This is a genomic window from Rhodobacter lacus, from assembly GCF_042683065.1.
GTDB classification, from domain to species: domain Bacteria; phylum Pseudomonadota; class Alphaproteobacteria; order Rhodobacterales; family Rhodobacteraceae; genus Rhodobacter; species Rhodobacter lacus.
This window is the reverse complement of sequence record NZ_JBHUIX010000009.1, coordinates 298,069-401,817: the sequence shown is the minus strand read 5'-3', so window position 1 is coordinate 401,817 and position 103,749 is coordinate 298,069. Positions and strand designations below refer to the sequence as shown.

General features: G+C 64.3%; 97 protein-coding genes, 1 tRNA gene and 1 CRISPR repeat array. Of the genes, 36 read left to right on the top strand and 62 right to left on the bottom strand.

The genetic code is table 11. The features are described 5' to 3' along the window. The 4 genes from ACFSM0_RS09510 to ACFSM0_RS09495 form a co-directional block, all read right to left on the bottom strand. A partial coding sequence (locus ACFSM0_RS09510; RefSeq protein WP_377389698.1) for an AAA family ATPase occupies positions 1-700 on the bottom strand: 700 nt, incomplete at its 3' end. Then, positions 657-1,787, bottom strand: coding sequence for an AAA family ATPase (locus ACFSM0_RS09505; RefSeq protein WP_377389696.1), 1,131 nt, complete (start codon positions 1,785-1,787; stop codon positions 657-659). The genes ACFSM0_RS09505 and ACFSM0_RS09510, both read right to left, overlap by 44 nt. A gap of 76 nt (positions 1,788-1,863) precedes the next feature. Then, the gene (locus tag ACFSM0_RS09500; RefSeq protein WP_377389694.1) at positions 1,864-2,400 is read right to left on the bottom strand and encodes a hypothetical protein; all 537 of its coding nucleotides are present in this window, start codon (positions 2,398-2,400) and stop codon (positions 1,864-1,866) included. A 155-nt stretch (positions 2,401-2,555) separates the two neighbouring features. Beyond that, positions 2,556-3,107 carry a hypothetical protein gene (locus tag ACFSM0_RS09495; protein ID WP_377389692.1) on the bottom strand — a complete coding sequence of 184 codons (552 nt, stop codon included), beginning with the start codon at positions 3,105-3,107 and terminating at the stop codon, positions 2,556-2,558. Positions 3,108-4,097: 990 nt separating this feature from the next. On the opposite strand from ACFSM0_RS09495, the gene ACFSM0_RS09490 reads away from it, so the two are divergent. Next, positions 4,098-4,577 carry a 3'-5' exonuclease gene (locus tag ACFSM0_RS09490; protein WP_377389690.1) on the top strand — a complete coding sequence of 160 codons (480 nt, stop codon included), beginning with the start codon at positions 4,098-4,100 and terminating at the stop codon, positions 4,575-4,577. 3 nt (positions 4,578-4,580) lie between these two features. On the opposite strand, the gene ACFSM0_RS09485 is transcribed toward ACFSM0_RS09490, so the two are convergent. After that, positions 4,581-5,225, bottom strand: a complete 645-nt coding sequence (locus tag ACFSM0_RS09485) for an NYN domain-containing protein (protein WP_377389688.1) — start codon at positions 5,223-5,225, stop codon at positions 4,581-4,583. 304 nt (positions 5,226-5,529) lie between these two features. On the opposite strand from ACFSM0_RS09485, the gene ACFSM0_RS09480 reads away from it, so the two are divergent. Beyond that, positions 5,530-7,179, top strand: coding sequence for a hypothetical protein (locus ACFSM0_RS09480; protein WP_377389686.1), 1,650 nt, complete (start codon positions 5,530-5,532; stop codon positions 7,177-7,179). A gap of 416 nt (positions 7,180-7,595) precedes the next feature. Here ACFSM0_RS09480 and cas6 read toward each other — a convergent pair whose 3' ends face one another. Next, positions 7,596-8,546 (bottom strand): CRISPR system precrRNA processing endoribonuclease RAMP protein Cas6, encoded by a 951-nt coding sequence (cas6, locus tag ACFSM0_RS09475; protein WP_377389684.1) that lies wholly within the window; start codon positions 8,544-8,546, stop codon positions 7,596-7,598. Between the two features lie 141 nt (positions 8,547-8,687). Between cas6 and ACFSM0_RS09470 the strand changes: the two genes are divergently transcribed. The 8 genes from ACFSM0_RS09470 to ACFSM0_RS09435 all read left to right on the top strand — a co-directional run bounded on the left by ACFSM0_RS09470 (position 8,688) and on the right by ACFSM0_RS09435 (position 19,176). Next, positions 8,688-10,115: a Cas10/Cmr2 second palm domain-containing protein gene (locus ACFSM0_RS09470; RefSeq protein ID WP_377389682.1), complete on the top strand. Its 1,428-nt coding sequence runs from the start codon at positions 8,688-8,690 to the stop codon at positions 10,113-10,115. After that, positions 10,112-11,743 carry an RAMP superfamily CRISPR-associated protein gene (locus tag ACFSM0_RS09465; protein WP_377389680.1) on the top strand — a complete coding sequence of 544 codons (1,632 nt, stop codon included), beginning with the start codon at positions 10,112-10,114 and terminating at the stop codon, positions 11,741-11,743. Before ACFSM0_RS09470 ends, ACFSM0_RS09465 begins: the two co-directional genes overlap by 4 nt. Next, the gene (locus ACFSM0_RS09460; RefSeq protein ID WP_377389678.1) at positions 11,736-12,977 is read left to right on the top strand and encodes an RAMP superfamily CRISPR-associated protein; all 1,242 of its coding nucleotides are present in this window, start codon (positions 11,736-11,738) and stop codon (positions 12,975-12,977) included. Before ACFSM0_RS09465 ends, ACFSM0_RS09460 begins: the two co-directional genes overlap by 8 nt. A 3-nt stretch (positions 12,978-12,980) precedes the next feature. Continuing rightward, on the top strand, positions 12,981-15,020 hold the full coding sequence (locus ACFSM0_RS09455) for a TIGR03986 family type III CRISPR-associated RAMP protein (RefSeq protein WP_377389676.1): 2,040 nt from the start codon (positions 12,981-12,983) through the stop codon (positions 15,018-15,020). A 145-nt stretch (positions 15,021-15,165) separates the two neighbouring features. Further along, a CRISPR array of direct repeats spans positions 15,166-15,474; the repeat unit is 38 nt; unit sequence GTCTCAATCCGCATTCATGCGGGCACGGCCGTGTGACA. A 38-nt stretch (positions 15,475-15,512) separates the two neighbouring features. After that, positions 15,513-16,250, top strand: a complete 738-nt coding sequence (locus ACFSM0_RS09450; protein WP_377389674.1) for a reverse transcriptase domain-containing protein — start codon at positions 15,513-15,515, stop codon at positions 16,248-16,250. Further along, positions 16,201-17,550 carry a CRISPR-associated endonuclease Cas1 gene (cas1, locus tag ACFSM0_RS09445; RefSeq protein WP_377389672.1) on the top strand — a complete coding sequence of 450 codons (1,350 nt, stop codon included), beginning with the start codon at positions 16,201-16,203 and terminating at the stop codon, positions 17,548-17,550. The genes ACFSM0_RS09450 and cas1 overlap by 50 nt, the downstream gene beginning before the upstream one ends. 339 nt (positions 17,551-17,889) lie before the next feature. Next, complete coding sequence (gene cas2 / locus ACFSM0_RS09440) at positions 17,890-18,180, top strand: CRISPR-associated endonuclease Cas2 (RefSeq protein ID WP_377389670.1); 291 nt, start codon at positions 17,890-17,892, stop codon at positions 18,178-18,180. A gap of 132 nt (positions 18,181-18,312) precedes the next feature. Continuing rightward, a complete protein-coding gene (locus ACFSM0_RS09435; protein ID WP_377389668.1) occupies positions 18,313-19,176 on the top strand; it encodes a CBASS oligonucleotide cyclase in 864 nt (287 codons plus the stop codon). A gap of 326 nt (positions 19,177-19,502) precedes the next feature. On the opposite strand, the gene ACFSM0_RS09430 is transcribed toward ACFSM0_RS09435, so the two are convergent. The 4 genes from ACFSM0_RS09430 to ACFSM0_RS09415 all read right to left on the bottom strand — a co-directional run bounded on the left by ACFSM0_RS09430 (position 19,503) and on the right by ACFSM0_RS09415 (position 24,789). Then, the gene (locus ACFSM0_RS09430; protein ID WP_377389666.1) at positions 19,503-20,240 is read right to left on the bottom strand and encodes a hypothetical protein; all 738 of its coding nucleotides are present in this window, start codon (positions 20,238-20,240) and stop codon (positions 19,503-19,505) included. Further along, positions 20,241-21,509 (bottom strand): phospholipase D-like domain-containing protein, encoded by a 1,269-nt coding sequence (locus ACFSM0_RS09425; RefSeq protein WP_377389664.1) that lies wholly within the window; start codon positions 21,507-21,509, stop codon positions 20,241-20,243. Positions 21,510-21,751: 242 nt separating this feature from the next. Then, entirely contained in the window at positions 21,752-24,388 is a 2,637-nt protein-coding gene (locus tag ACFSM0_RS09420) for a relaxase/mobilization nuclease domain-containing protein (RefSeq protein WP_377389662.1), read from the bottom strand. Beyond that, the gene (locus ACFSM0_RS09415) at positions 24,385-24,789 is read right to left on the bottom strand and encodes a MobC family plasmid mobilization relaxosome protein (RefSeq protein ID WP_377389660.1); all 405 of its coding nucleotides are present in this window, start codon (positions 24,787-24,789) and stop codon (positions 24,385-24,387) included. Before ACFSM0_RS09415 ends, ACFSM0_RS09420 begins: the two co-directional genes overlap by 4 nt. Before the next feature lie 942 nt (positions 24,790-25,731). On the opposite strand from ACFSM0_RS09415, the gene hsdR reads away from it, so the two are divergent. From hsdR to ACFSM0_RS09395, 4 genes are read left to right on the top strand one after another with little or no spacing between them, the layout of a single operon-like run. Then, on the top strand, positions 25,732-28,188 hold the full coding sequence (gene hsdR / locus ACFSM0_RS09410; protein ID WP_377389658.1) for an EcoAI/FtnUII family type I restriction enzme subunit R: 2,457 nt from the start codon (positions 25,732-25,734) through the stop codon (positions 28,186-28,188). Between the two features lie 3 nt (positions 28,189-28,191). Beyond that, positions 28,192-29,640 carry a class I SAM-dependent DNA methyltransferase gene (locus tag ACFSM0_RS09405; RefSeq protein ID WP_377389656.1) on the top strand — a complete coding sequence of 483 codons (1,449 nt, stop codon included), beginning with the start codon at positions 28,192-28,194 and terminating at the stop codon, positions 29,638-29,640. Continuing rightward, a complete protein-coding gene (locus tag ACFSM0_RS09400) occupies positions 29,637-31,361 on the top strand; it encodes a restriction endonuclease subunit S (RefSeq protein WP_377389654.1) in 1,725 nt (574 codons plus the stop codon). Before ACFSM0_RS09405 ends, ACFSM0_RS09400 begins: the two co-directional genes overlap by 4 nt. Then, positions 31,358-32,425, top strand: a complete 1,068-nt coding sequence (locus tag ACFSM0_RS09395) for an FmdB family zinc ribbon protein (RefSeq protein ID WP_377389652.1) — start codon at positions 31,358-31,360, stop codon at positions 32,423-32,425. The genes ACFSM0_RS09400 and ACFSM0_RS09395 overlap by 4 nt, the downstream gene beginning before the upstream one ends. 357 nt (positions 32,426-32,782) lie before the next feature. Here ACFSM0_RS09395 and ACFSM0_RS09390 read toward each other — a convergent pair. Then, positions 32,783-32,856: transfer RNA gene (locus ACFSM0_RS09390), tRNA-Gly, on the bottom strand. A 299-nt stretch (positions 32,857-33,155) separates the two neighbouring features. Between ACFSM0_RS09390 and exbB the strand changes: the two genes are divergently transcribed. The 3 genes from exbB to ACFSM0_RS09375 are packed head-to-tail and all read left to right on the top strand — an operon-like array spanning position 33,156 to position 35,244. Beyond that, on the top strand, positions 33,156-33,929 hold the full coding sequence (gene exbB / locus ACFSM0_RS09385; protein ID WP_377389650.1) for a tonB-system energizer ExbB: 774 nt from the start codon (positions 33,156-33,158) through the stop codon (positions 33,927-33,929). After that, the gene (gene exbD, locus ACFSM0_RS09380) at positions 33,929-34,393 is read left to right on the top strand and encodes a TonB system transport protein ExbD (RefSeq protein WP_377389648.1); all 465 of its coding nucleotides are present in this window, start codon (positions 33,929-33,931) and stop codon (positions 34,391-34,393) included. The genes exbB and exbD overlap by 1 nt, the downstream gene beginning before the upstream one ends. After that, positions 34,390-35,244, top strand: coding sequence for an energy transducer TonB family protein (locus ACFSM0_RS09375; protein WP_377389646.1), 855 nt, complete (start codon positions 34,390-34,392; stop codon positions 35,242-35,244). The genes exbD and ACFSM0_RS09375 overlap by 4 nt, the downstream gene beginning before the upstream one ends. Positions 35,245-35,248: 4 nt before the next feature. On the opposite strand, the gene ACFSM0_RS09370 is transcribed toward ACFSM0_RS09375, so the two are convergent. After that, positions 35,249-36,007, bottom strand: coding sequence for a GntR family transcriptional regulator (locus ACFSM0_RS09370; RefSeq protein ID WP_377389644.1), 759 nt, complete (start codon positions 36,005-36,007; stop codon positions 35,249-35,251). Between the two features lie 160 nt (positions 36,008-36,167). Between ACFSM0_RS09370 and ACFSM0_RS09365 the strand changes: the two genes are divergently transcribed. The 6 genes from ACFSM0_RS09365 to ACFSM0_RS09340 all read left to right on the top strand — a co-directional run bounded on the left by ACFSM0_RS09365 (position 36,168) and on the right by ACFSM0_RS09340 (position 41,460). Further along, complete coding sequence (locus tag ACFSM0_RS09365; RefSeq protein ID WP_377389642.1) at positions 36,168-37,355, top strand: ABC transporter substrate-binding protein; 1,188 nt, start codon at positions 36,168-36,170, stop codon at positions 37,353-37,355. 69 nt (positions 37,356-37,424) lie between these two features. Further along, positions 37,425-38,294 (top strand): branched-chain amino acid ABC transporter permease, encoded by an 870-nt coding sequence (locus ACFSM0_RS09360; protein ID WP_097070282.1) that lies wholly within the window; start codon positions 37,425-37,427, stop codon positions 38,292-38,294. 3 nt (positions 38,295-38,297) lie between these two features. Continuing rightward, positions 38,298-39,272: a branched-chain amino acid ABC transporter permease gene (locus ACFSM0_RS09355; protein WP_377389640.1), complete on the top strand. Its 975-nt coding sequence runs from the start codon at positions 38,298-38,300 to the stop codon at positions 39,270-39,272. Continuing rightward, positions 39,269-40,051 (top strand): ABC transporter ATP-binding protein, encoded by a 783-nt coding sequence (locus ACFSM0_RS09350; protein ID WP_377389638.1) that lies wholly within the window; start codon positions 39,269-39,271, stop codon positions 40,049-40,051. Before ACFSM0_RS09355 ends, ACFSM0_RS09350 begins: the two co-directional genes overlap by 4 nt. Before the next feature lie 3 nt (positions 40,052-40,054). After that, positions 40,055-40,771, top strand: a complete 717-nt coding sequence (locus ACFSM0_RS09345) for an ABC transporter ATP-binding protein (RefSeq protein WP_097070279.1) — start codon at positions 40,055-40,057, stop codon at positions 40,769-40,771. Beyond that, positions 40,771-41,460 (top strand): aspartate/glutamate racemase family protein, encoded by a 690-nt coding sequence (locus ACFSM0_RS09340; protein ID WP_377389635.1) that lies wholly within the window; start codon positions 40,771-40,773, stop codon positions 41,458-41,460. Before ACFSM0_RS09345 ends, ACFSM0_RS09340 begins: the two co-directional genes overlap by 1 nt. A gap of 3 nt (positions 41,461-41,463) precedes the next feature. Here the strand turns inward: ACFSM0_RS09340 and ACFSM0_RS09335 are convergent, their stop codons facing one another. After that, complete coding sequence (locus ACFSM0_RS09335; protein ID WP_377389633.1) at positions 41,464-42,198, bottom strand: alpha/beta fold hydrolase; 735 nt, start codon at positions 42,196-42,198, stop codon at positions 41,464-41,466. A 125-nt stretch (positions 42,199-42,323) separates the two neighbouring features. On the opposite strand from ACFSM0_RS09335, the gene ACFSM0_RS09330 reads away from it, so the two are divergent. Continuing rightward, positions 42,324-43,274 carry a DMT family transporter gene (locus ACFSM0_RS09330; RefSeq protein ID WP_377389631.1) on the top strand — a complete coding sequence of 317 codons (951 nt, stop codon included), beginning with the start codon at positions 42,324-42,326 and terminating at the stop codon, positions 43,272-43,274. On the opposite strand, the gene ACFSM0_RS09325 is transcribed toward ACFSM0_RS09330, so the two are convergent. Beyond that, positions 43,204-43,857: a thiamine diphosphokinase gene (locus ACFSM0_RS09325; protein ID WP_377389629.1), complete on the bottom strand. Its 654-nt coding sequence runs from the start codon at positions 43,855-43,857 to the stop codon at positions 43,204-43,206. The two genes, ACFSM0_RS09330 and ACFSM0_RS09325, sit on opposite strands and share 71 nt — an antisense overlap. A gap of 140 nt (positions 43,858-43,997) precedes the next feature. Here ACFSM0_RS09325 and ACFSM0_RS09320 point away from each other — a divergent pair, with 140 nt between their 5' ends. Next, positions 43,998-46,490 (top strand): hypothetical protein, encoded by a 2,493-nt coding sequence (locus tag ACFSM0_RS09320; RefSeq protein WP_377389627.1) that lies wholly within the window; start codon positions 43,998-44,000, stop codon positions 46,488-46,490. Positions 46,491-46,558: 68 nt separating this feature from the next. Here the strand turns inward: ACFSM0_RS09320 and ACFSM0_RS09315 are convergent, their stop codons facing one another. Together ACFSM0_RS09315 and ACFSM0_RS09310 are read right to left on the bottom strand one after the other, a co-directional pair. Further along, positions 46,559-46,804 (bottom strand): DUF2842 domain-containing protein, encoded by a 246-nt coding sequence (locus tag ACFSM0_RS09315; protein WP_377389625.1) that lies wholly within the window; start codon positions 46,802-46,804, stop codon positions 46,559-46,561. Next, a complete protein-coding gene (locus ACFSM0_RS09310) occupies positions 46,804-48,102 on the bottom strand; it encodes an adenylosuccinate synthase (protein WP_377389623.1) in 1,299 nt (432 codons plus the stop codon). Before ACFSM0_RS09310 ends, ACFSM0_RS09315 begins: the two co-directional genes overlap by 1 nt. A gap of 198 nt (positions 48,103-48,300) precedes the next feature. Here ACFSM0_RS09310 and secG point away from each other — a divergent pair, with 198 nt between their 5' ends. Both secG and ACFSM0_RS09300 read left to right on the top strand, forming a co-directional pair. Beyond that, entirely contained in the window at positions 48,301-48,876 is a 576-nt protein-coding gene (gene secG / locus ACFSM0_RS09305) for a preprotein translocase subunit SecG (RefSeq protein WP_377389621.1), read from the top strand. 205 nt (positions 48,877-49,081) lie between these two features. Next, positions 49,082-50,725: a CTP synthase gene (locus tag ACFSM0_RS09300; protein WP_377389619.1), complete on the top strand. Its 1,644-nt coding sequence runs from the start codon at positions 49,082-49,084 to the stop codon at positions 50,723-50,725. Between the two features lie 365 nt (positions 50,726-51,090). Here the strand turns inward: ACFSM0_RS09300 and ACFSM0_RS09295 are convergent, their stop codons facing one another. The 13 genes from ACFSM0_RS09295 to ACFSM0_RS09235 all read right to left on the bottom strand — a co-directional run bounded on the left by ACFSM0_RS09295 (position 51,091) and on the right by ACFSM0_RS09235 (position 63,684). After that, a complete protein-coding gene (locus tag ACFSM0_RS09295) occupies positions 51,091-52,026 on the bottom strand; it encodes a LysR family transcriptional regulator (RefSeq protein ID WP_377389617.1) in 936 nt (311 codons plus the stop codon). Between the two features lie 309 nt (positions 52,027-52,335). Beyond that, positions 52,336-52,887 (bottom strand): polyhydroxyalkanoate synthesis repressor PhaR, encoded by a 552-nt coding sequence (gene phaR / locus ACFSM0_RS09290; protein ID WP_377389615.1) that lies wholly within the window; start codon positions 52,885-52,887, stop codon positions 52,336-52,338. Positions 52,888-53,067: 180 nt separating this feature from the next. After that, positions 53,068-53,520: a Phasin gene (locus tag ACFSM0_RS09285; protein WP_377389613.1), complete on the bottom strand. Its 453-nt coding sequence runs from the start codon at positions 53,518-53,520 to the stop codon at positions 53,068-53,070. 190 nt (positions 53,521-53,710) lie between these two features. After that, on the bottom strand, positions 53,711-55,372 hold the full coding sequence (locus ACFSM0_RS09280; protein ID WP_377389611.1) for an ABC transporter permease: 1,662 nt from the start codon (positions 55,370-55,372) through the stop codon (positions 53,711-53,713). A 40-nt stretch (positions 55,373-55,412) separates the two neighbouring features. Further along, positions 55,413-56,393: an ABC transporter substrate-binding protein gene (locus ACFSM0_RS09275; RefSeq protein ID WP_377389609.1), complete on the bottom strand. Its 981-nt coding sequence runs from the start codon at positions 56,391-56,393 to the stop codon at positions 55,413-55,415. A gap of 35 nt (positions 56,394-56,428) precedes the next feature. Beyond that, a complete protein-coding gene (locus ACFSM0_RS09270) occupies positions 56,429-56,995 on the bottom strand; it encodes a histidine phosphatase family protein (protein WP_377389607.1) in 567 nt (188 codons plus the stop codon). Continuing rightward, positions 56,989-58,068, bottom strand: coding sequence for an MBL fold metallo-hydrolase (locus ACFSM0_RS09265; protein ID WP_377389605.1), 1,080 nt, complete (start codon positions 58,066-58,068; stop codon positions 56,989-56,991). Before ACFSM0_RS09265 ends, ACFSM0_RS09270 begins: the two co-directional genes overlap by 7 nt. Continuing rightward, on the bottom strand, positions 58,065-59,156 hold the full coding sequence (locus tag ACFSM0_RS09260) for an ABC transporter ATP-binding protein (protein ID WP_377389603.1): 1,092 nt from the start codon (positions 59,154-59,156) through the stop codon (positions 58,065-58,067). The genes ACFSM0_RS09265 and ACFSM0_RS09260 overlap by 4 nt, the downstream gene beginning before the upstream one ends. A 45-nt stretch (positions 59,157-59,201) precedes the next feature. Then, the gene (locus ACFSM0_RS09255) at positions 59,202-59,921 is read right to left on the bottom strand and encodes a sulfate/molybdate ABC transporter ATP-binding protein (RefSeq protein ID WP_377389601.1); all 720 of its coding nucleotides are present in this window, start codon (positions 59,919-59,921) and stop codon (positions 59,202-59,204) included. 11 nt (positions 59,922-59,932) lie between these two features. Further along, positions 59,933-60,775 carry a sulfate ABC transporter permease subunit CysW gene (gene cysW / locus ACFSM0_RS09250; RefSeq protein ID WP_377389599.1) on the bottom strand — a complete coding sequence of 281 codons (843 nt, stop codon included), beginning with the start codon at positions 60,773-60,775 and terminating at the stop codon, positions 59,933-59,935. Next, positions 60,768-61,604, bottom strand: a complete 837-nt coding sequence (cysT, locus tag ACFSM0_RS09245) for a sulfate ABC transporter permease subunit CysT (RefSeq protein ID WP_377389597.1) — start codon at positions 61,602-61,604, stop codon at positions 60,768-60,770. Before cysT ends, cysW begins: the two co-directional genes overlap by 8 nt. A 7-nt stretch (positions 61,605-61,611) precedes the next feature. Then, positions 61,612-62,730 (bottom strand): sulfate ABC transporter substrate-binding protein, encoded by a 1,119-nt coding sequence (locus tag ACFSM0_RS09240; RefSeq protein ID WP_377389595.1) that lies wholly within the window; start codon positions 62,728-62,730, stop codon positions 61,612-61,614. A gap of 501 nt (positions 62,731-63,231) precedes the next feature. Next, complete coding sequence (locus ACFSM0_RS09235) at positions 63,232-63,684, bottom strand: Rrf2 family transcriptional regulator (RefSeq protein ID WP_377389593.1); 453 nt, start codon at positions 63,682-63,684, stop codon at positions 63,232-63,234. Positions 63,685-63,828: 144 nt separating this feature from the next. Here ACFSM0_RS09235 and ACFSM0_RS09230 point away from each other — a divergent pair, with 144 nt between their 5' ends. Continuing rightward, positions 63,829-64,299 (top strand): Lrp/AsnC family transcriptional regulator, encoded by a 471-nt coding sequence (locus ACFSM0_RS09230; RefSeq protein ID WP_377389591.1) that lies wholly within the window; start codon positions 63,829-63,831, stop codon positions 64,297-64,299. A 60-nt stretch (positions 64,300-64,359) separates the two neighbouring features. Here the strand turns inward: ACFSM0_RS09230 and ACFSM0_RS09225 are convergent, their stop codons facing one another. From ACFSM0_RS09225 to ACFSM0_RS09150, 16 genes are all read right to left on the bottom strand, one after another. Next, on the bottom strand, positions 64,360-65,463 hold the full coding sequence (locus tag ACFSM0_RS09225) for a response regulator (protein WP_377389589.1): 1,104 nt from the start codon (positions 65,461-65,463) through the stop codon (positions 64,360-64,362). 39 nt (positions 65,464-65,502) lie between these two features. Beyond that, positions 65,503-66,756, bottom strand: a complete 1,254-nt coding sequence (locus ACFSM0_RS09220; RefSeq protein ID WP_377389587.1) for a sensor histidine kinase — start codon at positions 66,754-66,756, stop codon at positions 65,503-65,505. A 403-nt stretch (positions 66,757-67,159) separates the two neighbouring features. Continuing rightward, positions 67,160-68,080, bottom strand: coding sequence for a glycyl-radical enzyme activating protein (locus tag ACFSM0_RS09215; protein ID WP_377389585.1), 921 nt, complete (start codon positions 68,078-68,080; stop codon positions 67,160-67,162). Positions 68,081-68,135: 55 nt separating this feature from the next. Then, positions 68,136-68,438: a BMC domain-containing protein gene (locus tag ACFSM0_RS09210; protein ID WP_377389583.1), complete on the bottom strand. Its 303-nt coding sequence runs from the start codon at positions 68,436-68,438 to the stop codon at positions 68,136-68,138. Between the two features lie 25 nt (positions 68,439-68,463). Next, complete coding sequence (locus tag ACFSM0_RS09205) at positions 68,464-70,041, bottom strand: aldehyde dehydrogenase family protein (RefSeq protein ID WP_377389581.1); 1,578 nt, start codon at positions 70,039-70,041, stop codon at positions 68,464-68,466. Continuing rightward, a complete protein-coding gene (locus ACFSM0_RS09200; protein WP_377389579.1) occupies positions 70,038-70,511 on the bottom strand; it encodes a GlcG/HbpS family heme-binding protein in 474 nt (157 codons plus the stop codon). The genes ACFSM0_RS09205 and ACFSM0_RS09200 overlap by 4 nt, the downstream gene beginning before the upstream one ends. Before the next feature lie 3 nt (positions 70,512-70,514). Then, positions 70,515-70,796, bottom strand: coding sequence for a EutN/CcmL family microcompartment protein (locus ACFSM0_RS09195; protein ID WP_097070254.1), 282 nt, complete (start codon positions 70,794-70,796; stop codon positions 70,515-70,517). A gap of 9 nt (positions 70,797-70,805) precedes the next feature. Next, a complete protein-coding gene (locus tag ACFSM0_RS09190) occupies positions 70,806-71,507 on the bottom strand; it encodes a hypothetical protein (protein ID WP_377389577.1) in 702 nt (233 codons plus the stop codon). After that, the gene (gene eutJ / locus ACFSM0_RS09185) at positions 71,507-72,343 is read right to left on the bottom strand and encodes an ethanolamine utilization protein EutJ (protein ID WP_377389575.1); all 837 of its coding nucleotides are present in this window, start codon (positions 72,341-72,343) and stop codon (positions 71,507-71,509) included. The genes ACFSM0_RS09190 and eutJ overlap by 1 nt, the downstream gene beginning before the upstream one ends. A gap of 10 nt (positions 72,344-72,353) precedes the next feature. Beyond that, the gene (locus tag ACFSM0_RS09180) at positions 72,354-73,016 is read right to left on the bottom strand and encodes a phosphate propanoyltransferase (protein ID WP_377389573.1); all 663 of its coding nucleotides are present in this window, start codon (positions 73,014-73,016) and stop codon (positions 72,354-72,356) included. Positions 73,017-73,045: 29 nt separating this feature from the next. After that, the gene (locus ACFSM0_RS09175) at positions 73,046-73,666 is read right to left on the bottom strand and encodes a BMC domain-containing protein (RefSeq protein WP_377389571.1); all 621 of its coding nucleotides are present in this window, start codon (positions 73,664-73,666) and stop codon (positions 73,046-73,048) included. A gap of 32 nt (positions 73,667-73,698) precedes the next feature. Then, positions 73,699-74,508 carry a propanediol utilization microcompartment protein PduB gene (gene pduB, locus ACFSM0_RS09170; RefSeq protein ID WP_377389569.1) on the bottom strand — a complete coding sequence of 270 codons (810 nt, stop codon included), beginning with the start codon at positions 74,506-74,508 and terminating at the stop codon, positions 73,699-73,701. A 27-nt stretch (positions 74,509-74,535) separates the two neighbouring features. Continuing rightward, complete coding sequence (gene pduA, locus ACFSM0_RS09165) at positions 74,536-74,820, bottom strand: propanediol utilization microcompartment protein PduA (protein WP_097070248.1); 285 nt, start codon at positions 74,818-74,820, stop codon at positions 74,536-74,538. A gap of 87 nt (positions 74,821-74,907) precedes the next feature. Continuing rightward, the gene (locus ACFSM0_RS09160; RefSeq protein WP_377389566.1) at positions 74,908-76,047 is read right to left on the bottom strand and encodes a 1-propanol dehydrogenase PduQ; all 1,140 of its coding nucleotides are present in this window, start codon (positions 76,045-76,047) and stop codon (positions 74,908-74,910) included. 117 nt (positions 76,048-76,164) lie between these two features. Continuing rightward, positions 76,165-78,693 carry a glycyl radical protein gene (locus tag ACFSM0_RS09155; RefSeq protein WP_377389564.1) on the bottom strand — a complete coding sequence of 843 codons (2,529 nt, stop codon included), beginning with the start codon at positions 78,691-78,693 and terminating at the stop codon, positions 76,165-76,167. A 52-nt stretch (positions 78,694-78,745) separates the two neighbouring features. After that, positions 78,746-79,336, bottom strand: a complete 591-nt coding sequence (locus ACFSM0_RS09150; protein ID WP_377389562.1) for a DJ-1/PfpI family protein — start codon at positions 79,334-79,336, stop codon at positions 78,746-78,748. Between the two features lie 710 nt (positions 79,337-80,046). Here ACFSM0_RS09150 and ACFSM0_RS09145 point away from each other — a divergent pair. Beyond that, on the top strand, positions 80,047-80,958 hold the full coding sequence (locus tag ACFSM0_RS09145) for a DUF7973 family transport facilitator (protein ID WP_377389560.1): 912 nt from the start codon (positions 80,047-80,049) through the stop codon (positions 80,956-80,958). Positions 80,959-81,090: 132 nt separating this feature from the next. Further along, positions 81,091-82,329 carry an acetate/propionate family kinase gene (locus tag ACFSM0_RS09140; protein ID WP_377389558.1) on the top strand — a complete coding sequence of 413 codons (1,239 nt, stop codon included), beginning with the start codon at positions 81,091-81,093 and terminating at the stop codon, positions 82,327-82,329. A 67-nt stretch (positions 82,330-82,396) separates the two neighbouring features. Here ACFSM0_RS09140 and ACFSM0_RS09135 read toward each other — a convergent pair whose 3' ends face one another. The 7 genes from ACFSM0_RS09135 to ACFSM0_RS09105 form a co-directional block, all read right to left on the bottom strand. Beyond that, positions 82,397-83,455: a dipeptidase gene (locus ACFSM0_RS09135; RefSeq protein WP_377389556.1), complete on the bottom strand. Its 1,059-nt coding sequence runs from the start codon at positions 83,453-83,455 to the stop codon at positions 82,397-82,399. A 2-nt stretch (positions 83,456-83,457) separates the two neighbouring features. After that, a complete protein-coding gene (locus tag ACFSM0_RS09130; RefSeq protein WP_377389554.1) occupies positions 83,458-84,246 on the bottom strand; it encodes an ABC transporter ATP-binding protein in 789 nt (262 codons plus the stop codon). After that, positions 84,239-85,072: an ABC transporter ATP-binding protein gene (locus ACFSM0_RS09125; protein ID WP_377389552.1), complete on the bottom strand. Its 834-nt coding sequence runs from the start codon at positions 85,070-85,072 to the stop codon at positions 84,239-84,241. The genes ACFSM0_RS09130 and ACFSM0_RS09125 overlap by 8 nt, the downstream gene beginning before the upstream one ends. After that, the gene (nikC, locus tag ACFSM0_RS09120) at positions 85,069-85,977 is read right to left on the bottom strand and encodes a nickel transporter permease (RefSeq protein ID WP_377389550.1); all 909 of its coding nucleotides are present in this window, start codon (positions 85,975-85,977) and stop codon (positions 85,069-85,071) included. The genes ACFSM0_RS09125 and nikC overlap by 4 nt, the downstream gene beginning before the upstream one ends. Next, complete coding sequence (locus ACFSM0_RS09115; protein WP_377389548.1) at positions 85,974-87,035, bottom strand: ABC transporter permease; 1,062 nt, start codon at positions 87,033-87,035, stop codon at positions 85,974-85,976. The genes nikC and ACFSM0_RS09115 overlap by 4 nt, the downstream gene beginning before the upstream one ends. Positions 87,036-87,084: 49 nt before the next feature. Continuing rightward, positions 87,085-88,683 carry an ABC transporter substrate-binding protein gene (locus tag ACFSM0_RS09110; protein ID WP_377389546.1) on the bottom strand — a complete coding sequence of 533 codons (1,599 nt, stop codon included), beginning with the start codon at positions 88,681-88,683 and terminating at the stop codon, positions 87,085-87,087. A 158-nt stretch (positions 88,684-88,841) separates the two neighbouring features. Further along, positions 88,842-89,471 (bottom strand): LysE/ArgO family amino acid transporter, encoded by a 630-nt coding sequence (locus ACFSM0_RS09105; protein ID WP_377389544.1) that lies wholly within the window; start codon positions 89,469-89,471, stop codon positions 88,842-88,844. Positions 89,472-89,542: 71 nt separating this feature from the next. Between ACFSM0_RS09105 and ACFSM0_RS09100 the strand changes: the two genes are divergently transcribed. Beyond that, entirely contained in the window at positions 89,543-90,442 is a 900-nt protein-coding gene (locus tag ACFSM0_RS09100) for a LysR family transcriptional regulator ArgP (protein WP_377389542.1), read from the top strand. A gap of 353 nt (positions 90,443-90,795) precedes the next feature. Further along, positions 90,796-91,866: an ABC transporter substrate-binding protein gene (locus ACFSM0_RS09095; protein WP_377389540.1), complete on the top strand. Its 1,071-nt coding sequence runs from the start codon at positions 90,796-90,798 to the stop codon at positions 91,864-91,866. A gap of 112 nt (positions 91,867-91,978) precedes the next feature. Here the strand turns inward: ACFSM0_RS09095 and ACFSM0_RS09090 are convergent, their stop codons facing one another. Continuing rightward, positions 91,979-92,494 (bottom strand): peptidoglycan-binding domain-containing protein, encoded by a 516-nt coding sequence (locus ACFSM0_RS09090; RefSeq protein WP_377389538.1) that lies wholly within the window; start codon positions 92,492-92,494, stop codon positions 91,979-91,981. A 286-nt stretch (positions 92,495-92,780) separates the two neighbouring features. Between ACFSM0_RS09090 and ACFSM0_RS09085 the strand changes: the two genes are divergently transcribed. Beyond that, positions 92,781-93,104 (top strand): 2Fe-2S iron-sulfur cluster-binding protein, encoded by a 324-nt coding sequence (locus tag ACFSM0_RS09085; RefSeq protein ID WP_377389536.1) that lies wholly within the window; start codon positions 92,781-92,783, stop codon positions 93,102-93,104. Positions 93,105-93,223: 119 nt separating this feature from the next. Here ACFSM0_RS09085 and rpsI read toward each other — a convergent pair whose 3' ends face one another. Beyond that, positions 93,224-93,718 carry a 30S ribosomal protein S9 gene (gene rpsI / locus ACFSM0_RS09080; RefSeq protein ID WP_377389534.1) on the bottom strand — a complete coding sequence of 165 codons (495 nt, stop codon included), beginning with the start codon at positions 93,716-93,718 and terminating at the stop codon, positions 93,224-93,226. Between the two features lie 2 nt (positions 93,719-93,720). Beyond that, positions 93,721-94,185, bottom strand: coding sequence for a 50S ribosomal protein L13 (gene rplM / locus ACFSM0_RS09075; protein WP_377389531.1), 465 nt, complete (start codon positions 94,183-94,185; stop codon positions 93,721-93,723). A 260-nt stretch (positions 94,186-94,445) separates the two neighbouring features. On the opposite strand from rplM, the gene ACFSM0_RS09070 reads away from it, so the two are divergent. Continuing rightward, the gene (locus ACFSM0_RS09070) at positions 94,446-95,909 is read left to right on the top strand and encodes an SLC13 family permease (RefSeq protein WP_377389529.1); all 1,464 of its coding nucleotides are present in this window, start codon (positions 94,446-94,448) and stop codon (positions 95,907-95,909) included. Between the two features lie 21 nt (positions 95,910-95,930). Here ACFSM0_RS09070 and ACFSM0_RS09065 read toward each other — a convergent pair whose 3' ends face one another. Beyond that, positions 95,931-96,347, bottom strand: coding sequence for a PaaI family thioesterase (locus tag ACFSM0_RS09065; RefSeq protein ID WP_377389527.1), 417 nt, complete (start codon positions 96,345-96,347; stop codon positions 95,931-95,933). A 53-nt stretch (positions 96,348-96,400) separates the two neighbouring features. Here ACFSM0_RS09065 and ACFSM0_RS09060 point away from each other — a divergent pair, with 53 nt between their 5' ends. After that, positions 96,401-97,186, top strand: a complete 786-nt coding sequence (locus tag ACFSM0_RS09060; protein ID WP_377389525.1) for an enoyl-CoA hydratase — start codon at positions 96,401-96,403, stop codon at positions 97,184-97,186. 23 nt (positions 97,187-97,209) lie between these two features. Here ACFSM0_RS09060 and ACFSM0_RS09055 read toward each other — a convergent pair whose 3' ends face one another. From ACFSM0_RS09055 to argS, 6 genes are read right to left on the bottom strand one after another with little or no spacing between them, the layout of a single operon-like run. Beyond that, complete coding sequence (locus ACFSM0_RS09055) at positions 97,210-97,470, bottom strand: hypothetical protein (RefSeq protein ID WP_377389523.1); 261 nt, start codon at positions 97,468-97,470, stop codon at positions 97,210-97,212. Beyond that, a complete protein-coding gene (gene scpB, locus ACFSM0_RS09050; protein ID WP_377389521.1) occupies positions 97,467-98,108 on the bottom strand; it encodes an SMC-Scp complex subunit ScpB in 642 nt (213 codons plus the stop codon). The genes ACFSM0_RS09055 and scpB overlap by 4 nt, the downstream gene beginning before the upstream one ends. A gap of 1 nt (position 98,109) precedes the next feature. Continuing rightward, positions 98,110-98,922, bottom strand: coding sequence for a segregation and condensation protein A (locus tag ACFSM0_RS09045; protein WP_377389519.1), 813 nt, complete (start codon positions 98,920-98,922; stop codon positions 98,110-98,112). Then, complete coding sequence (locus ACFSM0_RS09040) at positions 98,915-99,916, bottom strand: glycoside hydrolase family 3 N-terminal domain-containing protein (RefSeq protein WP_377389517.1); 1,002 nt, start codon at positions 99,914-99,916, stop codon at positions 98,915-98,917. Before ACFSM0_RS09040 ends, ACFSM0_RS09045 begins: the two co-directional genes overlap by 8 nt. Beyond that, entirely contained in the window at positions 99,913-100,971 is a 1,059-nt protein-coding gene (locus ACFSM0_RS09035; RefSeq protein WP_377389515.1) for an SPOR domain-containing protein, read from the bottom strand. The genes ACFSM0_RS09040 and ACFSM0_RS09035 overlap by 4 nt, the downstream gene beginning before the upstream one ends. Before the next feature lie 46 nt (positions 100,972-101,017). Beyond that, complete coding sequence (gene argS / locus ACFSM0_RS09030; RefSeq protein ID WP_377389513.1) at positions 101,018-102,763, bottom strand: arginine--tRNA ligase; 1,746 nt, start codon at positions 102,761-102,763, stop codon at positions 101,018-101,020. Between the two features lie 252 nt (positions 102,764-103,015). Between argS and ACFSM0_RS09025 the strand changes: the two genes are divergently transcribed. Beyond that, the coding region (locus ACFSM0_RS09025) for a DEAD/DEAH box helicase (protein ID WP_377389713.1) at positions 103,016-103,749 on the top strand (734 nt) is incomplete at its 3' end.

The window sequence follows — 103,749 nt, the reverse complement described above, 5'->3', positions numbered from 1 at the left end:
TGGAGGCGTTTCCGAAGAAAAGCTTTTCCGCCACCCTGCCTCCGAACAGTGCCACGAGTTCGTCATTCGCGCTGCGCAGCGTGTGGAACGCCGCGCGCCGGGACTCGACGAACCCGCCCTGCCGGGTCAGGCGGACGCGACGCGGCACCGGGCGGCGCATCGCCCAGGCGGCTACGACATGGCCCGCCCCGTGAATTGCGATACGCTCCTCTTGCTCGAGATCAGGCCTCGGAGAAACTCTGTCCGCCGCCGCCTGCATATCCGCTGCGGACAGCCTGCGCCCCGCCTCGCGGGCGCGCGTTGCGGCGGCCCGCAGCAGGGCGGCGACATCGGCGCCGGAGCAACCGAGCACCTGGCGCGAGATCTCGGCGACCGTCTGGGCCGAGATCCGGGGGCGCGGCTGCAGTCCTGCGAGCCCGGCTGTGATCTGTGTTGAAATCCCGGCAAGATCCGGCGCCGTGAGGCCGATCCGCAGGTCGATCCGACCGCTGCGAATGACAGCGTCATCAACTTGATCGGGATAATTGGTCGCCGCCAGCACGATGACGCCGGGCGTCTCCGCCAATCGGGTGAGTTCGGTCAATAGGCCGTTGACGACACCGCGGAGATAGCGATCCGTCTGGCCGTTGCCGCCGCGCCGAGCGAAACTGTCGATTTCATCGCATGTCTCCCTGATGGCCATGGCGCTGGCAATCGGCATAGGGCGTGCTGATCAGCGGGATGCCCGCCGTCCCCGCAAGTGCTTGGGCCATCAGCGATTTGCCATTGCCCGGAGGCCCGTACAGCAGCCCTGAGGCCGTCACCTGTGCCCAGTCGAGACTGCCCTGTTCCCAGCGTGACAGATCCGTCGCCATCACACGCAGGACCCGCACCGCCTCAGGCTGGCCGTAGACGTCATCGAGCGTGACGCCCGTCGCCGCGGCGGACGACTGCGAGAGATCCGTCAGACGGCGCGCCACCTCGGCGGCGGTTTCGGCACGGAACGCCGCGCCGATCGAGCGGGTGGAGAGCCGCGCCAGATCGGCGGGCGACGGCAGCAGTGTGGTGATGTCGGCTGCCTCCCAATCGTCGGGGTGCGTGAGGCGCAACACGGCAAGCACCGCCTCCGGCGTGGGGCGCGGCAAGGCCAGATGCAGCACGGTCACCTCGGCAAGCTCGTTGTCGATCACGTCACGGTCGGCGGTCACGAGCAGGATCGACGCGCCTTGCTCCAGCAGCGGCTCCAGTTTCACGCGAAAATTGCGCTGGTCCGCCGTACGATCTCTGGAGGCGCAGGCCCCTGACTTGAAAACCCGCAATTTCGGATCGGCGCGATCGGCGCCGACAGCAGCCAAGCCACGCAGATGGCGCAACGTTGGCCATGACAGGGCCTGCGCGACGGCGGCTTCATAGCCGGGCGGCGTCTGCAGAACGGTCACGGTGCCCGGCCAATAGAGGCGCTCCAGCGCCGCTGTCGCAGGTAGGGCGGTGGCGAATGCGGCGAGAGACAGGAGTGTGACCGCCTCCGATCGGCTCGGGCGGCGCCGTTGAGGTCCCGCTTTTGCCGCCTCCCGCCGGGCAATCTCGGCCTCCGCTTCCGCGATGCCCTGGCGCATCAGCTCGAGCAGGGGATCGGGCGAAATATCCGGATTTGTCATGCCCTGCGAACCCGGATAATCGCTCTCGGCGGGCTGAAACTCGGGCGGATCGTCTTCTGAGGGAAAATCCAAGGACAGATAGGCCGTGAAAAATTCCGTAATTTTGTCAGCGGCGATGGGCGAGATGGGGTGGTTTTGGCGATTGGTCATGGCGGGCCTCAGAAATATGGAGACTGGCCCCGACCGCGGCGGTCGGGGAATGGCTGTTCAAACTGGGGGCGTGAGATCAGGCGCCGAGGGCGCGGCGCTCCCGATAGGCAGCTATCGCGTCGAGAAAACTGGCCTGCGGTTTGCGCCGGAGATAAGCGATCTCCGTGGTTGCCACGCGCTGGACGCGGCGAGGATCGGCGCTGAAATAGATCACGTTCTCCGGCAGGACGACCAAGGCCGCGACATCATAGGCCCCGTGTTGATACCTGTGTCGGCCGCCCGGGCTGCGCCGATAGCCTTGTTCCAGGGAGAAGGTGAAGTAGCCCCCGCGCGGGTGTGTGACCGTCTTGACCTGGAGCTTGATCGGGTCGTCCCCCACGAACAGCAGGCGATCATACGGCTCGGACTCGGGCGCCTCGAGCGGGTGAAATCCCCAGCGAATGAGGAGGGACTCGGTGAACCGCTCCCCGGCGGCGCCGATCCGCTTTGCGTGGGTGGCGCGGATGGTTCCCAGAATGTCGGGATAGTCGATCATCTCCGTCGGCGCGCTGAAGGTGCGCAGCGGCGGCGGTTCGACGGGGGGCAGAAGCCCAGGCAGGAGCATTTGGGACATGAGTCACCTCGGCAATAAGGGAGAGACCCCCGGCCAGGGTCCGGGGAGGTTGGTCCATGCGAATGTGATCGGGCATCCCAAGGTGGCGATCTCGCCGCGCGAGAACGCATGAGTTCGGACAAACGCAGTTTGTCGGATCTGAGCGGCTTGCTGCGTCAGGCGTCCTTGAAGACGAAGGCATCCTCATCGGGATGCGTTTCAGTCGAGGCGTTTTCCGTCAACTCAAGCGCCTCGCAGAGAACGCAAAGACGATTGAGGGCTTGGCGCAGCATTTGTCGCGCCGCATGGCTGATCTGCCCCGGGTCCTGCTGGCCGAACCAATCACCACTTTCCCGAAGACAATAAGCCAGGGCGGTGCGGTCGACCGGATTCGCGATGCCCAGACAGCCACTGATCAGCCGCGCCGCCAAGATCAGTTGCCTATCCGACCGCAGCAGCGGACGCATCTCGCACGTTTGCTCGGCGGTTGCCATAGCGTGGTCGAGCGCGCCTTGCGCATCGTCGACCAAAAGTGCCATCGCCGGGTCCCACGAACACGGTTGCTCGACGATCTCAAAACCGTCGCTGGCAGCAAGCAGCGCTTCCGACATCCGGGAAAAGGCTGCAAACGCGGGGCTGGTTTGAGGGACGGTACGTTTGTCGTCCAAGGGCAGTCTGCGGGACGCTTTGACGCCGCCCGCGAGCGTGATAGGTGTATCAAACGCCATGATCGATCTCCTCTGAAGATCCTTGTGGTCAGGGCTGAGCGGGGAGCTTCCACCTTCCCCTCAGCCCGTTGCAATTGTGTGCAACTGAGTTTAATATGCACTCATCCGAAATGAATGTCAACTGCACACAAGTAAACACATGGCAAAAACTTCCGCGCTTTCGGTTCGCGTAACAGACGCAGTCAAACAAGCTGTCGAAAAGGCGGCTGAAAATGATGGGAGGTCAGTCGCTTCCTATGTGGAGCGCCTGTTGACCGCGCATCTTATTGAGAAAGGTTACCTTGACAAATAGGCGATAGCTTTGTCCGGATGAGGCCGGTCTTGGCTCTCTGTTGCTTTGCTCTGAGCCTGAACCGCCGGTTGCCCCTATTCGCTGAGGCGACCGAAGCTGCCCAACATGAGCGCAACGAAAATGGGATCAAGCCGTCCCTCGATGCCTGTTATGTCTCGCGGGGCATCACGCTCCATGCCGTCGTATCGGGCGGTTTGCCGACGGTGAGGTCGCGGCATCGCAGTCGCAGCAATCGGAGATAGCCGTTGTTCGCGTGTAGGCGGTGTTTTTCTCCCACCTTCCCGATCGTGTCGTCGGATGCGAGATGCTTTTCATCGTGAGATAGGGAGTGCGTTTCGCAATGTGTTTTACGAATGCGTTTCTCAGATCGCTGGGTGTGGAGCTCCACGCATCTGGCCAACGGCACTGGCAGGATGAGGTGAAGGCGCAGGTTGTCGCGTTCGGCCTACGAGCCCCGGTCGCACGCAGAAAAACGCAAGGGACAACGGCTTTGTGGCTCCGATCCCCATTTTTCACATTTACATTTTAAAGCAATGGCTTGCGTTGACTTATCTGGATAATTCATGAACCATCACTTGGTGATGACGTCGTCCGCTTCCACCCCCCGCAACCCGTCACGTTGATCTGTTTCGGGCGCCGACCCCACTCGCCGCGTAAGCGGTGATCGCCCGTTGTCCCGATCAGGATTTTATTTCCCCATGACCACCATGACGCCCATCTTCATCGACATCGAAGCTTCGAGCCTCACCGGTTGGCCGATCGAAATCGGCATGTCCCGGCTTGCTCCCATCGGCATCGAGACATGGTCTTGCCTCATCCAACCCCGCCCGGGCTGGCGCGAGGCCGACTGGGATCCGCGCTCGGCAGAGATCCACGGCATCGCGCGGGAACAACTGCACACCGCCCCCGCGGCCGAGATCGTCGCCGAGGCGGTCGAGGCGCGGCTTGGGGGCCATGTCCTTTCCGACTGCCCCGAATTCGACGGCAAATGGCTGACGATGCTGCTGCGCCGCCCGGTGAATCTCATGCATTTCGACGACGCCGTTTGCGAGACCTTCGGGGCCGAGGCGCTCAGCCGCGCGCAGGATCTGCTCGCCACGCTGCCGCATCCGCACCGCGCCGGGCCCGATGCCGAGGCGATGGCGCAAGCCTGGCTCTATCTCGTGCAAAGCCGCTAGGCTTCACCCCTCCGGCGGGGCGTATTCATCGGGGCGACGCGCCTTGCCCACCACCGCGCCCATCACCGCGCGCTCCAGATGGCCGGTGTTCAGCTTGATCTTGCCGCCCGAGGCGTGGCGCAGGATATGCACCGAAGGGTCGCGACCGGGCGGCGCCAACGTCGTCAGCCGCTTTTCGGGAAAGCGGCGCGCGAACATCGCCGCTGTCGCCGCCTGATCGGAATCGGCAGTCAACAAATAGGCGTGGTCGAATACATCCTCAAACGCATCATGCATCAGATGGATCGCAAGGTTGATGTCGCCCGCCTTCTCGGTCGGCTTTTCCCACCGATCCCCGCAATTGCGGCACGACATCCGCTCATGCACATAATGCCCCAGCGCCACCTCCACCCCCTCGGCCCGCTGCGCCGCGATCACCGGTTCATGCCGCCAGCGCTTGCCCGCCGAGCCCGGATAAAACGCCGTGCAATAGACCACCCGGACCAACCGCTGAGACCGTTGCGGCAAGATCACCTGCCCAAGCCGCCAATAGCTCAGCCATTTCAGATGCGGCTGCCCCAGCCGGTCGATGGCGTGGTAAAGATTGAACCCGTCGATATAAAGCGCCGCGCGCGCCAGCGTCGTTTCCGGTTGATCTTTTTCGCTCAATCTGCTACCTCGCAAACATCCACGCGAAGCGGTACGCCGCCAGCAGGCCCCCGATCCCGGTCGGGGGTTTTTCCTTTTCTCCCCCCTTCCTGAGCGCAAATTCCCGCGCTCGCAATGAAAATTCCCCGCGGAAACCCTGTCTCAAGGTCGCATGCGCTCGCATCCGCGACTCCTTCTACGGATTTCCCTTGCCCGTCGGAGAAGCGCCGCCTAACCCTGTTCGAGATTTGAGCCCCGACTTCTGCGAGATATCATGGTGCCAGCTGCTCATCTTCGGTCCGGACGATCGGCGAAAACTATCGCTGTGGCGGATTTTCGCCAGATCTTTCACTGGCCACTCTCGTTGCGCGACCCTTCTGACGCGCGCCGCAAGATCAAGGAGCTTCGCGCGAACCTCGGCACCGAGTGGACCGAGCGCACGGCGAAAGACGATGGCATCTCCTACGAAGAAGCGGTCTATTTCCACGATTTCGTACAAGAGTTTCTCTATACCCGGGCCGAAGATCAGGATGCCTGCGGGCATTGGCATTTTGACCGGACAGATATCGCAGATCTCCGCGTTGCCCTTCCCGGCGACCCCGTCGGCGATATCGAAATCGAGGGGACAGATTTTCGGGTCGAGCGTCTGGAACTCGACATCTTCGATTTCGGCGTTGCCATTGTCACCCTTGAGATCGTTGCGAAACCGAACCAGAGCCTGACCCTTGCCCGGGTGCTGGACCTGATCGAATATGTGCGCCGTGCTTTCCCCGGCTTCTGGAAAATCGAGAACGCAGTCGAGCAGCCCGGCTATTGTCCGCAGGCCGTCATGCTGACCCGTCGATCCGGAAAGATCCCCACGCACATCCTGCGTCCGCAACCGTCGTCAGACGCCCGCAAGGCGCTCAACGCCAATCGGGTGCCAGAACTTTTCCCTTGGTGGGCCGAGTTCGCCCGCGGTCTGAGATTTACCAGTCGCCGCAACGGTGCGCTGGAATGGCGCCATGTGCTTGACGAACGCATCCCCGCAATGAGCTACATCCGGCTTGCCCCGCTTCCGGGCGAGGGCGACCGCGCCGTCTTCGAACAGGTTTCCGAGGCAGATTGGCATCGGATCGCCGAAGCGGACAGTTCCGGCAACTCGCTGAAAATGCCCTACAACGACCGCTTCCTGCGCGGGAAACTGCCGACCGCATTTTACGACCGGCACGCCCCGGGCGAGACTTTCAGCAGCACCACCCGCATCACCTATGCCGGGCATCATCACGCCTTCGTCGGCAATGGCTGGTTCTTCGAAAACCATATCGTCCACCATTTCGAGGGCCATTATCGGCGCATGCATTTCATCGCCATCCTCGAATTCGCGGCGATGCTGACCTTTTCTCGCCGGATCACCGATATCGTCCGCCATGCCACCGATGGCCGGGACCCGGAGGCGCATGACAGGCTGGCCGACCGCGTGCATGCCACCCGGCAGGATTTCCTGAATTTCATCCATTGCTATCATTTCATCCATGTCTCAAACCACCTGCAGGCGCGTGAGATGAACGAGCGGCTGCGCGCGAGCATGGGGCTGGATGCGCTGCGTGCCGATGTCGAGACGGAACTGCAGAACGCCTCCGATTTCGTCGGCATGATCGAGCAGCGCCAGATAGCGCAATCGCAAAGCGATCTGACCGAATTTGCCACGCTGTTCCTGCCCGCCACGCTGGGGGCGGGGTTTGGCGGTATGAACTTTCTGGCCGGGGTGGACACGACCGACGCTACGCTGGCCGCGGCAATCAGCGGCACCGCGATCGCGCAACTGTTTTGCTGGGGCTGTCTCGCCTATCTGCTGGCGGCGCTGGTGCTGGTCTGGTTGCCGCATCCGGGTGACCAACCACCCGCCGCAAGAGCCCGAATTCTGGACAAGTTGCTGTCGGCGGCCGCCCTGTTGGGGCTGGCGTCAGGAGCGACATGGCTGCTGTTCGGATAGGCCGGACAGGCGATTCCTCGTTGGAAAAATTTCAAGGCAATGATCTTCAACCGAAAATCACACTTGAAATCGGAAAATGCCGTTCTGGAGCGAGTCTTTGGCGGGGCAGGTCGTCGCATCGTTGGAAACCGGGCTGCAAACTTTCTTCTTGACCAATGCCCTCCAGAGGGCCAGTCTGAGACCCGTGCCCGCATGAATGCGGATTGAGACCCCACTTTTCAGGGTGGAGCCTATGAACCTGGTCTGAGACCCGTGCCCGCATGAATGCGGATTGAGACTTCCTTCTGTTGTTTCAGGAAAAAGGGATTTTTTGTCTGAGACCCATGCCCGCATGAATGCGGATTGGCTGCTGTGGAAACGACACGGCCGGGGGCATCCAATCCCCCGGCCGTGTCTGTTTTCGAAGGTTGCGCCGGTCAGCCCGGTGGCACCAGATGCAACTCGTAGCGGCCCGCGCCCTTGCTCGTATGCGAGCCGATATGGGTCGTGGTGCCGAAATGCAGCATCGACAGATCAAGCGGCGCCGGATCGGCCAAAACCAGATGCCCCTGCACGCCGCCGCCCGGCATCACGCGGCCTTGCCGGCGTGAACCGCTGACCCAGGACACCGCTTGAGCCGCATGCCAGACCCCCTCGGGGCTGTTCGCGGGGCGGGGCAGGCAGGGAGTGGCGCCATGCCACAGCGCCATCGCCGCGCTGCGCCGCCAAGCGGCCTCGATCACCGCGGCGGGCGCGGCGTGGCGCATCTCGCCCGCGCGCAGCGAAAGCGGCGTCAGAAATTCCAGCGCGGCCAGTCGCACCGGCCCCTCGTGGGCAGGCAGGCCCTCGGCGCGGGTGATCGTCAGATCGAGCAACGCCAGACGCAGCTTGCGATCGCCCGCCATGTCGAGCCCGAGCGCCAGCGCCCGCCGCAGAGCCTCGGCTGCGGCATCGGCGCACTCGCCCGCAAAGCCGAACAGATCAAGTGACAGCCGATAGCCCTCGCCCTGCGGGTCCAGCGAAAAGACGAAGGGCTTGGGCAGGTCCTGAACCGCGCAGGGCGTGCCGTCAGGGTGAAAGAAATGGATCCGCCCCTGCGACCGAAAGAACAGTTCTGCGGCGGTCGGCGCGCCCGCGGCCGCCGCCCCGCGCCCAAGGCGCTCGGCCCCGAGGGCGGTGCCGAAAGCGCCCCGTAGACGCGGGATCGCTTGCATTGGTTCAAGCGGTCGGGGGCTCCAGATCAAGGCCGAGATCCGGGTGATGCGCCAGCCGCGATGCATCCCGTCCAGATCGATCGGCGTCGTCCCGGCGCGGCGCAGACGCTCGGCCAGAAGCGGATGCGCCTCGGGCAATGGATCGAAGGCGATGAGGCGGTCTGATAGCGGCACGAGGCGCGGTCCGGATGTGATCGGAACAGAGTTGCAAATCTGTCGCGGGCTCACAAGCCGGTAAGGTCAACGTTTTTCTTGCCTGCCCGCGACATTGTGTGCCTGATGGGGCTGTATGGGTGAATTGGGCGGGCTCGACGCATGGCGCAAAAGGTGCTTGTGGTCGAAGGCGTGAACTTCGATCAATGTCTTTACGATACCAATGATTTGTCGGTGATCCGGGGGGCGTCGCTGTTGCTGGATGGGGCCTTGCCGGTGATCAGCGATGTCGTGACCAGGGCGGGGGCGCGGATCGTTTCCAGTCTTGCCGGGGCCTCGAGTTACGAAATCGCCTTCGAAGGGGCCGAGGCCGCCGTAGTGGAGGCGGCGGTGCGTGGAGCGCTGGCGCAAAATCCTTGGCGGGCCCTGTCATGGGTGGTTTCGGTTGCCGATACCGCCGCCGCCGCGCGCGGGCGCAATCGGCGCCAGCAATTTCAGACCTGGACGGTAAAGCTGAGCGCGGTTCCGGGGGCAAGCTGCGAAGATGCCTTGGACCGGGTGCGACCGGCCGTTCCCGGCAAGGACGACACGATCAAGGGCCCACTCTCGCCCGAGACGCGGATCCGGCTTGAACATGGCCGAAAGTTCCGCCAGGACTTCTTTCGCAACGACACCCGCAATCTGGTGGGCGAGGACATATTGTGTGCCTCGTTCGAGGAGTTGGTCAACCCACCGCCGAAAGGGTTGCGCGAAGGGATGAAGGGCAAGATTGCGGTTGTGCATTTCGATGGCGACCGGATGGGGGATCTGCGTCGTCTGGTCGGTGACGACGCGATCTTTTCGGCGCAGATGAGCAAGTTGACCGAGGCCATTCTGCAACAGTTGGTCGAAGGCGTCCGCAGACGCCGCACGCCGGAGGACCGGCATTTCCGGATGGAAGTGCTGTTGTGGGGCGGGGACGACATCACGCTTGTCGTGCCCGCATGGGACGTTCTGGAAGTGATCCGTGATTTTCAGGACGCGATCTCGGGGGCGGAGATTGCAGAACATCCGGTCAGTTTCACCGGGGCGGCCATTGTGGCGAATTACAAGGCGCCTGTGCGCAAGCTTGTGCATCTGGCCGAGCGCGGGGTGAAGCTCTCGAAACAGGCTGGGGTGCGCGGCGCGATAACCTTCGACATCTTCAAGATGTCCCCGCCGGAACGGAGTTTGGAGGCGCATCGCGGGCAGCTTTTCCCGGGTACGTCCGTGCGTGATATAGCCTTTGCCGGACGCGATTTTGGCGCACTGATGGATCTGCTGCTTTCGCGCAGGCAGGCGCAGGGAAAGGGGCAGTTTCTATCCCGCTCCCGGGCGCACGATCTTGTGCAAGCCTCGCCGGAAGAGCGAGGGGAGCTCATGCGGAAATATCATCTGCGCGTCCTGCACGATGCGGAGGACTATCAGTCAGACGCCTCGTGGTCCGAGGTCTATGCGCTGCCGTATATGGGCGAGAAACCGCGGGATGTCGCTCTTGACCTGATGTTGTGGCTCGATCTTGATGAGTTGCTCTTCACGCCGCCACAAGACGGTGCGGAGGCGGCAGCATGAAAAGGTTTCACGCGCGCCTTTGTTTGACGCTACGCAGCCCGTTCATATTTCCGGATTCCGAGGCGGTGATCCCGGGAATTGACCTTGTCGCGCATCGAAACCGCGCGGGGCTTCCTTTCGTTCCGCGAGATCAACTGAAAGGTGTCTTTCGCGATGCGGTTGCCAAGTCTCTGCGCGCGGGTGCGCCGGGGCTGACGGTTGACGATATTTTCGGTGCAGCCTCAAGTGATGATGGCATGAGCGGTTCTTTTGCTCCAAGGCCCGGAGTCGTGCTGTTTTCCGATGCGATCGCAGCCGATTTCGAGGGCTTGGCTCCAGTGATCACCCATCGGGTCGAAATCGATGCCGAGACCGGTGCCGCGAAAGAGGCTCATTTGTTATTCGTCGAGCTGGTCGCGCCGCGGAAGAAGACGGTGCGGTTCGAAGCAGATGTCGTATGGTTTTGCAAAGACTTATCGGTCGGTAAGGCATTGCGGCGTGCGAAGAGTTGGATTTCCGCAATCGGCGCGATGAAGTCTGCGGGCTTCGGTGAAGTGGTCGACATCCAGATCAGCGATGAAACCGTGGTGGACTTGACCGAATTGTCGCATCAGGCTCCTCCTGCCGAGCGGACCCGCTACGTTTTCAGCTTCGACCGGCCCTATCTTGTCGATGCAAGGATTGCCGCAGACAACGTTTTGGTCGGGCAGTCCACCGTTCCCGGGGCAGTCATAAAAGGCGCCTTGGCGCGCAAGCTAGATCTGGCTGGGGTGCTCTCCAAGTTCTCGAACGCCCTGACAGATCTTTCAATATCACATGCGCGCCCTGAAGATGCGCAAGAGATCTTGCCGTTGTCCGTAGTTCGGAGTCTTGGCACGGGGGAGGTGTTCGACCTCTGGCAGTGTGCACAGCCGTATTCTCGTGACATCGAGTTTCAGATCGATTGGAAAAACGAGGCTTCAGAAAGCGTAAAACGGGAAGTCCGTGTCCACACAGCGGTGACCGAGGATACAGAGATCGCGGAGACGGGCAATCTCTTCTTGATCGATGCGATCGATCCGGTTGACGGTAGGTTTGTCGTGGATGTCGACTACGGCAGAATTCCTGCGGAGGAGAGGGAAATCCTCCACGCGATGCTCATCGATGGGTTGCATGGGATCGGTCGGACCGGTGCGATTGCAACCGTACATGACTGCTTTGCCGTTCTAGCCACCCGGGATCCCTTGAGAGGTTCTCTATTCGCGGTCAGTTTGGCGACGGATGCCATTCTTGCGTCACCGGTTGACGATGTGGAAACTGGGGCTGCTTATCAGGATTACTGGTCTCGAGTTCTGCACCCGCACACCGTCGAGCTTGTCGATTTTTACGCTTCGCAGCGAATTGTCGGCGGTTATCTTTCCAAACGCTACCGGAGCGGGGCGGCACAAGAATACCGACCTTGGTGCGTAACCATTGCGGGCTCGACCTTCCTTCTGCGAGGAGACGATCTCGGCCAGGCACTCTCTGATCTGCGCGATAGTCGGCTTCCGCCCCCGTTCATTGATGGAGTGCCTTTGCGTTGGGACAGTTGCCCGTTCCAACCCGAGAATGGTTTCGGGGAAATCAAGGTCACCGCCGTGAACCCGCGCGAGGACCTTCGCCATGACTGAGTTTCGCATATCAGACTTTCGGTTCGAGCTCGAAGTGATTGCGGATCTGCATATCGGCTGCGGGCAGAGCGATCCCATCCCCGCATTCGCCGAGGCCGGCAATGACGAAGAGTCTCCGATGGTTGCCGACATTGTCAGAGATTGCGATCAATTGCCGATTATCACAGGGACAAGCCTGAAAGGCTGTCTGCGCGACATTCTCGACGCAGAGCCGCAGGTTCTCCTGTTCGGCAGTCCGAAATCGACAGCCGACGAGGGTGGAGGCCGCATGGGTGTCCTGCGCGTTCATGATGCCCATCATTTTTCGTCCCCCGAAGGCTCACTGCCCACTCCGATGCAGAACGGTGCCTTTGTCTTGATCAAGAATGCGATAGACGCAGGGCGGGGCACATCCAAGACGAACTTCCTTTTTGCCAAATGGATGGTTCCTCAGGGAACCGTGTTCTCAGCCAGCCTCAGACTTGAACTTTGGGGCGATTACGCGCAGCAAATGCGTGCGGCGGAGGCATTGTTCCTTTTATTCAAGGGGCTCGCGAGTGACGAGGGCGTGTCCATTGGCAAGGACACGAACAGCGGCGACGGAAGGGTGCGGCTTCTAGGGGAGATCAGAGAAACCCAGTTCGTCGCCGAAGATGGCGCGCTCGTGCCGGGACCCGAAAGGTCCTTCGGCATACCGTCAGAACCGAACACCCGCTTCACCAGCTTGCGCATGAGGCACCGAGGCCCGAGTTTCACCAACGATTTTGCTTATGATCGCGAGACGGAAAAGAAGCGAAACCAGAACGCGCCGCATCTTCGGGCGCTGCGCAGGAACAAAGTTCCGGTGATCTCTGGTTCGGCGATTTCCGGGGTCCTGCGCACCGATTACGCATTCCAGTTGCGCTGGCAAGGGTTGGACGAGGACGCGGTCACGGACAGGATCACCCGGCTATTTGGGGCAACCTCCCGCGCCGGACGTCTTGTTGTCTTTGCCGAGGATGTTTCCGCCGTCGGGAAGAAAACGCTCATGTCCAACAAGATCGACCGTCTTTCTGGCGGCACCATCGACAACGCCCTCTTCGCCATCGATACCGATTACGGCGTGGCGTTCACGCTTCGATTGGGCCTTACGGACCTTGCGGACGATACCGACCGGGAATTGTTCGATGATTTGATCGAGATGGTACGCAGGAATGGCGTCGAACTTGGTCATTCTGTCAATGCCGGGTTCGGCTGGTTCCGTGTCGAGGAGTAACAGATGTCCACATCCGACAAGCCCCGCGACAACCATTTTCAGCGCAAACCCCGGCACGACGCGCCTAGACACGGGACCTCAGATGGAGCCAAGGGGCAAAATGCTCCGGTTTCGTATGAGACGCCGCCTGCACCTTTTCGCTTCATCCCCCTGCCCGAGCAGGTCAAACTGGCCGAGCCAGAGGTGCGCCAGGCGTGGGAGGCGGGCACATTGCATTCGCATCCTCTGCCTGCCGGGCTTTCGGGTAGCTTGACCGTCGAGATCATGTTTGATGGACCGATGCTTGTGGGCGGACCAGCCACTGGGGCCGAGAGTGAAGCACAGCAGGTAAGGCCCGTGCGTCTGGGGCAGGATTACGTCCTGCCCGGCTCCACCCTGCGCGGCCTCTTGCGCAGCGTCACCGAACTTGTAAGCGCCTCGCGCATCCGGCAGATGAACCTGCACCGCCGCTATGGAATCCGTGATTTTTCCCACCCGCTGTTCAAGGATACCGAGCGCAAGCGCCCACGCGCCGGATGGCTGCGCCTGGTGGATAAGAAACCTGTGTTGCAGGAAACCGAATGGTACGAAATCCGCATCCGCGATTTGATGGACAACGCCAATTCAGGTCAATTCCATTACGACTGGCTGAACAAGTCAATTGGCGCCCGTTATAGCCTTGTCGACCGTGTCGATCCGGAGAACTCCAAGCGTTTCAACTTCGACACGCCGACCGCCTTTGCCAAAAAGGGCAACCAGGCTCATCAGGTTGTTCCACAAGAGGGAGGCAACATTGACGGGGTATTCGTCTTCTCCAATGCTTCGCCGACGAGCAAAGATCTGAGTATCAGCACGCTCGACATGCAGGACAAAGCCAAACCACGGCCGGGTCATTTCAAGAAAACCGAGGCCGTCTTTGCGCATGAGCCCTTCGGTGCGCCGCAGGCCATTCCCGACGCGGTCTGGGAGACCTTCGAGCTCAACAACTCGTCGCCGTCGCGCCACAAGCCCGAACGCGAGGGCAACTGGAAGGAACTTTGGCCGACCCTGAAAGCAGGTGGCCGTATCCCGGTGTTCTGGCTTTCCAACGCCGATCTGAAACGCGAGCCGCATGATCATGCCGTGGCCGATTTCGGCCTTGTCCGGGTCTTCAAGCGCGCCCATCTTTATTCGGTCAAGGACACGCTGGAGCGGACCGATGCGGGCGCGCATCTGACGCTGCCGGGCAGCCCGGACTACCAGCCCGACCTGACCGAGGCGCTGTTTGGCTATGTCCACGAACCCGAGACCACGAGCGAGAACACCGCCGCCCTGCACAAGGACAGGCATCTGGCCAGTCGGCTCGGCTTCGGGTTCGGCTATCTGTCCTCGAATGCCGATGTGCGCCCAAGCGACACATGGGAAACCGTCCAAAGCGCCCCCAAGCCCTCCTTCGGGCCCTATTATCTGGCGCAGGGGCAGCATGACTGGTCCGATGCCACCTCGACCTTGGCCGGGGTCAAGACCTATCCCGCCCGCGGGGCGGATGAATCCGCGCTGAAATCCACACTGCAAAGCTGGATTCCGAGCAAGGGGAACGCCGCACGGAACACGAAGATCCGTTCGAAACTGGTGTTCCTGCTGCCGCGCAGTCGGGGCGAAAAGATCACCTTCACCGCCGAGATCCGCTTTCACAATGTCACTTCGGTCGAGCTCGGTGCGCTGATCTGGGCAATGACCTTTGGCGGCAATCCGCAATTGCGTCATATGATTGGCCGCGCCAAGGCCGCCGGGGCGGGGCAGGCACGCATCACTCCGGTCGCGATAGAGCTGCGCTACGGCACGCCCGACACCCCCGAGGTCACGGCCTTTTGCGCGGCGCGGATGCAGGACTTCGAAACCTTCATGGGGGCGGACTGGCGCGAGAGTGAGACCGTTCAGGCGCTCCTCGCTTGGGCCGATCCGGCGCAGGGCCGCGCGCTGGGGCGGGCGAGGCAGTTGAGCTATTTGCCGCTGCCGCTGCACCGCAAATTGCGCGATCACGCCCGCAGGTCACGCAAACCGAGGCTTCTCGACCACGATTGAACCGGCCGGGAAAAGACGAAAGAGCCGGAGGAAACTCCGGTTCTTTCGCGTTTTAGCGGTCCTGTTCTCAGGCTTGAAATCCGCATTCATGCGGACACGGCCGTGGGCCGCACGATTCTTCTCCTCCAGCTGAGCGATGTCTTCAGTCTCAATCCGCATTCATGCGGGCACGGCCGTGTGACATTATCATCTCTTTGAACATTTGCCCTACAAGGTCTCAATCCGCATTCATGCGGGCACGGCCGTGTGACAGGTTCACTAAGCTCCATCATGAAAAGTGGAGTCTCAATCCGCATTCATGCGGGCACGGCCGTGTGACAAATTGACGCCTGCCGAACAGGCCGCCGTGTCTCAATCCGCATTCATGCGGGCACGGCCGTGTGACTCACTTTGGTGTGACCGGTTGGGAGCTTTGGGTCTCAATCCGCATTCATGCGGGCACGGCCGTGTGACTTACCCTCTGCAATCCGCGCGTGGAAATCAAGGAAAAAGTTGCTTTTCCAACCATCGAGGCATTTCCTTGGCGCGAAATCCGGCGGAACCGCCGATTTTTCGTCCTGCGATGCGATTTTCTGTTATATTCCAGATATCTGCACATTTTCCAACGAGGATTCCCTGCCCGACACCCTGTTTGACCGGATCACCACATGGCAGGCCCTTGATCGGGCCTGGGCCAAGGTGCGCGCCAACGGAGGCGGCGCCGGGGGCGACGGTGTCACCCTCGACGATTTCGCGCAAGCCGCCGCGGCGCGGCTCTCGGCGCTTTCGGCGGCCTTGCGGGCGGGGATTTATCATCCCGCGCCGCTGCGTCGCCTCGACATCGCCAAGCCCGACGGTGGCACCCGGCCGCTGGCCATTCCCGCCATCCTCGATCGCATCGCGCAAACCGCCGTGGCGCAGGCGCTGGGCCCGATTTTCGAGCGCGACTTTTCCGATGCAAGCTTCGGCTATCGCCCGAACCGCTCGGTGCGCATGGCGGTCGAGCGCATCGCGCTGCTGCGGCGGCGCGGTTTCACCCATGTCGTCGAAGGCGACATCGTGCGCTATTTCGAAAATGTCCCCCACGATCCGCTGTTGACCCTGGTCGAGGCGCGGCTGCCCGACGAGCCCCGGCTTTGCGCGCTGATCGGGCTTTGGCTGGAACATGGCGGACAGATGCTTGGCACGCCAGGGCGGGGGGGTGGCGCAGGGATCGCCGCTCTCACCCTTGCTGTCGAACCTCTATCTTGACGGTTTTGACGACACCCTGACCGCCGAAGCGGCGCTGGTGCGGTTTGCCGACGATTTCATCTTGCTGACCCGCAAGGAGGCCGACGCCCATGCCGCGCTGGAGGTGGCGCGAGGGGCCTTGGCAGAACGCGGGCTGTCGATCGACGCCGCCGGGACGACGGTGACCGATTTCGACGCGGGGTTCGCCTTTCTCGGGCATCTGTTCCTGCGGTCGCTAGTGCTGAAATCCGAAGGGGACGACGCGCCAGCCACCGCCCCGACGCCTGCGCCCGATGACGAGACCGAGGCGGGATATGACCCCGGGCCACGCGTGTTGCGCCTGTTCGAACCGGGGCGGCGGCTGGCGCTGGGCAACGACAGTTTCCGGGTGCTGTCGCCCGAGGGGACGGCGTTGGTGCAGCTGGCGCAGCACCGGGTGGGGCGGATCGAGATCGGGCCGCTGGTCGGGATCGAGGACGACGCCCTGCGGCAAGCCTTGGGCGCCGGGATCGAGATCGCCCATCTGGATGGTCACGGTCAGGTTCTGGGCACCACCTCTCCCCCGGCGGGGGATCATGGCGCATTGCATCTGGCGCAGGCGCGGGTGGTGCTGGACCCCGGCCTGCGTTTGGCGCTGGCCCTTCGGCTGGTGTCGGGGCGGATCCGCAACCAGCGCGCGCGGCTACAGGTGCTCAACCGGCGGTCCGAGAGTGCCAAGGCGGTCAAGGCGGCGCAGGAGCTGGGCGTCTGTCTGCGGCGGTTGCGCGGGGTGAAAACGCTTGAGGCGCTGCGCGGTGTCGAGGGGTTGGCGGCGGCCGTCTATTGGCCGGCGCTGGCCGCGCTTTGCGAGGGGGCACCGAAACGCTTCAAACGGCAGCGCCCCGCGCAAGACGCGCTGAATGCCGTGCTGAATTACCTTTGCGCACTGCTGGAACGCGACATTCGGGCCGCGATCCTTTCGGCCGGGCTGCATCCCGGCTTCGGGGTTTTGCATGCCAGCACCGACCGCGGCGAGGGCTGTGTCTATGATCTGATGGAGGGGTTCCGCGCCCTTCTGACCGAGGGGGTGGCGGTGACGCTGTTCAACCGCAAGGTCCTGCGCCCCGAGCATTTCTCCGAGGGCGGTGCGCGGATTTCCTCGGCCGGGCAACGCGCAATCATCGAAGGCTACGAGGCTGCGCTTGATCGTGTCGTGCGCTCGAGCCACAGCGGGCTGCGGCACAAGCTGCGCGTTGTGATGCGCGAAGAGGCCCGCGCCTTCGCCCGCCATTGCCGTGCCCCCGAAGAGAGCAGCTTCGAGCCGCAGGTTCAGGACTACTGACCCTTTGAGAGCCTGCATAGCCGCACCACGACAAAAGCCCGCCCCCCCCCCTGTGCGTGGCGCGAGGGCCGAAATCCGTAGTCATGCGGGCACGGCCGTGTGACTCAGGAGGAGAAGGTGCTTATTGCGCTGGTGGTTTCGTCTCAATCCGCATTCATGCGGGCACGGCCGTGTGACTCACACTCTGCAATCCGCGCGCCGAAATCAAGGAAAATCTGGCTTTTCCAACCATGATCGCATGCTCGCTGCGGCGGCGGGCCGAGAACCGCAACATTCTTGCTTTTCGAGCGAATTTCCATAACAGTTGCTGTCTCTTAGCGGTTTTCCAACGAGGATTTCATGGCCAGGGGTGAAATGCTGACTGTCTTTTCCTATGACATCGGCGCCAATCGCAAAAGACGAAAAGCCGCAGCCATCCTTGAAGAGGCCGCCAGCCGGGTGCAGAAATCGGTGTTCGAGACCCGGATGTCACGCAACCGCGCCGAGGCGGTGGCGCAGCGCGTGGCGGCACTGCTCGATCCGGGTGACAGCCTGCGGGTCTATGTGCTGGGCGCCGACGGCGAGACCCGCAGCCGGGTCTTTGGCGACACCGTGCCGCTGGAACCAGAGGGCGACCATTGGCTGTTCTGAGTGGAGGCACGGCGAGGGGGCGCTGGCCTTTTGCCCGAAAAGCTGACAGGAGCGGCCGCAGCGCCTTTCGGGGCAAGGACATTTCAACGAACCGTATCGGGGGCCGTAGCGGTCCCGCGTGCAAGGTGTTTCATGGCGACGACGATTTGCGATGCGTTCCATCAGTTCAGGTCAAATCTGGAAATCACCTCCTTGCAGGAAAACACGACCTCGACCCGTCAGCAAAACGTGCGTGAGGCCGTCGAGGCGGGTTTTGTCGTGCATGAGTCCTTCTTGGCGGGATCCTATCGGCGTCACACGATGATCGCGCCCCTGAGCGCGGCGGATATCGATGTGTTTGTGGTGCTTGACCCGAAATATTACGCTCCATCAGGGCAAGGGGCGCTTTTGTCGTCGCTCATGGCGACGCTGAAGACGCGGTATCCGAAGACGCCGAAGATCAAGCCCGCCGGGCAAGCGGTGACGATCACCTTCACCGATTTCGAGGTCGATGTGGTGCCCGGGTTCCGCCGGAAAGGTGGCGGGTTTCTTATTCCGGACGCCAGCATGAACCGCTGGATCGCCACAGACCCGAAAGAGCATGTGCAGATGTGGTCGTTCTTGAACAAGGGCCACAACGGAATAATGGTCCCGCTGATCAAGATGATGAAATGCTGGAACCGGCTGCAGGGGTATCCACTGAGGTCGTTTCACCTTGAGGTGATGGTCATGCATGTTCTCCAGGGTGTGGTGATCACGGACTATCCGAGCGGCGTTCGCTGGGTCTTTGACAAGATGCGAGCTGCGATCTGGGCGAAGGTCGCCGATCCTGCGGGATACGGCGACGACATCGCACCGTGGCTTTCGCCCGCAGATAGGGAAAGGCTCTCACGGCGGTTGGATGAAGCCTACAACATCGCGGTGCAAGCCGAGAGCAATGCTCAATACGGGTATCTCAAGACATCCATGGAGTGCTGGAGACGTCTTTTCGGGGAATTCTTCCCGGCATACGGGTAACCCGGCCAAGAATGCGACGACGTACCAGGGCGCGGCAGCGTCTCTCCCAAGGTTTCCTTGCCGCGGGCCTTTCTTCGGGCGGTTTCAAATTCGGTGCGTTCGTTTCGATGTAGTCGAGCGCGGCAGCAAACAACCGCATTCATCGCGCATCGGGGTTGAAGGCGGAGTTGATGCGAGGCCTTGCGCCGCGCTCCGAAGGGCTGACAGCTTTGGGCTGCGTGCGCCTCTTGCTGCGGTGCGCTCGAATGACCGGTTCGAAAATCGCTGCCGGGCGGGGCGAAGAGCGGCAATGGGCCGCGAACCGCTACCCACGCTCATCCTCTCCGTCACGGTATTTCGACGACGAAGCCTTCAGGTGGTTTGTAGAGCAGTGAGCGCTTGATGCGTGCTTTGTCGATGCTGGTTCGCGCGACGATCTCGTCCTTGAACGTGCAGAATTTCTTGTAGGACATACGCGGGTCGATCATGAACTGGTCAAACGCGGCATGCGGGTCGAGTGCGTATTTATAGACGCCGCCGTCATGCTTTTTGTTTTGTCCTTCGAAATAGATCAGTCGGACTTCGGCCTCGTGTTCGAATGCATCCCACTTTTTAAGCAGGGACCTGGCAACGGCTTCGGCGGTTAAACCGTCCTCGAAGACCGTACGCGCGAATTCCTTGAGTTTGAAATCAGGCGGATAGTCAACCTTGCCGATGAAGCAGCTATCGTTGGTCACACCCTTGTTGGCAGCGCAAAGGCTGTCGATCAGTCTGCCAACCGTTGTCCTGACTCGGACGGCATCCGTTTTCGGCGAGTAGATGCGCCACATCGCATCCGATCTCTTCTTGAGCGTCCAGCACTGGCCATAGACATCCTCGTGGAAGGCGAATTCTCCGATCTCGCCAGCGGCAGTGCGGACAGGCGATCTCAGGATGAAATTCTCGAACGGGTCTTCCCACATGGTCGGCCAGACCAAGGCGTTCTTTTTCTCGTCAAAGAGTTCAAAGAAGCGATTGCGCGGGAATACCCTGTAGATGGGGGTGCGCCGCGTGATGTCGCCGATAATTGTACTGCGTTTTGCCAATCAGGCCCCTTTCACATCGAAGCCGAGGAACCGCAACGCTTTGGCCATGCGTCCGTTCATCGGCGGGCATTCGTCGGGTTTGACAGTGCCGTAGAGCTCAAGGGCGCAGAAATAAGCAAAGCGCTTCAGCTTGATCGAGCGATCATAGAGTACATCGTGGAAGCGCTGGATGAAATCGCCGGGGCCGTGCAGCAGGTAGGTCAATGTGGATTTGATGCGGTCGACATCGTCGTTGTTCGCCTTCCAGAATTCAGCGGGAAGGTTTTTCAGGCCTCCTTTGACGAAGCGCAGCTGTTCTGTGAAGGCGTGTAGTGACATCAGGCCGTCGGTGATTTCTTCCTTGCTGGCAGCTTCGATGGCCTCGCGTGTGCCGAATGTTCGTTTCACCGTCTCAAGCCAGGCGGCGTAGTCCTCCGGCACCTTGTTATTGGCAACATCCACCCATTCCTGCGCGTAGTGCATGATCTCCTTGCGACGCCCTTCGGCGCTGCGCAGCGGGGCAGTCTGCCATGCCTCATCGCCGATCACATGGGTCAGTCTGACGTAGTTCAGGAAGCGGTTGGTCTCGTTTTCGATACCAACATTTGCGAGATCAGGGCGGCGATATCCATGTTCGTCGAGGATCGCCGTCACCTCGCTGAAGGCAGGGCGGTACTGTTCGTAGACTTCCTGCCTTAGGGTTTCTAGGAATACGCGCTCGCTGGATTTCTCGTGGCTTTTGACATTGATGTTGCGTGGCTGCGCCTGTCCCAGTGCGGCCTCGATCTCCTTTTCGGGATCGGGTGTGCGGCGTTTCAGTTCATTGTAGGTTTTCTCGAAGGTATCGAGCTTTTCTCGCGTCAGGACCTGTCCGGCATCCCAAAGCTCGATAAATAGTGCGCGGATGTCGTCGACGGCGTCGGCATCATCGTCACGGTCGAGCCGGATGACCGCTTCGCGGTTGGCGCGCATGCCGCCATCGGTCAGGTTCGACGAGCCCAGCAGGGCAGCTTGGTCGAAGATGTAGATTTTTGCGTGGAATCGGCTGGTTAGGTAGCGTATCGCGATACCCGGCACCTCATATAGCTTGCGCAGTGCTTGCGGGCTGGTCGCTTCGTTCAGACCGATGAGCAACTTTACCGTCTTGCCCTCTCGTACTGCCTCCAAAAGCTGGTCCGGTTGCGTAAAATAGGGTGCTGCCAGATGCAGCCGCGATGACCCCGCAATCAGGTGCATAAAGGGATTGACGACAAAATCTTTATTGGGACCGTTTGAAAATATCCTGCTCATACCGCTCCTCGTCGAAATGCCGTTCGGGAGCTTGCTACGAGCGCTTCCGTCACCTGACTACTCTAGATGGCATATAGCCAGTCGGCAAAGTGTAATGCTTTCTTGGTGTGGAATTCGCGAATGCAGCGAATGGCAGGTTCAACGCGCTGCGCTGCAGCATCATGAAGTTCAGTCGAAAGTCCGGATTGGGCCGGGTGCATCAATGACGCTGGACGCGCTATCCTCGTATGGCTGTTGGGCGTTCAGTTGAAGTCGGGAGTGCTGCGATCTTCCTCTGCCCCGAGGCGTTCGTCGTTGTCACTCTCTCGATTGGTCCCGGCGGCGTTCCCCGCGCTGATCCGGCGCGCCGCGCTTGATTCTTTCCGTGCGTTCAAAACGTCGAGCCAGTCCTTGCAACTCACATCCGTCCCCGACACCCGGCTTGGCGGCGCCAGCCGTTTTGCCCCGGTCACGATCTTGGCGAGTGTCGCATGCATCGCCTCACCCGCGCGGTCATTGTCGAACGCTCCAAGCGTTTCCCGGCCAGCGGCAAGGTGAATCAGGGCGCGCTCCGTCTCGGGGCCGAAGCCGCCCCCGGTCGAAACGTAAATCGTGTCGTGACGGTTCTCGATCTCCGCCAGAGCCAGCGCATCGAGGCCGCCCTCGAGGACGACCATGCGGCGGGACATGCTTGGGTCGCCCAAGATGCAGACCGACTTGCGTCCACCTTTTGCAAATCGAGCCTTGTTCTTTTCCTCATCGCGCTCCCACCGCTGCTCGAAGCCCTGAATGTGCTCCGTTGCCAGATTGCGATGCGCGAAATAGATGCCACCTAATGCCCCGCAGCGCAGGGCGTCGGCGAAGCGACGCAGGGTCGCTTTCGATATCCCACGCTTTTCCGCATAGCTCGTGCTCTGGCCGACGAGTCCGGCAGCTTCCCAGCGGCGCCGCACCTCGGTGTGATCGGGCGGTGTCGGAGATCTGCCGGTCAGTGCTGCCTCGACCATGACAGGCGCGGTGCCCGCGAGATCCCGCAGCGCCGCCCGCGCGTGGCCCAGTGTCCGACCCGGATTGTCGCGCCGCCACAGGTCAACGACGGTGCCGCTCTCACCGGTTTTGTTCGAAACCCAAAGCCAGCGGCCACCCGGCTTAAGCGTGCATTTGATCGTGTCGCCGCCGCGCTGATAGATGCGGAAGGCGCGGCCTTGCTTGTCCGAGCTGTCGCGATGCGTCCGCGACACGTCTGCCCAGCCTCCGGCTGCCGCGATGACGCCGATATCGAGCCGTTTGAGATGTTCCAATTCGTCGCGATAATTGTCGCGAACGGTTTTCCGGCAGTTCCTGATCTTCGCCAGAGCGTGACGCGCCGCATTTGGGGCAGGTTGCGGTTCAGGCACATGTCGCGCATCCAACGGGAGAGACGGTTCGTGATCGCGCCCGCCGTCCATGGTGCGTTTCTCGGCCGCGACCGTTGTCCGAAACCGGCTGTTTCGTTGCAGCGCATCCTCGCGCTCCGTCATCTCTTCGAGATGGGCCGCCTGCGCCGCATGCTCGGCAGCATCGAGACGTCGTCTCTGCCGCTGTGCCTCGAAGATCCGGTCGGCCTCGGCCTGGACATCGGCGGGAACGCCCGTCACCCGCAGCCCCGCCTGCGCGGCCTCGACCGAAATCTGCCGAACGTAGTCTGCGCTGCCCGTCGGGGTCACGCTCGACCAACCTTTCGCTGTCGCCATCGCGATCATCGTTGCCCTCGTCTCGTGCGAGGAGGCCGTCGTCGACAGGCGCGCGCCATGATCCATGACGACCGCGCCGGAACAGAACGTGATCTGCGGCGGCAATGCTGCCAGATTGACGAAGCGGATTTCCCGCGCGACACGCGAGTCGATGTGAATTTCGGTGTAGATGCGGCGCAGAAGGGTTGTCTTGAACGCCGCGGCGCGCGTCGCTTTCTCGTCTTCGTGCGCCACCTGACCGATCAGGCCGCAGGTAGAGGATAGATCGCTGCCGGGATTTCGTTTCGGCATAGCCTCGGCCGCCTCGAAGGCGCCGAACCGCTTTTCCATCCGCGAGATCGAGAGGCGCGCGCCGAAAGAACTTGCTTTGACGAATTCCGTCGAGCCGACCAAATAGACCCGCGCACCGGATCCAAACCTGTCATACCGAAGCCCCAGATCGTGACATGCGGTGTGAACGTCTTGCCAGGTCCTGCATGTGTCGAGCGCTTTCCAAAGCTTGATCTTGAGCGGGTCGGGGATCGCTTGATCGAAGACCTCGATCCCTGTCTTTTTCTCGATCTTGATCTGTGCCGAGGTCTTCTTCCGCCGCCCGCCCTCGCGTGCCATCTTGATCTCCCGGTAGTGCTCCTCCGGCCGCGCGACCAGCTTGACGGATTTTCTGCCCTCGATTTCCTGCACGACGAAATCATACTGTCCGCGATCGTGGGGCCATCTCATCTCGAGCTCGATCTGCCGACATGCCTGTTCCGCTCTGCGTCGATCATTCGATTTCGACCAGGCCCTCCCGGTGAGCGGATGGACCGTGTTGATCACGGCATGCACATGACGGCGCGGTGTATCATCGTGCGTCGCGATAACGGCCTGATGCTCATGCAACCCCAGGGCCCGGAGCATGCGGTCCATCGCCGCGATTTGCTGCGCCTCAGTTGGACGCTCGGTCTCATGCCAGGGGAGGACAATATGATAATAAGGATTTTGCACCCTGGTGGAGAGCTGAGAAGTCAAGTTCATTTCCTCCGCAGCATCCGTCCAGCTTCTGCACGACAGATTTCGTATGGCGATGCGTGAACCCTTTTCGCACACGTAAAGAATGCCGGGATGGAAAGCCTCGCGCCCCCCGCCGGACCCGGGCTCTCCTTCCTTGGTAATCACCTCGCAGATCATTTCAGCATATCTCGTATTGCCCTGCCGAACGAGTCTAGTTGATCCGGAATATCGGCAATCAGCTTCATCTCTTCAGCGCTGACCGCTTTCATTTTACCCGAGTTGAGGTGTCGCGCGATCTGATTGATGTTCGACCCGATCTTGCCGATGTGTCCGAGCATCAAAGTCAGATCACGTTTCTGAATATTCCTCACCTCTGTTTTTTCCAAGACTAACGCACTGAGAAATTCCTGCCAACTCTCGAATCCCTCTGCGCGAGCGCGCTCTTGAAATGCGCTCCACTCGTCCGCCGAGACCCTCTTTGAAATCCGATATGTCGCGCGTCGTTTCTCAGATCGAGGCTTTCCGTCTCCAGTTCTTGCCATTTTTGCTCCGCGTGTTTTCAGCTCCACACGAATCATAAATCGCCACCCAGAAAATCTTCGCACACATTATTATCTCTACCGCCCTATCTGCGGCGCGGAGAGCTCGGCTCGACAAGCCGCAGGGAAATAACAGGAAATACTTTTTCACGAATAGAGTTCCTGAGTTATTCGCAATAAAGCCATTCGACCGTATCTCTTTCCTCTTTTACTTGGGTCGCATGCCGGGTCGAATATTTTCCGAATTTTGTGTTCAGGGGTGCGGTTGGTCATCCAAGCTATAATTTCCGCTGGCCCGGCAATGTGGTTGATTTTATGGGGGTATGCGAATAAAGATATGCCATTCGGTATTTGAAAATTGACGTCCCAATTCTTTAGCAGGGTATGGGGACGGGTTCCCGTCCCCCGGCTGCACGCAGCCGCCCTGACCCAGACCTCGGCGCGCCCTGACGGCGCTTCTTGGCTGGGTAAAAACGAACCCTCGGCGTGCATCGGCTGCGCGTCTTGGGTTCGGTTGGGGCGGTAGGGGGAAAGAGGACGAGCGAAGATGTCGTGGGGCGCAGCGTGCAAAGATATCTTTGGGATGGAGCTTTAGACCCCATGAACATGCTATTTCGCATTCGGTCTCTCCCGCTTTCTTGAGGCTCGGCGCCATCCAATCTCATGCAGCCCTCGAGCGGAGCATACCGTGTGAGAGGCCTCCGCCCCAGCCAGTTTACAGCACGATCATGGGGGCTAGAGCCAGGGAGAGTAGGGTGTAATGATCGCGCGATGGAAGGGTTTCGTAACGGAAGGGGGGGGGCGCCAGCGCATTGGGGTAATTCTCTTCATCATCGTTCCGCTGTAAGCTTGTCGTCACAGTGTGACTGGCAAAGCCTTTGGGCGTTGCCCAGTGGTCTGAAATCCGTTTATGTTAGCCTATCAGGGCACTTATCCGAATTGGCGCTGCGGTGGTGCGTCGCTCCGCAAGGACAGGACCGCATGGACAAGCGATCGCTCAGTGAGCGTGACATATGCACAAAATATATTACCCCCGCCTTGCGAAAGGCTGGATGGGATGAAATTACGCAAATCCGGGAAGAGGTCAGCTTTACAAAAGGCCGCATTATTGTTCGGGGCAAACTGGTAAGCCGCGGAAAGGGAAAGCGGGCCGATTATATCCTGTCGGTAAAGCCGAACATTCCGATTGCGATCATTGAAGCCAAAGAGAACGCATTGCCGGTTGCGGCGGGCATGCAGCAGGGGCTTGAGTACGCCGAGACCTTGGGAATTCCCTTCGTGTTCTCATCGAATGGCGATGGCTTCGTGTTTCATGACCGCACCGGGTCGAGCCCAACGCCCGAAACAACGCTCACGCTGGATGAATTCCCTTCACCTGCTGACCTTTGGGCGCGCTACCGGGCTTGGAAAGGGCTGTCCGATAAAGCCGCCGCCGTCACATTGCAAGACTACTTCGACGACGGCAGCGGGAAGTCTCCACGCTACTATCAGGTCAACGCGGTGAATGCGGCGATCGAAGCCATTGCCAAAGGACAAGATCGGGTCCTGTTGGTGATGGCCACGGGGACAGGCAAAACCTACACGGCCTTTCAGATTATCTGGCGGCTTTGGAAGGCTGGTCAGAAGAAGCGCATCCTGTTTCTGGCAGATCGAAACGTGCTGATCGACCAGACGATGGTCAACGATTTTCGGCCGTTCGCAGGCAGCATGGCAAAGCTGTCCACCCAATCGAAAACGATTGAGCGGGCGGATGGGACCCTCGCCGATTTGACGTTGGCGCTGGACAAAAAACGCCGGATCGACACCTCCTATGAAATCTATCTGGGCCTCTATCAGGCGATCACAGGCCCGGATGAAAGCCAGAAGCTCTACAAGGAGTTCTCGCCGGACTTCTTCGATCTGATCGTGATCGACGAGTGCCACCGGGGCAGTGCCGCAGATGACTCTGCCTGGCGCGAAATCCTTGATCACTTTTCTTCCGCGACCCAGATCGGCCTGACGGCCACACCCAAGGAAACCGAATATGCCTCGAACATCGACTACTTCGGGGCCCCGGTTTACAGCTATTCGCTGAAGCAGGGCATCCGAGATGGTTTCCTTGCCCCCTACAAGGTGATCAAGGTCCATATCGATCGTGACGTTCAGGGCTACCGCCCGGTTCAGGGACAACTTGATCGAGATGGGGAAGAGGTCGAGGATCGCATCTACAACACCAAGGATTTCGATCGAACTCTGGTGCTTGACGACCGCACCAAGCTTGTCGCGCAGAAGGTCACCGACTTCCTGACGCAAAGCGGCGACCGGATGGCCAAGACGATCGTCTTTTGCGTCGATCAGGAACACGCCGCCCGCATGCGCCAGGCGCTGATCAACGAAAACGCCGATCTTGTGGCCCAGAACCATCGCTACGTCATGCGGATCACGGGGAATGACAAGGAGGGCCTCGATCAACTTGGCAACTTCATTGACCCCGAAGCTGCCTATCCCGTCATCGTCACGACCTCGCGCCTGTTGTCCACGGGCGTCGATGCCCAGACCTGCCGCCTGATCGTCCTTGACCGCGAGGTCGGCTCGATGACCGAGTTCAAGCAGATCGTCGGCCGCGGCACCCGGGTGCATGAAGACACCCAGAAGCTTTACTTCACGGTGATGGACTTCCGCGGCTCGACCAGCCATTTCGCAGATCCAGACTTCGATGGCGAGCCGGTGCAAATCTACCAGCCCGACACCGATGATCCGATCACACCGCCCGATGACGCGCCCCAGACGGGGGATGATGGGGAACCCCTGCCGCCTGAACCCGGCACCGACGAGACGGTGCTGATTGATCCGGCGGGTCCGATGACAGGCGCTGGGGCGACGGGTCATCCGACCCGCAAGGTCTATGTGGACGGGGTCGGGGCGCAGATCGTGGCCGAACGCGTCGAATATCTCGACGAAAGCGGCAAGCTGGTCACCGAGTCCCTGCGCGACTACACGCGCAAGGCTTTGCAGAAGCAATTCTCCAGCCTCGACGCTTTTTTGACGCGCTGGAACAGCGCACGGCGCAAAGAGGCGGTGGTCGAAGAACTGGAAGCCGAAGGCCTGCCGCTGGACATGATCGCGGCCGAGCTTGGCAAAGACCTCGATCCCTTCGACCTGATCTGCCACATTGCCTTTGACGCCAAACCCCTGACCCGGCAAGAGCGGGCCGAGAACGTCAAGAAGCGCGATGTTTTCACCAAGTTCGGCCCTAAGGCGCGCGCCGTTCTGGAGGCGCTTTTGGACAAATATGCAGATGAAGGGGTGATGACCCTCGATGACCCCGGCGTGCTGAAAATCGCCCCCTTCAGCGGGATGGGAAGCGTGGTTGAACTCATCCGCGCTTTCGGAGGAAAACCGGGGTTCGAACAGGCCGTCCGCGACCTGCAATCTGCCATCTACGAAGAAAGCGCCTAAGCAATGTCCGTCCGCACCCTCGTCAAATCCATCCAGGACATCATGCGCAAGGACACCGGCGTTGATGGTGACGCCCAGCGCATCAGCCAGTTGTGCTGGATGTTCTTCCTCAAGATCATCGACGATCAGGATCAGGAACTCGAACTCACCAAGGACGCCTACACCTCGCCCATTCCGTCCGATCTGCAGTGGCGCGCATGGGCGGCCGATCCCGAAGGCATCACGGGCGAGGCGCTTCTCGACTTCGTCAACCTCACCCTCTTCCCCCGGCTCAAGGCCCTGCCCACCGCCGCGGGCCCCCGCGCCAAGGTCGTTCGCGACGTCTTTGAGGACGCCTACAACTACATGAAATCCGGCCAGCTGATGCGGCAGATGATCAACAAGATCAACGAAGTGGATTTCAACAACCTGACCGAACGCCAGCACTTCGGCGACATCTACGAACAGATCCTGAACGACCTGCAAAACGCCGGAAACGCGGGCGAATACTACACCCCCCGCGCCGTCACCGCCTTCATGGTCCAGCAGATCGACCCCAAACCCGGCGAGATCCTGATGGACCCCGCCTGCGGCACCGGCGGTTTTCTGACCTGCGCCATGCGCCACATGCGCGGGGCTTACGTCAAACGGCCCGAGCATGAGACGCTTATGCAGGCCAGCTTGCGCGCGGTGGAAAAGAAGCCGCTGCCCCACATGCTCTGCGTCACCAACATGCTGCTCAACGGGGTGGAGGAGCCGAACTTCGTCCGCCACGACAACACCCTTGCCCGCCCGCTGGTCAGCTGGACCAAGGACGAACGCGTTGACATCGTCCTGACCAACCCGCCCTTTGGCGGCAAGGAGGAGGACGGGATCGAGGGCAACTTCCCCACCTTCCGCACCCGCGAAACCGCTGATCTGTTCCTGGCCCTGATCATCCGACTCTTGAGGCCCGGTGGCCGCGCCGCCGTGGTGCTGCCCGATGGCTCGCTTTTCGGCGAGGGCATCAAGACCCGGCTCAAGGAACACCTGATGGATGAGTGCAACCTGCACACCATCGTGCGACTGCCGAACTCGGTCTTCAAACCCTATGCCTCGATCGGCACCAACCTCTTGTTCTTTGAAAAGGGCACACCCACGACCGAGACATGGTTTTGGGAACACCGCGTGCCCGAGGGGCAAAAGGCCTATTCGATGACCAAACCGATCCGGCTCGATCATCTGGCGGATTGCGCCGCATGGTGGGGCGGGGCCGCGCGGGCCGGGCGGCAGGAAGGCCCGCAGGCGTGGAAGGTGTCCGCAACTGACATCAAGGCGCGCGGCTATAACCTTGACATCAAGAACCCCCATACGGTGGCCGAGGATCATGGCGACCCCGAAACCCTGCTGGCCGATCTGGAGGCCGCCGAGGCGCAGGTGCGCGTTTTGCGCGATCAGTTGAAGACGATCCTGACCGAGGCTTTGGCCCGATGAGGGATGGAGCCTTTACCGCCGAGCGCCTGCTGGCGCTTTATGACCGCGTGGCCGAGGCCGAGGACGCCATCCCCCGCCTGCGCCGCTTTGTGCTGGATCTGGCCGTGCGCGGGAAACTGGTGGAGCAGGACGCGAGCGACGAACCGGCGGCGGAATTGCTGAAGCGGATTGCGGGCAGTGCAGCGCAACAACCGGCCCGGCGCGGCAAACAACGTGACACATCCGCAGCCAATGCTTTGGAAGAACTTCCATTCGACGCTCCAGATGGTTGGACGTTCGCGGCTTTGGGGCAGCTTGTCCGCGTGTTGAACGGTCGGGCCTACAAGCAACAAGAGCTTCTGTCGTCAGGCACCCCAGTGCTTCGTGTCGGCAATCTCTTCACGTCCAATCACTGGTATTATTCTGATCTTGAACTGGACGACGACAAATACTGCGAGGCGGGAGACCTGATCTACGCGTGGTCGGCGTCTTTCGGGCCATTCATTTGGGACGGGCCGCGCGCGATCTTTCATTACCATATCTGGAAGCTGCCCCTCATCAGCGAAGCGGACCTCAGCAAGTGGTATCTGTTTCTGTTCCTTCAGCAGAAGACCCGGGAAATCAAGGAAGCAGGTCACGGCATCTCGATGGTTCATATGACCAAAGAGAAGATGGAAAAGCTGATCGTCCCCCTCCCACCCCTCGCCGAGCAGCGGCGGATTGTGGCCAAGGTCAATGAACTCATGGCGCTGTGTGACAGGCTGGAGGGCGCGCGGGCGATGCGAGAGGCGGTGCGGGATCGGCTGACCGCCGCCACCCTGACCCGCCTGACCGCCCCCGAGATCGACGCGGAAACCTTCCCCATCCACGCCCGCTTTGCCCTGCAAACCCTGCCCACCCTCACCACCCGCCCCGACCAGATCAAAACCCTCCGCCAAACCATCCTGAACCTCGCCGTGCGCGGGAAGCTGGTGCCGCAAGACCCAACCGAAGAACCGGCGGCAGAGTTGTTGAAGCGGATTGGGGAGGAGCGCGTTGCGAAAGCAAAGGGCGCGAAGGTCCGTGCGAAACGGCCAGTTCCCTTCGCGGATCAAACTTCAATCGCGAGCCTTCCAGATAGCTGGCGGATCGAAGCGATTGGTAACCTTGTCGATCCGACTGCCACGATTTCTTATGGTGTTCTGGTCCCCGGTCCTGATGTCACTGATGGCATTCCGTTCGTCAGAGCGCAGGACCTTGCTCTGTCAGGGCACCCTGAGCGACCGAACAAAACCATCGCGCCCGAGATCGAAGCACCTTATGCCCGAACCCGACTACGGGGCGGCGAGATACTGCTGTGCGTTGTGGGCAGCATCGGAAAGCTTGGCGTAGCCCCGCAGTCTTGGGCTGGCGCAAATATAGCTAGGGCGGTGGCACGCATTGCACCCGTGGAATCGATTTCGTCCGACTATCTTCTCTTGGCCATGCGGTCGGACTTGATCCAGACTTACTGTGCCGAAGCGACACGGACACTGGCGCAGCCAACACTCAACGTGGGCTTGATTGAGGTTCTTCCCATCCCCCTCCCACCCCTCGCCGAACAACACCGCATCGTGGCCAAGGTCGATGCCCTCATGTCCCTCTGCGATCAACTGGAAGCCAGCCTCACCACCACCACCACCACCCGCTCCCGCCTCCTTGAAGCCCTGTTGCACGAGGCGCTGGGCGGGGCACCGGGCGCTCAGGCCGAGGCCGCCGCATGACCGACACCGCGCCAGCTTTCGTCCGAATGATCGGCATAGACTACTCGGGCGCAGAGACGGCGAACGCGAGCCTGAAAGGGTTGCGGGTTTACATGGCCGTGGGGGGCGCTGCCCCGCAGGAGGTTGCCCCGCCGCCCTCGCCGAAGCGATACTGGACGCGGCGCGGGATTGCGCAATGGCTGGTCGAGCGGCTGGCCGAGGACATTCCGACAGTCGTCGGCATCGATCACGCCTTTTCATTTCCGCTGCGCTACTTCGAGGTCCATGGGCTATTGCCGGATTGGCCTGCTTTCCTCGATGATTTCCAGCAGCACTGGCCGACGGATGCCGATCATACCTATGTCGATTTCGTGCGCTTCGGCACGGTTGGGAACGGCGCGGCGCGCGAGGGAAGTCCGCGTTGGCGGCGCCTGACGGAAGAGCGCTCGCCCGGGGCGAAGTCGGTATTTCATTTTGACGTGCAAGGGTCCGTGGCCAAATCCACCCATGCCGGAATTCCTTGGCTGTTGTTCATCCGACGGGCGCTGGGCGATCGGGTCCACTTCTGGCCCTTCGATGGCTGGGATGTGCCGGTGGGGAAGTCGGTGGTCCTTGAGGTCTATCCACGACTGTGGAGCGCGGATTATCCGGTTGAGGATCGCACACCGGACCAGCACGATGCCTACAGCGTGGCGGCCTGGCTGTCGACCGCGACCGCAGAGGGGCGGCTGTTGCAGGCGATGACGCCCGAGCTGTCGCCGCCCGAAATGGCCGTGGCACAGGTTGAGGGCTGGATTCTGGGCGTTCCTTGGGAGCCTGCTGCAAAGCCAAAGCGCTCCACCAAGCGAATCGCAAAGGTGGGACGCGCCGGTAGTGGCGGCGGCAAGACGACCAAGGCAGGTTATGTGAACAAGAACGGCCAAGAGGTTTTGCAGGCAACCGATCTTCCCGGCAGCGACCATAACCAAGTCGTTTACGTCCTGCGTTGCGGAAACTGCGGTCATCGCTACGGGGCGAATAGTTCCGATATCTGGCAGCGGAAATGTCCGGTCTGCGGGGGCGGCGCGGTGGGGTTGGCGTTTTGACGCGTTCGGCCGAGGGCGGAGATTTCCGGTCAACAACAGGTCAACCTGCCGACCTTCCGCCGCCGCCTGCATCATGCCCTTACCGCGCGCACGCCTGTCGAGGCATTCAGATCAGCGGCCTGACCTGAGCAGAGTCAGATGGGTCAATACCTCACGCCCGAACGCATTTCCTGCCCGCGCCTTTCGATGGGGCGGAACATTCTTGGAACTGCTTCGGGACTTTCTTCGGGACTCGGGTCCCGAAGGTCTCCAAATCCGGCCTTTTTTCGTCGTTTGTTCTGCAGGAGCGAAAACCCGGGAAAACCTGTGCCGACCTGAATATCTGCTTCAGATCAAAGGGTTGCATATGGGGGAAGTTGGAGCGGGTGAAGGGAATCGAACCCTCGTCATCAGCTTGGGAAGCTGCGGCTCTACCATTGAGCTACACCCGCGTGGCGCCTCTTTAGCGTGTCAGACGAAAGCCTGCAAGCCCCCCGTGGCGGCTGTTTGCGTGGCGCAAAAGACCCCGCCAGCCATATCCTCTGCGCCAAAAGAGGCGCCGCGCCGGGCGTGATCCGCGCGAAAACGCGCATGCGCGGGGCTTTGACGCAGGGGGCCGGCGCGCCGCGGCAAGGGCAAGATGCTAAGTTGACAAAAAGAATAAACTTCAGTCAAAGATAGCGGGCGCCCGGAGCGCGGATTCGGATTCTCCGTTTCGCGTCCGCGGCGCTGCTGCTCAGAGAGGCCCGCCATGTCCCCGACCGATGATGCATTGATCCTGTTTCTCGACCGTCTGGGCGCCACCGGGCTTGCGCAGTCCCTGCGTGAGGCGGCGGCCTCCGAAGCGCTGACGCCGCTGGCAATGTTCATGGATGCCGATACGCTGGTGAAGGCGGTGATGCTCGGGCTGCTGGCCGCCTCCGTGCTGGCCTGGGCGATCTGGGCGGGCAAGCTTGTGCAGCTCTCCCGCGCGCGCCGCGCGCTGCGGCGCGATTACCGCGCCTTGACACAGGAAGGCGCGCTCGGCGCCCCCCTCCCCCGCGGGCTGATGGCGCAGATGGCGCATGCCGCGCGCACCGAGATCCGCGCGTCCAAGGGGCTGCCCGATGCCGGGATCAAGGAACGCGTGGCCATCGAGCTTGGCCGGATCGAGGCGGGCGCCGCGCGCGCCATGCAATCTGGCGTGACAGCGGTGGGCTCGGTCGGCTCGACCGCGCCGTTTGTCGGGCTTTTCGGCACGGTCTGGGGGATCATGAACGCCTTTGTCGGCATTGCCGAAAGCGGCTCTTCGAACCTTGCGGTGGTCGCGCCCGGCATTGCCGAGGCGCTGATGGCGACCGCGCTTGGCCTTGTTGCCGCGATCCCCGCCGTGCTGCTTTACAACCACCTGACCCGCGCCATTGGCGGCTATCGGGCCGCGCTTGCCGATGCGGCGGCGCTGGTCGAGCGCACGCTCTCGCGCGATCTTGACCGCGCGCGCCATCAGCCCGAGGCCACGCGCGCGCTGCATCTGGTGGCGGAATAATGGCGCTGCGGCTCTCCGAAGAGGATGATCTCGCGCCCGAGGCGTCGATCAACATCACCCCTTTCATCGATGTGATGCTGGTGCTCTTGATCATCTTCATGGTCGCGGCCCCGCTGTCGACCGTGGACGTGCCGGTCGATCTGCCGGTGGCTTCCAGCAAGCCCGCGCCCCGCCCTGCCGACCCGGTGGTGGTGACGCTGCAAGCCGATGGCGCGCTGCTTCTGGGCCGCGATCCGGTCACGCCAGAGGCGCTTGGCCCGGCGATCGAGGCCGCCACCAAGGGCGACCGGGAGGCGCGGATCTTTGTCTCCGCCGACAAGGCCGTGGCTTATGGCGAGATGATGGCGCTGCTCGATCAGATGCGGGCGGCGGGCTATCTGCGGGTGGGCCTTGTCGGGCTGGAACAGGCCGATGCCGATGCCCTCGCAGGCGCGCTTGCTCCCACCGCCGGGGCCGCGCCGTGAGCCTTTCGCTCGCCCTGCAGGAGGCGGGCGCCGCCCCCCCGTCCGGCGCGCGGGTGGTGCTCGCCGGGCTTGCGATCTCGCTCGTGCTGCATGGCGCGGCGCTCGCCGTCTTCGCGCGCACCGAGGCGGCCCCCACCGCACTTGTCGCCGCGGGCGCGGGGGGCGAGGATCTGCAAAGCTTCGAGGCGATCGAGGCCGCTTTCGTTGATCTGCCGCCGCCCGAGGTGAAGCTCGCCCCGCCGCAGATGGCGCTGCCGCTCACCGCCCCGGTGATCGAGATCCCGCAGGTGGTTCTGCCCGATCCGATCCTGCTGCCGCCCGAACCGCCGAAAATTGCGCCGCCCAAAGTCGAGCAGCCGGCACCGCCCCTCGAGGTGAAGCCCGAAGCCAAGCCGATGCCGAAACCCGAACGCGCTGAAAAGCCGCCGGAGCGGCAACCGAAGGCAAAGCCGGCACCGCAACGCGCCGAGAGCCGCGCGGCGAGCCGGGCCGCGGGCGCGGGCGGGGCCACCGGCGCAGGCACGGGCGGGCAAGCGGCACAGGCAAACCTTTCTGCGGGCACCGAGAAATCGCTTCTGAGCCGCTGGGGCGCCACCATCCGCGCCCGCGTCGAACGGCGCAAGAGCTACCCGAGCGCCGCAGGACGGGCCGCGGGCACGGTCACGGTGGCGCTGACCGTCAACCGCGCGGGCGCGCTCACCGCCGCCTCGGTCGCCCGCTCTTCGGGCCATCCCGCCCTTGATGCCGCAGCCCTTGCCGCCGTGCACCGCGCAGGCCACTTCCCCGCCGCCCCCAAAGAGCTCACAAAACCGGGCTACAGCTTCTCGCTGGCGATCAAATTCGCGCGCTGAGCGCTCAGGGGCGCGCAAGCAATTGCGCGAGATCGAGCCCCGCGGGCATCCGCCCCGACAGATCGAGCGTGGCGAAAATATCGGCCAGATGCGCCGCCATCACCCGCTCCGCCTCGGCGCCATCGCGGGCATGGAGCGCGGCGAGCAGCGTGGCGTGATCATGGTCGCGGCAGGTCTCGAGCCCGGCCGCACCATAGATCGCCACAATGAGCGAGCTGCGCGTGACCAGATCCTTGAGGATCCGCACCAGCGTGGCATTGCCGCTCGCCTCGGCGAGCCGCAGATGGAACTGCCCCGAGAGCCGGATCGCCTCGTGACGGCTGCCGCGCGCATGCGCCGCCGCCTCCTCTTCCAGCACCGCTGCAAGCGCCGCGAGTGTTTCGGGCGCGGCGCGCTCGGCCACCAGCCGCGCCACGGCGGGCTCAAGCGCGGCCCGCGCCTCGATCACGTCGCGCGCCTGCGCCGGGCTCGGGCAGGCCACATAGGCGCCACGGTTCGAGCGCAGCTCCACCACCTCGCGCGCCGCCAACAGCAAAAGCGCGCGCCGGATCCGCATCCGCCCGACCCCGAAGGCCTTGCACAGTTCCGATTCGGAAAGCTTGGTCCCCGCGGCCAGCCGCCGTTCCATCACTGCCTCGAAAATACGCTCCACGATCTCCGCTTCGGTGATTTCCTCACCAGAAGCGGGATCATCGATGTCTCTCTCGGGGCCGTCGGTCATCGGAGCCATCTCGAAACTGCCTGTCAGAACAGGGAAATACATGGCAGGCGCCCGCTCAACAAGCGCCCGGCGTGGTGACTGCAAGCTTAACAGGAACGTTGACAGGATTGTTAACAATCTTTTCCCTGCTCTCAGCCGCCGCGCCAAGCGCCCGGAACCGGCCACCGCACCGAACAACGACGGTCCCAAGGGAGTATCCACGATGAACAGACGCACCATGCTTCGCACCACCGCGCTTGCGGTCGTGGCGGGCCTCACCTTTTCTGCCGCCACGGCCCAGGCCGAAGACACGCTGAAGATCGGCTTTGTCGGCGTCACCTCCGGCCCGGCCGCCGCCTGGGGCACCTCGAACGTGCGTTCGATGCAGACGCTGGCGGCGATGCTGAACGAAAAGGGCGGCGTCGAGATCGGCGGCACCACCTACAAGATCGAGATCGTCACCTTCGACGACCAGAAAGACCCCAAACGCGCGATTGCCGGCATGGAGCAGATGGCGCAGCAGGGCATTCATTACGTGATTGGCCCGAACGTCGATGACGGCGCCGCCGCGGTGCGCCCGGTGGCCGAGGCCAATGACATCATGTATGTCCCCTATGCCTTCCCGAAAGAGCTTTACACCAAGCCCGCCGAAAACGCGATCCTCGGCATGGTGGCGAGCTATCAATCGGGCCCGGCGATCTACAAATACCTGAAAGAAAACAAGGGCGTTGCGAAGGTTGCCTTTGTTGCCGCGAATGAATCCGACCCGCTGAGCCAGCGCGACAGCGGCGTCGCGGCCGCCACGGCGCTCGGGCTTGAGGTGACGTCGTCGGATGTGACCTATCAGGTCGACACGACCGATTTCACCCCGGTGCTGCTGCCGGTGCTGAAAACGCAACCCGATCTGCTTGTCCTCTCGGGTGTGGCCCCCGCCGCCGCGCCGCAGCTGATCCGCTCGGCGCGGGATCTTGGCTATACCGGGCTGATCTCGACCGAGACCGCGCAGGATGCCAAGGTGATCGAAGAGGGCGCGGGCGATGCCGCGAACGGCTTCATCTCCGTGGGCGGCGCCTCCACCCCCGAGATCGCCTCGGATTACATGAAAGAGTTCGTGGCGAAATACACCGAGATGTTCGGCGAATATAACGACGAGTCGAACACCAAGGTCTATGCGCTCGAATATATCCTCGACACGATGAAGGCCGCCCCGGCCTCCATCACCGATATCGCCGCTTTCAAGGCGGAGATGGACACCTTCGAGGCGCCGAACCCGTTCATGAAGGGCGATGCAAAGCTGACCTATGTCGGCACCACCTCGTTTGGCCAAAAGCGGCAGCTTTCGGTGCCGCTCGTGGTGAACGAATATCAGGGCGGCAGCTTCGAGACGCTCTTCGTGGCCACGGTCGACTGAGCTGAGCCTTGCCAACACCGGACCCGGCCGCGCAAGGCCGGGTCTTTCCACCCCGGGGAGAGGGACGGAATGGAGCAGATCATCGTCAACGGGCTCTTTCTCGGCGCATCCTATGCGCTGATCGCGCTCGGCCTCACGCTCATCTTTTCACTGATGAACGTGCTCAATTTCGCGCATGGGCAAATGTATGTGCTCGGCGGGTTCATCACCTATACGGTGGTGGCGCAGTTCCATCTGCCCTTCGTCGTCGGGCTGATCTGCTCGGCTGTGGCGCTTGCGGCCCTTGGCGCCTTTGCCGAGCGGTTCCTGTTTGCCCCCGTGATCCGGCGCTCCAAACGCGAGGAAAGCACGATGCTGCTTGCCGCCGGGATCGCGTTTTTCCTCGATGCGGTCACGCTTCTCGTCTTTGGCGAAAAACAGCGCGGCATCCCCAAGATCGTGCAAGGCGTGTTCAACTGGGATTTCCGCATCGTCATGCCCTATGACCGGATCCTGATCGGCTGCCTTGCGGTGGCGCTGATCGCCGCCTTCATCCTCTTCATGCGCCTCTCACGCACGGGGCGCGCGATGCGCGCGCTTGCACAAGACCGGATGGCCGCCGAGCTGATGGGCGTCGATGTCGGGCGCTATTCGATGATCGGCTTTGCCCTAGGCGCCATGCTCGCGGGGCTCGTGGGCGGGCTGTTGGTCTCTATCGTCGGCGTCAACCTCGGCATGGGCGGGCCCACCTCGATCAAGGCTTTCATGATGATCATGATCGGCGGCGCGGGCGTGATTTCGGGCGCCATTGCCGGCGGCTTCATCCTTGGCATGCTCGAAAGTGTCGGCCTGTCGCTTCTCGCAGCCTATGGCGACATCACCTATCTCGTCATCTTCGTGTCGCTCCTGATCTTCCTCGCCTTCCGCCCGCAGGGGCTGATGGGCAAACCCTGGGGTTGAGCCATGATCCGTTTTCTGTCCGTGGCGGCATTTCTCGCCGCCCTCTTCATCGGCGTGCCGGTGCTGATCACCCTCACCGGCCGGTGGGATTTCTACTACACCCTCACCTCGGTGGCGCTGCTCTCCATCGGCTCGGCGGGGGTCTGGCTCACCTTCTACATCGGGCGGATCAACATCGGCCAAGGCGCCTATGCGCTGGTGGGCGGCTACGTCGCCGCGGTGCTGATCACCAAACTCGGCTTCAACTTCTGGGCCACGCTGCCGCTCGCGGGGCTCTTTTGCGCCGCGCTCGCCGTGCTGATCGGCCTGCCGATCCTGCGGCTCCGGGGCGTTTACTTCTCGATGGTGACGCTGGTGCTGACGGAGGTGGCGCGGCTCTCCGCCCTTGCGCTGCCCGTCACCAATGGCGCGCGCGGCATCACCTCGATCCCGCTGCCGGGCGAGGTGTCGCTCTTCGGCATCACGCTCCTGCCCGACTTCGCCACGCTCGAAAACCCGAAGCTCGCCTTTTACCTGATGGCCGTGACGCTGATGTGCCTCGCCTATCTGGTGCTCTGGCGCATCACCCGCTCCCGGCTGGGCCATCTGTTCCGCTCGCTGCAACAGAATGAAGACCTCGCCGCCTCGATCGGGGTCAACATCGCCTTCCTGCGGGTGCTGGCCTATGCGATCTCGTCCTTCATGGGCGGCATTGCGGGGGCGGGCTTTGTGGTGATCTCGCAATCCATCTACCCCTCGTCGTTTCAGGTCGCCGACAGCGTGAACTTCATGCTCAACTGCTTCCTCGGCGGGCTTGGCTTCGTGTTCGGGCCGATGCTTGGCACGCTGGTTCTCTACTTCGGCTGGTCGCTCCTTTTTGCGGCGGCGAAATACCAGATGCTGATCTATTCGACGCTCCTGATCGCGGCGATGCTGGTGGTGCCGAATGGCCTTTTGAGCCTGCCCGCAATGCTGCGCGGCAAAGGGGGTGAAAAATGAGCCCGATCCTGCAGATCCGCCATGTGACCAAGCGCTTTGACGGGCTCGTCGCGAACAATGACATCTCCTTTGAGGTGAACGAACGCGAGATCCTTTCGGTGATCGGCCCGAATGGCGCGGGCAAATCCACGCTCTTCAAGATGATCTCCTCGTTCCTGCGCACGACCTCGGGCGAGGTGTTGTTCCGCGGCGCGCGGATCTCCAACCTGTCGCCGCATGCCGTGGCGCGCAAAGGCGTGGTGCGCACCTTTCAGGAAACGACGATCTTCCGCTCCATGACGGTGCGGGAAAATGTGATCGTTGCCCATCACTTGCGCGCACGGGCCTCGCTTGTGGGCTTTTTCTTCGGCTCCAGCGCGGCGCGCGCCGATGAGGCGGCCTTTGCGGCCTCTGCCGACGAGATCATCGGCTTTCTCGGGCTTGGCGCGATTGCCGATGAGCTCGCCTCAAACCTGCCGCAGGGGCATTTGCGCGCGCTTGGCATGGCAATCGGGCTCGCCACCAACCCCGCGGTGCTGCTGCTTGACGAACCCTTTGCAGGCATGAACCACGATGAGACGATGCGGATGGTGGCGCTGGTGCGGCGGCTGCGCGACGAGCGCGGCATCACCGTGCTTTTGGTCGAGCATGACATGCCCGCGGTGATGAAGATCTCCGACCGGATCGTGGTGCTCAATTTCGGCGAAAAGATCGCCGAGGGCACGCCGGCTGAAATTCAGGCCAACGAGCGGGTGATCGAGGCTTATCTCGGCTCCGAAGATGCCGCCATCGGGATGTAAGACATGCTTTTAAGCCTCGAAAACATCGAACTTTATTACGACCACGTCTATGCGCTCAAGGGCGTGTCGCTGCATCTGGCCGAGGGCGAGACGGTGGCGTTGATCGGCGCCAATGGCGCGGGCAAATCTTCGATTCTGCGCGCCATCACGGGGCTGCGCAAACCGCGCGCGGGCACGATCACCTATCGCGGCGAACGGATCGACGGGCGCGCCCCGGCGGATATCGTGAAAATGGGCATTGCCATGGTGCCCGAGGGGCGGCGGGTGTTTCCCTTGATGTCGGTGAAGGACAACCTCTTGATGGGCGCGTTTTCGCGCTCCGACAAGGCCGGGATTGCGCGCTCGCTCGACTCGGTGCTCACCCGTTTTCCGCGGCTGAAGGAGCGCTACGGCCAGCAGGCGGGCACGCTTTCGGGCGGCGAGCAACAGATGATGGTGATCGGCCGCGCGCTGATGGCGGCGCCGAAGCTGCTGCTGCTCGACGAGCCCTCGCTCGGCATTGCCCCCAAACTTGTGCAGGACATCGCCCGCTCCATCGTGGCGATCAGCCGCGACGAGGGCGTTTCGGTGCTGCTGGTCGAACAAAACAGCCGTATGGCGCTGTCGATCTCCTCGCGCGCCTATGCGCTTTCAACCGGCACTGTGGCGCTGACCGGTGCCTCGAAAGAGCTGATGACAGATCCGCGGATCAAGGCGGCTTACCTGGGCGGAGACCTCTGATGCGCCTTTTGCTGATCAACCCCAACACCACCGCGGCGATGACCGAAAAGATCGGCGCCGCCGCACGCCGCGTGGCAAGCCCCGGCACCGAGATCGTGGCGGTAAACCCGGCCCAGGGCCCCGCCGCGATCGAGGGCTATTACGACGAGGCGATGAGCCTTGCCGGGCTTTTGGGCCTGATCCGGGGTCGGGCGGATTTTGACGCCGTGATCATCGCCTGCTTTGACGATACCGGGCTCGATGCGGCGCGCTGCGTGACCGAAAAGCCCGTGCTCGGTATCGGCGAGGCGGCGTTCCACATGGCGGCGATGCTCGCGAACCGGTTCTCTGTCGTCACCACGCTTGGCCGCTCGGTGCCCGCCATCGAGCATAACCTGACGCGCTACGGGCTGATGGCCCGCTGTGGCCGGGTGCGCGCCTCGGAGATCCCGGTGCTGGAGCTTGAAGACCCCGCCAGCGACGCCTGTGCGCGCATCGGCGCCGAGGTCAGCCTTGCCATCCGTGAGGACCGCGCCGAGGCGATCGTGCTGGGCTGCGCGGGCATGACCGACCTTGCGCAAAACCTTGGCGCAGCGCATGGCCTGCCGGTGCTGGATGGTGTGGTCTGCGCCGTGGCGCAGGCCGAGGCGCTGGTGCGGCTTGGCCTCACCACCTCGCGGCTGGGCGGGTATGCGCCGCCCCGCCGCTGAGGTTCACACCGGCAAAGCCTCAAGCGTGGCCTTGATCAGCGCGATGTTGTCGGGCGTCGAGAAGCGGTGATCGGCGCCTTTCACCATGGTGAGGCGAATATCCTCCCCCTCGGCATGGTTGAAGAGCTTCACCGCCCAATCGGGCGGCACCGACCGGTCGAGCGAGCCTTGCAAGAGCCGCGTGGGCATGGGCAGCGGCAGCGGATCGCGCATGACAAAGTGATCGCGCCCGTCGACGATGAATTTTTTCATGATCCGGTAGGGTTGCGGCCCGTATTGCAGATCAACATAGCCCTGCTCCATCAGCGCGGTCTTTTGCGCGTCGCTCAACGAGGCAAAATATCCGTCCTCGGTGAAATCTTGCGCTGCCGCCACGGTCACAAGCGCCGCCACCTTCTCGGGGCATTCCCGGGCGAGCAACAGCGCAAGCCAGCCCCCCATCGAGGAGCCCACAAGCACCTGCGGCCCCTCAGCAATTTCATGGAGCACGGCCTTGGCATCGGCAAACCAGTCCTTCACCGAGGTCTCGGGGTAGCGCTCGGAGGATTGGCCATGGCCGGAGCAGTCAAAGCGCACAAAGGCCCGGCCCTTGGCGGCGGCCCAGGCGTCGAGCGCCTCGGCCTTGTCGCCCGTCATGTCCGAATGCAGCCCGTGCAGGAACATCACGCCGGGGCCGCTCCCCGAGCGCTTCTGATAGGCGATGCGGTGGCCCTCGGGCGTGGTGAAGAATTCGGTCATCGGGTCCTCCTTGCTGGCGGGGCGAGCCTAGCCCCCTGCCCCGTCCTTCTCAAGCGGCGCGAAACGACGCGGGCCAAGGTCGCTTTCAGGATGGACGCTTTCTTGCTGCCGGGCTAGGCGAAGGCATGACACACCCGGATCGCATCTTCCCCGGCATCGCGCTGATGCTCGGCTTCTGTATCATCGCGCCGCTCATCGACGTGGCCTCGAAACTGGCCGCCCAAGGCGTGCCGGTGGGCACGGTCACGCTTGGGCGCTACGTGGCGCAGATGCTTTTGATGCTGCCGATCGTGGCGCTGCTCGGCCATCCTTTCGGGATGACCCGGCGCGCGGCCGTGCTCACCTTTGCCCGCGCCGCGGTCTCGATCGTTGCCACCTACAGCTTTGTCGCCGCGGTGCAGGTGATGCCGATTGCCGATGCGCTCGCCATCGCCTTTGTCGAGCCGTTCGTGATCTTGTTCATCGGCCGGTTCTTTCTGGGCGAAGAGGTCGGGCCGCGGCGGCTTGGCGCCTCGGTGGTGGGCTTCATCGGCGCGCTGTTCGTGATCCAGCCCTCGTTCATCACCTTTGGCGCGGTGGCGCTGTTTCCGCTCGGCACGGCGGTCGGGTTTGCGCTTTACATCCTGCTGACCCGCGCGCTCTCGCGCCACATGCATCCGGTGCCGATGCAGCTTCATACGGCCTGGGCGGCCATCGTGCTGCTGGCCCCCGTGCTCGCTCTGGGCGGGCCACTCGAGATCGGCCAGCTCCGCTTTGAGCTCCCCGAAGGCATCTTCTGGCTCTGGTGCTTCTGCGTTGGCCTTGCCTCGACGGTGAGCCATATGTCGATGAGCTTTGCGCTGAAATTCGCGCCCTCTTCGACGCTCGCCCCGCTCCATTATTTCGAGATGCTCACCGCCACGCTCTTTGGCTATCTCGTGTTCGGCGATTTTCCGAATGCGCTCACCTGGGTCGGTGTGGCGATCATCACCGGATCGGGGCTCTACATCATCCACCGCGAACGGGTCACCGCACGAGCGCAGCGAGCACGGCGGTCAGATGCGCCTTCGGCACCAAAACCAGCATCGGCCCCGTAATCTCCAGCCGAACCGGCCCCGTCACGCTGTTTGAGGTGCCAACCCGCCCGGCGGGCGTGAACGCGAGCCCGTCAAGCGGCCACAAAAGCCCCTCGGCGCGGCCCCGCGATGGCCCCATCGGGTAAAGCGAGAGCCGCGTGCCGATGGGCAGATCCAGCGCAAGCTGCGGCGGGGCGCGGAAAATCACCTCATCTTCGGCGATCAGAACCACCGCCTGCGCGGGCCGGGCGGCGATCTCGCTCAGGGCCGCGAGCGTGTGATCGAGTCGCAACCCCGTAAACCCGAGGCAAAGATAGAATCGTGCCTCAACTCTTTGCAGACATTTACCAAAATCGGTGCTGTCCTGCTCTGCGATGCGGTGGATGCGCGGGCCCAGACGGGCTTGCGCCTCGGTGCTGAGGCTGTCCATGTCGCCGATCACCGCAAGCGGCATAAGCCCTTGGTTCAACGCGGTTTCTGCGCCGCCATCTGCGGCCACGAGCGGAGGCGCAAGCGCCAGCGCAGTGGCGATATCTGCCGCCTCGGCGGCCCCGCCTCCCAAAAGCGTGACCCCGCCTTCACATTGGACAATCATTTCCGACATGGCATGATTGGTTACGATTAAGGCGATAAAACTCAAGCGCAAACGCGAAGATTCCACGGAATCGCCCCAATTCGTTCACTCGAAAGAACGACTTGGGAGGTCATGGTGAACGCAACAGGTTCAGGAGAAGGCAACGGTCGATGATTGGAGCGAGCAAGATTCTCACCGTGTCCTACGGCACCTTCTCGTGCACGCTCGAGGGGTTTGACGAGCCGTTCAACACGATGAAGGCGATTGCGGAATACTTCCGCGATCTGGCCGCCGATGACCGTTACTTTGGTGCCGAGCCGCCCCAGCCCGATGCCGAGATGCTGCACCGCATCGCCGAGCGCGAGATCCAGCGCCGGGTGGAAGCGAAGATCCAGAAAAATGGCGTGGTGCTACGCCCGCGCATGGGCGCTCCCGGCGCCGAAGAGGCCCCCGGCATGGTCGTGCCCGCCGCCCAGCAGGTGGTCGCGCCCGAGGCGGCACCGCGCCCGACCCCGGTTTACGGCTCGATTCCGCTGGCGTCGATCCCGGCCGCCTCAATTCCGGTGGCCGCGCCTGACGCGGCGCCCGAGACGGCGCCCACCACCGCCGACCCGGTGTCCGATTCGGTGGCGGCCAAGCTGCAACGGATCCGTGCCGCAGTGGCCCATGCCCGCGCCGAACCGGCCACCGCCGCCGCCCCCGCGCCGAAAGAAGCGCTGCCGATGGCCGCGCCACCGCAACCGGCAGAACCGGATTCGCAACGGCCTGTGGCCGCCCCGCCCGAAGGTGCGGCGGAAGCGGAGGCCGAGCCGGCGCCGCTCGCCCCGGTCGCGGCAGAAGATCCGAGCGAGGACGAAGAGCGGACCGACGCGCCGAGCGATCCGGTCGCCAGCGATGCAGACTTCGGTTTTGCGCTCGACATCTCCGGCCCGCTGAGCGCGGTTGAAGCGGCTCAGATTGCAGATGAAAACCGGATCGAGCCGGAACAAGCCGAAGCCAGCGCCGCCCCGGAAATGACAGCCACCGCGGCCGAACCGCCGGCACAGGGCGGAGAAGCCGCGGCGGAAGGGCCTGCCGAAGAGGCTGCCGAAGAGCCCGCCCCGATTGACGCCGCCCCGGTCGGTGAAGCCCCGGTCGACGAAGCCCCCGTTGACGAAGCGGAACGGATCCAGCTTGAGCGGCAGCGCCGCCGCGCGGAACGCCTTGCGGCACGGATGGCGCTGGCGGAAGCCGAGCAAGTGGAAAAAGCCCTCAAGCTGCGCGCCGAGGCGGAAGCACGCCAGCGCGCCTCGATGGCGCAAAGCGCCGAAGATGCGGCGTCAGCGCCGGCGGCAGCGCAAGCCGACGCGCCCGCCAAGGCCGCCGCGCCGCGCCCGGTGATCCGCGCGCGGGTGATCAAGCTGCGTCGGGCCGAGCCCGTTGCCGCCCAAGACACCCCCGCAGACGCCGCAGCGCCGCAAGACGATGCCGATGCGCTGCTCGCCGCCGTGGCGGCACAGCTCTCCAGCGCAGAACCGTCGCCTGAGAGCGATCTGGAGATCGCCCCGGCCAGCGCAGAGATGCAAGAGACCGAGATCCCGGAGGCGGATGACACGCTGATGGCGGAACTCGCGACCCTCGCCGAGGATCTGCCCGACGATTCCGACTGGGGCAGCCTTGCCGCCGTGCAGCATGCGATTGCCGAAGCGATCCCCGATGAGGCCGCGCTCGCACCGGAGACCGACGCGGACCCTGAGGCCCCCGCCGCTGCAATGACCGCCGCCGCAATGACCGCCGCCGAGGATGCCGCGGAAGACGACGCCGCCGCACCGGGCGAAGAGATCGAGGCGCAAGACGACGCCGCGCCCGAAACGCCGCGCGATCTGCACGCCGCGGATCTGGCCCCGCCCGCCATGGCACGCAGCCCGCGCCCGGTGGCCGAAGGCGATCTGTCGCGTCTGCTCGAAAAGACCGATGCGCAAATGGCGGGCAGCGAGAACCAGCGCCGGATTTCCGCTATTGCCCATCTCAAGGCCGCGGTGGCTGCCACGGTGGCCGAACGGCGCGCCGGAAACCGCGCCCAGAGCGATGCCGATACCGACCAGACCGAACCCTACCGGCAGGATCTGCATCAGGCGGTGCGCCCGCGCCGCCCGGTGGGGCTGGTCGAGACAGGCGCGACAGGCGCGCGCGCGAGTGTGCCCGGCGCCCGGCCCGAGCTGCGCCCCGCGCCGCTCGTGCTCGTCTCCGAGCAGCGCGTCGATCAGCTTCCGAGCGTGGATGAGGCCCATGCGCAGGCCGTGCGCCCGCGCCGCGTGACCACGGCGAGCCTGCACCGCATGCAAGAGGAAGACGCCGCTGTTGCGGCCGATGCCGCCCCCGAGGAGCGTGCAGCCGATGAGGCCGCCACCGGTTTTGCCGAATTCGCCCGCGCCCGCGCCCCGCAGGGGCTTGCCGAGCTGCTCGAAGCCGCGGCGGCCTATACCGCGCAAGTCGAGGGGCGCCCGCATTTTTCGCCGCCGCAGATCATGCGCAAGGTGACCGCGCTCGAAACCGAAGACATCAGCCGCGAAGACCGGCTGCGCGTGTTCGGAACGCTGCTGCGTCAAGGCAAGATCGCCAAGGTCAAACGCGGCCAATATGCGATCACCGAGGCGAGCCGGTTTTTCGAGCGGCGCGCCTGACCCTGAGGCGGGCGCGCAGGCGCCTGCCGAGGCCAATCAGCAAACGGAGGGGCATTGCCCCTCCGTTTTCATTTTTGCTCAGGGGGAGGTGCGTCCGGGTCAGCCTTGCCGACACCGATGAAAATCGGTTTCAGCGGCACGATCCAGAGGAAGCCCAGCACGACATAGACCAGAACCGAACCCCACCAGGGAAGCATCCCCCAGCGCGTCTCTGCCCAGGCCACGGCCGAGACCGCCACCACGATATAAGCCGGCAGCCCCAGCACGAGAACGAGCAGCGAGAGCCGCCGACGGGTGCGATAGGAGAGCGCCATCAGTCTTCGAACGGGTCGGTGACAAGGATCGTGTCATCGCGCTCGGGGCTTGTCGAAAGCATCGCCACCGGGCAACCGATCAGCTCTTCGATGCGGCGCACATATTTGACCGCCGCACCGGGAAGGTCGTTCCACGAGCGCGCGCCTTGCGTGCTTTCCGACCAGCCCTCAAGCTCTTCGTAAACCGGCACGGCTTTCGCCTGCAGCGCGGCCTGCGTCGGCAGGTAATCGTAGCGCACGCCATCGACATCGTAGCCGACGCAGATTTTCAGAACCTCGAACCCGTCGAGCACGTCGAGCTTGGTCAGCGCAATGCCGTTCATGCCCGAAATCGCGCAGGTCTGGCGCACCAGCACCGCATCGAACCAGCCGCAGCGGCGCTTGCGCCCCGTGACCGTGCCGAATTCATGCCCGCGCGTGCCGAGCCGGTCGCCATCGTCGTCTTTCAGCTCGGTCGGGAACGGGCCTTCGCCCACCCGCGTGGTGTAAGCCTTGACGATACCGAGCGAGTAATCGACCGCATTCGGCCCAAGCCCCACGCCCGTCGCCGCCTGCCCCGCGATCACGTTCGAAGAGGTGACAAAGGGATAGGTGCCGAAGTCGATGTCCAGAAGCGAGCCCTGCGCGCCTTCAAAAAGGATCCGCTTGCCCGCCTTGCGCAGCTCTCCGAGCACTTTCCAGACCGGCTTGGCATATTGCAAGATCTCCGGCGCAATCGCCTGCAGCTCGGCAATCAGAGCGTCACGGTCGATCGGCGGCAGACCCAGCCCCTCGCGCAGCGCATTGTGGTGGATGAGCGCGCGGTCCACCCGCGTCGCCAGCGTCGCCGCATCGGCAAGATCGGCCACACGGATCACGCGCCGCCCCACCTTGTCTTCATAGCAGGGGCCGATGCCGCGCCCGGTGGTGCCGATCTTCGCGTTCGACCCGGCCGCCTGCGCCTCGCGGGCACGGTCCAGCTCGCCATGGAACGGCATGATCATCGGCGTATTCTCGGCCACCATCAGCGTCTCGGGGGTGATCTCCACGCCCTGATCGCGGATCGCGGCAATCTCTTTGATCAGGTGCCACGGATCAAGCACCACGCCATTGCCGATCACCGAGAGCTTGCCGCCCCGCACCACGCCCGAAGGCAGCGCGTTGAGCTTGTAGACCTTGCCGCCGATCACCAGCGTATGGCCCGCATTATGGCCGCCCTGAAACCGGGCCACGACATCGGCGCGCTCGCTGAGCCAGTCCACGATCTTGCCCTTGCCCTCGTCGCCCCATTGGGCGCCGACAACCACCACGTTGGCCATGCATTTTTCTCCGCTGGTGTGAAACCGTGCGACATATAGCGAGCCGGGCCGGCGGGGGGAACCGCTTTTTCGCCGCAATCGGCGCTCTTGGCCGCACGATCATGCGACTGCACGCCTCAAGGGGCCGCAAACGGGGTTGCGCGCCGGGTCCCATCCGCCTAGATAGGCGCGTCGATAGAAAGAAGGCGCGACCCCCATATGGAAAACGTCCAGAACGTCATTCTCGTCGTCCACCTCGTGCTGGCGCTTCTGCTGATCGGGGTGGTGCTGTTGCAGCGCTCCGAGGGCGGCGGTCTCGGTATGGGCGGCGGTGGCGGCGGCGGTGGCACCGGCGTGATGACCGGCCGTCAGGCCGCCAATGCGCTCTCCAAGGTCACTTGGGTGTTCGCAGTCGCCTTCTTTGCCACCTCGATCACGCTCACTGTTTTTGCGGCACGCGCCGCGAAAGAGGGCTCGGTGCTCGACACCGTGACCACGACCGCGCCGGCGGAAACGCCCGCCGAAACGGGCGCGCCGCTCATTGGCGCCCCGCCGCCCGCCGCGGATGAGCCGATGCTGCCGCCGGTTCCTGCCGCGCCCGCAGCCGAAACGCCTGCCGTCGAACCGGCTCCGGCAACCGAGGACCCTGCGGCCGAAGCACCGGCGACCGAAGCACCGGCCACTGCAGATCCGGCCGCTGCAGATCCGGCCCCGGAAAGCTCGGGCGCCGCCCCGGCGATGCCGGAGCTTCCGTTGGGCGTCTCGCCCTATGCGGACGCGCCCGCCTCGAACTGAGGCACGACGAAGCCCTGAGCCGCGCGCCTTTTCGGCGCGCGACAGTTCTTCTCATTTCCACAATAGTTAGGGGCAATCGCCCTTCTTAACTCAACCTGTTGCGGTCCGGTTGCGGGCGGGCTGCGAATCGTGTAACACTCAAATCCCGTGATCCCTGTTCAATCGAACCGGGAATGCCTTGGAATTTGCTGATCACGGGGGCCTCATGGCACGTTATGTCTTCATCACCGGTGGCGTGGTTTCCTCGCTCGGCAAGGGTCTGGCCTCGGCGGCACTGGGCGCGCTGCTGCAGGCGCGCGGCTTTTCGGTCCGCCTGCGCAAGCTTGACCCCTATCTCAACGTCGACCCCGGCACGATGTCGCCCTTCGAGCATGGCGAGGTTTTCGTCACCGATGACGGCGCCGAGACCGATCTCGACCTTGGCCACTATGAGCGCTTCACCGGGGTGAGCGCACGCAAGACGGATTCGGTCTCCTCCGGGCGGATCTATTCGAACGTGCTCGAAAAAGAGCGCAAGGGCGCCTACCTGGGCAAAACGATCCAGGTGATTCCGCACGTCACCAATGAAATCAAAGACTTCATCGGCATCGGCGATGATGAGGTGGATTTCATGCTGTGCGAGATCGGCGGCACCGTCGGCGATATCGAGGGCCTGCCCTTCTTCGAGGCGATCCGGCAATTCGCGCAAGACCGCCCGCGCGGGCAATGCATCTTCATGCATCTGACGCTGCTGCCCTATCTTGCGGCGAGCGGAGAGCTGAAGACCAAGCCGACCCAGCATTCGGTGAAAGAACTGCGCTCGATCGGCTTGCAACCCGATGTGCTGGTGTGCCGCTCCGAACATCCGATCCCGGACAAGGAGCGCGCCAAGATCGCGCTGTTCTGCAACGTGCGGCCCGAGGCGGTGATCCCGGCCTATGACCTGCGCTCGATCTATGAGGCGCCGCTCGCCTATCATCGTGCCGGCCTCGATCAGGCGGTGCTTGACGCGTTCAACATTTCTCCCGCGCCGCGCCCGGATATGGGCCGCTGGGAAGATGTGATGGACCGGCTCACCAATGCCGAGGGCGAGGTGCGTGTGGCGATCGTCGGCAAATATGTGCAGCTCGAAGATGCCTACAAGTCGATTGCCGAAGCGCTCACGCATGGCGGCATGGCGAACCGGGTGAAGGTGAAGGCGGAGTGGATCGACGCCGAGATTTTCGAGCGCGAGGACCCCGGCCCGCATCTGGAGAATTTCCACGCCATTCTCGTTCCCGGCGGCTTTGGCGAACGCGGCACCGAAGGCAAGATCCGCGCCGTGAAATTTGCGCGCGAGAAGGGCGTGCCCTATCTCGGGATCTGTCTTGGCATGCAGATGGCCGTGATCGAGGCGGCGCGCAATCTGGCGGGCGTGACCGATGCGGGCTCGGAGGAATTCGACCACGAGACCGGTAAGAAGCGGTTCACGCCGGTGGTCTATCACCTCAAGGAATGGGTGCAGGGCAACCACCGCGTCGAGCGCAAGGTCACCGATGACAAGGGGGGCACGATGCGGCTTGGCGCCTATTCCGCGGCGCTCAAAGAGGGCTCGAAGGTCGCCGAGGTTTACGGCGCCACCGATATCGAGGAGCGCCACCGCCACCGCTATGAGGTCGACATCAAATATCGCGAAGCGCTTGAGGGCTGCGGGCTTCTGTTTTCGGGGATGAGCCCCGACGGGCGGCTCCCGGAGATCGTCGAGCACCGCGATCACCCGTGGTTCATCGGCGTGCAGTTCCACCCGGAACTGAAATCCAAACCCTTCGCGCCGCACCCGCTCTTTGCGGGGTTCGTGAAGGCCGCGCTCGAACAAAGCCGTCTGGTCTGAGCCCGCAGCTTGCGCCCGCTTGTGCGGGCGCCCCAAAGGGGGGCTGTCTGCCCCCCTCTTGCGGCTGCGCCGCAATTCACCCCCCGAGGATATTTGGACAAAGTCGAAGGGGCTGAAATCAAGAGAAAAGGCGCTTCACTCGGACCTCAGAGGGGAGGGTAAGGGAAGCGCCTTCGACTTTGACGGTCATCGGCGTCCCCGCCTGTACCGTAGATCAAGGCTGCCTGAGTCTGGTTAACGAATCGTTAAAAGCCGCTCGGCCTCGCCTTCGACTTTGCTCAAATATCCCGGGGGGTGAATTCGCCAAAGGCGAAGAGGGGGGCAGCGCCCCCCTTTCGGGGCGACGGCGTCAGCCGGCGCAAGCGCTAGGTTTCGATGCGCAAACGGGTCGAAAGCCAGGGCGCCTCGACGCAGGCCGGAGCAACGATCCGCTCCGCCAGAAGGCCCCGCAGCCGCGCCGCCACCGCGCCCGGCATCTCCCCCATCGTTCCCATCCGCGCGCTCAGCACGATCCGCCGCGCAAGCCCTGCCCCCGGAAGCGGTGCAAGCGCCACCCCCTCGCGCTTGCCATGCAGCACACCGGTGGGGGTCAGGATCGACCAGCCCTGCCCCGCCGCCACCATCGCGAGGATCGCCGGCGTGCTGTCGATCTCGAACCGATGCCCCGGTGCAGCGCCTGCGCGTGCCAGATGCGCCGCAATCTGGCGCCCCATGACCGTGCGTTGCGAGTAATGCAAAAGCGGCAGATCGGCCCCCACCTGTCCCTCGGGCCAGACCGCGATAAAGGGCTCGGTGAGCAGCGGATGCCGCTCCAGCCCTTCGGCGGCACCTTCGAGCTCCGCCGCCACCACCATATCGAGCGCGCGCGCCTCAAGCTGGGCGGCAAGCCGATGGCTCGGCCCGGTCTCGAGCAGGAACCGGCACGCGGTGAGCTCGGCCCCCATGCCCGCGAGCAAAAGCGGCGTCACCTCTGCCTCGAAATCCTCGATCATGCCGAGCCGGAAACTGCGCAGCCCGGCCGGGTCTGCAAGCCCGACCCCCGCGCGCCCCTTCGCAAGCTCATCAAGCATCGCTTCGGCATGGGGCAGAAAGGCCCGCCCCGCAGCCGTCAGAGCAAAGGGCCGGGCGGTGCGATCCACAAGCTCCGCCCCCAGCGCCGCCTCAAGCGCGGTGATCTGCTGGCTTACCGCCGAAGCGGAGACCCCCAGCCGCCGCGCCGCAGCGGTGATTGCCCCCTCCTCCGCCGTCGCCACCAGCAGCTCCACTGCCCAGAGGCTGATTTTCTCGCCCCGACCGCTCACGTTCCCGCCTTCCGTCTCGAACCATCCGCGCCAGAATGCGCGCCCTCGACAGGCTTTGGCAACCCAGCCCGCCCGCAGGCCTGCCCTGCCAAAGCGCGCCGCCACGTTTTCTGATTTTCCAGAAAATTGAAATCGTCCTGCCCGCGCGCCTGAGCCTCTCTGCGATCTGGCCCGGGACTTGCACAAAGGGGGCGGAGCGCGCCTTTGCAGCATCACCCCTCCCGGCGCCGGGTTTCGCGATGACGGTCGAACCGGGCCCGGGGGTCCGGGGGGCGTGCCCCCCGGCCCGGTCAGATCTCCCGCGCAGGCTCAGAGCTTCGAAAGCTTCGACTGCAGCTCGGCCAGTTGCTTCTTGATCGCGTCGAGTTCGTCGCGCCCGCTTGCCCCCTCGGCCCCGCCCTCTCCCTCGGCAACGGCCGCACCCCAGCCCGCCATCATCGACTTCAAAAACGCCTCCTGCTGGCGTTGCAGCGCCTCGAAGCCGGGCATCGAGGCCATCGGGTTCGGCATCGCCGAAAAATTCTCCATCATCTTCGACTGCCCCTCGCGCAGCATCTCGAAGCTCGCCGCCAGAAACTGCGGCACAACCGATTGCGCCTGCGTGGTATAGCTGCGCACGAGATCTGTGAGCACATCGACCGGCAGCACATTCTCGCCCCGGCTCTCATGCTCGGCGATGATCTGCAGCAGGTATTGCCGTGTCAGGTCATCGCCCGATTTCAGATCGACGATCTGCACCTCCCGGCCCTGCCGGATGAAGGCGGCGATATCTTCGAGCGTCACGTAATCGCTGGTCTCGGTGTTGTAGAGCCGTCGGCTGGCGTAGCGTTTGATCAGCAACGGCTTTGCATCTTCGGCCATGTCGTTCTCCTCCCCAGAATGTCATCGGCCAATCTGTATGGACCGTTCTTTTTGGCGTTGCAGCAATGATTAAGCCGCGCTGCCGCAAAAGCAACAAAAGAAAAGGGCGCACCGAAGTGCGCCCCAGACGGTCGACAGGGAGGAGGAGGTCGAACCGCCGCTTTTGTTAAAGCATCACGCTCATTTCGCCGCAGTGGCGGTGGCTTTCTTGGCGACCGCGGTCACCTCTTCGGTGGCTTTTTTCATCGCCGCGGTGGTCTCTTCCGAGATTTCCTTGCCAGCCGAGAGCATCAGCTCAACGGTTTCCATCTGCACTTTCTTCGCCACTTCGGCGAAGGCGGCGAGGTTTTCCGCAGCCATCTCGGCCGAGGCAGAGGCGAAATCGCTCATCGCCTTGGCATAATCGGCGGGTTCGACTTTCGAGGCGGTCAGCGCGCCGACCTTGCCAAGCGTGTCCTTGGCCCATTTGGCGGAGATGTCGGTCGATTTTTCAGCGGCTTCGAGCGCCACTTTCGCCATTTTCTCGCTCAGCGCGGTCTGCGCCTTGAACGCGTCTTGCATCTTCGACATGTCCATCGGCATCGCCGACATCATGTCTTGCATCATCTTGGTGAAATCTTGGGTCTTGGCCATTGGGGTTCTCCGGGTTTTGGGGGGCCCTTCGAGGCTGCGGGGCCCTGTCGCTTGAGAAATATATACATGCTGCAGTGCAGCATTTCAACAAAAACCTGCTGCGTTGCAGAAATTTCATCGAGATTTTTCAACCCAGGCGTGCGCCGCAACAAAAACATGCCCGCTCAGAGGCTTCGCTCAGAACGCCCCCTCAAGGCGCGCGCCAGGGCAGCGTTCCGGCGGGCAAGCGCCTGCCAAAGCGGTCGACCAGCATCACCAGCCCCGCCACAAGCGCGAGCGCGATCACCGAGATCGCAGCGGCGGCGGTCGAATTGCCCTCATATTGCATCGAGAAGATCTGCACCCCGATCGTCTCATGCCCGGCAGACCACAACAGCGCGGAGACGGTGAGTTCATTGAGCGCGGTCATGAAGATCAGCACTCCTCCGGCCACAGCGGTGGGGGCAAGCACGGGGGCGGCGATCCGGGTGATGCGGCGCATCACGCTCACTCCGGCGATCCGCGCGGCCTCGTCAAGCGCGGGATCGGTGCGCGCGATCTCGGCCTCGACCGGGCGCAGCACAAGCGGCAGGAAGCGGCCGAGATAGGCGAGCGCAAGGATCGCCGCCGTGCCATAGAGCGACACACCGACGAGCGGCAGCGGGCGCAGATAAACGAGAATCATCGCCAGACCGAACACGGTGCCGGGCACGACGAACCCGGCATCCGCCAGCCAGCCGAGCGCCCGGCCAAGCGGGCTTTGCGCAACGCTCGACAGCCACCCGAGCGCGATTGCCACCAGAGCGCTGAGCCCCGCGGCGCCAAGCGAGAGCGCGAAGGAATTGAAAAAGGCGCGCTGCACCGCAGGGCTTGTCAACACGGTTGCGAAATTGGCGAGCGTTGCGGTTTCAAAGCTCAGCGCAACGCCAAGCGCGGGCACAAGCGCGGTGGCGAGCAGTGCCGCCAAGGGGGCGAGCACGAGAAGCCCGAGCACGGCCCAGAGCGCCAGCGCAAAGGGCAGTGCCGCGCGCCCCGCGTCAAAGCCGGTGAAGCCTGCCCCGGCGGCGAGCGGCACGGTCCAGCGCTTTTGCACGATGTGGCGCGCCAGAAGCGCTGCGAGCGCCAGCGCCACGAGCACGAGCGCAATCGCCGCCACCTTGCCGATCACCGCCGGGCCAAAGCCGTTCAACCGCTGATAGATCAGCGTGGTGAGCACCGAAAACCGCCCCGGAATGCCGAGCAGCGCGGGCACGCCGAAATTGCCGACCGCGGCGGCGAAGGAGAGCATCCCCCCCGCCGCAACCGCGGGCAGCGTCAGCGGCAAGAGCACGCGCGCGATGATCCGGCCCGTTCCGGCCCCGGCGATCCGCGCCGCCTCCACCAGATCGGCGGGCACCGATTGCAGCGCGGCGCGCGCGGCAATGAAGACAAGCGGCATATGCTCGATCCCCATCAGCCAGACCACACCGCCCCCCGAATAAAGCGGGTTCGGGCGGCCGGGCGGCGGCGCAAGGCCAAGCGGCGACAGAAGCGCCGAGCCCGGCCCCATCAATTCGATCCACCCCAGTGCCATGATCTGCGAGGGGATCAGCACCGGCGAGAGCGCAAGGAAGGAGGCCAGCGCCCGGCCCGGCAGCCGCATCAACCCGGTGGCGAGCGCAAGGCCGAGGCCCAGCACCACCGAGACCACCACCGAGCCCGCCGAGGACCAGAGCGTGTTCCAGAGCGCGCGCTGAAAGGCGCGGCTCGCAAAAGTGTCGCGCAAGAGCCCGAAAGCCGCGCCGCTCTCATCTGGCCCCAGCGCCAGCACAAAGAGCCGCGCGAGCGGATAGAGCGCGGTCACGGCGAGGTAAAAGGCGACGAGGGCGGCCATCCATCGGATGCCGCCCGCGCCAAAGGCTCTGTGTGTAAAATCAACCACCGAAGAGATCAGCGAAATGCTCCTTGTTCGCCTGATCTTCCGCCATCAGCTTCGTGGCATCGAGCGGCAGGATATGCAGGCTCTCCAGCGTCGGGTAGCCCGCGGGCGCAGCCACCCCCTCGATCACCGGGAAATAGCCCTGCGCCACCGATTGCGCCTGCGCGGCTTTCGAGAGCTGCCAGTCGACAAAGGCTTTCGCGCCCTCGGGGTTGTCGGTGCCCGCCACAATCGCCACCGGCTGGGTGATCGCGCTCACGCCCGCCTCGGGCCAGACGAAGTCGACCGGAGAGCCCTTGGCCTTCGCGTTCATCGCCATGTATTCGATGATGATGCCATAGGCTTTTTCGCCGCGCGCCACGGCCTCGATCACGGTGCCATTGCCCTGCCCGGCGACGGCGCCATTCTTGGCCAGATCCTCGTAATAGGCCCAGCCGAACTCAGGCTGCTGCGTCATTGTGCCGACATGGATCACCGCAGCGCCCGAGTAAAGCGGGCTCGGCATGATCGTTTGCGCCGCCACATCGGGGGCGCGCAGATCGTCCCAGCCCTTCGGCGCCTCTTTCACCAGATCGGTGTTGTAAACAATGCCGGTGGTGATCAGCTTGGTGCCGAAAAAGGTGTGATCGGGGTCGATGAGATCGGCCGGAATGCCCGCCACCGGCGCATCGTCATAGGCCATCAGACGGCCATCGTTTTTCAGCTGCGTCATCGCCACGGCATCGGCAATCAGAAGCACATCGGCAGGCGATGTCCCGGCGGCAAATTCGGCCTGCAGCTTGGTCATCAACTCGGTCGTGCCGGTGCGGAACACCTCCACCTTCACATCCGGGTAATCCTTGTTGAAGGCCTCGACCACCTTCGCCATCTGCTCTTGCGGCTGCGAGGTATAGACGGTGATCTCGCCCGAGGGCTGGGCAAAGGCCGGGCCGGCCAGCGCCATCAAAGCGAGCGTCATGGTGCGAAGAGAGGTCATGCGGATCTCCTGTATTTCGATTTCATGGCAAGCTCTTAGCTCGCCGGTTTGAAACATTCGTGACAGCGCCAGCCGCGGGCGCCCGGCACCCAAAGCACCGTTTCGGCATTTTGCAGGCGCCGGTGCGGGGTGGCGGGGGCGAGCACGGCATGGATCTCGCGGGCGGTGCCGGAATGGGCGATGAGGATCAGGGGCTCGGCGCGGTCGATGCGGGCCAAGGCCGCACGGATGCGGGCCCGAAACGCGCGCAGGGACTCTCCGCCGGGCGGCGTGGCCTCGCGCTTCAAAATCGCGCGCGGCTGCCCCTCCCAGCCGCCCCAGTCGCGCTCGGCAAGCCCCGCCACAGCCTCGGTCGCAAGACCAAGCCGCGCGGCGAGCGGCGCCGCACTCTGGCGCGCGCGCAAAAGCGGCGAGGTGAGAACACGCGCCAGCGGCAGATGCGCCAGAAAGGCGGCAGCCTGATCGGCCTGCATATGGCCCCGCGGGCTCAGCGGCAGGTCGGTCTGACCGCAGATGATATCGGCGGCATTCGCCTCGGTCTCGCCATGCCGCATCAACAGGAAGGCGCCGGGCGGCAGCTCCAGTGCGGGACGATCTACCACGTCAGCCCCCCCTGCCCCAGCCATGGGCCGGGCAGCGCCGCCGCAAGCCGGGCGCGCGCCGCCGCGGGCGCGAAGGCGGGCAGCACGGTCTTGGCCCCCGTGTCGCGCAGCATCGCGCCCAGCGTGGCCAGCTCTGGATGCACGTTCCAGCGCAAGACCCGTGCCCGCCCCTGGGGCACCCAGGCCGCGGCGGGGGCGCCCTCGGCCAGATGACCGGTGAAGAGAATCGGCACGCCCGCAGCAAGCGCTCGCGGGCCGAGCCGCTCCGAGAGCCCCGAGCCGCAATTGGGCCCGCCCGCGATGGTCACGCCGGTCAGCGGGTCTTCGGGCCCGATCCGGCGGGCAACCGCCAGCAGCCGTTTCAGGGCTTCTGCCCCGCCCGGCGCCAGCCAGTCGGGCCGCGCCCCCATTCCTTCGGCCACATCGGCGGTTTCGGGGCAGAGGGCAACATCGTGGCCGGCCTCAAGGCAGGCCAGCGCGATCTCGAGCCCGCGCCCGCCCATCGGGGCGGGCAAAAGACAGGGGCCGGAGCCAATCGCGGCCAGAAGCGCCGCGCGCTGATCGGCAAGCCGCGCGGGTTCGGCGCCATAAGATGCGTCGAGCACCGCCACGCGCGCCCTGGGCAACGGCCGGGCGGCAAAAAGGCCGCCCTCGGCGCAATAATCTCCGCTGTATACCAGCCCCTCCGCGCCACCGACCCGCATCCAGACCGCGCCCGGCGCATGGCCCGCAGCGCCCGTCTCCACCCGCACCCCGGCGATGGTCTGCGCCGCCTCAAGCGGTTCGGCTTGCGCCAGAAGCGGGCTGCGCGCCAATGCGCGCACGGGCTCGGTGGCAAAGACGGGCGGGGAGCCGAGCCGGTCGAGCCAATCGAGCGAGCCGATGTGATCCGCGTGCCCGTGCGAAATCAAAAGCGCATCGATCCGCCCGATCCCGGCGGGCGGAATGACCGGGCGCGCCGCATGATCGGGCCCAAGGCCAAGGTCGAGCACAAGCCGCGCCCCCCCCGTTTCAAGAAGGAAACAGGCTGGCCCCTTGGCATCAAAGCCCCCAAGCGCGGTGAGCCTGTTCATGCCGGAACCGTCCGCCCGACCGGGCTCAGCGCTTTGGGCGCCACCTCGGCGCGTGGCAGCACAAAGCCGCCCCGGAGCACCACCTTGAGCCGCGATCCGCGCGGCGCGGCGCGGTCCAGCCGCAGCGGCAAAGAGGCGACATCGGGCAGATCGTCAAAAATCAACTGCGCGATATGCCAGCCATCCTCGAACCGGCATTCGAGCACGGTCGCGGGCAGGCCCATCGCCCGGCTGTGCGCCAGATCGCGCGGATGCACGCAAAGCCAGCCCGGGCCGGGCGGCGCGGTGCCCGGAAGCGTGGTCTCCTGCCCGCCGAGCCGGATCCGGCACCGCCCGGCGGCGGCAGAAACGACCGTGACGGGAAGCGTGCGCCCCTGCCCCACGAAGCGCGCCACCATCGGGCTTGCGGGGCGCTCGAACACCTCTTGCGGCGGGGCGAGCTGCTCAAGGCGGCCGCGGTCCATCACGCCAATAAGGTCCGCCACCGCCATCGCCTCATTCTGGTCATGGGTGACAAAGACCATGGTGCAGCCGGTCTCGGCATGGATGCGGCGAAATTCGGCCAGCATGGCAGCGCGCAGATGCGCATCAAGGTTGGCAAGCGGCTCGTCGAGCAAAAGCACGCGGGGCCGCGCGGCAAGGCTGCGCGCCAGCGCGACCCGCTGGCGCTGCCCGCCCGAAAGCTGATGCGGGCGCCGCCCTGCCAGAGCCGCAAGGCCGACCTTGGCAAGCGCCTCCTCGACCCGCGCGAGGCGCTCGGGTTTGGCAAGCCGGTTCAGCCCGAAGGCGATGTTCTCGGCCACGCTCATATGCGGCCAGAGCGCATAGGATTGAAACACCATACCAAGCCCACGCGCCTCTGGCGGCGTGAAGCAAGACGGCCCCGCAACCTCCTGACCACCAATGGAAAGCCTTCCGCCATCGGGGCGGTCGAGCCCGGCAATCTGGCGCAAAAGCGTGGTCTTGCCACAGCCCGAAGGGCCAAGCAGCGCCAGAAATGTGCCAGAGGGGATCTCGGCGCTCACACCATCGAGGGCAAGGGTTTCGCCAAAGCGACGACTCAGATTTTCGAACGACAGCGCGGCCATGGCTCCCGCGATACGCCCGCCATATGACCGTTTTGTGACACCCCGTCAGGCGGCGAGAAAGCTTTTCACGAAGGGGGTGGCAGGATGGGCCCGGATGTCTTGCGGGCGGCCGATCTGCTCGATCCGGCCCATCGACATCACCACGACCAGATCGGCAAGTTCCATCGCCTCTTCCTGATCATGGGTGACGAAAATAGTGGTGAGGCCGGTTTCGTCATGAATGTCGCGCAGGCCCTGACGCAGCTCCTTGCGCACCTTGGCATCAAGCGCGCCAAAGGGTTCATCCAACAGCAGCATCCGCGGCTCGATCGCCAGCGCACGGGCGAGCGCCACGCGCTGCCGCTGCCCGCCCGAAAGCTGCGACGGGTAGCGCGCGCCGATCTGCGGCAACTGGATCAGATCGAGCAGCTTTGCCACCCGGCGCGCGATCTCGGCCTTGGGCGGGCGGGTGGCGCGCGGGCGCGCCTTCAGCCCGTAGGCGATATTCTCGAACACGGTCATATGACGAAAGAGCGCGTAGCTCTGGAACACAAAGCCCGCCCGGCGCGCCTGCACGGTGAGCCCGGTCGCATCCTGCCCGTCAAAGAGCACGCGCCCCGAGGAGGGAAACTCAAGCCCGCCCAGAATGCGCAAAAGCGTGGTCTTGCCCGAGCCGGAGGGGCCCAAAAGCGCCACCAGCGCCCCCGAAGGGATGGCGAGAGAGACCGGATGCAGCGCCGTGGTCGGGCCGAATTCCTTGGCGATTTCGTCGATGTCGATATGCATGGCGAGACCTTTCAGGCTTGCGCTTTGCGGGCGTGCTGGCGCTCCAAAAGCGCCTTGACGAGGAGGGTGAGAAGCGCGAGCGCGCTCAGGCAGGCGGCGAGCGAAAACGCCGCAACCGAGAGATATTCGTTATACATCATCTCGATAGTGATCGGCATGGTGGCGGTTTGGCCGCGGATCTTGCCCGAAACCACCGCCACCGCGCCAAACTCGCCCATGGCGCGGGCATTGGCGAGCAGCACACCGTAAAGGAGCGCCCAGCGGATGTTGGGCAGCGTAACGGTGAAGAGCGTGCGCCAGCCGCCCGCCCCGAGGGTAAGCGCGGCCTCCTCCTCGGTGCGGCCCAGCTCAACCATGACCGGGATGAGTTCGCGCGCGACAAAGGGAAAGGTGACAAACAGCGTCGCCAGCACGATCCCCGGCAGCGCGAAGATGACGGGATGGCCCGAGGCGACCAGCCAGCCGCCAAGCGTGGCATTGGCGCCAAAAAGGAGCACAAGGCAGAGCCCCGCGACCACGGGCGAAACGGAAAACGGCAGGTCGATCAGCGTGATCAGGAGCGCCTTGCCGGAAAAGTCGAATTTCGTCAAAAACCACGCCGCCGCCAGACCGAAGGCGGCATTGATCGGCACGGCAATCGCGGCAACGGTCAGCGTGAGCCGGATCGCCGCCAGTGCATCGGGCTTGGCGAGGGCGGCAAGCGATGCGCCGGGGCCACCGGCCAGCGCCTCGGTGAACACCACGCCAAGGGGCGCAAGCACAAAAACGGCAAGCACGGCAAAGGCGAGCCCGATCAACGCGCGGCGCGCGAGCGCGGGTTCGGTGATCGCGGCGTGAAGGGAAAGCTCAGACATCGCCAATCCTCCTGCGGCTCCAGATCTGCACGAGGTTGATCGCGAGCAGCATCGCAAAGCTGATCGCCAGCATCGCCAGCCCGATCGCGGCGGCGCCTTTGTAATCATAGGCTTCCAGCTCGATTACAATCAGCAAGGGCGCGATCTCGGTGCGCATCGGGATATTGCCCGCGATGAAGATCACCGAGCCGTATTCGCCCACCGCCCGCGCCAGCGCGAGCGCAAAGCCGGTGAGCGCGGCGGGGCTCAGCATCGGCCAGATCACCCGGGTAAGGGTGGTGAGGCGCGAGGCGCCAAGCGTGGCCGAGGCCTCCTCCACCTCTTGCGCGATCTCCTCCACCACCGGCTGCACGGCCCGGGTGACAAAGGGCAGCCCCACAAACATCAGCGCCAGAAAGATCCCCCATTCGGTATAGGCGATCTTTGCACCGAACTCGGCCGCCAGCGCGCCGAAGGCGCCATTGGGCGCATAAAGCGCGGTGAGCGCGATCCCCGCCACCGCGGTTGGCAGCGCGAAAGGCAGATCAACCGCGGCATCGAGAAGCCGCCGCCCCGGAAAGCGGTAGCGCGCCAGCACCCAGGCCAGCCCGACCCCCAGCACAAGGTTCACCATCGCGGCGAGAAAGGCGAGCCGGAAGGAGAGCCAAAGCGCGGCCTGCACGCGCGGGCGGTCGATCGCGGCCCAAAGTGCATCGGGCCCCATCGCCGCGCCCTGCGCGATCAACGCGCCGAGCGGGGCCAGCACCACCAGCGAGAGCATGGTGAGGGTGATGCCGAGGCTCAGGCGCCGCCCCGGCATCGGCGAGGGATGAATGAAAGGCGCGCCCATCCTCTGCTCACTTCGCCGCATAAATCTGGTCGAACGTGCCGCCATCGCCAAAATGCTCGGGCTGCGCTTTGGCCCAACCACCGAAATGGCCGATATCGACAAGATCAATCTGCGGGAAACGCGCGACATCCTCGGGCGCCGCGGCGGAGGTATCCCAGCCGCGGTAGTAATGCTTGAAGGCAAGCGCCTGGCCTTCCGGGGTGTAGAGGAAATCGAGATAGGCCGAGGCAAGCGCGCGCTGCTCGGGGCTCTTCACATTTTCATCGACAAGCGCCACCGGCGGCTCGGCAAGGATCGAGACGGAGGGCACGACAATCTCGAACTGGTCCGGGCCAAGCTCTGCCAGCGCCAGATAGGCCTCGTTCTCCCAAGCGAGCAGCACATCGCCAATACCGCGCTGCGCGAAGGTGGTGGTGGCACCGCGTGCACCGGTGTCCAGCACCGGCACATGCGCAAAAAGATCATGCTCGAACCCTTTGGGATCAATGCCGTTTTTCTCCGCCCAGGCCCAGGCGGCAAGGTAGTTCCAGCGCGCCCCGCCCGAGGTTTTCGGGTTCGGCGTGATCACCTCGACCCCGTCCTTGATCAGATCGCCCCAATCCTGGATTCCCTTCGGATTGCCCGCGCGCACCAAAAACACGATGGTCGAGGTGTAGGGCGCGGAATTGTGCGGCAGCCGCCCCTGCCAATCGGCGGGGAGCTTGCCCGCCTTGGCGATCTTGTCGATGTCGGAGGCAAGCGCGAGCGTGACGATCTGGGCATCGAGCCCCTCGATCACCGCCCGGGCCTGCGCGCCCGAACCGCCGTGCGAGGTCTCGATCTCGGGCGCCTCATGGCCCTGCACCACCCAGTAATCGGCAAAAGCGGCATTGACGTCGCGGTAAAGCTCCCGCGTCGGATCATAAGAGACGTTGAGCAGGCTCTCTGCCACGGCACGCGGCGCGCTGGCGCCAAGCGCCGTCAGCCCCAGAACGAGCGCCAGCGCCGTGGTGCGCACCAGCCGCGTGATCGGCCAGCCGGTGAGATGCAGCGCGCCATCGGCAATCGTCACCCGCCCATCGGAATGGGTCTTGGTCAGACGCCCCTGAGCAGAGATGTGGCGCGACAGTTGGATCGTGGTAAGCATATGTTTTCCTTTTAGAATTGAGTGGTGGCCCCAGCAGGCCGCGTTTCGACGCGCCAGCGCCGGGGATCACGGTTGCGCAGCAGCTCGCACGCAGCCTCCTCGGGGGCACGGGTAAAAAGAACGAACACGTCGCCGCCAATCTGATGCGGTCGCCCCGTGACGATGTCGATCAATGAAAGGGCTAGAAGAGGGCGGCGCATCATCCCCTCCCACTGCGGTGGCCCGAGGGCCGATGGCCAAGGTGACGCGGCATCGGGCAGAGCATGCAACGCTGCGAACCGGCCACGATTTGGGCGGGGGCGAAAGCGAGGAACGGGGTCATGGTCGTCTCCGTGCTGATTGGTCCATCCGATGCGTTAAATCTCTATCGGACTAGTCGTGTAATCAAGAAAATAATCTCGTCTTTATCTGTCGTGATTTTGGAATTTTTTTCTCCCGCACGGGCGGCAGAAATAAAAAAAGCCCCGCGATGCGGGGCCATCCTTTTGTTTTTATTGCGCTTTAAACTGCGAGTAGATGTTCTCCGGCGCCACCCGCCTGCAGCATGTCCTCCAGGGTCAGCGAGTCGATCAGCACCAGATAGGACCAGAACAGCTCCGCAAAGACCTTGCGGATGCGGCAGTCCTCCTCGCTTTTGCAATCATCGCAGCGCTGATAGGCGCTGCGCGAAAGGCAGGGCAAGGGCGCAATCGGGCCATCAATGCGGCGCAACAACTCCGAGATCGAGATCTCGCGCGGCGCCTTCAGCAGGCTGTAGCCCCCTGCCCGCCCGCGCACCGAACTGACCACCCCCGCCTTGCGCAAATCCAGAAGGATATGCTCCAAAAACCGCTTCGGCGTTCCCGAGCGTGTCGCAATCTCTTCGATCGTCAAGGGCTGCGGGGTCTCGGCGGCGCGTTCATCGGCGAGCACCAAAAGCGCCTTGAGCGCGTATTTCATCTTCTGTGTGATCATGGTCCAGCATTACGGGCAGCCCAGGCGCAAATCAACGTCGATCTTGTCGGGATTGGGGGCGCAGCCTCTGCGACCTTTATTCTCGACGATCGCGATAGACTTTTTGTTTTTATCGGTCATGCTCACCGGGACAAGGAGGGCAAGATGCCGGAACTCGACCCGATCGACCGCAAGATCATCGCCCAGGTGATGGAGGATGCAACGCTGCCCGTGGCGGTGATCGCCGACCGGGTGGGCTTGTCGCAAACGCCCTGCTGGAAGCGCATCCGCCGGCTCGAAGAGACCGGCGTGATCATGCGGCGGGTCGCGCTCGCCGATCCGGCCGCGCTCGGGATCGGCGTTCAGGCCTTCGTGCTGATCCAGCTCCCCGATCAGGGGCTAGAGGCGCAGACGGCCTTGCGCGCCGCCTGCCGGGACGTGCCGGAACTGATGGAAATCTGGCGCATCGCGGGTGAGCACGATTACCTATTGCGCATCGCCGCCGCCAATATTGCGGGTTTCGACGCGGTCTGCCAGCGGCTCCAGAGCCTCCTGCACCTGCGCCGCCTCACGGCGCATCTGGCGCTCGAGCAGATCGCCTTTACCACCGCCTATCCGCTCGACCTTCCGCGTTGAGCGGGGCCGACCGCGGGAGGCATCCGCCCCGCGCGCGCGAAACGCCCCGTCGCGGGCAAATCAACTGGTGGGCTGCGGAAACTGGCGCCGATACTCGCTCGGAGACACGCCGACTTCCTTCTTGAACGCCTTGCAGAAATAATTCGCGTCCTGATAGGCGAGATCGAGCGCCACATTGACGATCGGCAGGCTGGAGCATTCCAGCAATTGTTTCGCCCGCGCAATCCGGCGTTGCTTGAGATAAGTGATGAAGGTCATCTCCATCTGCTTGTGGAACAGACGGCTCAGATAGCACGCGCTGACATGGGCATGATCGGCCGCTTCCTCCAGCGTCACCGATTTGTGCAGGTTCCGCTCGATATAGTTGCGCACGGTCTCGATGCGGGCGGCGGCCGAGGTGCCCGGCTCCTCGTCATCGGCAAACAGAAGATCGGTGATCTCGCTGAACAGTTCCTGCAGCTTGTAGTGATCGCGCGCCTCAAGCCTTTGCGCCGTGAGCGCCTCGATCTTGCGCGCCACGGCATCGGGCAGCGGCCGGCCCGCGCAGGCCACGAGATCGGTGAGCACCTGCGACAGATCAAGCACCCCCTGCCGCGGCGCCACCTCGCGATGCGCATGGAGCGCCTCAAGCTGACGGCGCACCAGCATCAGACATTCGCGATAGGCATTGTGTTGCACCAGGCGTTCGATCTCGGCCTTGAGCGCCAGCGGATCGGCGATTGCCTCGGGCACGCCTGCCGGCTCTGCCGCCGCGGGCGCCTTTGCCAGCATCGGCGCGGCAACAGGCGCGGCGGGCACGCTGCGCAAACAATCCTCAACCGCTTTCAGCAGCGCCTCGGTGCGCACCGGCTTGAGCAAAAACCCGTCTGCGCGAAGCTGGATCGCCGCCTGCATGATCTCGAAATGATCATAGGCCGTGACGATCAGCACCTTGGTGGCCAGCCCGCGCTCGCGCAGCATCTCCAGAATTTCGAGCCCGCTGGGGCGCGGAATGCGGATGTCGAGCAGCATCAGGTCAATCGAGCGGCTCTCCAGCAGCCGCACCGCCTCGGCGCCGTTCTTTGCCTCGCCGACAACCTTCACCCCGGGCAGGTTGCGCTCCAGAATGGTCCGCAGCGCCCGGCGCTCCAGCTCTTCATCCTCGACGATGGCAATATCGAACATTCGGTCTTCCTTGGCCTTCTCCGGCGCGCCCGGTGTGGCTCAGAACGCGCAGGGGTCAAAATCTTGCGGCAGCCGCAACCGCACCAGCGTGCCGTGCCCCTGCCGGAACGGGCTGACGATCTCGAGCCCGTGGCTGTCGCCAAAGTAATGTTCCATCCGCGCGTGGATATTGTAAAGCCCGATGCTCTTGCGCCCGCCGTGATCGGCCTCGCCGCGCAGCACCTCGATGCGACGCTCGGCGCTGATGCCGGGCCCGTTGTCGACCACATCGACAATCACATCGGTGCCGTCACGATAGAGCGACACCTCGATCAGCCCGCCGCTTTCCATCGGCTCGATCGCGTAATTGATGCAGTTCTCCACCATCGGATGCAGCACCATGAAGGGGCACATCACGCGGTCGAATTCTTCGGTGTTGTCGATATGAAAATCGAACCGGTCGCCAAGGCGGATCTTGAGCAGGTAGAGATAGTTGCGCACATGGTCGAGCTCGGTGCGCAGCGGCACGAATTGCGAGCCCGAGCGCTTGAGGATGTAGCGCATCATATCGGCAAAGGCATGCACCGTGGTCTCGGTCTCGGGCGCGCCCTCGACCAGAGCGAGCCGACCGATCGTGTTGAGCACGTTGAACAGGAAATGCGGGTTCACCTGATAGGAGAGCGCCTGCAACTCCGCCTCGCGCAACAGCCGCTCCAGCTCGGCGCGGCGCTGCGATTCCTCGGCCAGCCGCAGGTTCTTGGCATAAAGCTCCTGCGTGACATTGTTCGCATAGCTCTCCTCGACGATATGCGAGGCGATGTAATAGAGCGAATAGGCCGCCGAGCGCAGCCGGTCATAGGTGATCTCGCCAATCTTGCCATGCATCTCCAGAAGCGCCGGATTCTCGCTCCAGGAGCCCTCGGTGGGAAAGATGTTGGACAGATCGACAAGGCCGGGGCTGTCATTTTCGGCAAGCTTCACCTGGCCGCAGATCACCGCGCCCAGATACTCCCCGCGCATGATGATCGGGGCGGCAAAATCAACCAGACGGCAATGGCATTTGTAAATCGCCGGATCGCCCGTCGAGAGCGCCGTGCGCCCCCCCACCGCATCGCAATGAAAACAGCGCTCGCGCCATTCGGGCCGCGAGCGCACGGCCTGACAAAAGGCCGAAAAGCCGGAGGGCTTGGTGACCGGAACCCCTTCGGGGTCGACAATCACCATCGCCACGCCAACGGCGGCGGAGAAATTGTCCTGCACCTTTTGCAGCATCTCGGTGCTCATCAGATCGGCGAGCTTGCGCCGGCGCGCCACGCTTTCCGCCCGCCGCGCCGAATCTACCGGCAAACCGGTTTGAGAGGCGAGCCGCGCCCCCCCCGCACCGAAGGACAACACGTCCTGCACCGATCCCGCAGGATGCCCAAACGGTATGCCACTTCCCATGCCAACCCCTTTGCTCTTGCAGCTCCACAGCCGCAGCCCGGAGTCGACCGCAGGGGGAAGCTTGGCAACCGGCCCGAACGGGCGCGTCACCAGAATGCCCCGGCGCCTCCGAAGCCTGCTCCGATCCCCGTTCCGACTCGGTTTTCGTTGCCCAAGAGATTAGCGCAATCAGGGCCTTCGCAATTGACTTAACGCAATTTTTTGCGCTCGCCAGGGATATTTCTTGTTTTGACCGTATACCTCGCTACCGACTTTTAGATGAGGTGGAAACTTTCTATCCGCCAATGACGCATTTGAGCCCCGCAGCCTCGACCACGGCCTGAAGCGGGGCCACCGCTTCGGGGCGCATGTCCTTCACGCCTTCGAGCGGATAGCGGCGGCCGAGCAGCGTATATTTGTTCTCGCCGAAGCTGTGATAGGGCAGCAGATGCACGGTGTTGACCTTGGGCATGAGCTTGGCAAAATCGGCAATCGCACCGATTTCGGTGACATTGTCGTTCACCCCCGGCACCACCGGTATACGCACCACCGGATTGGGGCTGAGCGCGGCCGCGATCAGCGCGTTCTCAAGGATGATGCGGTTATCGACACCGGTATTGGCCGCATGCACCGTCGGGTTGATCGCCTTGATGTCCATCAGCAGATGATCGACATGCGGGATCACCTCGCGGATCACCTCACGCGTGGTGCAGCCGGTGGTTTCCATCGCCGTGTTCCAGCCCTGCTCGTGGCAGGCCATCAGGATCTGTTTTGCGAAGGCCGATTGCATCAGCGGCTCGCCGCCCGAAAGCGTCACCCCGCCGCCCGACCGGCGGTAATGGATCGCATCCTTGCGCAGCTCCTGCATCACCTCGGCAAGGCTCATGCGCCGCCCGGTGCGTTTGAGCGCCTCGGTCGGGCAGACTTTCGTGCACTCGCCGCATTTGATGCATTTGGTGCGGTCGACAAAGCCGGGATTGGCCTTGGATAGCGCCTGCACCGGGCAGACGGGCACGCATTGTCCGCAACCGATGCAGGCCGAGGCGCGGAAGAAGAGTTCCGGTTCCGGCGCCTGCGATTCAGGGTTGGAGCACCAGCGGCAACGCAGCGGGCAGCCCTTGAGAAAAACGATGGTGCGCAGGCCCGGCCCGTCGTGGATCGAATAGCGCTGGATGTCGAACACCGTGCCTTCGGCAGTGAAATCGAGCTCGGACATGGGGGGATTCCTTCCTTAAGTCGGGCCTTAAGCCTGGCTGCCGCGGCGCGGTGGCTCAGAAACCGGGGCCATTGGCCGCTTCGATGGCAGAGATCGCGGCGCGCACAGCCGAGGTCTCGCCCAAAACGGCGAGGGTGGTCGTGGTCTGCGGGCAGGTGCCGAACAGTTCCACCGTCAGCACATTCGCCGACTTGCCGGCGATATCGGCGAAATAGAACATGTCGGGGATACTCACCTGCAAAAATCCGATCGACGAGACAGGGTTCTCTTCCACCCATTTGCGCACATGCGGCGCAACCCGGCGGGCGAGCATGTCGTACAGGTTTTCCTGCGGGGCGTTGATGATGCGGATCTGCATGGGGAGTATCCTCGAACTGGGGGCCTCAGCGCACGTTGAGCGCTTCGACCATCACGCATTTGCGACGACGCGCGAAGGAGCGCGCCGAGGTGAGCCCTTCGCCGGTCGGACCGGCGATGGTGAAGGTAGTGTAGCCCTCGCCGCCGACGCCGATGCCCGCGTAGGAGGGGCCGTTTTTCACGAAAATCGTGGTCTGGATCAGCTTCGCCATCTTCGTGAGCTTGCGCACATTGGTGGAGTGCATGATCGCGGTGTGGCGGTTGCCGTGTTCCAGATCGACAGCCAGATCAATGGCTTCGTCCACACAGGGCACACGCACGAGCGGCAGGATCGGCATCATCAGCTCTTCTTGCACAAAGGGGTGATCCTTCGTGGCTTCCATCAGCACCAGCCGCACTTCGGGGCCGACCTTGACGCCAACCTGTTCAAGCAGCCAGACCGCGCTCTTGCCGACGCAATCGGTTTTCGGCCCGCCCTTCTCGGTCAGCACCCGCGCCTCAAGCTTGGCGATCACCGCGGGGTCTTTCACCAGATAAGCGCCATTGCGGCACATCTCGGAAATCAGGAAATCCGCCACCTGGTTGACGACGATCGCTTCCTTTTCGGCGATGCAGGGCATGTTGTTGTCAAAGCTCGCGCCATTGACGATGTCGAGCGCCGCTTTCGGAATATCGGCGGTCTCGTCCACCACCACAGGCGGGTTGCCCGCCCCTGCCCCGATCGCCTTCTTGCCGGTCGACATCACCGTGCGCACAATCGCCGGGCCGCCGGTGGCGACGAGCATCCGCACTTTCGGATGGGCCATCATCGCATTGGTGTTCTCGATCGAGGGCGCCTGCACCGTGACCACAAGGTTCGCGGGCGCGCCAAGCGCGGCCAGCTTGCGGTTGATCAGCTTGATCGACAGCAGCGACACGCCGCGGGCGCGCGGATGCGGGCTGAACACCGCCGCATTGCCTGCCGCCAGCATGCCGATCCCGTTGCAGATGATCGTCTCGGTCGGGTTCGTGGTGGGGGTGATCGCCCCGATCACGCCATAGGGCGAAAGCTCGACCAGCGTAAGCCCGTCATCGCCGCTTTGCGCCTCGGTCACCAGATCCTCGATGCCGGGGCTGTTTTCCGCCGCGAGCCGGTTCTTGATGATCTTGTGCTCGACATTCCCCATGCCGGTTTGCTCGACCGTGAGCCGCGAGATCCGCTCGAGGATCGCCGGATCGGTGAAGATGGCGCGGATGCCGTCCACAAAGCGCTTGCGGTCCGCCATCGAGCAGAACAGGTATTTCTTTTGCGCTTCGGCCGCGGCGTTGATCGCCTCGTCCATCGTCGCAAAGATGCCGTCGCCGAGTTCCACCGCTTCGGCGTCCGAAATCGAAAGGCAGCCCGAGGCGCCCTTGCAATCGCCCGCCTTGCAGCAGGAGCAATTGCGCTCGCTCAAAGCGCGGGTGAGGATGCCGCCGATGATATCATCCATCGGATCGGCGGGTTTTGTCGCTTCCCATGCGCAGCCTTCTGGCGCGGGTTTGAAGGCGGGTTTGGGCGCGGCCACCCCGGTATAGCCGCTCAGCACGCGTGCCACGGCGTCTTCGATATCGCTGTCTTTCATCGTCCTTGTCCTTTCTCGAGGGCCGCGCCCCAATGTCCTGCAATCGCCGCCCGGGCGATCTGCATGTCTTCCGCGACGGTCCCGCCGCTGATGCCGATGGCGCCAAGCACCGCCGCGCCCGCCCGGATCGGCAGCCCGCCGCCAAAAAGCACGAGCCCGCTTTCCGCCGCGCCGAGCCCTTCAAGCATGCCGCCCGGTGCGCACAGCGCGCCAAGGTCTTCGGTGCCCATCCGGTAGCGTGCCGCCGTGCGCGCCTTGGCGGGCGCCAGCGTCACCGAGGCGGGCAGCGCCCCCTCCATGCGGTGAAACAAAAGCGCATCCCCCGCCGCGTCGCACAGCGCCACGCACACCGGCACGCCAAGGCGCCGCGCCTCAAGCTCGGCCCGGGCCGCGATCCGGCACGCGTCGATCAGCACCAGCGGGCGGCGCGCGGCCAGTTCGGTGGCAAGGATCGTGTCGAGCAAGGCCATGGCTCAGACCCCCACCTCGGGCCGGCACTCGACCGTATCGACAATGCCGACGATCGAGGCATCGACCACGGAGTGATCGAAGGTGCCCGCAAAGCGCCCCGCCGAGCCCGTGGTGATGATCACCGTCTCGCCGTCGCCCGCGCCGACGGTATCGACCGCCACCTCGGTATCGTCATAGGGCGCGAGCCGCGCATCGAGGCGGCACACGATCAAGAGTTTCGCGCCCGCAAGGCTCTGGTCCTTGGTGGTGGCGACGACCCGTCCGATGACTTTCGCCAGATACATGATCGCTCCTCACTCTCTGATCAGCCGGATGCCGCGCGCCGACAGGATGTCGGAGGCGAGCGGCGTCAGCCGCACCGCGCGGCCCAGCCGCAATTCGGGGCCGGAGCAGGCGCGCGCCTGCTGCCAGCCAAAAATGCCCGTCTGCTGCGCCGGGGCCACCATCGCGGCGGGCGTGCCCTGAACCGTCGCGGCAAGCCGCGTGGCCCAGCACAGCTCCACCCCCTGCGCGGCAATCGCCTCCAGATGGGCCGACATCATCGCCCGGCGCGCGGCATTTTTCGGCGTGAGCCCGCGCGCTGCGCGCTCGCGCGATCCGGGGCAGACGCCATCGCGCGCCGCCACCACACGCAGCCCGCGGTCGAGCGCTTCGCCCAGCACCCGCGAGGGCAGATCATCGGCAATGCCGGTGGCGAGTTTGGCCGCGGTCGAAAGGCTCAGCGCAGGCACCAGCACAAGGCCAAAGCGCGTGAGCCGCGGCGCGGCCTCCGCCTCGGGCAACCGCAGCCGCGGCGCGAGCCCATCGCGCATCTCGGGCGCGGAGAGCCAGTCGCCGGTCCAGCCCGCCGCGCTGAGGGTCTCGAGCCCGGCCAGCGCCGGTTCAAGCCCCAGATCGGTATCAGAAAAGACGACGAGCGCACGGCGCGAACGCGCCTTCAGCGCGGCCACGATCCGGTCCGAGAGCGCGTCGATCAGGATGCGGTCGAGATCCATCACCGCCCCTCCCCGGCAAAAAGCGCGATACCAAGCGGCGTCACGAGCAGCGGTTCGGCGGGCTTGATCACCCTGCGCCCGAGCCGCGCCGCGAACACCGCGCCAAATTCCTCAAAGCTGCAGGCCCCGCCCACCACATGAACGGTGTCGAGCGTCGGATAGCGGTCCACCACCCCGGCAACGATCGCGGCCATCTTGTCGACCACCGGGCGCACCAGCGCGAACACATCGCGCGCCTGCGCCGGGTCGAGCTTCATTGCCTCGGCCGCCGCAAGCTCGAGCCGGAGCGCGCCCGCGAGCACCAGGGTCATATGCGTGCCGCCCGTTGCCTCGTCGACCGAGGCGAGCACCGTGCCGCCGCGCAGCACGGAAATGCCGGTGGTGCCGCCGCCCACATCGACCACGGCGCCATCGGTGACGCCAAGCACCCGCGCCGCGGCAACGGGCTCATCGACGATGCAGGCAAGCTCGAAATCGGCGGCCTCGATCACATTGCCGATCGCCTTGGCGGCGCCCGGGTGGATGCCGGGCGGAATGGCGGTCGCCGCGCGCAGGAGCTTTTCGCCCAGCCGCGCCTCAAGCTCCGCCTTCATCCGCCGCACCGCGCGCACCGTGCCCGGGTAATCGACCACGATCCCGTCGCGGATGCCGCCCGAGCGTTCGGTCAGCCCCGCTACCGGGCGGCCCGCCGCATCGGTGACGGCGAGCACGAGGTTTGCCGTGCCCAGATCGACGCCGACCCGGAGCGGGCCCGCGGCGCGCTCTTCGCGGGGCAGGATCGCTCCCTCCCGCAGAAGGGCGCCGAAGTCGCGCAGGATGTCGTCCGGGCCGGGCATGGCGCTCTCCTCAGGCCTTCAGGATGCGCACGAGCGCATCGTTTTTCAGCCCGAAGGCATTGGCTTCCTCAACGTCGATATGCATCTCGGTGGCCGAGACCTCGTCGGAGCGGATCGCCACATTGCGCATGATGCCGCCGCGCGGGCCGGTCACGTCCACATCGACCGTGTCACCGTTTTTCAGCCCAAGGCGGGAAGCATCGGCGGGCGCCATGTGGATGTGGCGCAGCGCAACGATCACGCCCGCGTCTTTCACCACCGCGCCTTTCGGCCCAACCACGGTGAGGCCCGCAGAGCCTTCAAGCTTGCCCGACATCCGCATCGGCGGCTTGATGCCAAGCACGAAACCATCGGCGACCGAAACCTCGATCTGGGTTTCCTTGCGAAGCGGCCCAAGCACCCGGACCTTGCCGATCTCGCCCTTCGGCCCGCGCAGGATCACGGTTTCCTCGGCGGCATATTGGCCGGGCTGTTTCATCGCCTTCATCCGGGTGAGGCTCGCGCCCGGCCCGAACAGAATATCCATGTCGGGGCGGGAGAGGTGGATGTGGCGGTTCGAAACCCCCACCGGCACCAGCGCCGGATCGGCCGCAACGGGGGTCGCTGCGGTGGCCTGCCCCTGGGCCAGAATTTCGGCGAGGATGCGCTCGATCAGGGGGGTGGTGATGTTCATTCGTCTTGTCCTTCAGGATCGGCTGCGGATCAGCGGCCTTTCGGTCCCTTGCCGGGGCGCACCGGGCGCTGCGGCACGGAGGGGGAAGCGGATTGGGGCGCCGGTTCCGGCGCGGCGTCAGGGGCCGGTTCGATCTCGGCTTCGGCCACGGGCGCGGTGAGCGGCTCTGCAGAGGGCTCTGCCGCAGGTTCGGGCGCCGCCGGCGCAGGCGCAGGCTCAGGCTCAGGCTCGGCCGCCGCCTTGACTTCGGGGGTGCCGGATGCGTCCGAGGAAGACGCATCCGGCGGGATCGGCGCCTTCTCGGCGGGCGCCTCCGGGTGCGGGGCGGCGGCAGCGGGATAACCACTTTCGCCCCGGTCCCACCCGATCGTTTCACGGCTCTCGACGAGCGCCTTGAGACCGGCGGCGGGGCGTGCGATGACCCGGGTCGCAACGACCCGTCCGACGCGCCCCGCCGCGGCCTGCGCGGCCTCGATGGCGGCCTTCACAGCCCCCACATCGCCGCGCAGCTTAACCACCGCCATGCCGTCACCCTTGGTGAGTTCATAGCCGACAAGCGTGACATTGGCCGATTTGACCGCCGCATCCGCCGCGGTCACTGCCGCCGCCAGACCCGCCGTCTCGATCAATCCAAGGCTTTGTTCCGACATGACGATTTCCTTTCAGTCTCAGATGTGGGGGCTTAGATGTAGGGAGTGGTCGAGGAGACCAGTTCCGCCCCGTCGAGCGTGGACAGCACCTGCTTGCCGACTTCACGCGCGGCAATGATCGCCTGCCGCACGGCGCCGGAGTCGCCGGTGAACATGAAGATCACCTCGTTCGAGTAGCTGGTACCGCCGTTGCCGGGCGAGGCATAGCCCACCGGCTCAACGGTCGCCGCCTTGGCCGCGGTATCGGCCAGCAGCACGCCGATCGCGGCAGGGCCGGCGACCGTGATGCCGAAGGCTTGCCCGATCGGCGCCCCGAAGGCCTTGTTGAGCGCATAGGACGCGCGGGCGGTATACTGGAATTCCAGGTGACCGGCCGAGTTGCCATAGACGTCGCCAAAGGTGCGGTTAAGCTCGGAGAGCGTGACCTCGACCGCGCGGCGCGCATCCGAGACATCTTCCGCCCCGAACAGGATCAGCGAGCCGTGACCGGCACCGCCTTCGGTGTCGCGCGGCAGTTCGATCAGCACCACTTCGCTGTTGGTCGCCTTCACCGCTTCATCGGCGGCAAAGATATGCGGGCCTGCCCCGGTGCGCGCGCCGACAATACCGATCGAGCGGTATTTCTTGTCGATCTTCATCTGCTCATGCAGCAGCGGATCGACGTTGGCGATCACCAGACCGACGGTGTTGCCGATGGCAGTGCCGACGAATTCGGTGAGGTTGCAGGCTTTCTTCGGCGCGGCTTTGGGCGCGGCGGCTTCGACGGGGGCCGCGGCGGGAGCCTCGGGGCTCATCTTCCGCATCACCTCATCCATCAGTTTTTCGACAAGATCGTCTTTCATCGTCGATCCTCCTTCCTAGGGTCGGGCTCACAGCGCTTTCGCGGCCGGCAGGATTTTTTCCACTTCGGTGTGGGGGCGCGGGATCACGTGGACGGAAACGACCGAACCCACTTTTTCGGCGGCGACGGCACCGGCGTCGGTGGCGGCTTTCACCGCACCCACATCACCGCGCACCATCACGGTGACGAGGCCGGACCCGATTTTTTCATAGCCGACCATGGCCACATTGGCCGATTTCACCATGGCGTCGGCGGCTTCGATGGCGGCGACCAGACCTTTGGTCTCGACCATTCCGAGAGCTTCTTGTTGCATGACTTACTCCTTGCTTTCCGGTCTGCAAAACGTTGGTTTCATTGGGGATAGATGGTTCATGATGCGATGTCGGCGCGTCCTCCCCACTCAGCCCCCGGCCCGGTCGAGGAGCTGCTCGAGCTCCGCAAGCGAGGGCCGGCGCGGGTTACCCGCGGTGCAGGCATCCGCCATTGCGGCTGCCGCAAGGTCGGGGATCGCCCGACGATATTCCCCGATGTCGAGGCCAAGGCCGCGCAACGTGGAAGGGATGGCGAAGCGCTCGTTGAACGCTTCGATGGCACGGATCAGCGCGATCACGCCCGCACGGGTGCCGGGCACATCCAGCCCGACGCGCAGTGCGATGCGGGCATAGCGCCCCGCCGTTTCGCGGCAGCCCGGCGCGTCATCGACGAGCCCGGCATTCCAGGCGATCACATGCGGTAAAAGCACCGCATTGAGGCGCCCGTGCACCAGATGGAACCGACCGCCAAGCGCATGGGCGAGGCCGTGGTTGATGCCGAGCCCGGCCTCGGTGAAGGCCATGCCCGCAAGGCAGGAAGCCTGATGCATGGCATCGCGGGCGGCGAGATCATTGCCGTTCTCGTAAGCTTTCGGCAGCGCCGCAAAGGCGAGCTCGAGCGCCTTTTCGGCAAAGGCATCGGTAAAGTTCGACGCATTGCGCGCCACCACCGCCTCGATCGCATGGGTGATCACATCCATGCCGGTATCGGCCGTCACCTTGGGCGGCGCGGTGCGCACGAATTCCGGGTCAAGCAGCGCCACATCCGGGATCAGATCGTTGGAAATCAGCGGGAACTTGCGGTTATTGGCCGGGTCGGAGATCACCGCGAAGGCGGTGACTTCCGAGCCCGTGCCGCTCGTCGTCGGGATCGCGACGAGACGGATCGGATGGGAGCTGTCCATGCCGCGCACCACGGCGAGGATGGCCTTGGCCGCGTCGATCGGCGAGCCGCCGCCAAGGGCCAGCACCACATCGGGGCGGAAGTCGGCAAAGAGGCGCGCACCGGCGGCGACAGTGGCCAGCGGCGGTTCGGGAATGGCTTCGGCGAAGACCTTGACCTCGCAGCCGCCCAGATGGGCCATCACCCGGTCAAGCGGGCCGGAGCGGGCCATGAATTCATCGGTCACGATGCCGACGCGCTGGCCACGATAGGCTTCGAGGCGCTCCAGCAGCCCTTCGCCGAAAACGATCTCGGTGCGGGGCGTGAAACTTTGGTAGCGGGTCATCGGGACACCTGTTGAGCGAGAGGTAGGGCCCGGAGGGCATCGGCAGGGAGGGGAGAGGCGCCGATGCCCCCCGGAGGTCAGGTCCCGCCATGGGCTGGCGGGGCCTGCGGGAAGCGCTTAGAACGCTTGTTCGGTGCGGCTGATGATGTCGTCCTGCACTTCTTTGGCGAGCACAACGAACTGCGCCGAGTAACCGGCCACCCGCACCACGAGGTCATTGTAGTCCTCGGGGTTTTTCTGCGCCTTGAGCAGCGTTTCGCGGTCGATCACGTTGAACTGCACATGCATCCCCTTGTGGTCGAAGTAAGACCGCACGAGCGAGGCGAAGTTCTGCAACCCGGCATCCCCTGCCAGAGCGGAAGGCAGGAATTTCTGGTTGTAGAGCGTGCCGTTCGAGGCGATGAAGTGGTCGAGCTTGGCCACCGAGTTCGCTGCGGCGGTCGGGCCGAGCGTATCTTTGCCTTGCCGCGGAGACACACCATCGGCGAGCGGAAGCTTGGCCGGGCGACCATCGGGCAGCGCGCCCACATCCTTGCCGAAGAGCACGTTGGCCGACACCGGGTAGATCCCGGCCTGGAACTGGCCGCCGCGCGGGTTGGTGTATTTTTCCACTTCCTTGCAGTAGACCTGCGCGCATTTGCGGGCGATCAGGTCAACTTCGTCGATGTCGTTGCCGAAGCTTTCCGCCGAGTCGAGCAGCCGCCGGACACTTTCGTATTTCGACGACCCGCCAGCCGGGGCAGCGCCCGAAGCGAGGGTGCGGTAGACTTCGTCTTTGAGCGCCGCCACATCGAGCGAGGCATTCGAGGCGAGGACTTTTTTCACCGCATCGTAGATCTGGGCTTCGGTCATCTCCGCCGCCGGGGTGCCAGCGCCAGCCACCATGCCGAAGTTCGCGTCGAGCGCTTCCTTCAGTTCGGCCATCGTCAGCTTCTTGCCGTCGAAGACGAATTTCTTCATCGCATAGACCGAGTCACCGGTGTCGGCGACACCGAAGGCTTGCGGGCCGGTGAAGTTGTAGATCGCCCCACCTTCCTGCACCGATTTGCCACGGCCCATGCAGTCATCGACCATCGCCGAGAGGAAGGGCAGCGGCGCCCGTTCGGCGTGAGCGATGTCGACACAGTTGTCGGCTTCGGCGAGGTATTTGACGAAGAAGGCCATTTGCGCTTCGAAAGCGGCGTAGAAATCTTCGAGCGATTTCCAGTCTTTCGCGTCGCCGGTGACCGGGCCAAGCTGGGTCGTGCCCACCTTGCCGTTGTTGAGCGTGATCTCGAGCACTTTCGCCACGTTGAAGAACGCCGCGTCGTGCCAGCCTTCGGTGCGGTGGATCGCTTGCGGTTCCACGCAGCCGACGATGCCGTAATCGCGGGCATCAGCGAGCGACACACCCCGGTTTTGCAGCGACGGGATGATCACCTCGTCGTTGTAGACAGCCGGAACGCCGAGGCCGAGGCGCACCACTTCGGCGGCGCGGTGCAGGAACTCGTCGGGCGTGCCTTGCCAGACGCGGATCGAGAACGAGGGCGCCGGAAGGCGAACGTGCGCAACAGCTTCCATGCACATGTAGGACACGTCGTTCGTGGCATCGAGCCCGTCTTCGGTTTGCCCGCCCACGCAGAGGTTCTGGAACACGGCATAGCCCGCAAAGGCCTGGGCCGAAACTTCATCGCGCGTCTTGTTGACGTCGTTCAGCTTGATCCAGATGCAGTCGACAAGCTCTTGCGCGGCTTCGCGGCTGATCGAGGTATCGGCTTTCAGGTAGGGATACATGTATTGGTCGAAGCGACCGGGCGAGATCGAGTGGCCCGAGCTTTCGATCTGCAGCATGCACTGGATGAACCACATCGTCTGGCAAGCTTCCCAGAAGGTGGAGGCGCCATGTTCGGGCACGCGGCGGCAGTTCTTGGCAATTTGCTCAAGCTCAGCCTTGCGGGTCGGGTTGGAGCAGGCCTTGGCCAGCTCTTCGGCCTTGTCAGCATAGCGATGCGCAAAGTCGATCGCGGCTTTGTAGGCAATGATGACGGCGGTGTAGAACTGGTTTTTCTTGATCGCGTCGGGATCTTTGTCGTCGAGGAATTCGCGCCGTTTGATCGCTTCCATGATGACGCCGGAGAAGCCGATCTTTAGGATCTTGCCGTAGTCAACGCAAACGTGGCCAACGCCGCCGTAGAAGTAGTTGCCGACGGTGAAGACGCCGTTGGCCATGCAATCCTTGGCCTTTTGCGACATGTAGGAGGAGGCAAGGTCCGACGTCGTGCGGCCGGGCCAGTATTTGAACGCCTCATGCAGCGCCGCGGCGGTTTCTTTCGGGATCTCGAACGGGTCGGCAACGCGGCCAGCCATCGTTTCGAACTCTTTTTCCACCCAGTCGAAGCTGAATTCGGGGCAGATTTCGGTCGAACGCGGGTTGATGGTGATCGAGCCCACGACAAGTTCGTCGTCACGGATCGTGATCGGCAGTTCCGCGAAGATCTTTTCCACCACCCGGGCCCGACGCAGGATCGGCGACATGCCTTCTGTGGCCTTATACGCTTCGGTGGCCAGAACCGCCCGTTCCGCCTCGACATGCGGCCGGGCGTTCAGGATCTGGTTTTTCAACCGCGTGATACGGTCGGTCGGTTTGGTGAAGCCCTTCTCAATCATTGCATCCTCCAGGCTGTGAAAGCTTCCCGGGCGCGCATGCCCGGAGAGCCGGTCAGGTCAGAATGTTCGGAGCGACGAGGCTCACGAAGGCGCGCATCAGGGTCTGATGCCCCGGCCATGCCGGTGCGCTCACGAGATTTCCGTCGACCACGGTTTGCTCCGGCGCGACTGCGACGAAGTGGGCTCCTGCCGCCCGCACTTCCGGCTCGACGGCCGGGTAGGCCGTCATCCGACGCCCGCGCACCACATCGGCGGCGGTCAGGAGCTGCGCGCCATGGCAGATCGCGGCCACAGGCCGGTTCTCCGTCATGAAGGCCCGCACGATGGCCAGCACCTGCGCATCCAGACGCAGGTATTCGCAGGCACGGCCACCGACGAGATAGAGACCGGCGTAGTCGTCGGGGCTGACCGTCGCGAAGGAGGCGGTGAGCCGAAACAGATGGCCGGGTTTTTCCGAATAGGTCTGGTCGCCCTCGAAATCATGGATCGCGGTGCGGATCGTTTCCCCTTTGCGTTTGCCGGGGCAGACCGCATCAACCGTGAAACCGAGCATGCCGAGCGCTTGAAACGGAACCATCGCCTCATAATCCTCGGAATAATCTCCGACGAGCATCAGGATTTTATTTCCAGTGAGGGGTTTCATGGTTTTCCGTTCCTGTGTCGGCCTTTTATCGGCGACTGAAGAAGGAATAGGCCCCGGGGTGGTCGATGGTCAACGAGACGGGCTTGACCAGCAGGGGGAATAACTTGCCCTTGGCCGGATTCCGTCCTTTTTCCCTTTAAACGTTGGGCATTTTTGACCCGCCTGCAAAACGCCCCCGGAGGCGCATGACAAAAAAAGACAGCGACAGGTGATTTCTTGTCATCGCACCGCAAGGCGGCACGGCTCCCGGTCCTGATTGCGGGACAAGCCTGCCCCCTCTCGCCCGCGGCAGACACCGCAAAAACTGGCGAAAACGCCCTTTCCGAGCGAAAAGCGACTCACGTCACGGAAATTTTTAATGTTTTATTTCTGATACTTAGATGAACTCATCGTGAGTCTCACCGGCTTGTGTGCGCCGCTTTTGCAAGAAACTACCCGCGAAGGCCAAGCCGCTCACCTTGATCCCGCGCCTGCCCCGCGCGTAGGTTGGTGCTTGATCGACATCTGCGCGATCGGAGAAAATCTCGCGTCAACCGGGCCCAGGACGAATATCCATGGAATGTAAATTCCATGGCCGGTTTTCGTATGCCTTTTCCGCGAGAAATCGCTCCGGATACGGTTCCGGGTATGACTGAATATCCGTTTCCGAGAACAAGGGATAAGCCGGTTTAAAGGCCACAGTGCTCAGCCGGAAATACAAGGAGACCAGAATGACACTGCTCGGTTTGCTCGTCGCCTTTGGCGGCGGTATATTCGGGGCCGCAATCGGCGCGCTCCCCGCCTTTACCTTCGTCGGTTTTCTGACGATGATCGGCGTGGCGATCCAGCTCGCGGTCGCCCCCGAAGCCACCGATTTCTTCGGCATCCCCTTTGGCGCCTTTGGCCCGCACACGGGCGGCTTTGCCGCGGGCGTTGCCGCCGCCGCCTATGCCGCCAAAAAAGGCAAGCTTGACAGCGGGCGCAACATCGTCACCGCGGGCATGGGGCTCAACAGCCCGGATGTGCTCCTTGTCGGCGGCGTGTTCGGCGCGCTTGGCTATCTGATCTTCTGGGCGCTCACCTTTGTGCCGAGCTTTGGCCCGGGCCTTGCCTTCAGCGACCTTCCCGCGGTGGGCGTGGTGATCTCCGCCTTTATCGCGCGCTTCCTGTGGGGCACCTGCGGGCTGTGCGGCAAGGCCGATCCGGGCCGTGGCTTCTTCCACCCGACCGATGCCACCAAATGGCTGGTGTTCCAGTCGAGCTTCGCGCAGATCGTGGTGATCGGGCTTGGCGGCGGGCTCCTTGGCGGCTGGCTCGGCGTGACCTATGGCGTGCCCGGCGCGCTTCTGGCCTTCGGCATCGCCGCCGCGAGCCTTCTGTTCCTGACGCTGGGCGTGCTTACCCCCGTCTCGCACCACATCATGCTGCCCGCAGCCCTTGCGGGCGTCGCCTCCGGCAGCGTGATCTGGGGCGCGGTGATCGGCATCCTCTCGGCCTTCCTTGGTGAGTTCTTCGCCCGCGCCTTCCTGTGCCATGGCGACACCCATATCGACCCGCCGGCCTGCGCGATCGCGGTCATGACCTTTGCCGTCAACCTGCTGAGCTTCCTCGGCTTCTGGGCCCTGATCCCGCTTCCGGTCTGACCCGGCAGGGCCGGACCTCCGGCCGGCCCCGACCTCCCCCGGACGGCGCGACGCTTTGGTGCCGCGCCGTCCCACAGTTCCCGGCGGACGCCCCCGCGGCCGCTCCTCCCCCGACCGACAAGGACGACCCCCATGATCCTGATCATCAACTCCGGCAGTTCCAGCCTGAAATATCAACTCTATACCCCTGATCTGACAAAGGTTCTGTGCTCTGGCATGATCGCGAAGATCGGTGAGCCCGAGGGCTATGCCGAGCATTTCGTTGGCCGGCGCGGCGAGCGGCGGCACTGCGAGACCGCCAACCACCATGCCGCCTTTGGCGCGATGATGGAGGCGCTCCTGTCGCCCGAATATGGCGTGCTGCAATGCCCCGGGGCCGTCACGGCGATCGGTCACCGTGTGGTGCATGGCGGCGCGATCTTCTTCGGCTCGGTCGTCGTCGATGACTGCGTCCTCCAAGCCCTGCGCGAGTGCGCCACTTTCGCGCCGCTCCACAACCCCGCCAATATCGTTGGCATCGAAGAGGCGCAGCGCGCCTTTCCCGGCGTGCCCAATGTGGTCGTTTTCGACACCGCCTTTCACCAGACCGTGCCACCGAAAGCGCATCTCTATGCGCTGCCGTTTGAACTCAGCGTCGCGCATGGTATCCGCCGCTACGGCTTTCACGGCACCTCCTGCCGCTATGTGAGCCAGGCCGCCGCAGAAATACTCAACCGCCCGATCGAGGCGCTCTCGATGGTCGTGTGCCACCTTGGCAACGGCGTCACCCTTGATGCGATCAAGGGCGGCAAATCGGTCGATACGACAATCGGCTTTGGCACGTTCAGCGGCGTGGCCATGGGCACGCGGGCGGGCGATTTCGACCCGGCGATCATCTTCCACCTCGTCAACAAACTCGGCATGAGCCTCGAGCAGGTCGAGGAAATCTGCTACCGCAAGAGCGGTCTGCTCGGCCTCTCCGGCCTGTCCAACGACATGCGCGAAATCTGCACCGCCGCCGAAAAGGGCAACACGCGCTGCCAGCTCGCGCTGGAGGTCTTCACCTATCAGATCCGCAAGACCATTGGCGCCTATGCCGCCGCGATGGGCGGGCTCGATGCGCTCGTCTTCACCGCCGGCATTGGCGAGAACAGCGCCGAGATTCGCACGCGTATCTGTGCCGACATGGGCTTTTTGGGGATCGAGATCGACTCGCGGCTCAATGCCGCCGCGCGCGGCGGTGATCCGAACATCTCCGCCTCGGGCGCGCGGGTGGCAACCCTCGTGGTGCCGACAGACGAGGAACGGATGATCGCCATCGACACGCTCGCCCTGACCCGGCCCGGCGTGGCTGCGATGCAGGAAGAAAGCCCCCGCCTCGCTGCCGAGTGAGCCCTTGGAAAAACAAAACCGCCGGTCAGTTGCAAGACCGGCGGTTTTTCTTTGCGCGCGGTTTGGCTCAGGCGCCGAGCGTGCGCTCGATCAGGGCACACCAGTTCTCATGTGCGATCTTGCGCACCAGCGCCTCGCCATAGCCATGCGCAAGCATCGCCTCGACAAGCCCCTGCAGCCCCGCCACATCGCCCAGAACCGCGGGAATTTCGGCGCCGTCAAAATCCGAGCCAAGGCCCACGTGGTCTTCGCCAAGCCGCTCGATCAGGTAATCGAGGTGGCGCAGCATCGGCGCCCAGCCGCAGGCCGGGTCCTTGATGCCAGTCTCGGTCAGGAAGCCCACCGCATAGTTCAGCCCCACCATGCCGCGGCTTTCGCGGATCATGTCGAGCTGGCGGTCGGTGAGGTTGCGCGACGACGCACAAAGCGCATGCACGTTCGAATGGGTGGCCACGAGCGGCGCATCGGAGAGCGCCGCCACATCGTCAAAGCCCTTCTCATTGAGATGGCTCAGGTCGATCATCACCTTGAGCGCGTTGCATTCCTTCACGAGCCGCTTGCCCGCATCGGTGAGCCCCGGCCCGGTATCGGGCGACGACGGATAGGCAAAGGGCACGCCATGGCCAAAGAGCGTCGGGCGCGACCAGACCGGCCCGAGCGAGCGCAGCCCCATCGCATGAAACACATGAAGCGTATCAAGGCTTTCGTCGATCGCCTCGGCGCCCTCCATATGCATGATGCCCGCGATCACGCCCTCCTTGAGTGCTGCGCGCACCTCCGCCCCGGTGCGGCAAATGCGGAACGCGCCCTTGGCGGCGCGCTCCATCCAGAGCATGTGACCCGCCGCGGCGATGGCGGGCGCGAGCGCGTCAGAGAAGGGAATCGCGTCGGGCAGCGGCAGCGCATAGGGCGGGTTTTCCATCTGCGCCATCAGATCGGCATCGTCATGCGACACCGGCGAGGGCAGATAGATCGCGAAGAAGCCCCCCGCAAAGCCGCCCGCCTGCATGCGCGGCAGATCAAGCTGGCCCTTCCCCTCACCGGTGAGCCAAATCGTTTCGCGCCGCTCGGGCGCCTCCAGAAGCCGCAACAGAAGGTCGTTGTGGCCGTCGAACACGGGGATCATTTTCAGTCCTTTGAAGTGGCGCCCAACATCCGGTCGGCGGACGCCGCGAACAGGTTGCGGGCATAGTCGGTCTTCATGCGCGCGGAGGCGAGGTCTTCGCGGGCCAGCTCTTCGACGGCGCGGCCGTGCTGCATGACAAGGATGCGGTCGCACATATGGTCGATAACCGCAAGATCATGGCTGACCATCAAAAATGTCAAACCATGCTCGGCGCGCAGCCGGTTGAGCAGGTTGAGCACCTCTGCCTGCACCGAGGCATCAAGCGCCGAGGTGGGCTCATCCAGAAGCAGGATCTCGGGCTCAAGCATCAGCGCGCGGGCAATCGCCACGCGCTGGCGCTGCCCGCCCGAGAGCTGGTGCGGATAGCGGAAGCGGAAGGAGGCGGGCAGGCCCACATCCTCAAGCGCGCGCACAACGCGGGCATCGGTGCCCTTGATGCCATGGATCGCCAGCGGCTCGGAGAGCGTGCGGTCAATGGTGTGGCGCGGATGCAGGCTCGCATAGGGGTCCTGGAACACCATCTGCACCCGGCTCGCAAAGGCCTTGGCGTTGCGCGTATTCACGGGCTCTCCAGCGATGCGGATCGCGCCGCCGGACACAGGCGCCAGCCCGCAGATTGCGCGCAGGATGGTGGATTTGCCCGAGCCGCTCTCGCCCACAAGGCCAAAGCTCTGCTTCGCCCCCACCTTCAGGCTCACCTCCTGCACCGCATGCACGCGCCGCCCCTTCGCCTCGAAGGTGACGGAAAGACTGTCGATCTCGATGAAATCAGATTCGATCACATCACGCATTGGCCCAGTCCCCCGTGCGGTCGAGCCCCGGCAGGGGTTGGCGCGGCCCCCCGATGCGCGGCAGGCAATTCAAAAGCCCCTGCGTATAGGGGTGTTTGGCCTCCATCAGATCGCCCGCGGCCAGTTCCTCGACGATCTTGCCGCGATACATCACCAGCACCCGGTCGCAAAACCGCGCCACAAGGCGCAGGTCGTGACTGATGAAAATGAGCCCCATGCCGCGCTCGCGCACGAGCCCGTCGAGGATCGCCATCACCTCCGCCTGCACCGTCACATCGAGCGCCGAGGTGGGCTCGTCGGCAATCAGCAGATCGGGCTCAGGGATCAGCATCATCGCGATCATCACGCGCTGCCCCATCCCGCCTGAAAGCTCATGCGGCCAGGCCTCCATCACCCGCTCGGGGTCGCGGATCTGCACCGCCTCCAGCGCGGCAATCGCCTTTTTGCGCGCCTCCGCCCGGCCAAGCCGGTCGCGCCGCAACAGCCCCTCCATCAGCTGCGCGCCCACCCGCATCACCGGGTTGAGCGAATATTTCGGGTCTTGCATCACCATGGCAAGGCGCGGCCCGCGCAACGCGCGCATCTGCTTTTCCGAGGCCTTCGTGAGGTCGATGCCGTCAAAGCGCATCCGGTCTGCCTCGATCCGCCCCGGCGGGCGGATGAGGCGCAGAACCGAGCGCCCGGTGATGGTCTTGCCGGAGCCGCTTTCGCCCACAATTCCAAGACGTTCGCGCCCGAGGCTGAAGCTTACGCCACGCACGGCATGAACCGGGCCCGTCTCCGTATCAAAGGTGACACGGAGGTTTTCGATTTCCAGCAAACTCATCGCGAGGCACTCCGCGGGTCAAGCACGTCGCGCAGACCATCGCCCAGAAGGTTGAAGCCGAGCGACACAAGGAAGATCGCAAGGCCCGGCATGGTGGCCACCCACCATTGCTCGAACAGGAACTTGCGCCCCGAAGAGATCATCAGACCCCATTCGGGAAGCGGCGGCTGCACGCCAAGGCCGAGAAAGCCAAGGCCCGCGGCGATCAGGATCACCCCTGCCATGTCAAGCGTGACGCGAATGATCACCGAGGGCAGGCACATCGGCATGACATGGCCCCAGATGATCCGCCCGGCCCCGGCGCCCTGCAGCCGCACCGCGGCGATATAGTCCGAATTGCGCACGGTGAGCGTTTCGGCGCGCGCCACACGGGCATAGGGCGGCCAGGCGGTCAGTGCGATCGCAAGCACGGCATTGACGATCCCCGGCCCCAGCACGGCGACAAGCGCGAGCGCCAGAATGAGCCGCGGGAAGGCAAGGAAGATATCGGTGATGCGCATCAGCACGGTATCGACGATGCCGCCGAAATAGCCCGCCACGGTGCCGATGGCGAGGCCGATCACCGGCGCGGTCACGGCCACGAGGGCGATGATATAAAGCGTGATGCGCGCGCCATAGACGATGCGAGACCAGATATCGCGGCCAAAATCATCGGTGCCGAGCCAGTGCCCCGGCGTGCCCGGCGGCAAAAGCCGCTGGCCGAGGTTTTGGGTGAACGGGTCATGCGTGGCAAAAAGCGGCGCGAAGGCGGCCATCGCGCACAAAAGCACAATGATGGCGAGCCCGAGCATTGCAAGATGGTTGCGCTTGAGCCGGAGCCAGGCCAGCCAGGCCTGCCCGATGCGCGCCTGCGCCCGCGACGAGGGCGAGGGATCGGTGAGCCATTGGGAAAGGGTCTGGGTCATGTGCGCGCCCTCGGATCAACGAGGCGGTAGAGCAGGTCCGACGCCATGTTGAGCGTCACGAAGGCGACGCCCACCACCACCGTGCCGCCCAGCACCGCGGGCATATCTGCGGCAAAGAGCGCATCGGTGATATAGCTGCCAAGCCCCGGCCAGGCGAAAATCGTTTCGGTCAGCACCGAGCCTTCGAGCAGATAGGCATAGGAAAGCGCCACAACGGTGATCAGCGGCACGGAGACGTTGCGCATCGCATGCACCCAGATCACCCGCCATTCCGGCATGCCCTTGACGCGGGCGGTGGTGATATATTCCTGGCTCAACTCGCCCAGCATGAAACTGCGCGTCATACGGCTGATGTAGGCCATTGAAACGTAACCCAAAAGCCCTGCGGGCAGGATGATATGGGTGAGCGCATTGGCAAACACGTCCCACGCGCCGTTGAGCGCGGAATCGATCAAGATCGCGCCGGTGTAACGCGTCATGGTGAATTCGAGCATCATGTCATAGGAGGGGTCGAGCCGGCCCGGGCCGCCGACCCAGCCAAGCTCGCCATAGAAGATAAGAAGGCCAATGAGGCCGAGCCAGAATACCGGCATCGAATAGCCGACAAGGCCGACGAGGCGGACGATCTGGTCCGAGATCGAGCCCGGCCGGGTGGCGGCAAGCACGCCCGCGGGCACGCCCAGAATGACCCCGATGATCGTGCCGAGCGTGGCGAGTTCGAGCGTGGCGGGAAAGCGGCGGGCGATTTCGGTCAGGACCGGCTGTTGCGTGCGGATCGACTGCCCCAGATCCCCATGCACCGCATCGCGGACATAGATCCAGAATTGCTGCCACAGCGGCGCATCAAGGCCAAGCGCCTCGCGCGCGGCGGCATATTGCGCCTGCGTGGCGCGCTCGCCCACGATCGACAGCACCGGGTCAATCGGCACGACGCGGCCAATGATGAAGGTGACGAGCAACAGGCCCAGAAGGGTGATGGCAAGGGTGACGAGACCGCCGACAAGGCGGCGCGCAAACTCGGTCAGGTGGGCGGGGGGACGTGTTTCGGAATGGGCCATGAGGGGGTGGCCCCGCCGCGCAGCCCAAAGACCGCGCGGCGGGAGGATCTTACTTCGTCACGGTCCAGTAGGCGGCGGAATCGGTCGCGCCACCGGCGTGGAAGCCCTTCACATTGGCGCGCATCGCATCTTGCCGCGCCTGCTGGAACATCAGCACGAAAGCGGAAGTGTCGCGGTGGGTGCGCTGAATGTCTTGATACATCGCGGCGCGCTTGTCGGTGTCGCGCTCGGTCACAGCCGCCTCGGTCATCGCGCCCATCTCGCCCGGATCCCAGGCGGTGCGCCAGGCGAGATAGCCCGTCGCCTTCGCCTCGTCCGAGTTGTCGGGGTTTTCCGCGAAGGTGGAGGCGTTGGTGTGCGGGTCGGGGTAATCCGGGCCCCAGGTCTGCAGCGTGATCTCATGCTGACGGGCACGATACTTTTCGAGCACCTGCTTGCCGTCGCCCACATCGAGCGTCACGTTGATGCCGATCTGGCCAAAGGTGTTCTGCACCGATTGCGCAATATCCATGCGCTCCTGATTGTTGCGCACGGTGAGCGAGACGTCGAGCGGCAGCGCCACGCCCGACTCGGCCAACAGCGCCTTCGCCTTGTCGAGATCGAGGTGATAGGGCGTCTCGTCGAGCGCGCCCAAAAAGCCCTGCGGCAGGAAGGCCTGATGCACGACCCACTGACCTTTCAGGATCGTGTCGGTCATGCCCTTGTAATCCACCGCCCACCGCATCGCTTCGAGCACTTTCGGATTGGTCAGCGCCTCGACCTTCTGGTTCATCGCGAGGTAGTAGATCTGGCCGCCGACATCGCCTTGCACGGTGATGTCAGGGTTGCCCTCGACGCCCGCGATGTCGATCGGCGTCATCTCGCGGCCAATGTCGATATCGCCTTTTTCCAGCAACAGCCGCTCGGTCGCGCCTTCGGGAATATGGCGCATCATCACATATTTCATCGGCGCATCACCGCGCCAGTGGCCCTCGCGCCGCTCAAGCACGTAGCCTTCGCTCGGCTTGAAGGATTTCAGCACATAGGCGCCGGTGCCCGCCGAGTTCGATTGCAGCCAGGCATTGCCCATGTCGCCATCAACTTCATGATCCATCACCGTCTTCACATCGACGATTTCGGCCACGCCCGCGGTGAGGCAGTTGTAAACGAAGCTCGGCGCATAGGGTTTGTCGGTCTTGAGGATGACCGTATCGCCCTCGGCGCGGATCGTTTCCTCGACATTGTCCTTCGAGAGCCCGAACTGGGTGAGGATGAAGGCGGGGGTTTTATCGAGCAGGATCACGCGCTTGAGCGAGGCGGCAGCGGCCTCGGCGGTGACCGGATTGCCCGAGGAGAAGGTGACGCCCGGGCGGATCTTGAACGTGTAGGTCACCCCGTCATCGGCCAGCGACCAGCTCTCTGCAAGGCCCGGAACCAGTGCCCCGGTCGTGGCCGGATCGAGTTCAACGAGCGTGTCATAGAGGTTGTTGTTGAGGTCGGTGCCCGAAAATTCGAAGGCTTCGGCCGGGTCGATGGAGACGATATCGTCGATCGCATCGGCCAGAACCAGCGTGTCGGCCGGGGTGCCGGCAAACAGCGCGGCGGGCGCGGTGCAGGCCATCAGGGCCGCAAGCGCGAAAGCCTTGGGAAGGGTGAGGGGTGATTTCATGAGAGGACTCCCTGTCCGTTTCTGCGGTCTGGCTCTTGCCGGGTGGCGTGGCCTGACCTGCGGCAAAAGTGACGTCTTTGTGAGGGGAGTTCAAGGCGGATCGGATGCAAGGCTGCCTCCCACCCCGGGCGAAGGCCCGGGCGAAGGGGCGTGGTGGATCAGACCGGGGCGGGCCAAAGCCCGCGCAAGAGCCCTGCGGCGAGAAGAAGCATCATCGCCCCGACCGCAAGATCGAGCAGCTGCCACGCGCGGGGCCGCGCAAAGACCGGCGCAAGATAGCGCGCGCCGTAACCAAGCGCACCAAACCAGAAAAGGCTTGCCCCGCCTGCGCCGAGCACGAAAAGCGGTTGCGCCCCGGCGGGCTGGGCGGCCCCGACCGAGCCGACCAGCAAAACCGTATCAAGATAGACATGCGGATTGAGGAGCGTGAACCCCGCCACCCGGGCCAGCGCACCGATCCGCGTCAGCCCCGCGCCCCCCGTCTGCGCAACAAGCCGCTCAGCCCCAAGCGCGCGGCGCAGCGCCGAGACGCCATACCAGGCAAGAAACGCCGCCCCTCCGAGCGAGAGCCAGAGCACGAGCCGCGGCGCGCCGCCAAGCACCGCGCCCAGCCCCGCCACCCCGAGCGAGATCAGCGCCAGATCGGCAAAGGCGCAAAAGGCGACCACAAGCCCCAGATGCTCGCGCCGGAGCCCCTGGCGCAGCACGAAGGCATTTTGCGCGCCGATCGCAACGATCAGCCCAAGCGAAAGGGCAAAGCCCGTGAAAAGAGGAGAAAGCGGTGTCATGGCGCTTTTCTGACCGGGGAAGAGTGTGTAGTCCAATTCAGAATGCTAATGCAGATGAAGCAGGGCTTAACATGTTCGACTATCCGCTTCTTGCCGCGCTGGCGGCGGTGCTGCGCGAGGGCAGTTTCGAGCGTGCCGCGCGCGGGCTCGGCATCACGCCCTCGGCGGTGTCGCAGCGCATCCGCACGCTGGAGGAACGGGTGGGCGCCACGCTTGTCGTGCGCAGCCAGCCGCCCGTTGCCACCGAGGCGGGCGCGCGGCTCTGCGCGCATCTTGAGCGGGTGCGGCTTCTCGAGAGCGAGCTGGCGGCGGATCTGCCCGGGCTTGGCGGGCCGGAGGCGGGGCCGGCCACGCTCAATGTCGCCGTGAATGCGGATTCGCTTGGCAGCTGGTTTCTGCCCGCAGTGGTGCGGTTTGCCGAGGCAACCGGCGCGCTTGTGCATCTGACGCGCGAAGACGAAGAGCATACCGCGCAGCGCCTGCGCCGCGGCGAGGTGCTGGCCGCGCTCACCACCGACCCGGCCCCCCTGCCCGGCTGCCGCACCCGCCCGCTTGGTGCGCTGCGCTATGCCGCCTGCGCGAGCCCGGCGTTCTTGCGCCGTCACTTTGCGCAAGGTGTCACGCCTCAGGCGCTCGCGCGGGCGCCAGTTTTGCAGTTTGACGCGCATGACGGGCTGCAGGCGCGCTGGCTGCGCGACGCCTTCACCCTGCCGCTCACCGCCCCCAGCCATCGCGTGCCCTCGACGCAAGGGTTTCTCGAGGCCTGCGCCGCCGGGCTTGGCTGGGCGCTCCAGCCCCTGCCGCTCGCGACGGGGCTGATCGAGAGCGGCGCGCTCATTGCGCTTATGCCGGGGCAGTATCTTGATGTGCCGCTGCATTGGCAGCATGTCCGGCTTGGCAGCCCGCTGCTTGAGGCGCTGACCAAGGAAGTGGTGGCGCAAGCCCGCGCCCGGCTGATTGCGCTGCGCTGAGCCAAGCCCTTCCGCCAAAAGACGAATCGCACCGCCGCCCGATCCTCACTTTGCCCAGCCAGCAGGCAAATCGCCCATGAGAGCGGCACTTTTTCTCGCAGCCCTGCAAGCCGCGTTCCAGCCGCACCACGGGCCAGCCGCAAATCGCGGCAATTTGCCTCGCCTTTCGATGGCCGAGTTTGGGCAAACGGCGCAAATGCGCGATCCGATGTCGTTTTACGTGCGATCGCACGCGCCGCGGGGCGATTAAGCGGGATTTACAAGGGGCCGACCCGCGGCAGATGCGCTGCCGCTGCACCCTCCCCGCACCGCTCCGGCCCCTGACCGTCTGCCAGAACAAGGAACCGAAACAGATGAAGAAACTCCTCCTCACCACGGTCATCGCCTCCTCGATGGCGGTGGCGGCCCAAGCCGAAGTGGTGGTCCTGAGCTGGGGCGGCGCTTATGGCGCGGCCGAAGTCGAGGCCCATGTGAAGCCGTTCATCGAGGCCACCGGCATCAAGACCACGATGATCGACGCCGACAACCCGGCCACGCCGCTGAAAGCACAGACGGAATCGGGCAACGTTTCGGTTGATGTCGCGCTCGTCGAATATGCCGATGCGGTGCGGCTTTGCGACGAGGGCCTGCTGGAAGAGATCGACCCCGATCTGCTCCTGCCCGGCTCCGACGGCACCCCGGCGATGGAAGATTTCCTGCCCGGCGCGGTGATGGATTGTGGCATTTCGACCGACCTCTGGGCGAATGTGATCGCGTACGACGCCTCGCAATTCCCCGGCGAGAAACCGACGAAAATCGCCGATTTCTTCGATTTGGAAAAATTCCCCGGCAAGCGCGGCGTGAAAAAGGCCCCGAAAACCGTGCTCGAAATGGCGCTGATGGCCGATGGCGTGCCGGCGGCAGAGGTCTATGACGTGCTCTCCACCGACGAGGGCCTTGACCGCGCTTTCGCCAAGCTCGACACGATCAAGAGCAACGTGATCTGGTGGGAAGCGGGCGCGCAACCGCCGCAACTGCTCGCCGATGGCGAAGTCTCGATGTCGACCGCCTATAACGGGCGGATCTTCAACGCCGCGATCGAAGAGGGCAAACCGCTCGTCGTGCTTTGGGACGGTCAGGTCTACGAACACGAGATGTATGTGGTGCCGAAAGGCGCGCCCCATCTTGAGGATGCGATGAAATACATCCAGTTCACCACCTCGACCGAGAGCCTGCGCCGCCAGGCGCAATACATCTCCTACGGCCCGACCCGGAAATCTTCGAACGCGGGGGAAATCCTTTACAAGGATGGCAAGACCGTGATGGGGCCGCACCTGCCGACCTACCCGGCCAACATGGTCAATGCGCTCGAAACCAATCTCGACTTCTGGGTCGACAATGATTCCGAGCTGAACGAGCGCTTCAACGCCTGGCTGGCGAACTGAGGCAAGAAACGGGGTGGTGCGGAGCCTATGGCTTCGCGCCACGCGTAGCGGCCCGGCCAGGCAAGCTCCCGTTCTGGCCGGGCACGCGATCTGTCAGAGCGGCGCGCCAGGCTCAGCGCGCCGGGCGCTCGCGCCAGAAGATCACCCCCATCTGCTCCGCCGCGCGCTGTGACAGCACCGGGCTGATCAGCCCGCGTTGCGATTGATAGGCCCGGATCGCCGCCCTTGTGGCCGCATCGATCTGGCCGGTCCCCGCCCCCGCATAAAGCCCGCGCGCCGCGAGCGCGCGCTGCAGCGTCACCACCCGATCGGGCGTCAGATCCGCATCGCAGACGCGGCGAAACCAGAGCCTCTCTCCGCCCTCGACGATCCGCGCCTCGGTGATCGTGTTGTAGCGCGCGGGCTCCAGCACCACGCCGGTGACCGGATCAAGCTTTTCGGGCGCGACAAGCGCGTGCTCGGTGATGGTCTCGACCACGGCGGGGCGGCGTTCTTCGTGATAGCAGCCCGGCGCGCCCGCCCCCGGCGCCTTGTCGCGCCACTCCCCCGCCAGCGTCAACCGGGCGACGGCCGCCCCCGTGGCCACGATCGGCGCGCCATCGCGTGTCGCCGCGGGCGTCGCAGGCACGGCAGGCGGTTGCGAGGGCGCGTCCTCTCGGGCCGCCTGTTCGACACAGGCACAAAGAAGAGCAGGCAGGGCGAAAGCAAGAAGGGAGAGGCGCGGCATGGAACCCGTCAGAATGAACGGCGCGACCTTAACCGCTTTGCCAGCCCGCGCCTAGGGCCAGACTGACCGCGCGCGGCGCGACTGCCCCCCGCGTTAGCAAGGATGCGGCCAAGCTGCGGCTTCCCAAAACCCGCGCCTTCGCCTAAACCAAGTCCATCCCGCCCTGCGGCAACGAATGAGGCACCAGATGGCAAAGATCACTTACGTCGAACACAATGGCACCCGCCACGAGATCGAGGTGAAACCGGGGCTCACGGTGATGGAAGGCGCGCGCGACAATGGCGTGCCCGGCATCGACGCCGATTGCGGCGGCGCCTGCGCCTGCTCGACCTGCCATGTCTATATTGACGAGGCCTGGATCGACCGGCTGCCCAAACCGCTGCCCACCGAGACCGACATGCTCGATTTCGCCTGGGAACCCGATCCGGTGAAATCGCGCCTGACCTGCCAGATCAAGGTCACACCGGACATGAACGGGCTGATCGTGCATCTGCCCGAAAAGCAGATCTGACCCGGCCAGACCCAAGACCCAAAGCCGCCCTTCGGGGCGGCTTTTTGGTGGCGCGCCACCGCCCAAAGAAAAACGCGGCCCCCGGAGGGACCGCGTTTTCCAAATGTCTGGCGAACCGATCAGCGTTTCGAGAACTGGAACGAGCGGCGGGCTTTGGCCTTGCCGTATTTCTTCCGTTCGACAACGCGCGAGTCACGGGTCAGGAAGCCCGCGGCCTTGAGCGCGGCGCGCAACGACGGCTCGTGCAGTTGCAGCGCTTTCGAGATGCCGTGCTTGACCGCACCGGCTTGCCCCGAAAGGCCACCGCCGACCACCGTCGCCATCACGTCATACTGGCCTTCGACACCGGCCACACCGAAGGGCTGGTTGACGATCAGCTGGAGCACCGGGCGGGCGAAATATTCGTTCATCGCCTTGCCGTTCACGGTGATCTTGCCGGAGCCGGGCTTGACCCAGACGCGAGCAACCGCGTTCTTGCGCTTGCCGGTGGCATAGGCGCGGCCGAGCGCGTCACGCACCGGGGTGCGGGGGGCCGCTTCGGCGGTCGTGGTGACGGCCGCGGGCGTGCCCGAAACGGCCGACTTCAGATCGTCGAGGGATTTGATATCGGACATGATCAGGCGCTCCGGGTGTTCTTCTTGTTCAGGACCTTCACGTCCAGAACTTCGGGCTGCTGGGCTTCATGCGGATGCTCGGCGCCCGCGTAGACGCGCAGGTTCGACATCTGCTGACGGCCAAGACGGTTGCGCGAGATCATGCGCTCGACCGCCTTGATCACCACGCGCTCGGGGTGGGCCCCTTCGAGCACCTGACGCGCGGTGCGGAACTTGATCCCGCCCGGGTGGTTGGTGTGCCAGTAGTAACGTTTGTCTTCACGCTTCGAACCGGTCATCTGCACCTTGTCGGCGTTGATGATGATGACGTTGTCGCCCATGTCCATATGGGGGGTGAAGGTCGGCTTGTGCTTGCCACGCAGGCGCATGGCAACGATCGTGGCGAGGCGGCCCAGAACGACGCCCTCGGCGTCAATCAGGATCCACTTCTTCTCGATCTCCGCCGGTTTCGCGGTATAGGTTTTCATTGTCGATCGCCCTTTGAAGGGTTGTGGAATTCGGATGCGGGCTTGTCCGGTATTTCCGCGCTCAAATCAAGAGCGATAATGCGAAATTACACAATTGAATTCAATGGCTTGCAAAATAGGTATCTATTTACCCCACACGCGGGGCGGCAAATCCCGCTGATTCAGCCCGCGCTCTGACAATCTGCCCCCCCGCGCGCATCGGGTCGCGGCGCAAGGCCACGAAGAGCGTGCTAGGCTCAGCGCGGAGGAAGGGGAGAGAGATGACCAAAGAGACCGAGCAAGATCCCGCGCGCGCCGAGGGGCTCGCGCCGCTTCATGTCCTTGCGCTGATCGCGGGGCCATTGTGCCTGATCCCGGCCCTTGTGGTGCCCGCGCCATGGGGGCTTGCCCCGGAGGCGTGGCGGCTCGTCTGTGTGGCGCTCTGGATGGTGATCTGGTGGCTTGCCGAGGCGGTGCCGCTGCCCGCCACCGCGCTTTTGCCCATTGTTGCGATGCCAGTGCTCGATATCCTGCCCGTCGCCAAGGTCACGGCGCACTATGGCAACCATCTGATTTTCCTCTTTCTCGGCGGTTTCCTTCTGGCGGCGGCAATGCAGCGCTGGGGGCTGCACCGCCGCATTGCGCTGCATGTGGTGGCCGCGCTCGGGCGGTCTCCCGAAGGCATCATCGCGGGCTTCATGCTGGCCACGGCGTTTTTGTCGATGTGGATCTCCAACACCGCGACCGCGGTGATGATGGTGGCGGTGGGCGCCTCTGTCGTCGAGGTGGTCGAAAGCGAAAGCGCCGACAAGCCGCGCGCGCGCCGCTTTGGCGTGGCGCTGATGCTCTCGATCGCCTTTTCCGCCTCGATCGGCGGCGCGGGCACGCTGATCGGCACGCCCCCCAATGCGCTGATGGCGAGCCTGCTGGAAACCGGCCACGGCATCGAGATCGGCTTTTTCCGCTGGATGCTTCTGGGCGTGCCCATCGTTCTGGTGATGCTGCCGCTCACCCATCTCATTCTCACGCGCCTCGCCTTTGACGTGCGCGGCCTCGACCTCGCCTCGGTGCGCGGCGTGATCGGCGACGAAATCACCCGCCTCGGCCCGATGTCACGCGGCGAGATCACCGTTGCCGTGGTCTTTGCGCTCACGGCCTTCGCGTGGATCTTCCGCGAGGCGCTTGGCCTGCCGATCTCCGACAGCGGCATCGCGATCCTCGCCGCGGTCGTGCTCTTTGCGCTGCCTGCCGGGCGCGGCAAGGGCTTCGTGCTTGACTGGGGCGTGGCGCCCGGCCTGCCCTGGGGCGTGCTGATCCTGTTTGGCGGCGGGCTCGCCCTTGCGGGCGCCTTTGAGGCCACGGGCCTTGCGGGCTGGATCGGGGCCGAGGTGGCCGCGGTGGGGGCGGTGCCGCTGTCGGTGCTGGTGCTGATCGTGGCGGCGGTGATGGTGTTTCTCACCGGCATCACCTCCAACACCGCCTCGGCGGCGACCTTCCTGCCGGTGCTCGGCGCGGTTGCGGTCGGGCGCGGGCTCGATGTGGAATGGCTGATGGTGCCGGTGGCGCTTGCCGCCTCGATGGCCTTCATGCTGCCCGTCGCCACGCCACCCAATGCCATTGTCTTTACCTACAAGGGCTTGAAACTCGCCGACATGGTGCGGGCCGGCTTTATCGTGAACCTTGTCAGCATCGGCGTGATCTGGGCGGCGGTGATGGGGCTTGCGCCCTATGTGTTCGGGCTTTGAGCCCCCTCACTTGGGCGGGCCTCACTTGGGCGGGATCGCATAGGTCATCGAGGCGCGGGCGACCGGCTCCGCGCCGCCTTCCGAATAGATCAGCGCATCGCCCACCGCGAGCGCACGGCCCAGCTTGAGCACCCGCACCTTCGCGATCAGATCGCGCCCCGCCGCGGGCTTGCGCAAAAAGTCGATCGTTGCATTCGTCGTCACTGCCAGCATCACCGGCCCGATCCGCGCAAGGATCGCAAGATAGATCCCGACATCGGCCAGCGCGAACATGCTCGGCCCCGAGACCGTGCCGCCCGGGCGCAGGTGGCTCTCATCCACCTTGAGCCGGATCACCGTCTCCTCTCCCACGGCCTCCACCGCGAACATCCCCGCCACCTGCGGGAAATGCGCGGCGAGAAAAGCCGTGAGTGACGTAACGTCCATCTGCATTTTCATCTTTCCCGAAAGCCCCCCCGCGCCCAGACTTTCGCCCAAAGGGAGGAAGATCAATGACCGAACTCGTGGAGCTGGAAAAACGTGGCGTCATCGCGCATCTGACGCTGAACGCGCCGCACAGCCTCAATGCGCTTTCCGATGCCATGCTGGCCGCGCTGAAGGCGCGGTTCGAAGCGCTCGCCAAGGACCGCAGCGTGAAAGTCGTCGTGCTCAAGGGCGCGGGAAAAGCGTTCTGCGCCGGTCATGACCTCAAGGAGATGCAGGCGGGCCGCGCCGGGGAGGACGGTGGCCGGGCCTATTTCGCGGATCTTTTTACCCGCTGCGCCGAGGTGATGCAGATGATCCCCGCTCTGCCCCAGCCGGTGATCGCCGAGGTGCATGGCATCGCCACCGCGGCGGGCTGCCAGCTCGTTGCCTCCTGCGATCTGGCGGTCGCGGCGGAGGGCACGCGCTTTGGCGTGAACGGCGTCAACATCGGGCTTTTCTGCTCCACGCCGATGGTGGCGCTTTCGCGGGTCGTGCCGCGCAAGGTGGCGTTTGAAATGCTCACCACCGGAGCGTTCATCGACGCCGCCCGCGCCCGCGAGGTGGGGCTGATCAACCGTGTCGTTGCGCCCGGCGCATTGGAGAGCGCAACGGCAGATCTGGCGGAAACGCTGGCCAAAAAGCTCGGCGCGGCAGTGGCACTGGGCAAGCGCAGCTTTTACGACCAGGCCGAAATGGGCCTTGCCGCAGCCTATGCCCATGCCGGCGCGGTGATGGTCGAGAACATGCTTTTGCGCGACACTGCCGAGGGCGTGCAGGCCTTTATCGAAAAGCGCCCGCCCGACTGGGCGTGAGCCGGGGCCTCGGGCGGGGCCGCTCAGCGCATCCGGCGCGTGATCTGGGCCGCCTGACGGGCGCGCTTGGCGGCCTGCCGGGCCTGCACCTGCGCCTGCCGCTCGGCGGGCGTCATCGGACCACCGCCGGGCGCGCCGCCCGCCTTGCCGGCAGACGTGCCGCCCGCCTTGCCCCGGCCCGCGCGGGCGATGCTGTCCATCCCCTTGTTGATGCCGATGCGCAACAGCCGCCGCATCACCATGTTGACGATCATCTGCAACAGCCTTGCCAGATCCATGCTCATTCCTCTTCGAAAAGTTCGCTCTGCCCGGCCATGTCGCCGTCGTCCTCCTCGGCCCCCGGCATTGGCCGGTTGTCCAGAAGCCCCGCCGCGCGCAGCTCCTTCAGCCCCGGCAGGTCGCGCGCGGATTCGAGCCCGAAATGGTCCAGAAACGTCGGCGTGACCACAAAGGTGACCGGCCGCCCCGGCGTCATCCGCCGCCGCCCGAGCCGCACCCATTCCATCTCCAAAAGCTGGTCAATGGTGCCCCGGCTCACCGCAACACCGCGAATTTCCTCGATCTCTGCCCGTGTCACCGGCTGGTGATAGGCGATGATCGCCAGCGTCTCGATGGCGGCGCGGGAGAGCTTGCGCATCTCCACCACTTCTTTTTGCATCAAAAATCCAAGATCCGGCGCGGTGCGGAAGGCAAAGCCCTCGCCCACCTGCACCAGATGCACCCCCCGCCCCTCATAGCGGCGGCGCAGATAGGCGAGCGCCTCGCCCGCATCGCAGCCATGCGGCATCCGGTCGGCCATTTCGCGCAGGCTCACAGGGTCGGGCGAGGCAAACAGGATCGCCTCCACCATGCGTTCCTGCTCGGCCATCGGCGGCGCATCAAAGAGCGATTTCTCGTTCGGATCGTAGCGGGTGTCACTCATCTCATGGCTCCCTCGGCGCGCTCGGGCGCGGTGTGGTGCGCGCGCGGATGGTGATGGGCGCAAAGGTCTCGCTTTGGCGAATCTCGATCTGGCCCTGCTTGGCAAGCTCCAGCGAGGCCGCAAAGGTGGCCGCCGTGGCGGAGCGGCGGCGCGCGGGCTCAAGCCCCCAGCCCTCGGGCATGTAATGGGTGAGCGCGGTCCAGTCCCCGGCAAAACCGATCATCCCGCGGATTCGCTCAAGCGCTTCCTCCATCGTGAAGATATCTTTGCGGTCAAAGGCATAGGGGCGGAACTCGTCACGGGTGCGAATCCGCGCATAGGCCTGAATCAGCTCCAGAAGCGAGGCGGAATAGCGCACGCTGCGCACCCGTTCGACGCTTTCCTCAAAGCCGCGCGCAAAGAAGTTGCGCCCGAGCTGGTCGCGCGCCATCAATTGCGCCGCTGCCTCGCGCATCGCCGCCAGCCGCTCAAGCTGAAAGGCGAGATGGGCGGCAAGGTCTTCGGCGGAGGGCCCCTCTTCGCCCGGTTCGGGCGGCAGCAGCAGGCGCGATTTCAAAAACGCAAGCCATGCCGCCATCACCAGATAATCGGCGGCCAGCTCGATGCGCAGCGCCTTTGCCTCTTCCACAAAGCGCAGATATTGCTCGGCCAGGGCCAAAACCGAGATCCGCCGCAGATCGACCTTTTGCATCCGCGAAAGCGTGAGCAGCAGATCGAGCGGGCCTTCAAACCCGTCGACATCGACAATCAGCGCCTCGGCTGCAAGCCGCTCGCTGACGCTTGTGCTTTCAAAAAGGCTCGTTTCCTCAGCCATGGGCGGCCTTCCCGCGCGAGAGAGTCTCAAACTCGGCAATGAGCCGGGCCAAGTCAACCTCTGCGGGAGGGCGCCGCCACGCGAGCGCCGCTTCGGCGCGCGCCTGCGCCGCGCGCGACAGGCATCCCGCCGCGGCGACCGTCTGTTCAAACGCGGCGCGCGTGCCGTTGCAATGCAAGACCAGATCGCAGCCCGCCGCAATCGACGCCGTGGTGCGGGTCGCATAATCGCCCGACAGCGCCTCCATGCCGATGTCATCCGTCATCAAGAGCCCGGCAAAGCCGATCTCCTCGCGGATGAGGCGGATGAGCTTTGCGCTTTGCGTGGCGGGCGCCGTGTCAAAAGCCGGATAGCGGATATGCGCGGTCATCCCCATCGGCAGATCGGCGAGCGCCTTGAACACGGCAAAATCACTGCCGCGCAGATCCTCGGCGGGGGCCGCAACGACGGGAAGGTTCTTGTGGCTGTCGGCCTCGGCGCGGCCATGGCCGGGCATATGCTTGAGCACCGGCAGCACCCCCCCGGCAAGCAGGCCATCCGCCGTGGCGCGGGCGTTTTGGACAACCGCGTCAACGCTTTCGCCAAGGCAGCGATTGTAAAGGAACGGATGCGTCCGCGGCCCGGCAATGTCACAGGTGGGGGCGCAATTGGCGTCGATGCCCACCGCGCGCAACTCCGCCGCCTGCAGCCGCGCCCGCAGCCAGAGCCCGCGCGGGCCGGAAAGGCGCGCCTCTTCGAGCGGGGGGAGCCATTCGCGCCAGTGCGGCGCGCGCAGCCGTTGCACCCGCCCCCCCTCCTGATCAATGAAAATCGCCGCTTCGCGCCCGAGCGCCGCGCGCAGATCATGGGTGAGGCGCAAGAGCTGCGCGGGCGTCTCGACATTGCGGGCAAACAGGATCAGCCCCCAAGGGTCTGCCGCGCGCAGAAAAGCCGCCTCCTCCGCGCCAAGCTGCCCGCCCTCGACGCCGAGGATCGTCGCGCCGGGCGCGCTCATTTGATCACCGTGGGAATGCAGTTCGAGCCCTCGGCCACAAGCGCGGCGCAGAACTGGCGCGCGGACTCGACGCTCTCGAAGCCTTCAACGCGCAGCCGCCAGAAGCTGCGCCCGCCCGAGGCCGCCTCTTGCACGATCCGCCGCTTGCCTGCCATCAGCGCCTCGAACCGGCGCGCGACGCGGTCCCATTCGGCGCGCGCAAGATCCGGGCTGTCAAAGGCGCCAAGCTGCACCACGCGCGTGCCCGCAGCCAGATCCTTCGGGGCGATATCGACCACAGCCGCCGCCCCTGCCGCGGGCGCCTCCCCGCCCCCAAGCGCGCGCGCAACGGCAAGCGCCGCGGCTTCCGCCTCAAGATCGCGGTCGGGTCGCGAGAGGGGCCGCGGCGAGCGGGCAAGGCCCGGCACATCGGGCGAGATCCCCGCAGTCTCGGCGGCCGGGGTCTCGGCGGTCGGCGCCACGGGGGTCGGGGCCTCTGCGCTCTCGGCCTCCTCCTCGACCCCCTCGGGGAGCGACTCGGGCAGCGGCGCCACATCGGCGGGGGCAAGTTCGGACGCGTCTGCCGCGGGTGCATCGGGCCGGGGGGCACGCGCGGTATCGGGCACGGCAATCGCGGCGGGCTCTCCGCCCTCCGTTTCGGGCGGCACCGCAGGCGCGGCAAGATCGGGAAGCGGGCGCAGATCCGCCATCGGCGTATCGTCCGGGGTGAGGCCGGTCGGATCGGGGGCGAGCACGACCCGGTCCGGGCCGGGCGCCGCGAGCCCGGAGCCTGCCACCTCGTTCACCGAAAGGCCGACATGGGCAGCCATATCGCCACCGGGGTTCTCGGGCGCGATCCGGGCAGGCCCCTCGATCGCGCGGATGATCGGCACGCCGGAGACGTCGCGCACGGCGAGCTTGTAGCCCCAGACCACGACCCCGAGCACCAGCGCCACCGAGGTGGCGGCGCCAGCCCATTGCACCCAGCGCTGCACCGGCAGCGCGGGTGCGGAGCCCGGAAGGCCCCTGCCCTGATCGTGATCGGACCCGCCCATTCGGGGGTCGGGAGTATACATGCTCGCCTCTTCGGGTTCGGGCTTTTGCCCTCAGCCCGGCGGATGTTCAGCGCATCTCTTCAGCCGGGGTCACGCCAAGAATACCAAGACCGGCCGAAATCACAACGGCACAGGCCCGCGCGAGGGCAATTTTCGCCGATGTCAGGGCAAGATCGTCCTCCTGCACGAAGCGCAGGCGCGGCTCTTCGTTGCCACGGTGCCAAAGTGCGTGCAGATCCGAGGCGATCTCATAGAGGAAGAAGGCGACCCGGTGCGGCTCGTTCGCGCGCGCGGCAATCTCCACCAGGCGCGGCCATTCGGCGATTTTCTTGGCCAGCGCAGTCTCCGCCTCATGGCTGTTTTGCGCCAGATCCGCCCGCGCGAGCGCAGCATCGCTCACATCAAGGCCAAGCTCGACCGCCTTGCGCAGCACCGAGGCAACGCGGGCATGGGCATATTGCACATAAAAGACCGGGTTGTCCTTCGACTGCTCAAGCACCTTGTCGAAGTCAAAGTCCAAAGGCGCATCGTTCTTGCGGGTGAGCATGTGAAAGCGGGTGACATCGGCCCCCGCCTGCTCGACCACATCGCGCAGGGTCACAAAGGTGCCCGCGCGCTTCGACATCTTGAAGGGCTCGCCGTTCTTGAAAAGCTTCACAAGCTGGATGAGCTTGATGTCGAGGCTCACCTTGTTCTCGCTCAGCGCCGCCACGGCGGCCTTCATGCGCTTGACGTAACCGCCGTGATCGGCGCCGAACACGTCGATCAGATGGTCGAAGCCGCGCGCGATTTTGGTCCAGTGATAGGCGATATCGGGCGCGAAATAGGTCCAGGCGCCATCCGATTTCTTCACCGGCCGGTCAACATCGTCGCCGTATTGGGTGGATTTGAACAGCGTTTGCTCGCGCTCTTCCCAGTCTTCGGGAAGCTTGCCCTTCGGCGGCTCGAGCACGCCCTCATAGATCAGGCCAAGGTCTTCGAGCCGCTGCAGCGCGGCCTCGATCTGCCCGGTGCCGTAGAGCGATTTTTCCGAATAGAAGACATCCATCTTCACATTCAAAAGCGCCAGATCCTCGCGGATCATCGCCATCATCGCCTCGGTCGCAAAGTCGCGCACCTCGGCAAGCCAGGCTGCCTCGGGCTTGTCGATCAGCTCCGCACCATATTTCGCTTTCAGCGCCTCGCCCACGGGAATGAGGTAGTCGCCGGGGTAGAGCCCCTCGCGGATCTCCGGCTCAAGGCCGTTGGCCTCGCGGTAGCGCTCATAGGCCGAACGCGCGAGCACATCGACCTGCGCGCCGCCGTCGTTGATGTAATATTCGCGCGTGACATCATAGCCCGCGAAATCGAGCAGGCTCGCCAGCGCATCGCCAAACACCGCGCCGCGGGTATGGCCCACATGCATCGGCCCGGTCGGGTTGGCGGAAACATATTCCACATTGACCTTCACGCCCGCGCCAAGATCAGAGCGGCCGAAAGCGCGCCCCGCATCGAGCGCGGCACGCAGAACCTCGGTCCAGACGCCGGGCACGAGGCGCAGGTTGATGAAGCCCGGCCCGGCAACCGTGGCCTCGGCAATGCGCGGATCGGCGGCAAGCCTGGCCACCAGCGCCTCGGCCAGCGCGCGCGGGTTCTGCCCGGCGGGCTTGGCCAGCACCATCGCGGCATTGGTCGCCATGTCGCCATGCGCGGCATCGCGCGGCGGCTCCACCGCCACGTTCGACAAATCGAGCCCCGCAGGCAGTGCGCCCTCGGCCCCCATTTCTTCGAGCGCCGCGACAACAGCACGGCGGATATCGGCAAAAATGTTCATGATCGGCTTCCTTCGTTGCCTCTCCCCTGCCAGAGCGCCGCGGCCCCGTCAACACGAGCCTCAGCCGCGGCAGGCCCGCGTTCCTGCGTCGCAGACCGAATCGGCGGGATTTTTGGCAGTTTGTTGACGTCTGCCGCGCTATGGAGTAGGGCAAAACCGTCGCAATCCGTGCGACCAATCGACCGGGACGCCCGGACATAGCGTCCCCCCACCCCGCGCGGGGTCTTTTGCCCCTCGCACTCAAGGACGCTCATGACGAAGTTTATCGATCTCAAACTCTCTGCCGATGTTCTCAAGGCCATTGCCGATGCGGGCTACGAGACGCCGACGCCGATTCAGGCCGGCGCCATTCCGCACGCGCTTGAAGGCAAGGACGTGCTTGGCATCGCCCAGACCGGCACCGGCAAGACGGCTTCTTTTACCCTGCCGCTCGTGACCATGCTCTCCAAGGGGCGCGCCCGGGCGCGGATGCCGCGCTCGCTGGTGCTGTGCCCGACCCGCGAACTGGCGGCGCAGGTGGCCGAGAACTTCGACATCTATGCCAAATACACCAAGCTCACCAAGGCGCTGCTGATCGGCGGCGTGAGCTTTGGCGAGCAAGACAAGCTGATTGACCGCGGCGTTGACGTGCTGATCGCCACGCCGGGCCGGTTGCTTGACCATTTCGAGCGCGGCAAGCTTCTGCTCACCGGCGTGCAGATCATGGTGGTCGACGAAGCCGACCGCATGCTCGACATGGGCTTCATCCCTGATATCGAACGGATTTTCCAGCTGACCCCGTTCACCCGCCAGACCATGTTCTACTCTGCCACGATGGCGCCGGAGATCGAGCGGATCACCAATACCTTCCTGCACAGCCCGGCCCGGATCGAGGTGGCGCGGCAGGCCACCGCTTCGGAAACGATCACGCAAAAGCTCGTCGAGATCGCACCGCCGCGGCGTGACCAGACCGCCAAGGCCAAGCGGGAACTCTTGCGCGCGCTGAT

Bases quoted from the DNA above. Each gene is read 5' to 3' on its own strand.
- ACFSM0_RS09455 (WP_377389676.1), top strand. From the start codon at position 12,981: ATGTCCACATCCGACAAGCCCCGCGACAACCATTTTCAGCGCAAACCC.
- ACFSM0_RS09200 (WP_377389579.1), bottom strand. From the start codon at position 70,511: ATGGCCTTGCTCGACACGATCCTTGCCACCGAACTGGCCGCGCGCCGC.
- ACFSM0_RS09240 (WP_377389595.1), bottom strand. From the start codon at position 62,730: ATGCTTACCACGATCCAACTGTCGCGCCACATCTCTGCTCAGGGGCGT.
- ACFSM0_RS09060 (WP_377389525.1), top strand. From the start codon at position 96,401: ATGACCGAACTCGTGGAGCTGGAAAAACGTGGCGTCATCGCGCATCTG.
- ACFSM0_RS09315 (WP_377389625.1), bottom strand. From the start codon at position 46,804: ATGGCGCTCTCCTATCGCACCCGTCGGCGGCTCTCGCTGCTCGTTCTC.
- ACFSM0_RS09360 (WP_097070282.1), top strand. From the start codon at position 37,425: ATGGAGCAGATCATCGTCAACGGGCTCTTTCTCGGCGCATCCTATGCG.
- pduB (WP_377389569.1), bottom strand. From the start codon at position 74,508: ATGAAAGACGATCTTGTCGAAAAACTGATGGATGAGGTGATGCGGAAG.
- ACFSM0_RS09465 (WP_377389680.1), top strand. From the start codon at position 10,112: ATGAAAAGGTTTCACGCGCGCCTTTGTTTGACGCTACGCAGCCCGTTC.
- ACFSM0_RS09150 (WP_377389562.1), bottom strand. From the start codon at position 79,336: ATGAAACCCCTCACTGGAAATAAAATCCTGATGCTCGTCGGAGATTAT.
- ACFSM0_RS09235 (WP_377389593.1), bottom strand. From the start codon at position 63,684: ATGATCACACAGAAGATGAAATACGCGCTCAAGGCGCTTTTGGTGCTC.
- ACFSM0_RS09425 (WP_377389664.1), bottom strand. From the start codon at position 21,509: ATGAGCAGGATATTTTCAAACGGTCCCAATAAAGATTTTGTCGTCAAT.
- ACFSM0_RS09135 (WP_377389556.1), bottom strand. From the start codon at position 83,455: ATGATCCCCGTGTTCGACGGCCACAACGACCTTCTGTTGCGGCTTCTG.
- cysW (WP_377389599.1), bottom strand. From the start codon at position 60,775: ATGTCTGAGCTTTCCCTTCACGCCGCGATCACCGAACCCGCGCTCGCG.
- ACFSM0_RS09400 (WP_377389654.1), top strand. From the start codon at position 29,637: ATGAGGGATGGAGCCTTTACCGCCGAGCGCCTGCTGGCGCTTTATGAC.
- ACFSM0_RS09195 (WP_097070254.1), bottom strand. From the start codon at position 70,796: ATGTATCTGGCGAAAGTCATCGGACGGGTCGTCGCCACCACCAAGGAC.
- ACFSM0_RS09420 (WP_377389662.1), bottom strand. From the start codon at position 24,388: ATGATCTGCGAGGTGATTACCAAGGAAGGAGAGCCCGGGTCCGGCGGG.
- ACFSM0_RS09345 (WP_097070279.1), top strand. From the start codon at position 40,055: ATGCTTTTAAGCCTCGAAAACATCGAACTTTATTACGACCACGTCTAT.
- ACFSM0_RS09330 (WP_377389631.1), top strand. From the start codon at position 42,324: ATGACACACCCGGATCGCATCTTCCCCGGCATCGCGCTGATGCTCGGC.
- ACFSM0_RS09070 (WP_377389529.1), top strand. From the start codon at position 94,446: ATGACCAAAGAGACCGAGCAAGATCCCGCGCGCGCCGAGGGGCTCGCG.
- ACFSM0_RS09115 (WP_377389548.1), bottom strand. From the start codon at position 87,035: ATGGCCCATTCCGAAACACGTCCCCCCGCCCACCTGACCGAGTTTGCG.
- ACFSM0_RS09505 (WP_377389696.1), bottom strand. From the start codon at position 1,787: ATGACCAATCGCCAAAACCACCCCATCTCGCCCATCGCCGCTGACAAA.
- ACFSM0_RS09265 (WP_377389605.1), bottom strand. From the start codon at position 58,068: ATGAACAGGCTCACCGCGCTTGGGGGCTTTGATGCCAAGGGGCCAGCC.
- ACFSM0_RS09175 (WP_377389571.1), bottom strand. From the start codon at position 73,666: ATGTCGGAACAAAGCCTTGGATTGATCGAGACGGCGGGTCTGGCGGCG.
- ACFSM0_RS09190 (WP_377389577.1), bottom strand. From the start codon at position 71,507: ATGGATCTCGACCGCATCCTGATCGACGCGCTCTCGGACCGGATCGTG.
- ACFSM0_RS09130 (WP_377389554.1), bottom strand. From the start codon at position 84,246: ATGCGTGATGTGATCGAATCTGATTTCATCGAGATCGACAGTCTTTCC.
- ACFSM0_RS09100 (WP_377389542.1), top strand. From the start codon at position 89,543: ATGTTCGACTATCCGCTTCTTGCCGCGCTGGCGGCGGTGCTGCGCGAG.
- ACFSM0_RS09365 (WP_377389642.1), top strand. From the start codon at position 36,168: ATGAACAGACGCACCATGCTTCGCACCACCGCGCTTGCGGTCGTGGCG.
- hsdR (WP_377389658.1), top strand. From the start codon at position 25,732: ATGGACAAGCGATCGCTCAGTGAGCGTGACATATGCACAAAATATATT.
- ACFSM0_RS09395 (WP_377389652.1), top strand. From the start codon at position 31,358: ATGACCGACACCGCGCCAGCTTTCGTCCGAATGATCGGCATAGACTAC.
- nikC (WP_377389550.1), bottom strand. From the start codon at position 85,977: ATGACCCAGACCCTTTCCCAATGGCTCACCGATCCCTCGCCCTCGTCG.
- ACFSM0_RS09180 (WP_377389573.1), bottom strand. From the start codon at position 73,016: ATGAACATCACCACCCCCCTGATCGAGCGCATCCTCGCCGAAATTCTG.
- ACFSM0_RS09275 (WP_377389609.1), bottom strand. From the start codon at position 56,393: ATGACCTCTCTTCGCACCATGACGCTCGCTTTGATGGCGCTGGCCGGC.
- ACFSM0_RS09215 (WP_377389585.1), bottom strand. From the start codon at position 68,080: ATGTCCGAGCTCGATTTCACTGCCGAAGGCACGGTGTTCGACATCCAG.
- ACFSM0_RS09490 (WP_377389690.1), top strand. From the start codon at position 4,098: ATGACCACCATGACGCCCATCTTCATCGACATCGAAGCTTCGAGCCTC.
- ACFSM0_RS09460 (WP_377389678.1), top strand. From the start codon at position 11,736: ATGACTGAGTTTCGCATATCAGACTTTCGGTTCGAGCTCGAAGTGATT.
- eutJ (WP_377389575.1), bottom strand. From the start codon at position 72,343: ATGCCCGGCCCGGACGACATCCTGCGCGACTTCGGCGCCCTTCTGCGG.
- ACFSM0_RS09370 (WP_377389644.1), bottom strand. From the start codon at position 36,007: ATGTATTTCCCTGTTCTGACAGGCAGTTTCGAGATGGCTCCGATGACC.
- ACFSM0_RS09495 (WP_377389692.1), bottom strand. From the start codon at position 3,107: ATGGCGTTTGATACACCTATCACGCTCGCGGGCGGCGTCAAAGCGTCC.
- ACFSM0_RS09110 (WP_377389546.1), bottom strand. From the start codon at position 88,683: ATGAAATCACCCCTCACCCTTCCCAAGGCTTTCGCGCTTGCGGCCCTG.
- ACFSM0_RS09155 (WP_377389564.1), bottom strand. From the start codon at position 78,693: ATGATTGAGAAGGGCTTCACCAAACCGACCGACCGTATCACGCGGTTG.
- ACFSM0_RS09325 (WP_377389629.1), bottom strand. From the start codon at position 43,857: ATGTCGGAAATGATTGTCCAATGTGAAGGCGGGGTCACGCTTTTGGGA.
- ACFSM0_RS09035 (WP_377389515.1), bottom strand. From the start codon at position 100,971: ATGTATACTCCCGACCCCCGAATGGGCGGGTCCGATCACGATCAGGGC.
- exbB (WP_377389650.1), top strand. From the start codon at position 33,156: ATGTCCCCGACCGATGATGCATTGATCCTGTTTCTCGACCGTCTGGGC.
- ACFSM0_RS09310 (WP_377389623.1), bottom strand. From the start codon at position 48,102: ATGGCCAACGTGGTGGTTGTCGGCGCCCAATGGGGCGACGAGGGCAAG.
- ACFSM0_RS09145 (WP_377389560.1), top strand. From the start codon at position 80,047: ATGACACTGCTCGGTTTGCTCGTCGCCTTTGGCGGCGGTATATTCGGG.
- ACFSM0_RS09350 (WP_377389638.1), top strand. From the start codon at position 39,269: ATGAGCCCGATCCTGCAGATCCGCCATGTGACCAAGCGCTTTGACGGG.
- ACFSM0_RS09040 (WP_377389517.1), bottom strand. From the start codon at position 99,916: ATGAGCGCGCCCGGCGCGACGATCCTCGGCGTCGAGGGCGGGCAGCTT.
- ACFSM0_RS09320 (WP_377389627.1), top strand. From the start codon at position 43,998: ATGATTGGAGCGAGCAAGATTCTCACCGTGTCCTACGGCACCTTCTCG.
- ACFSM0_RS09205 (WP_377389581.1), bottom strand. From the start codon at position 70,041: ATGAAAGACAGCGATATCGAAGACGCCGTGGCACGCGTGCTGAGCGGC.
- ACFSM0_RS09045 (WP_377389519.1), bottom strand. From the start codon at position 98,922: ATGGCTGAGGAAACGAGCCTTTTTGAAAGCACAAGCGTCAGCGAGCGG.
- ACFSM0_RS09225 (WP_377389589.1), bottom strand. From the start codon at position 65,463: ATGTTCGATATTGCCATCGTCGAGGATGAAGAGCTGGAGCGCCGGGCG.
- ACFSM0_RS09105 (WP_377389544.1), bottom strand. From the start codon at position 89,471: ATGACACCGCTTTCTCCTCTTTTCACGGGCTTTGCCCTTTCGCTTGGG.
- ACFSM0_RS09340 (WP_377389635.1), top strand. From the start codon at position 40,771: ATGCGCCTTTTGCTGATCAACCCCAACACCACCGCGGCGATGACCGAA.
- pduA (WP_097070248.1), bottom strand. From the start codon at position 74,820: ATGCAACAAGAAGCTCTCGGAATGGTCGAGACCAAAGGTCTGGTCGCC.
- argS (WP_377389513.1), bottom strand. From the start codon at position 102,763: ATGAACATTTTTGCCGATATCCGCCGTGCTGTTGTCGCGGCGCTCGAA.
- cysT (WP_377389597.1), bottom strand. From the start codon at position 61,604: ATGGGCGCGCCTTTCATTCATCCCTCGCCGATGCCGGGGCGGCGCCTG.
- ACFSM0_RS09140 (WP_377389558.1), top strand. From the start codon at position 81,091: ATGATCCTGATCATCAACTCCGGCAGTTCCAGCCTGAAATATCAACTC.
- ACFSM0_RS09415 (WP_377389660.1), bottom strand. From the start codon at position 24,789: ATGATTCGTGTGGAGCTGAAAACACGCGGAGCAAAAATGGCAAGAACT.
- scpB (WP_377389521.1), bottom strand. From the start codon at position 98,108: ATGAGTGACACCCGCTACGATCCGAACGAGAAATCGCTCTTTGATGCG.
- ACFSM0_RS09335 (WP_377389633.1), bottom strand. From the start codon at position 42,198: ATGACCGAATTCTTCACCACGCCCGAGGGCCACCGCATCGCCTATCAG.
- ACFSM0_RS09260 (WP_377389603.1), bottom strand. From the start codon at position 59,156: ATGGCCGCGCTGTCGTTCGAAAATCTGAGTCGTCGCTTTGGCGAAACC.
- ACFSM0_RS09405 (WP_377389656.1), top strand. From the start codon at position 28,192: ATGTCCGTCCGCACCCTCGTCAAATCCATCCAGGACATCATGCGCAAG.
- ACFSM0_RS09160 (WP_377389566.1), bottom strand. From the start codon at position 76,047: ATGACCCGCTACCAAAGTTTCACGCCCCGCACCGAGATCGTTTTCGGC.
- ACFSM0_RS09095 (WP_377389540.1), top strand. From the start codon at position 90,796: ATGAAGAAACTCCTCCTCACCACGGTCATCGCCTCCTCGATGGCGGTG.
- ACFSM0_RS09125 (WP_377389552.1), bottom strand. From the start codon at position 85,072: ATGAGTTTGCTGGAAATCGAAAACCTCCGTGTCACCTTTGATACGGAG.
- rplM (WP_377389531.1), bottom strand. From the start codon at position 94,185: ATGAAAACCTATACCGCGAAACCGGCGGAGATCGAGAAGAAGTGGATC.
- ACFSM0_RS09470 (WP_377389682.1), top strand. From the start codon at position 8,688: ATGGCGCAAAAGGTGCTTGTGGTCGAAGGCGTGAACTTCGATCAATGT.
- ACFSM0_RS09055 (WP_377389523.1), bottom strand. From the start codon at position 97,470: ATGAGCATGGATCTGGCAAGGCTGTTGCAGATGATCGTCAACATGGTG.
- ACFSM0_RS09230 (WP_377389591.1), top strand. From the start codon at position 63,829: ATGCCGGAACTCGACCCGATCGACCGCAAGATCATCGCCCAGGTGATG.
- ACFSM0_RS09085 (WP_377389536.1), top strand. From the start codon at position 92,781: ATGGCAAAGATCACTTACGTCGAACACAATGGCACCCGCCACGAGATC.
- ACFSM0_RS09500 (WP_377389694.1), bottom strand. From the start codon at position 2,400: ATGTCCCAAATGCTCCTGCCTGGGCTTCTGCCCCCCGTCGAACCGCCG.
- ACFSM0_RS09255 (WP_377389601.1), bottom strand. From the start codon at position 59,921: ATGCATATCGACATCGACGAAATCGCCAAGGAATTCGGCCCGACCACG.
- phaR (WP_377389615.1), bottom strand. From the start codon at position 52,887: ATGGCCGAAGATGCAAAGCCGTTGCTGATCAAACGCTACGCCAGCCGA.
- secG (WP_377389621.1), top strand. From the start codon at position 48,301: ATGGAAAACGTCCAGAACGTCATTCTCGTCGTCCACCTCGTGCTGGCG.
- exbD (WP_377389648.1), top strand. From the start codon at position 33,929: ATGGCGCTGCGGCTCTCCGAAGAGGATGATCTCGCGCCCGAGGCGTCG.
- ACFSM0_RS09355 (WP_377389640.1), top strand. From the start codon at position 38,298: ATGATCCGTTTTCTGTCCGTGGCGGCATTTCTCGCCGCCCTCTTCATC.
- ACFSM0_RS09280 (WP_377389611.1), bottom strand. From the start codon at position 55,372: ATGGCCGCCCTCGTCGCCTTTTACCTCGCCGTGACCGCGCTCTATCCG.
- ACFSM0_RS09300 (WP_377389619.1), top strand. From the start codon at position 49,082: ATGGCACGTTATGTCTTCATCACCGGTGGCGTGGTTTCCTCGCTCGGC.
- ACFSM0_RS09285 (WP_377389613.1), bottom strand. From the start codon at position 53,520: ATGGCCAAGACCCAAGATTTCACCAAGATGATGCAAGACATGATGTCG.
- rpsI (WP_377389534.1), bottom strand. From the start codon at position 93,718: ATGTCCGATATCAAATCCCTCGACGATCTGAAGTCGGCCGTTTCGGGC.
- ACFSM0_RS09210 (WP_377389583.1), bottom strand. From the start codon at position 68,438: ATGCAGATCCGCATCATCAACGCCCCGCAGGAAAACCTGTACGACATG.
- cas2 (WP_377389670.1), top strand. From the start codon at position 17,890: ATGGCCAGGGGTGAAATGCTGACTGTCTTTTCCTATGACATCGGCGCC.
- ACFSM0_RS09065 (WP_377389527.1), bottom strand. From the start codon at position 96,347: ATGAAAATGCAGATGGACGTTACGTCACTCACGGCTTTTCTCGCCGCG.
- ACFSM0_RS09435 (WP_377389668.1), top strand. From the start codon at position 18,313: ATGGCGACGACGATTTGCGATGCGTTCCATCAGTTCAGGTCAAATCTG.